The 111,168-nt window shown below is 71.8% G+C and carries 111 protein-coding genes (2 of these 111 only partly in view); 46 read left to right on the top strand and 65 right to left on the bottom strand.

Translation table 11 applies throughout. The features are described from left to right. The 3 genes in view from EDF55_RS15740 to EDF55_RS15730 are tightly spaced (at most 9 nt apart) and all read left to right on the top strand, a layout consistent with a single transcriptional unit that may run on beyond the window. A protein-coding gene (locus tag EDF55_RS15740) for a type II CAAX endopeptidase family protein (protein ID WP_123655885.1) crosses the window boundary here: on the top strand, positions 1-664 show its 3' portion. Its footprint begins 287 nt before the window's first position; 664 of the gene's 951 nt are visible here — the last part of the coding sequence; its start codon lies beyond the left edge, outside the window; it ends in the stop codon at positions 662-664. A gap of 9 nt (positions 665-673) precedes the next feature. Continuing rightward, positions 674-1,972, top strand: coding sequence for a sensor histidine kinase (locus EDF55_RS15735; protein ID WP_123655884.1), 1,299 nt, complete (start codon positions 674-676; stop codon positions 1,970-1,972). Next, a complete protein-coding gene (locus tag EDF55_RS15730) occupies positions 1,969-2,640 on the top strand; it encodes a response regulator transcription factor (protein WP_123655883.1) in 672 nt (223 codons plus the stop codon). The genes EDF55_RS15735 and EDF55_RS15730 overlap by 4 nt, the downstream gene beginning before the upstream one ends. Before the next feature lie 13 nt (positions 2,641-2,653). On the opposite strand, the gene EDF55_RS15725 is transcribed toward EDF55_RS15730, so the two are convergent. Then, positions 2,654-3,304 (bottom strand): GntR family transcriptional regulator, encoded by a 651-nt coding sequence (locus EDF55_RS15725; protein ID WP_123655882.1) that lies wholly within the window; start codon positions 3,302-3,304, stop codon positions 2,654-2,656. 119 nt (positions 3,305-3,423) lie between these two features. On the opposite strand from EDF55_RS15725, the gene EDF55_RS15720 reads away from it, so the two are divergent. Genes EDF55_RS15720 through EDF55_RS15710 form a run of 3 tightly spaced genes read left to right on the top strand, consistent with a single transcriptional unit; the run spans position 3,424 to position 6,243 of the window. Beyond that, complete coding sequence (locus EDF55_RS15720; RefSeq protein ID WP_123655881.1) at positions 3,424-4,128, top strand: DUF969 domain-containing protein; 705 nt, start codon at positions 3,424-3,426, stop codon at positions 4,126-4,128. Then, positions 4,125-5,222 (top strand): DUF979 domain-containing protein, encoded by a 1,098-nt coding sequence (locus EDF55_RS15715; protein WP_123655880.1) that lies wholly within the window; start codon positions 4,125-4,127, stop codon positions 5,220-5,222. The genes EDF55_RS15720 and EDF55_RS15715 overlap by 4 nt, the downstream gene beginning before the upstream one ends. Then, a complete protein-coding gene (locus tag EDF55_RS15710; protein WP_123655879.1) occupies positions 5,209-6,243 on the top strand; it encodes a DUF2891 family protein in 1,035 nt (344 codons plus the stop codon). Before EDF55_RS15715 ends, EDF55_RS15710 begins: the two co-directional genes overlap by 14 nt. A 16-nt stretch (positions 6,244-6,259) precedes the next feature. Here EDF55_RS15710 and EDF55_RS15705 read toward each other — a convergent pair whose 3' ends face one another. After that, positions 6,260-6,961, bottom strand: a complete 702-nt coding sequence (locus tag EDF55_RS15705; RefSeq protein ID WP_123655878.1) for a FadR/GntR family transcriptional regulator — start codon at positions 6,959-6,961, stop codon at positions 6,260-6,262. Positions 6,962-7,082: 121 nt separating this feature from the next. Between EDF55_RS15705 and EDF55_RS15700 the strand changes: the two genes are divergently transcribed. Next, the gene (locus tag EDF55_RS15700) at positions 7,083-8,591 is read left to right on the top strand and encodes an MFS transporter (RefSeq protein WP_123655877.1); all 1,509 of its coding nucleotides are present in this window, start codon (positions 7,083-7,085) and stop codon (positions 8,589-8,591) included. Between the two features lie 60 nt (positions 8,592-8,651). Here EDF55_RS15700 and EDF55_RS15695 read toward each other — a convergent pair whose 3' ends face one another. Genes EDF55_RS15695 through EDF55_RS15680 form a run of 4 tightly spaced genes read right to left on the bottom strand, consistent with a single transcriptional unit; the run spans position 8,652 to position 11,916 of the window. Then, on the bottom strand, positions 8,652-9,332 hold the full coding sequence (locus tag EDF55_RS15695) for an N-acetylmannosamine-6-phosphate 2-epimerase (protein WP_221180767.1): 681 nt from the start codon (positions 9,330-9,332) through the stop codon (positions 8,652-8,654). Next, on the bottom strand, positions 9,329-10,249 hold the full coding sequence (locus EDF55_RS19010; RefSeq protein WP_123655875.1) for an ROK family protein: 921 nt from the start codon (positions 10,247-10,249) through the stop codon (positions 9,329-9,331). The genes EDF55_RS15695 and EDF55_RS19010 overlap by 4 nt, the downstream gene beginning before the upstream one ends. Next, positions 10,246-10,968, bottom strand: a complete 723-nt coding sequence (locus EDF55_RS15685; protein ID WP_123655874.1) for a fumarylacetoacetate hydrolase family protein — start codon at positions 10,966-10,968, stop codon at positions 10,246-10,248. Before EDF55_RS15685 ends, EDF55_RS19010 begins: the two co-directional genes overlap by 4 nt. A 9-nt stretch (positions 10,969-10,977) precedes the next feature. Further along, on the bottom strand, positions 10,978-11,916 hold the full coding sequence (locus EDF55_RS15680; RefSeq protein WP_221180766.1) for a dihydrodipicolinate synthase family protein: 939 nt from the start codon (positions 11,914-11,916) through the stop codon (positions 10,978-10,980). A 122-nt stretch (positions 11,917-12,038) separates the two neighbouring features. Between EDF55_RS15680 and EDF55_RS15675 the strand changes: the two genes are divergently transcribed. Both EDF55_RS15675 and EDF55_RS19125 read left to right on the top strand, forming a co-directional pair. Then, on the top strand, positions 12,039-12,506 hold the full coding sequence (locus EDF55_RS15675; RefSeq protein ID WP_123655873.1) for a DinB family protein: 468 nt from the start codon (positions 12,039-12,041) through the stop codon (positions 12,504-12,506). A gap of 40 nt (positions 12,507-12,546) precedes the next feature. Beyond that, positions 12,547-12,678 carry a hypothetical protein gene (locus tag EDF55_RS19125; protein ID WP_260233370.1) on the top strand — a complete coding sequence of 44 codons (132 nt, stop codon included), beginning with the start codon at positions 12,547-12,549 and terminating at the stop codon, positions 12,676-12,678. 21 nt (positions 12,679-12,699) lie between these two features. On the opposite strand, the gene EDF55_RS15670 is transcribed toward EDF55_RS19125, so the two are convergent. From EDF55_RS15670 to EDF55_RS15645, 6 genes are all read right to left on the bottom strand, one after another. Then, a complete protein-coding gene (locus EDF55_RS15670) occupies positions 12,700-13,005 on the bottom strand; it encodes a putative quinol monooxygenase (RefSeq protein ID WP_123655872.1) in 306 nt (101 codons plus the stop codon). A gap of 28 nt (positions 13,006-13,033) precedes the next feature. Next, positions 13,034-13,918 carry a biotin-dependent carboxyltransferase family protein gene (locus EDF55_RS15665; RefSeq protein ID WP_123655871.1) on the bottom strand — a complete coding sequence of 295 codons (885 nt, stop codon included), beginning with the start codon at positions 13,916-13,918 and terminating at the stop codon, positions 13,034-13,036. Continuing rightward, entirely contained in the window at positions 13,915-14,541 is a 627-nt protein-coding gene (locus EDF55_RS15660; RefSeq protein WP_123655870.1) for an allophanate hydrolase subunit 1, read from the bottom strand. The genes EDF55_RS15665 and EDF55_RS15660 overlap by 4 nt, the downstream gene beginning before the upstream one ends. Continuing rightward, a complete protein-coding gene (locus EDF55_RS15655; protein WP_123655869.1) occupies positions 14,538-15,299 on the bottom strand; it encodes a LamB/YcsF family protein in 762 nt (253 codons plus the stop codon). The genes EDF55_RS15660 and EDF55_RS15655 overlap by 4 nt, the downstream gene beginning before the upstream one ends. 232 nt (positions 15,300-15,531) lie before the next feature. Beyond that, positions 15,532-15,873, bottom strand: coding sequence for a YciI family protein (locus tag EDF55_RS15650; protein WP_123655868.1), 342 nt, complete (start codon positions 15,871-15,873; stop codon positions 15,532-15,534). Positions 15,874-15,882: 9 nt separating this feature from the next. Then, the gene (locus tag EDF55_RS15645) at positions 15,883-16,347 is read right to left on the bottom strand and encodes a hypothetical protein (protein WP_123655867.1); all 465 of its coding nucleotides are present in this window, start codon (positions 16,345-16,347) and stop codon (positions 15,883-15,885) included. 181 nt (positions 16,348-16,528) lie between these two features. Here EDF55_RS15645 and EDF55_RS18915 point away from each other — a divergent pair, with 181 nt between their 5' ends. Next, positions 16,529-16,693, top strand: coding sequence for a hypothetical protein (locus EDF55_RS18915; RefSeq protein WP_185017454.1), 165 nt, complete (start codon positions 16,529-16,531; stop codon positions 16,691-16,693). 2 nt (positions 16,694-16,695) lie between these two features. Here EDF55_RS18915 and EDF55_RS15640 read toward each other — a convergent pair whose 3' ends face one another. Next, positions 16,696-17,154, bottom strand: a complete 459-nt coding sequence (locus tag EDF55_RS15640) for a MarR family winged helix-turn-helix transcriptional regulator (RefSeq protein WP_185017452.1) — start codon at positions 17,152-17,154, stop codon at positions 16,696-16,698. A gap of 61 nt (positions 17,155-17,215) precedes the next feature. Between EDF55_RS15640 and EDF55_RS15635 the strand changes: the two genes are divergently transcribed. After that, positions 17,216-17,851 carry an MBL fold metallo-hydrolase gene (locus EDF55_RS15635; RefSeq protein ID WP_123655865.1) on the top strand — a complete coding sequence of 212 codons (636 nt, stop codon included), beginning with the start codon at positions 17,216-17,218 and terminating at the stop codon, positions 17,849-17,851. A gap of 63 nt (positions 17,852-17,914) precedes the next feature. Here EDF55_RS15635 and EDF55_RS15630 read toward each other — a convergent pair whose 3' ends face one another. Beyond that, positions 17,915-18,565 (bottom strand): VOC family protein, encoded by a 651-nt coding sequence (locus EDF55_RS15630; protein WP_123655864.1) that lies wholly within the window; start codon positions 18,563-18,565, stop codon positions 17,915-17,917. Between the two features lie 186 nt (positions 18,566-18,751). Between EDF55_RS15630 and EDF55_RS15625 the strand changes: the two genes are divergently transcribed. Beyond that, positions 18,752-19,084: a hypothetical protein gene (locus EDF55_RS15625; protein WP_123655863.1), complete on the top strand. Its 333-nt coding sequence runs from the start codon at positions 18,752-18,754 to the stop codon at positions 19,082-19,084. Between the two features lie 69 nt (positions 19,085-19,153). Here the strand turns inward: EDF55_RS15625 and EDF55_RS15620 are convergent, their stop codons facing one another. Together EDF55_RS15620 and EDF55_RS15615 are read right to left on the bottom strand one after the other, a co-directional pair. After that, complete coding sequence (locus EDF55_RS15620) at positions 19,154-19,498, bottom strand: YciI family protein (protein ID WP_123655862.1); 345 nt, start codon at positions 19,496-19,498, stop codon at positions 19,154-19,156. A gap of 154 nt (positions 19,499-19,652) precedes the next feature. After that, the gene (locus EDF55_RS15615) at positions 19,653-21,128 is read right to left on the bottom strand and encodes an MFS transporter (protein ID WP_123655861.1); all 1,476 of its coding nucleotides are present in this window, start codon (positions 21,126-21,128) and stop codon (positions 19,653-19,655) included. A 106-nt stretch (positions 21,129-21,234) separates the two neighbouring features. Here EDF55_RS15615 and EDF55_RS15610 point away from each other — a divergent pair, with 106 nt between their 5' ends. Next, a complete protein-coding gene (locus EDF55_RS15610; protein ID WP_148079030.1) occupies positions 21,235-21,810 on the top strand; it encodes a TetR/AcrR family transcriptional regulator in 576 nt (191 codons plus the stop codon). Between the two features lie 214 nt (positions 21,811-22,024). Here the strand turns inward: EDF55_RS15610 and EDF55_RS15605 are convergent, their stop codons facing one another. Beyond that, on the bottom strand, positions 22,025-23,134 hold the full coding sequence (locus EDF55_RS15605; protein WP_123655860.1) for an MFS transporter: 1,110 nt from the start codon (positions 23,132-23,134) through the stop codon (positions 22,025-22,027). Between the two features lie 135 nt (positions 23,135-23,269). Here EDF55_RS15605 and EDF55_RS15600 point away from each other — a divergent pair, with 135 nt between their 5' ends. The 3 genes from EDF55_RS15600 (at position 23,270) to EDF55_RS15590 (ending at position 25,840) form a co-directional block, all read left to right on the top strand. Beyond that, a complete protein-coding gene (locus EDF55_RS15600; protein WP_123655859.1) occupies positions 23,270-23,956 on the top strand; it encodes a GAF and ANTAR domain-containing protein in 687 nt (228 codons plus the stop codon). Positions 23,957-23,966: 10 nt separating this feature from the next. Further along, a complete protein-coding gene (locus tag EDF55_RS15595) occupies positions 23,967-24,680 on the top strand; it encodes a GAF and ANTAR domain-containing protein (RefSeq protein WP_123655858.1) in 714 nt (237 codons plus the stop codon). 92 nt (positions 24,681-24,772) lie between these two features. Further along, complete coding sequence (locus EDF55_RS15590; RefSeq protein WP_123655857.1) at positions 24,773-25,840, top strand: acyl-CoA desaturase; 1,068 nt, start codon at positions 24,773-24,775, stop codon at positions 25,838-25,840. Between the two features lie 16 nt (positions 25,841-25,856). On the opposite strand, the gene EDF55_RS15585 is transcribed toward EDF55_RS15590, so the two are convergent. Continuing rightward, complete coding sequence (locus EDF55_RS15585) at positions 25,857-26,876, bottom strand: zinc-binding alcohol dehydrogenase family protein (protein ID WP_260236082.1); 1,020 nt, start codon at positions 26,874-26,876, stop codon at positions 25,857-25,859. Positions 26,877-26,914: 38 nt separating this feature from the next. Continuing rightward, positions 26,915-27,997 carry a saccharopine dehydrogenase NADP-binding domain-containing protein gene (locus EDF55_RS15580; protein ID WP_123655855.1) on the bottom strand — a complete coding sequence of 361 codons (1,083 nt, stop codon included), beginning with the start codon at positions 27,995-27,997 and terminating at the stop codon, positions 26,915-26,917. A gap of 97 nt (positions 27,998-28,094) precedes the next feature. Here EDF55_RS15580 and EDF55_RS15575 point away from each other — a divergent pair, with 97 nt between their 5' ends. Continuing rightward, positions 28,095-28,697, top strand: a complete 603-nt coding sequence (locus EDF55_RS15575; RefSeq protein WP_123655854.1) for a TetR/AcrR family transcriptional regulator — start codon at positions 28,095-28,097, stop codon at positions 28,695-28,697. Between the two features lie 42 nt (positions 28,698-28,739). On the opposite strand, the gene EDF55_RS15570 is transcribed toward EDF55_RS15575, so the two are convergent. The 3 genes from EDF55_RS15570 to EDF55_RS15560 all read right to left on the bottom strand — a co-directional run bounded on the left by EDF55_RS15570 (position 28,740) and on the right by EDF55_RS15560 (position 30,582). Beyond that, complete coding sequence (locus EDF55_RS15570; RefSeq protein ID WP_123655853.1) at positions 28,740-29,489, bottom strand: hypothetical protein; 750 nt, start codon at positions 29,487-29,489, stop codon at positions 28,740-28,742. Then, a complete protein-coding gene (locus tag EDF55_RS15565; protein WP_260236081.1) occupies positions 29,479-30,018 on the bottom strand; it encodes an RNA polymerase sigma factor in 540 nt (179 codons plus the stop codon). Before EDF55_RS15565 ends, EDF55_RS15570 begins: the two co-directional genes overlap by 11 nt. 84 nt (positions 30,019-30,102) lie before the next feature. Further along, a complete protein-coding gene (locus EDF55_RS15560) occupies positions 30,103-30,582 on the bottom strand; it encodes a RimK/LysX family protein (RefSeq protein ID WP_123655852.1) in 480 nt (159 codons plus the stop codon). A 94-nt stretch (positions 30,583-30,676) separates the two neighbouring features. On the opposite strand from EDF55_RS15560, the gene rimK reads away from it, so the two are divergent. From rimK to pgi, 3 genes are all read left to right on the top strand, one after another. Then, entirely contained in the window at positions 30,677-31,867 is a 1,191-nt protein-coding gene (rimK, locus tag EDF55_RS15555; RefSeq protein ID WP_123655851.1) for a 30S ribosomal protein S6--L-glutamate ligase, read from the top strand. A 17-nt stretch (positions 31,868-31,884) separates the two neighbouring features. Beyond that, complete coding sequence (locus tag EDF55_RS15550) at positions 31,885-32,889, top strand: nitronate monooxygenase (protein WP_260236080.1); 1,005 nt, start codon at positions 31,885-31,887, stop codon at positions 32,887-32,889. Positions 32,890-33,060: 171 nt separating this feature from the next. Beyond that, entirely contained in the window at positions 33,061-34,779 is a 1,719-nt protein-coding gene (gene pgi / locus EDF55_RS15545; RefSeq protein ID WP_260233372.1) for a glucose-6-phosphate isomerase, read from the top strand. Positions 34,780-34,860: 81 nt separating this feature from the next. Here pgi and EDF55_RS15540 read toward each other — a convergent pair whose 3' ends face one another. Then, positions 34,861-35,772 (bottom strand): LysM domain-containing protein, encoded by a 912-nt coding sequence (locus tag EDF55_RS15540; RefSeq protein ID WP_260236079.1) that lies wholly within the window; start codon positions 35,770-35,772, stop codon positions 34,861-34,863. Positions 35,773-35,965: 193 nt separating this feature from the next. On the opposite strand from EDF55_RS15540, the gene EDF55_RS15535 reads away from it, so the two are divergent. The 6 genes from EDF55_RS15535 to EDF55_RS15510 all read left to right on the top strand — a co-directional run bounded on the left by EDF55_RS15535 (position 35,966) and on the right by EDF55_RS15510 (position 43,922). Next, on the top strand, positions 35,966-37,039 hold the full coding sequence (locus tag EDF55_RS15535) for a 3-oxoacyl-ACP synthase III (protein WP_123656018.1): 1,074 nt from the start codon (positions 35,966-35,968) through the stop codon (positions 37,037-37,039). Next, complete coding sequence (locus EDF55_RS15530; protein ID WP_260236078.1) at positions 37,036-39,741, top strand: alpha/beta fold hydrolase; 2,706 nt, start codon at positions 37,036-37,038, stop codon at positions 39,739-39,741. The genes EDF55_RS15535 and EDF55_RS15530 overlap by 4 nt, the downstream gene beginning before the upstream one ends. A 5-nt stretch (positions 39,742-39,746) precedes the next feature. Next, positions 39,747-40,709: an NAD-dependent epimerase/dehydratase family protein gene (locus EDF55_RS15525; RefSeq protein ID WP_123656016.1), complete on the top strand. Its 963-nt coding sequence runs from the start codon at positions 39,747-39,749 to the stop codon at positions 40,707-40,709. 35 nt (positions 40,710-40,744) lie between these two features. Further along, positions 40,745-41,626, top strand: a complete 882-nt coding sequence (locus tag EDF55_RS15520) for an NmrA family NAD(P)-binding protein (RefSeq protein ID WP_123655849.1) — start codon at positions 40,745-40,747, stop codon at positions 41,624-41,626. 242 nt (positions 41,627-41,868) lie between these two features. Next, a complete protein-coding gene (locus tag EDF55_RS15515) occupies positions 41,869-42,336 on the top strand; it encodes a hypothetical protein (protein ID WP_123655848.1) in 468 nt (155 codons plus the stop codon). Between the two features lie 128 nt (positions 42,337-42,464). After that, a complete protein-coding gene (locus tag EDF55_RS15510; RefSeq protein ID WP_123655847.1) occupies positions 42,465-43,922 on the top strand; it encodes a sugar porter family MFS transporter in 1,458 nt (485 codons plus the stop codon). Between the two features lie 69 nt (positions 43,923-43,991). Here EDF55_RS15510 and EDF55_RS15505 read toward each other — a convergent pair whose 3' ends face one another. From EDF55_RS15505 to EDF55_RS15490, 4 genes are all read right to left on the bottom strand, one after another. Next, complete coding sequence (locus tag EDF55_RS15505; protein WP_185017484.1) at positions 43,992-44,966, bottom strand: zinc-binding dehydrogenase; 975 nt, start codon at positions 44,964-44,966, stop codon at positions 43,992-43,994. 27 nt (positions 44,967-44,993) lie between these two features. Continuing rightward, the gene (locus EDF55_RS15500; protein WP_123655845.1) at positions 44,994-45,416 is read right to left on the bottom strand and encodes an organic hydroperoxide resistance protein; all 423 of its coding nucleotides are present in this window, start codon (positions 45,414-45,416) and stop codon (positions 44,994-44,996) included. A 30-nt stretch (positions 45,417-45,446) separates the two neighbouring features. Continuing rightward, entirely contained in the window at positions 45,447-45,908 is a 462-nt protein-coding gene (locus EDF55_RS15495) for a MarR family winged helix-turn-helix transcriptional regulator (RefSeq protein WP_185017450.1), read from the bottom strand. Positions 45,909-46,293: 385 nt separating this feature from the next. Next, entirely contained in the window at positions 46,294-47,043 is a 750-nt protein-coding gene (locus EDF55_RS15490) for an alpha/beta fold hydrolase (protein ID WP_123655844.1), read from the bottom strand. A 40-nt stretch (positions 47,044-47,083) separates the two neighbouring features. Between EDF55_RS15490 and EDF55_RS15485 the strand changes: the two genes are divergently transcribed. The 7 genes from EDF55_RS15485 (at position 47,084) to EDF55_RS15455 (ending at position 54,200) form a co-directional block, all read left to right on the top strand. After that, positions 47,084-48,346, top strand: coding sequence for an MFS transporter (locus EDF55_RS15485; protein ID WP_123655843.1), 1,263 nt, complete (start codon positions 47,084-47,086; stop codon positions 48,344-48,346). An 89-nt stretch (positions 48,347-48,435) separates the two neighbouring features. After that, complete coding sequence (mvk, locus tag EDF55_RS15480; RefSeq protein ID WP_123655842.1) at positions 48,436-49,416, top strand: mevalonate kinase; 981 nt, start codon at positions 48,436-48,438, stop codon at positions 49,414-49,416. After that, entirely contained in the window at positions 49,413-50,420 is a 1,008-nt protein-coding gene (gene mvaD / locus EDF55_RS15475; protein WP_123655841.1) for a diphosphomevalonate decarboxylase, read from the top strand. Before mvk ends, mvaD begins: the two co-directional genes overlap by 4 nt. Then, positions 50,417-51,496: a phosphomevalonate kinase gene (locus EDF55_RS15470; protein WP_123655840.1), complete on the top strand. Its 1,080-nt coding sequence runs from the start codon at positions 50,417-50,419 to the stop codon at positions 51,494-51,496. The genes mvaD and EDF55_RS15470 overlap by 4 nt, the downstream gene beginning before the upstream one ends. A 10-nt stretch (positions 51,497-51,506) precedes the next feature. Next, positions 51,507-52,574 carry a hydroxymethylglutaryl-CoA reductase gene (locus EDF55_RS15465; protein WP_123655839.1) on the top strand — a complete coding sequence of 356 codons (1,068 nt, stop codon included), beginning with the start codon at positions 51,507-51,509 and terminating at the stop codon, positions 52,572-52,574. Beyond that, positions 52,571-53,734 (top strand): hydroxymethylglutaryl-CoA synthase, encoded by a 1,164-nt coding sequence (locus tag EDF55_RS15460; RefSeq protein WP_123655838.1) that lies wholly within the window; start codon positions 52,571-52,573, stop codon positions 53,732-53,734. The genes EDF55_RS15465 and EDF55_RS15460 overlap by 4 nt, the downstream gene beginning before the upstream one ends. 79 nt (positions 53,735-53,813) lie before the next feature. Next, positions 53,814-54,200 (top strand): ATP-dependent DNA ligase, encoded by a 387-nt coding sequence (locus EDF55_RS15455; protein ID WP_123655837.1) that lies wholly within the window; start codon positions 53,814-53,816, stop codon positions 54,198-54,200. 278 nt (positions 54,201-54,478) lie between these two features. On the opposite strand, the gene EDF55_RS15450 is transcribed toward EDF55_RS15455, so the two are convergent. The 12 genes from EDF55_RS15450 to EDF55_RS15400 form a co-directional block, all read right to left on the bottom strand. After that, positions 54,479-56,263, bottom strand: a complete 1,785-nt coding sequence (locus EDF55_RS15450; protein WP_123655836.1) for a sulfite reductase subunit alpha — start codon at positions 56,261-56,263, stop codon at positions 54,479-54,481. Further along, positions 56,260-61,815, bottom strand: a complete 5,556-nt coding sequence (locus EDF55_RS15445) for a glutamate synthase-related protein (RefSeq protein ID WP_123655835.1) — start codon at positions 61,813-61,815, stop codon at positions 56,260-56,262. The genes EDF55_RS15450 and EDF55_RS15445 overlap by 4 nt, the downstream gene beginning before the upstream one ends. Before the next feature lie 252 nt (positions 61,816-62,067). Further along, positions 62,068-62,223 carry a hypothetical protein gene (locus EDF55_RS18910; protein ID WP_165931413.1) on the bottom strand — a complete coding sequence of 52 codons (156 nt, stop codon included), beginning with the start codon at positions 62,221-62,223 and terminating at the stop codon, positions 62,068-62,070. Positions 62,224-62,293: 70 nt separating this feature from the next. Next, positions 62,294-63,571, bottom strand: coding sequence for a bifunctional glycosyltransferase family 2/GtrA family protein (locus tag EDF55_RS15440; protein ID WP_123655834.1), 1,278 nt, complete (start codon positions 63,569-63,571; stop codon positions 62,294-62,296). Between the two features lie 199 nt (positions 63,572-63,770). Beyond that, positions 63,771-64,157, bottom strand: a complete 387-nt coding sequence (locus EDF55_RS15435; RefSeq protein ID WP_123655833.1) for a hypothetical protein — start codon at positions 64,155-64,157, stop codon at positions 63,771-63,773. A gap of 190 nt (positions 64,158-64,347) precedes the next feature. Continuing rightward, positions 64,348-65,871: a cell wall metabolism sensor histidine kinase WalK gene (locus EDF55_RS15430; RefSeq protein ID WP_123655832.1), complete on the bottom strand. Its 1,524-nt coding sequence runs from the start codon at positions 65,869-65,871 to the stop codon at positions 64,348-64,350. Positions 65,872-65,927: 56 nt separating this feature from the next. Then, positions 65,928-66,647, bottom strand: coding sequence for a response regulator transcription factor (locus tag EDF55_RS15425; RefSeq protein ID WP_123655831.1), 720 nt, complete (start codon positions 66,645-66,647; stop codon positions 65,928-65,930). An 11-nt stretch (positions 66,648-66,658) separates the two neighbouring features. Continuing rightward, positions 66,659-68,734, bottom strand: a complete 2,076-nt coding sequence (locus tag EDF55_RS15420; RefSeq protein WP_260236077.1) for a glycosyltransferase family 39 protein — start codon at positions 68,732-68,734, stop codon at positions 66,659-66,661. Between the two features lie 297 nt (positions 68,735-69,031). Beyond that, complete coding sequence (locus EDF55_RS15415) at positions 69,032-69,844, bottom strand: fructosamine kinase family protein (protein ID WP_123655829.1); 813 nt, start codon at positions 69,842-69,844, stop codon at positions 69,032-69,034. A 34-nt stretch (positions 69,845-69,878) separates the two neighbouring features. Then, positions 69,879-70,463, bottom strand: a complete 585-nt coding sequence (locus tag EDF55_RS15410; RefSeq protein WP_123655828.1) for a PIN domain-containing protein — start codon at positions 70,461-70,463, stop codon at positions 69,879-69,881. A gap of 31 nt (positions 70,464-70,494) precedes the next feature. Then, positions 70,495-70,932 (bottom strand): excisionase family DNA-binding protein, encoded by a 438-nt coding sequence (locus EDF55_RS19120; RefSeq protein ID WP_123655827.1) that lies wholly within the window; start codon positions 70,930-70,932, stop codon positions 70,495-70,497. A gap of 79 nt (positions 70,933-71,011) precedes the next feature. Continuing rightward, complete coding sequence (locus EDF55_RS15400; RefSeq protein ID WP_123655826.1) at positions 71,012-71,860, bottom strand: LysR family transcriptional regulator; 849 nt, start codon at positions 71,858-71,860, stop codon at positions 71,012-71,014. A gap of 70 nt (positions 71,861-71,930) precedes the next feature. Between EDF55_RS15400 and EDF55_RS15395 the strand changes: the two genes are divergently transcribed. Beyond that, a complete protein-coding gene (locus EDF55_RS15395; RefSeq protein ID WP_123655825.1) occupies positions 71,931-72,902 on the top strand; it encodes a DMT family transporter in 972 nt (323 codons plus the stop codon). Here EDF55_RS15395 and EDF55_RS15390 read toward each other — a convergent pair. From EDF55_RS15390 to EDF55_RS15375, 4 genes are all read right to left on the bottom strand, one after another. After that, positions 72,880-73,719 carry a zeta toxin family protein gene (locus EDF55_RS15390; RefSeq protein ID WP_123655824.1) on the bottom strand — a complete coding sequence of 280 codons (840 nt, stop codon included), beginning with the start codon at positions 73,717-73,719 and terminating at the stop codon, positions 72,880-72,882. The two genes, EDF55_RS15395 and EDF55_RS15390, sit on opposite strands and share 23 nt — an antisense overlap. Then, positions 73,716-74,264: a hypothetical protein gene (locus tag EDF55_RS15385; protein WP_123655823.1), complete on the bottom strand. Its 549-nt coding sequence runs from the start codon at positions 74,262-74,264 to the stop codon at positions 73,716-73,718. The genes EDF55_RS15390 and EDF55_RS15385 overlap by 4 nt, the downstream gene beginning before the upstream one ends. 57 nt (positions 74,265-74,321) lie before the next feature. Next, positions 74,322-74,930, bottom strand: coding sequence for a hypothetical protein (locus EDF55_RS15380; RefSeq protein WP_123655822.1), 609 nt, complete (start codon positions 74,928-74,930; stop codon positions 74,322-74,324). A gap of 138 nt (positions 74,931-75,068) precedes the next feature. After that, entirely contained in the window at positions 75,069-75,929 is an 861-nt protein-coding gene (locus EDF55_RS15375; RefSeq protein WP_123655821.1) for a hypothetical protein, read from the bottom strand. 53 nt (positions 75,930-75,982) lie between these two features. Between EDF55_RS15375 and EDF55_RS15370 the strand changes: the two genes are divergently transcribed. Both EDF55_RS15370 and EDF55_RS15365 read left to right on the top strand, forming a co-directional pair. Beyond that, the gene (locus EDF55_RS15370) at positions 75,983-76,690 is read left to right on the top strand and encodes a CoA pyrophosphatase (protein WP_123655820.1); all 708 of its coding nucleotides are present in this window, start codon (positions 75,983-75,985) and stop codon (positions 76,688-76,690) included. A 4-nt stretch (positions 76,691-76,694) separates the two neighbouring features. Next, on the top strand, positions 76,695-77,549 hold the full coding sequence (locus EDF55_RS15365) for a UbiA family prenyltransferase (RefSeq protein ID WP_123655819.1): 855 nt from the start codon (positions 76,695-76,697) through the stop codon (positions 77,547-77,549). 6 nt (positions 77,550-77,555) lie between these two features. On the opposite strand, the gene EDF55_RS15360 is transcribed toward EDF55_RS15365, so the two are convergent. Together EDF55_RS15360 and EDF55_RS15355 are read right to left on the bottom strand one after the other, a co-directional pair. Next, positions 77,556-78,734, bottom strand: a complete 1,179-nt coding sequence (locus EDF55_RS15360) for an NAD(P)/FAD-dependent oxidoreductase (RefSeq protein WP_123655818.1) — start codon at positions 78,732-78,734, stop codon at positions 77,556-77,558. Then, positions 78,731-79,324, bottom strand: a complete 594-nt coding sequence (locus EDF55_RS15355; protein ID WP_123655817.1) for a TetR/AcrR family transcriptional regulator — start codon at positions 79,322-79,324, stop codon at positions 78,731-78,733. The genes EDF55_RS15360 and EDF55_RS15355 overlap by 4 nt, the downstream gene beginning before the upstream one ends. A 99-nt stretch (positions 79,325-79,423) precedes the next feature. Here EDF55_RS15355 and EDF55_RS15350 point away from each other — a divergent pair, with 99 nt between their 5' ends. Then, entirely contained in the window at positions 79,424-80,329 is a 906-nt protein-coding gene (locus tag EDF55_RS15350) for an SDR family oxidoreductase (RefSeq protein WP_123655816.1), read from the top strand. Between the two features lie 79 nt (positions 80,330-80,408). On the opposite strand, the gene EDF55_RS15345 is transcribed toward EDF55_RS15350, so the two are convergent. From EDF55_RS15345 to EDF55_RS15335, 3 genes are all read right to left on the bottom strand, one after another. Beyond that, entirely contained in the window at positions 80,409-81,707 is a 1,299-nt protein-coding gene (locus tag EDF55_RS15345; RefSeq protein WP_123655815.1) for an NAD(P)/FAD-dependent oxidoreductase, read from the bottom strand. Positions 81,708-81,803: 96 nt separating this feature from the next. Next, positions 81,804-82,352 (bottom strand): dihydrofolate reductase family protein, encoded by a 549-nt coding sequence (locus EDF55_RS15340; protein WP_123655814.1) that lies wholly within the window; start codon positions 82,350-82,352, stop codon positions 81,804-81,806. A 16-nt stretch (positions 82,353-82,368) separates the two neighbouring features. Then, positions 82,369-82,995 carry a hypothetical protein gene (locus tag EDF55_RS15335; RefSeq protein WP_185017448.1) on the bottom strand — a complete coding sequence of 209 codons (627 nt, stop codon included), beginning with the start codon at positions 82,993-82,995 and terminating at the stop codon, positions 82,369-82,371. Positions 82,996-83,098: 103 nt separating this feature from the next. Here EDF55_RS15335 and EDF55_RS15330 point away from each other — a divergent pair, with 103 nt between their 5' ends. Together EDF55_RS15330 and EDF55_RS15325 are read left to right on the top strand one after the other, a co-directional pair. After that, complete coding sequence (locus EDF55_RS15330) at positions 83,099-83,872, top strand: alpha/beta fold hydrolase (RefSeq protein WP_165931410.1); 774 nt, start codon at positions 83,099-83,101, stop codon at positions 83,870-83,872. After that, positions 83,869-84,600, top strand: coding sequence for a triacylglycerol lipase (locus EDF55_RS15325; RefSeq protein WP_260236076.1), 732 nt, complete (start codon positions 83,869-83,871; stop codon positions 84,598-84,600). Before EDF55_RS15330 ends, EDF55_RS15325 begins: the two co-directional genes overlap by 4 nt. A 22-nt stretch (positions 84,601-84,622) precedes the next feature. Here EDF55_RS15325 and EDF55_RS15320 read toward each other — a convergent pair whose 3' ends face one another. Genes EDF55_RS15320 through EDF55_RS15310 form a run of 3 tightly spaced genes read right to left on the bottom strand, consistent with a single transcriptional unit; the run spans position 84,623 to position 86,847 of the window. Next, the gene (locus EDF55_RS15320) at positions 84,623-85,009 is read right to left on the bottom strand and encodes a VOC family protein (protein ID WP_207909587.1); all 387 of its coding nucleotides are present in this window, start codon (positions 85,007-85,009) and stop codon (positions 84,623-84,625) included. Positions 85,010-85,044: 35 nt separating this feature from the next. Further along, the gene (locus EDF55_RS15315; protein ID WP_123655811.1) at positions 85,045-86,073 is read right to left on the bottom strand and encodes a LacI family DNA-binding transcriptional regulator; all 1,029 of its coding nucleotides are present in this window, start codon (positions 86,071-86,073) and stop codon (positions 85,045-85,047) included. Between the two features lie 42 nt (positions 86,074-86,115). Beyond that, the gene (locus EDF55_RS15310; RefSeq protein WP_123655810.1) at positions 86,116-86,847 is read right to left on the bottom strand and encodes a class I SAM-dependent methyltransferase; all 732 of its coding nucleotides are present in this window, start codon (positions 86,845-86,847) and stop codon (positions 86,116-86,118) included. A 153-nt stretch (positions 86,848-87,000) separates the two neighbouring features. Between EDF55_RS15310 and EDF55_RS15305 the strand changes: the two genes are divergently transcribed. From EDF55_RS15305 to EDF55_RS15295, 3 genes are read left to right on the top strand one after another with little or no spacing between them, the layout of a single operon-like run. Continuing rightward, the gene (locus EDF55_RS15305) at positions 87,001-87,999 is read left to right on the top strand and encodes a sugar ABC transporter permease (RefSeq protein ID WP_260233375.1); all 999 of its coding nucleotides are present in this window, start codon (positions 87,001-87,003) and stop codon (positions 87,997-87,999) included. After that, positions 87,996-88,931, top strand: coding sequence for a carbohydrate ABC transporter permease (locus EDF55_RS15300; RefSeq protein WP_123655808.1), 936 nt, complete (start codon positions 87,996-87,998; stop codon positions 88,929-88,931). The genes EDF55_RS15305 and EDF55_RS15300 overlap by 4 nt, the downstream gene beginning before the upstream one ends. 4 nt (positions 88,932-88,935) lie before the next feature. Further along, entirely contained in the window at positions 88,936-90,570 is a 1,635-nt protein-coding gene (locus EDF55_RS15295) for an extracellular solute-binding protein (protein ID WP_123655807.1), read from the top strand. 102 nt (positions 90,571-90,672) lie between these two features. Here EDF55_RS15295 and EDF55_RS15290 read toward each other — a convergent pair whose 3' ends face one another. Continuing rightward, positions 90,673-91,344 carry a CatA-like O-acetyltransferase gene (locus EDF55_RS15290; RefSeq protein WP_123655806.1) on the bottom strand — a complete coding sequence of 224 codons (672 nt, stop codon included), beginning with the start codon at positions 91,342-91,344 and terminating at the stop codon, positions 90,673-90,675. Positions 91,345-91,401: 57 nt separating this feature from the next. Between EDF55_RS15290 and EDF55_RS15285 the strand changes: the two genes are divergently transcribed. Further along, complete coding sequence (locus EDF55_RS15285; protein ID WP_123655805.1) at positions 91,402-91,947, top strand: YbaK/EbsC family protein; 546 nt, start codon at positions 91,402-91,404, stop codon at positions 91,945-91,947. A 3-nt stretch (positions 91,948-91,950) separates the two neighbouring features. Next, positions 91,951-92,460, top strand: a complete 510-nt coding sequence (locus EDF55_RS15280) for an AAA family ATPase (RefSeq protein WP_123655804.1) — start codon at positions 91,951-91,953, stop codon at positions 92,458-92,460. 85 nt (positions 92,461-92,545) lie between these two features. Here the strand turns inward: EDF55_RS15280 and EDF55_RS15275 are convergent, their stop codons facing one another. From EDF55_RS15275 to EDF55_RS15220, 12 genes are all read right to left on the bottom strand, one after another. Beyond that, complete coding sequence (locus EDF55_RS15275) at positions 92,546-93,412, bottom strand: alpha/beta hydrolase (protein WP_260236075.1); 867 nt, start codon at positions 93,410-93,412, stop codon at positions 92,546-92,548. A gap of 1 nt (position 93,413) precedes the next feature. Beyond that, positions 93,414-93,899 carry a nucleoside deaminase gene (locus EDF55_RS15270; RefSeq protein ID WP_123655803.1) on the bottom strand — a complete coding sequence of 162 codons (486 nt, stop codon included), beginning with the start codon at positions 93,897-93,899 and terminating at the stop codon, positions 93,414-93,416. Next, complete coding sequence (locus EDF55_RS15265) at positions 93,896-95,587, bottom strand: long-chain fatty acid--CoA ligase (RefSeq protein WP_123655802.1); 1,692 nt, start codon at positions 95,585-95,587, stop codon at positions 93,896-93,898. Before EDF55_RS15265 ends, EDF55_RS15270 begins: the two co-directional genes overlap by 4 nt. 84 nt (positions 95,588-95,671) lie before the next feature. Further along, positions 95,672-96,544 (bottom strand): phosphotransferase, encoded by an 873-nt coding sequence (locus EDF55_RS15260; RefSeq protein ID WP_123655801.1) that lies wholly within the window; start codon positions 96,542-96,544, stop codon positions 95,672-95,674. Positions 96,545-96,558: 14 nt separating this feature from the next. Then, the gene (locus EDF55_RS15255; RefSeq protein WP_123655800.1) at positions 96,559-96,927 is read right to left on the bottom strand and encodes a VOC family protein; all 369 of its coding nucleotides are present in this window, start codon (positions 96,925-96,927) and stop codon (positions 96,559-96,561) included. Continuing rightward, entirely contained in the window at positions 96,924-97,676 is a 753-nt protein-coding gene (locus EDF55_RS15250; protein WP_123655799.1) for a CPBP family intramembrane glutamic endopeptidase, read from the bottom strand. The genes EDF55_RS15255 and EDF55_RS15250 overlap by 4 nt, the downstream gene beginning before the upstream one ends. Before the next feature lie 63 nt (positions 97,677-97,739). Next, positions 97,740-101,582 (bottom strand): ATP-dependent RNA helicase HrpA, encoded by a 3,843-nt coding sequence (gene hrpA / locus EDF55_RS15245; protein WP_123655798.1) that lies wholly within the window; start codon positions 101,580-101,582, stop codon positions 97,740-97,742. Between the two features lie 25 nt (positions 101,583-101,607). After that, entirely contained in the window at positions 101,608-103,440 is a 1,833-nt protein-coding gene (locus EDF55_RS15240) for a thioredoxin domain-containing protein (RefSeq protein WP_123655797.1), read from the bottom strand. A gap of 79 nt (positions 103,441-103,519) precedes the next feature. Next, a complete protein-coding gene (locus tag EDF55_RS15235; RefSeq protein ID WP_123655796.1) occupies positions 103,520-104,050 on the bottom strand; it encodes an AAA family ATPase in 531 nt (176 codons plus the stop codon). 1 nt (position 104,051) lies between these two features. Beyond that, positions 104,052-105,116, bottom strand: a complete 1,065-nt coding sequence (locus tag EDF55_RS15230; RefSeq protein ID WP_123655795.1) for an NAD(P)-dependent oxidoreductase — start codon at positions 105,114-105,116, stop codon at positions 104,052-104,054. A gap of 89 nt (positions 105,117-105,205) precedes the next feature. Then, positions 105,206-106,063: a sulfurtransferase gene (locus tag EDF55_RS15225; protein ID WP_185017446.1), complete on the bottom strand. Its 858-nt coding sequence runs from the start codon at positions 106,061-106,063 to the stop codon at positions 105,206-105,208. A gap of 396 nt (positions 106,064-106,459) precedes the next feature. After that, complete coding sequence (locus EDF55_RS15220; RefSeq protein WP_123655793.1) at positions 106,460-107,995, bottom strand: MFS transporter; 1,536 nt, start codon at positions 107,993-107,995, stop codon at positions 106,460-106,462. Positions 107,996-108,155: 160 nt separating this feature from the next. Between EDF55_RS15220 and EDF55_RS15215 the strand changes: the two genes are divergently transcribed. After that, positions 108,156-108,815, top strand: coding sequence for a TetR/AcrR family transcriptional regulator (locus EDF55_RS15215; protein WP_185017444.1), 660 nt, complete (start codon positions 108,156-108,158; stop codon positions 108,813-108,815). Positions 108,816-108,959: 144 nt separating this feature from the next. Here the strand turns inward: EDF55_RS15215 and EDF55_RS15210 are convergent, their stop codons facing one another. Beyond that, positions 108,960-110,591, bottom strand: coding sequence for a dolichyl-phosphate-mannose--protein mannosyltransferase (locus EDF55_RS15210; protein WP_260233377.1), 1,632 nt, complete (start codon positions 110,589-110,591; stop codon positions 108,960-108,962). Between the two features lie 54 nt (positions 110,592-110,645). On the opposite strand from EDF55_RS15210, the gene rsmI reads away from it, so the two are divergent. Next, on the top strand, positions 110,646-111,168 hold the 5' portion of the coding sequence (rsmI, locus tag EDF55_RS15205; protein WP_123655790.1) for a 16S rRNA (cytidine(1402)-2'-O)-methyltransferase. 299 nt of this gene lie beyond the right edge of the window; the window shows 523 of its 822 coding nt (coding positions 1-523); it begins with the start codon at positions 110,646-110,648; its stop codon lies off the right edge, out of view.

The raw sequence follows: 111,168 nt of genomic DNA, 5'->3' as shown, positions 1-111,168 counted from the left end.
TCCGGGGCTCCGCCGCTGGGTCGGCCGGCTCTGGCGCTGGCGCGTCGCCTGGTACTGGTACGCCCTGGCACTCGTCGTGGTGCCCGCGCTGATCGTCCTCTCCGGGCTGCCGTTCGCCGACGGGGACGTTCGTGCGCCATCGGCCCTGGCCTTCGCGGCCGTCGTGCCCGGGCTGGTCGTGCAGCTGTTCACGACCGGACTGTCCGAGGAGCCCGGCTGGCGCGACTTCGCGCTGCCTCGCCTGCAGGACCGGTTCGGCGCGCTCGGTTCCGCCGCGGTCCTCGGTCCGGTCTGGGCGCTGTGGCACATGCCGCTGTACCTCAGTGACTGGGGCGGCTGGCCGGATGCGCACTGGAGCGAGCCGCTCGTCTTCGCGGCCTTCACGATCACCTTCAACGTCGTCATGACCTGGGTGTTCAACAAGACCGGCCAGAGCCTGCCGGTGGCGCTGCTGCTGCACGTCGGCGTGAACAACACGATCACGACGTTCTGGGCGGACATGTACCCGGGGATGACCGCGGGCACCATGATGACCGGGCTCGCGATCCTGTCCACGGTCGCTGCCGCCGTGCTGATCGTGGTGACCCGTGGTCGTCTCGGCCACGACGTCGCCGTGGTCCGACGGAGCGACCGCGCCGCCCGCGCCGGCCTGCCCGCCTCGTAGGATCGAACGATGGCACCCGCTGAGCCGCGCGAGCGACGCCTCGACGTCCTCGTCGCCGTCGGCACGGCCGTCCTCGCGATCGGCCTGCTCCTCGGCCTGCCCCCGCTCGACGCCGCCGACCCCGACGGCGCGGGCCTCGGCGCGAGTGTCCCGGCGCCGTTCGGCACCGCGTGGTCCGTCCTCGCCGCGGGGCTGCTCGCCCAGTCGGCCGTCCTGCTCGCCGCCCGTCGGGCCCCGCGCACGTCGCTCCTGACGATCGCGGCGCTGCCGGTCGTGGTCGCCGCGCTCGCGCCCGGGTCGTCCGGCCTGTTCGGCCTGACCGCCCTGCCGGTCGTCGTCGCCGTCGTCCTCGTGGCCCTCCGCGTGCCCCTCGCCCGGCTCTGGCCGACACTGATCGGCGCGGCGGCCCTGGTCGTCGTCGGGCAGTCCGTCGTCGTGTCCGTGGCCGAGGGGCCCGGCCCCCTGGCACAGGGACTCGCCGCGTCCGCCGGGCAGGGTGCCCTGCAGGCCGTCGGTGCCGTCGGGTTCCCGCTCCTGGTCGCCCTGCTCGTCCGCTCACGTCGTGAGGTCCGTGCCGCCCGCAACGCCGAGGCGAGCGCCGTGGGGCGCGAGCGGGACGCGCTGGTCGACGCCGCCGTGTCCCGCGAACGTGCGGCGATGGCGCGCGAGCTCCACGACATCGCCGCACACCACCTGTCCGGCATCGCACTGATGTCGGCCGTCATCGACCGGCAGATCGACACCGAGCCGGAACGGGCGCACGAGGGGGTGCGTCAGGTCCGCGAGCAGAGCACCGCCGTCCTCGACGACCTCCGTCGCCTGGTCGGGCTGCTCCGTGACGACACCCCGGCCGAGCAGGCGGTGGAAACGGTCGCCGGCATCCTCGACCTGGTCGAGCGTGCCCGGTACCGCAGCGACGTGCGGATCGACGTGCTCCCGGGAGCCCGTCCGCTGGCTGACGGCGTCGGTCCGCTCGCGCAGCTCGCCGCGTACCGGACGGTCCAGGAGGCACTCGCCAACGCCGCCATGCACGCCCCGTCCGCCCCGTGCACCGTGGTCGTCGACGACCGTGACCCGTCCCGTGTGGTGATCCGGGTGGAGAACGCACGGGCCGTCGTCCCGGCGATCGGGAGTTCACCATCGGGCGGCAACGGACTGCGGGGGATGCGCGAGCGGGCGGACCTGGTCGGGGCGAGCCTCCAGACCGGTCCCACCGCCACCGGCGGCTGGCTGGTGACGTTGACGCTCGGACGGGAGGCTCCTCCCGCACCCGACGGGGCGTCCGACGGTGCCGAGGTGGTCGCGTGATCCGCGTCCTGGTCGCGGACGACCAGCCACTCGTCCGCGCCGGGGTCACCGCGCTCCTCGACGCGGAGCCCGACATCGAGGTGGTCGGCGTCGCCGCCGACGGCGGCGAGGCGCTCGCACTCGCGCGCTCCACCCGACCCGACGTCGCCTGCCTGGACATCCGGATGCCCGTGTGGAACGGGATCGAGCTCGCCCGGATCCTGTGCGGGCCGGACGCGGACCCGGCGGTCCCGGTGCTGATGCTGACGACGTTCGACCTGGACGACTACGTGTTCGGCGCGCTCGAGGCCGGTGCGTCCGGGTTCCTGCTCAAGGACGCCGAGCCGGACACCATCGTCGACGCGGTGCGGCAGGTGGCCGCTGGCAACGGCACGCTCGACCAGGCCCTCACGCGGCGGGTGCTCCGCGAGTTCGTGTCCCGCCGGAGCCTCCGGCCGGTCGCGGGAGACCGGGCGGACGGCGTCCTGACGGCCCGGGAGCGTGAGGTGCTCCTGCTGCTCGCGCAGGGGATGTCGAACGAGGACATCGCCGCCGAGCTCGTGCTCGAGGTCTCGACCGTGAAGTCGCACCTGGCGCGGATGCTCCCGAAACTCGGGGTGCGCTCGCGGCTGCAGGCCGTGGTGTGGGCCTACCAGAACCACATCGTGGCGGTGCCCGACCAGCCGTGACCCGGACGGCCGGTCAGTCCTGGCGGACCTCCGCCGCGGCCGCCCGCAGGGTCCCTTCCGCGTCGTCCAGGTAGGCGGCGAGCAGGGCGGACGCGGCCGCGGTGTCACCGGCCCGCAGTGCGGCGACGATGGCCTCGTTCCGGTCGACGAACTGCGCGTGGAACGCTGCCGGGTCCTCGGTCGTCAGGAACGCCAGCCGCATCTCCGCGAGCATCCCGTCCATCAGCCCCCAGATCCGCTCGCTCGGCACCGCGCGGACGAGCTCGGAGTGGAAGCGGATGTCCGCCGTGCCGACGGCGCGCCAGTCGCCGGCTGCGGCTGCGTCCCGCGCGGACGCGACGGCGGCAGCTGCGGCCTCGAGTGCAGGCGAGGACGGCGTGCACGCCCGGACCGCGGCCTCCTCGAGCACCCGGCGCGCGGCGTAGAGGTCGGCCACGTCGGATGCGCTCAGCCGCCGGACGAACACGCCGCGGTTGAACACGTGCTCGACGAGCCGGTCCCGCGCGAGCAGCCGGAACGCCTCGCGCAGCGTGTTCCGGGACACCCCGAGCTGGTCGCTCAGCCGCTCCTCGGACAGCTGCGCGCCCGGCGTGAAGTCGCCGTCGGCGATCATCGTGCGTAGGCGCGTCGCGGTGGACTCGGCGCCGCCGACGGTTCGGGTCATGCCCCGATCCTGACACGGGCGCGGACCGACTCCTCCACAGGGCACCCCGTGTGACCGCCGTGTTACAGATCCGGAGTGGGTCTTGTGATTGTTGAACAATGCGGTCCAGACTGTCCCGCATGTTCGTCCTCATCGGCGTCGCCGTCGTCATCGTCGGCTTCGCACTGCGCGTCAACGCGCTCCTCGTCGTCACCGTCGCGGGCATCGTGACAGCGGCCATCGGCGGGATCGGCCCCGTCGGCATCCTCGACGCGTTCGGCAACGGATTCGCGTCCAGCCGGTCCGTCACCACCTTCGCCCTGGTGCTGCCGGTCATCGGCCTGATCGAGCGCTACGGCCTGCAGGACCAGGCGAAGCGGCTCATCGCGAAGCTCGACCGGCTCACCACGGGTCGCATCCTGGCGGCGTACCTGGCCGTGCGGCAGATCACCGCGGCGGTCGGGCTCACGAGCATCGGTGGGCCGGCGCAGACCGTCCGTCCGCTCGTGTACCCGATGGCCGAAGGTGCCGCGATCAAGAAGTACGGGCGGCTCGACGACCGGATGCGGGAGAAGATCAAGGGGTACTCGGCGTCGTCGGACACCGTCGGGGTGTTCTTCGGTGAGGACGTCTTCGTCGCGGTCGGCTCGATCCTCCTGATCACGACGTTCGTCGACACCACGTACGACCTGGCGCTCGAACCGATCGACCTCGCGCTCTGGGCGATCCCGACGGGCATCGCCGCGCTGCTCGTCCACGGGACACGGCTGCTGCTGTTCGACCGGAAGCTCGACAAGATGGCCGCGGACGTCCGCGAGCCCGCCACGGCAGGAGCCCCGGCATGATCACCAGCGAATGGCTCTACTGGCTCATCGGCGCGTTCTTCATCGCCGTCGCGGTCCTCATCGTCACCGACACCACGCACGCGAAGCGCCTCGGCAACGCGGCGTTCTGGGGCATCCTCGGCCTCTCCTTCTTCTACGGCACGTTCGTCGCCGCGAAGACCGCTCCGGCGTGGGCGCTCGGCGTCGCGGTGCTGGTGATGGTGGCGCTCGCCGGACTCGGGTTCACCGGGACGACGGCGCGGGGCGGTGCACCGAGCCGCACCCGGGTGGCAAGCATCCCGGGCGCCGGCACCGGTGCGGAGACCGGGCCGGCGGAGCCGACCGGTGTGACCGCGCGACCGAGCACCGGTGGCGCCAGCACCAGCGTCCTCGCGACCACCACCCCCGACGAGCGCGCCGCGTTCGCCACCCGCTTCGGCAACCGCCTCTTCATCCCAGCGCTCGTCGTCCCGGTGGTGGCCGTGCTCGTCGCGACGCTCGGTCCGCTCGTCTCGATCGGCGGTCAGCCGCTCCTGGCCGAGGGCAGTGCGACACTGACCGGCCTCGGCATCGGCTCGGTCCTCGCCGTGGTGGTCGCCGTGTTCATCCTCCGTCCGCCGAAGGTCGCCACGCCGATCCGTGAAGGCGGCCGGCTCCTGCAGGCCATCGGCTGGGCAGCGCTCCTGCCGCAGATGCTCTCGACGCTCGGCATCGTCTTCACCCAGGCCGGGGTCGGGGACGCCGTCGGGACGATCATCAAGTCGATCCTGCCCGGCGGCTCGCTCCTCGCCGCGGTCGTCGTCTACTGCCTCGGCATGGCGCTGTTCACGATCATCATGGGCAACGCGTTCGCCGCCTTCCCGATCATGACCGCCGCGATCGGCTGGCCGGTCCTGGTCCAGGGCTTCGACGGCAACCCCGCTGCGATCTTCGCGATCGGGATGCTCGCCGGCTTCTGCGGCACCCTCGTCACGCCGATGGCCGCGAACTTCAACCTCGTGCCGGCCGCGCTCCTCGAGATGCGCGACAAGTACGGCCCGATCAAGGCGCAGATCCCGACCGCCGCCATCCTGCTCGTCGTCAACATGGGAGTCATGTACCTTGTCGCATTCTGATCTCGCACGCGCCGCCTGGGCCGACCGCTTCGCAGCGGTCGCCGCGGACAACGTCACCCGCGAGTACCCGTACGCCGCGCACCACACCACGTCCGGTCCGGACGACCGTGCGCTGCCCGTCGAGCTCCACCCGGCGTTCGCCACCTCGTACGACTGGCACTCGTCGGTCCACATGCACTGGCTCGCCACGCGGTTGGTCGCGTTCGGGCTCACGCCCAGCCTGGAGGCCCGGCTCGTCCCCGTCCTGCAGGCCCACCTGAGCGCGGATCACCTCGCGATCGAGGCGACCTACCTCCGACAGACCCCGCACTACGAGCGTCCCTACGGGTGGGCCTGGCTGATGCGGCTCGCGGCCGAGGTCTCCACGTCCGACGTCCCCGCGATCCGGGCACTTGCGCCCGCGTTCGCCCCGGTCATCGACGTGCTCGAGGACCTCGTCACCCGATGGGTCTCCGGCGCCGCCCACCCCGTCCGGCACGGGGTGCACTCGAACTCCGCGTTCGGGCTGCTGCTCGTGCTCGACGGGGCTCGGTCCCTCGGACGGGACGACCTCGCCGCGACGATCGAGCGCACCGCCCGCGACTGGTTCGGCGACGACGCCGGCTGGCCCTTCGCGTGGGAGCGCAGCGGACACGACTTCCTCTCCGCCGGCTTCGCCGAAGCCGACCTGATGCGCGCGGTCCTGCCAGCGGCGGAGTTCGCGTCGTGGGCCCGCGGCTTCTTCTCCGAGGTGCGTTCCGGCGACGCGATCCTGAGCCCCACCGTGGTCGTCGACGAGAACGACCCGCAGCAGGTGCACCTCTTCGGCCTCGATCTGTCCCGCGCCGGTTCCGCGCGGCGGATCGTCGACGCACTCGATGGCACGGACAGTGCTGAGCTCGTCGGGCTGCTCGACGACGCAGCCGACCGTCTGCTGGCGTCCGGTCTCGAAGCGAGCGTCGGCGAGGAGTACTACTCCACGCACTGGCTCGCGAGCTTCGCCTGGGACGCGATGGAGGCACGCGAGGGCGCTGCCCGCTGACGAGTCTCCGTGCTGCTCAGGCGGACGCTGTCGTGAGCTTGGAAGTCGAGGCGTCCAGGCGGGCGTAGATGCCCTGGAAGTGTGCCCGCATCGCCTCTTGCGCGATACCGGCATCGCCGTCGACGACCGCACGGATGATCGCGCGGTGTGCCTCCACCGAGTCGTGTCCGTACGGGGAGACATCCGCGAGCTGGTCGTGCGCTTCGTGGTACGCATCCCAGAACACGTCGACGAGCTGTCCGATCAGCGGGTTGTCGAGGTGACTGTAGAGGGCGCGGTGGAATCGTCGGTCGGCATCCGCGGAGAGCTTCGGGTCGCCGATCTCCTCGGCGAGGTCGGTGAGGTGCGCTCGGTCGTCGTCCGAGAGCACGCCGACGAGTTCGACGACCGCGCTGGTCTCCAGCATCTCGCGCACGCGAGCCAGGTTCCGGAGCGCGAGGAGCCCGTCTGGCCCTGCGACGAGCGTGCGGAAGACGAGCGACGGGGCGAGCGCTTGCAGCGAGGGTGATGCCACGAAGGTCCCGTGTCCGTGGCGGATGTCGACGATGCCCCACGCGCGGAGTTCCCGGATCGCCTCGCGGACGGTGTTCCGGGAGACGCCGAGCCGCTCGATGAGCTCGAGTTCCGTCGGCATGCCGTCGCCCGGGCGGAGGCCGAGTTCCCGGACCAGTTCGACGATCTGCTGCGCGACCGGTTGCTGCACGACTCGAGAGGCCATGGTGTCCGCCTTCCTCCCTCACAGCCCTTGCGGGGGATTCCTGACGATGTTACCGTCTGAGCCAACGTCCAACGTCCAACGTCTGACGAGGTGTCAGACTGGCCCCGATCGAAGGAACACCATGTCTCCTGCGCGGACAGCGCCGTCCGGTCCCTGGTACCGAGACATCTCCCGGCAACAGTGGAAACAGTTCACCGCGTCCTGGCTCGGCTACTTGCTGGACGGTTTCGATTTCGTGCTCATCACGCTCGTCCTCAGCGAGATCGCCAAGGAGTTCCACCTCGGAACCGTGCAGAGTGCGTCACTGATCTCCGCGGCCTTCATCAGCAGGTGGTTCGGCGGGCTGGCCCTCGGTGCGCTCGGCGACCGCTACGGTCGGAAGACGGCGATGATCGTCAGCATCATCCTGTTCTCGCTGGGGTCGGTCGCTTGCGCCGCAGCCCCCTCCTACTGGGTGCTCTTCGCCGCCCGACTCGTCATCGGGATGGGCATGGCGGGGGAGTACGGATCGAGCTCCACCTACGTGATCGAGTCCTGGCCGTCGCACCTGCGGAACAAGGCCAGCGGCTTCCTGATCTCCGGCTACTCCATCGGCACCATCATCGCGGCGCAGGTCTACCGCTTCGTCGTCCCGGAGTTCGGCTGGCGCGCGCTCTTCGTCATCGGACTGCTCCCGATCGCCATCACGCTCTGGCTCCGCCGCGCACTTCCGGAGTCCGAGGACTGGAAGGCGGCGAAGTCGGCGGCATCATCGACGTCCGACGACCACGTGCCGGCGCCGAACGTGTTCGGCGTGCTCTTCGCCGGCCGGCACCGCGCGCTCAACATCATCAGCGCCGTGGTGGCCATCGTGCTGTTGTCACTCATCTTCGGGCAGCTCATGCCGAACGGGTTCGCCGTCGCGGCAGGAGCGGCAGTGCTGGCCGCGGTCTTCATCTCCTACATCGTGCAGTTCTCGAAACGCCGCTGGCCAGCGGTCCTCGCGGTGACGGTCACGGTGTTCGCCGCGTTCCTGTACTCGTGGCCGATCCAGTCGTTGCTGCCGACGTACCTCAGCACTGATCTCGGCTACGACGCCGCACACGTCAGCAATGCGCTGTTCTTCGCCGGCTTCGGGGCCGCGGTCGGGTGCTGGGTCGCGGGGTTCACCGGGGACTGGCTCGGGACCCGGTGGGCGTACGTCGGCAGTTTGCTGCTCTCCGAGGTCCTGGTGTTCCCGCTCTTCGCGGTGGGCGGAACCTCGCTGATGGTCCTCGGGCTGTTCCTCTTCGTCCAGCAGGTGTTCGGACAGGGCATCGCCGGGCTCCTCCCGAAGTGGATCGGCGGGTTCTTCCCGACGGAGCAGCGTGCCGCCGGTCTCGGCTTCACGTACAACGTCGGTGCGCTCGGTGGCGCGGTCGCGCCGATCCTTGGTGCGAGCCTGGCGGTTCAGTTCTCGTCGCTCGGCACAGCGCTCGCCGTGATCTCGTTCTCCCTGACCGCCGTGGTGATCCTGCTCATGGCGTTCAACGTGCCCGCTCGGGTGCAGCGGTGGATCCATCCGGACGCTTCGTGGGCGGGTGACTTCTCCCGCGAGGGCGGGTTGTCGATCGTGGACAGCGACCCGAAGGTGGTCCAGCGCGTCGGCTGACGCACGAACGACGGATGCCCCGGGCCGACTGGCCCGGGGCATCCGTCGTCGGCGGAGCGATCAGTGACCGCGCACGGCCTCCCCGAACCAGCCCGTGATCGTGGCGGGGTGCGTGATGGCCGTGCCGACGACCACCGCGTACGCACCGGCGGCGCGACATGCTGCGGCCTGCGCCGGGGTGTGGACGCGGCCCTCGGCGATCACCGGCAGCGGCGATCGTGCGGCGAGCGCAGCCAGAACCTCGAGGTCAGGACCGTCGGTCTTCGGACGCTCGTCGGTGTAGCCGCAGAGCGTCGTGCTCAGGCAGTCGACGCCGGCGTCGATGGCCGCGAGGCCGTCCTCGACGCTGCCGACGTCCGCCATGAGGAGCGCGCCCGAGCGCGACCGGAACTCCCGCACGGTCTCGGCGAGCGTCCGCCCGTCCGGTCGTGCACGGCGAGTGCCGTCGATCGCGACGATGTCGGCTCCGGCTCCGGCGATCACGAGGGCGTGCCGCAGGGTCGGGGTGATGAACACCCCGTTCGCGCCGACTTTCCAGAGACCGATCAACGGTACGTCGACGCGCTCGGCGATCAGGGCGACGTCCGCGACGCCCTGCGCACGGATCCCGGCTGCGCCGCCGGCGACGGCGGACTCCGCCAGTTGCGCCATGGTCTCCGGGTGCCGCATCGGCTCGCCGGGATACGCCTGGCAGGACACGACGAGCTCGCCGGCCAGGGCCTGCAGTGGTCGATGGGTCACGGTGTCTCCTCCGAGATGCGGTGGTGCAGAGCGGCGCCGATGAGCGGGGCGTCCCCGGCGAGGGTCGACAAGGTGATCGGGCAGTCCGCCACGACCGGGATCATCGTGGTCCGTGCCGTTCGTGCGATGTGGTCGAACCACGTGGGGTCCGCGTAGGCGAGCCCGCCACTGACGACGACGACGTCGGGGTCGAAGGAGTTGACGAGACCGCCGATCGCCTCGCCGATGGCGGCGCCGGCACGGTCGACCACCCGCGTCGCGACGTCGTCGCCGTCGGCCGCGCGGGCGAAGACCGCTCTCGTGTCGACGACCGACGGATCGCGCGTCACGCGACGGTACTGCTCGAGGACCGCGGGTCCGGAGGCGACGGCCTCGAGGTGTCCGGTGCCTCCACAGGTGCAGGGCAGGCCCGTGGCCTGAGCGGACGGCAGGTGACCGAAGTGGCCGGCCGCCCCGGTCCGCCCGGTGTCCAGACGTCCGTCTGTGACGATCGCGCCACCGATCCCGGTTCCGAGGGCCAGCAGCATCACGCGCCGCGAATCGGCGCCGGCTCCGATCCGTGCCTCCGCCATCGCATGGGCGTGGACGTCGTTGAGGACGGTCACCGGGAGACCGCAGCGGGTGCTGAGCTCGGTCCGCAGCTCCGTCCCGGCCCAGGACCGGATGGCGGAGGTCGCAGCGCGGATGGCCCCGGTACGCGGATCGACGACGCCTGCGGAACCCACGCCGATGCCGCAGACGGGGTCCGGACTCTGGGGGAGGAGGTGTTCGACGAGTGCCTGGACCACGCCGATGACGGCGCCTCCTCCCTGCGTCGCGGGCGTGGGGGCAGCAGCCCGTGCGAGGACCGATCCGTCCTCCGCGACGAGTCCGGCGGCGGTCTTCGTGCCGCCGATGTCGATTCCGATCAGGGTCATACCACGCCGTTCTCGAGGGTGCCGATCCGGTCGATGCTCACCTGGACGCTCGTCCCTGCGGGAAGGGCGGCGTCGGTGCTCGGCGAACCGGTCAGGACGACGTCACCGGGCTGCAGGGTCATCGTCCTGGTGATCGCCACGAGGATCTCGCAGATCGTGTGTGGCAGGTCCGCCGTGCTCGAGGACCGGACGAGGGTGCCTTCCACGCTGACCCGGATGGCGAGCGCGTCGGGGTCGTCGACGTCGGTCTCGATCCAGGGACCGAGCGGGGTGTACCCGGTCCCGGCCTTCGCTGCGAAGAACACCGCGTCCTCTGTCGGCGCGACGGTCGTCACGTCGTTCGCGATGGTGAACCCGAGGACGTGCTCGAGTGCGTTCTCGTTCGTGAGCGCGTGCGCCTCCGCACCGATGACGACGGCGAGCTCACCCTCCGCGACCACGGTCGTCGCCCACGCCGCGCGCTCGATCGTTCCGCCGGGGCCGGTGACCCCAGCCGAGGACTTCAGCCATCCCTGCACGCGGCGAGCGCCGTGGTCGTCCTCCGGGTGGGAAGCGCCGACGACGGTCCGGGGTTCCACCGGGGCGAGCAGCGTGGCCTCGGGCGGGAAGGTCCGCCCCGTGGGCCGGAGGTCGGCGAACGACGGGACCTCGTGCCATCGGTCGGCGTCCCAGCGAGCGTGCCGGGGTCCGTCGGGTGTGCTGAGCCGAGCGAGTCGCATCGGTTCAGGTCACAGGAGACCGGCCGCGGCGAGCCGCGCGCGCACGTGGTCGACCTCGCTGTCGTCGAGCTGCACGTACGGGTCGGCCGTTCGCGGGCAGTCGATGATCCCGCGGAGGTGCAGTGCGGCCTTGAACGCGCCGAGCGCCGACGAAGCCGGTCCCATCCGTGCGGTGTCTCCCGCGTTCACGAGGTCGAAGAGCGTGAAGAGGCGCTCCTGCTCGCGTGCCGCGGTCGCGGTGTCCCCGGCCTGTGCGGCATCCCAGAGGCGCACGTAGCCGTCGGGGTCGACGTTGCCCAATCCGGGCACCACACCCTGCGCGCCGAATGCGAGTGCCGCATCGACCGTGAGTTCGGACCCGGTGAGGACGCTGAAGCGATCCGTGAACGTCTTCGCGCCGAGGACCAGACCGCGGATGCCGGCGTCGTCGCCACTGCTGTCCTTGATGCCGGCGAGCACGCCTTCCTCGGCCAGTTCCAGGACCAGTGACGGGCTCAGCTTCGAGTGCACCGACACCGGGATGTCGTAGGCGATGACCGGCAGCGCGGTGCTCGCGGCGATGATCCGGAAGTGCGCAGCGATCTCCACCGGATGCGTGCGGGTGTAGAACGGCGCCGTGACGACGACGGCGTCCGCCCCTGCGGATTCGGCCTGCCGGATGTGCGGCAGCACGCGCGGTGTCGTCATGTCGATGACGCCTGCGACGACGGGGACCTGTCCCGCGGCGACTCGGCTGACGGTGTCGACCACCTGCCGGCGCTGCTCGTCGGTGAGGAACGCGACCTCGCCGGTGGAGCCGAGCGGGAAGAGCCCGTGGACCCCGGCGGTCAGGAGGTGCCCGACCAGCCGTTCGAGCGATGCGACGTCGACGTCACCGTCGGCGGTGAGCGGCGTGCAGACGGGCGGGATCACGCCGGCGAGCGGAGGCAGTGCGGGGGTGGTTGTCACGGGAGTCTTTGTCCTTCCGAGGGGCTGGGGGTCGAGACGTTGGACGTCCTACGTCCACCCTAACCGGCTGACTTCAACGCGGTCAACACGCTGCGCGCGGCGCTGCGGGGCCAAGATGGACCATGGTCAGCGCACAGGACGACATCGTCGAACTCGTGGAGTACGCGTCACAGCGGCTCGCGGACCGGATGGCCACCCTGGACGACGACGAGTGGGCGTGGGAGCCGATCCCGGGGAACGCCGAGGTCACGATCCGCTGGCGGCTCGACCACATCGCGGAGATGCTCGGCGAGGAGCGGAACTGGGCGTGGCTCGGTGCTGACGTGGCGGGCGCCCCGATGCTGACGCCGGCGACCTCGGCAGCGGCCGCACTGGCCGCCGTGGAGCTGGCGACCGACCGGTTCGTCGAACTCGCTCGCGGACTCGGTGACGCGGCTGACGAGCCGATCGGTGCGGTTGCCGGGCCGTACGGCGACAGCTCGAAGCGGTCCCTGGTCCTGCACGTCGTCGACGAGCTGATCCACCACGCCGCAGAAGCCGCGCTCCTCCGCGACCTCTACCTCGCCCGAGTGACCCCGGCACCGAGGTAGCGGAGCGTTCCGGCTCGGATCAGCACCAGCACGCGAAGTCGTGCGCCGCACTGCACGAGCAGTCACCCGGTGGGACGCGGAAGCACGCGACCTCGGGATCGGCGCGGACGAGCGGGAATCGCTCCAGACCGTCTTCGAGACGCCACAACTCGACTGGGCGCTCGCGCTCTGAGCTGCGGACGACCCCGCTTCGTCAGGGGAGCGTGATCTTCCGCTCGAAGGTGCGCGTCACGGGTGGCTCGGCGAGGATCGCCGCAAGTGCCTCGGCGCGGCCTTCGGGCGTCGCCCGCCACGCGACGTAGGCGTCGTGCGCGTCGGTCGAGGTCCAGACCTCGAGGACCACGAGCCGGTTCAGGTCGGCATCGTCGATCAGGACCTCGAGTGACTCGTTGCCCGGGAAGGCAGCGGTCTGCGCGAGCGTCTCGCGGATGGCCGACTCGATGGTCTCTGCGGAGAGGTCGTCGCGGAGCCGGACCTCGAGGAACACGGTCGTCGTCATGGGAGCACCTTTCTCAGTGGGTGATGTCTCAGTGGGTGATGCGGAAACGGAACACGTCGCCCGGGCGGAGCTGGGCGGCGCGGTCGACGGACTCGGGGGTGAGGACCGCGACGACGGGGTAGCCGCCGGTCACCGGGTGGTCGGCGAGGAACAGCACGGGGTAGCCGTCCGGCGGGACCTGCAGGGAGCCGGTCTCGACGCCCTCGCTCGGGAGCTCGTGCGTGACGGCTCGGACGAGCGGCGTCGCAGCCGCGGTGCGCACGCCGACGCGGTCGCTGTCGGCGCTCACGTGGTGGTCCTGGCCGGTGAGGGTCTCGCGCCACTCCGGGGTGAACCAGTCGTCGCGGGGACCCGGCGTGACGTCGAGGACGACGGGCTCCCACGGCCACGGCTCGAGCGGTGGCGGGACCGCGTCGACGATCGGCCACGCGTCGGCTGCGGTGCCGACCGGGAGCACGTCGCCGGCCGTGAGGGGAGCCGGGCCGAGCTGTGCGAGGGAGTCCCACGAGCGGCTGCCGAGCACCGGGTCGACATCGAACCCATCGCGGACGGCCAGGTAGGCGCGGAGCCCCGTCGGTGGGATGCCGATGTTGAGGGTGTCACCGGGCTCCAGTGCGATGACCTCGTACGCGGCGCAACCGCGGACCCGACCGTCCGCGTGCTCGACCTCGACCGGGCACTCGGCCCCGGTGACCGCGGCGACCACGTGCGCGTCGGAACGGAGTGCGACGGAGCCGAGCACGGCCTCCAGGACGGCTGCTTCCGGACGGTTGCCGACCATGCGGTTGGCGAGCGCGGCGGATGCCCGGTCGGCTGGGCCGGCCGCGCCCAGGCCCATGTCGCTGTACCCGGGCCGCCCGAGGTCCTGCGTCGTGGCGCCGAAGCCGACCTGCACGACGGTGAGGGCGCTCATGCGCCGGCCTCGACGAACCGGATCCGGGTGCCGGCCGGAGCCAGCGCGGGCGGGGTCTGGTCGAGCGACCACATCGGGACGTCGGTGCGGCCGATCAGTTGCCAGCCGCCGGGGGAGGTCCGCGGGTAGACGGCGCTGAACTCGCCGGCCAGTGCGACGGCGCCGCTCGGGACGGCCGTGCGCGAGGTGGCGCGGCGAGGGAGGTCGAGCGACGGCTCGGTGCCGGTCAGGTAGCTGAAGCCGGGGGCGAAGCCGCAGAACGCGCTCGTCCAGACCTGGCCCGTGTGCCAGGCGACGAGCTCCTGACGGGACATGCCGGTGACGGACACGACGTCGTCGAGGTCGTCGCCGTCGTAGGTGACGGGGATGACGATCGGGTCGGCGGCGGCCTGGACGTCGGCGGCGGGAAGCGGCGCGACCGTGGCGAGCGCTGCGCGGAGGTGACCGGCGTCCGTGCGGGACGGATCGAAGCGGAACAGCAGGGTCCGGGCGCCGGAGACGACATCGGCCACGCCGGGCAGCCCGTCGGTGGGCAGGCCGGCGCGGAACGCCACGACCGACTCGAGCGAGTCGAACGTGGCGAGGAGCGCGGTGCCGCCGGCCGTCCGGACGTCGGGGGTCATGACGAGAACGGCGCGATCGTGATGCCCTGCGCGGTCAGCAGCGTGCAGATCGCCTGCGCCATCGCGACTGCGGACGGGGAGTCGCCGTGCACGCAGACCGAGTCGGCCCGGACCTGGACCTCGGAGCCGTCGACGGCGGTCGCGACGCCATCGGTGACCATGCGCAGCACCCGGGCGGCGACCTGATCGGGGTCGTGCAGGACGGATCCCGGACGGCTGCGGGCGACGAGGGACCCGTCGGGTTCGTAGGCGCGGTCGGCGAAGGCCTCGCTGACGGCGCGGAGCCCGTGGCGCTCGGCGGCGAGCAGGAGTTCGGAACCCGGCAGTGCGAGCACCGCCAGGGTCGGGTCGACGTCGGCGACGGCCCGCGTGACGGCTTCGGCCTGGACGGGGTCGGCGCACGCGGTGTTGTAGAGCGCACCGTGCGGCTTGACGTACGTGACGCGCGTACCGGCGACGTGCGCGGTCGCGAGCATCGCGCCGAGCTGGTGGACGACGTCGGCGTGCAGCTCGTCGGGGGTGACGGACACCGGGCGGCGACCGAAGCCGGCGAGGTCACGGTAGGCGACGTGTGCTCCGACGGCGACACCCCGCTCGGCCGCGGCGCGGCTCGTCGCGAGCATGATCGTCGGATCGCCGGCGTGGAAGCCGCAGGCGATGTTCGCGCTGGAGACGACGTCGAGCATCGCGGTGTCGTCGCCCATGGTCCAGGCGCCGTAGCCCTCGCCGAGGTCGCTGTTGAGGTCGATCGTCGTCACGAGGACTCCTGTCGTCGCCGGGTTGTTCCGCGACCCGTCGCCGGGCGCTCCGCGACCCGTCGCCGGGCGCTCCGCGACCCGTCGCCGGGTTGTTCAACAATCTAGCGGCCGATCCTGCCGTTCAGGAAGTCCTCCGCAGGAGTCCGCTGACCATCGCGGCGAAGGCAACGGGTCACCGCGGTGCGCAGGATCGGCTCGGACACGGCGTGCACGGTACGCGGGGCAACGGCGGTCAGCTCTCGGGGTCGTCCTGGAACGCCCGGACCTCCTGCGCGCACCGGCACGCTGCGGCGATCTTCGCTGCCCACGCCACGGCGTCCTCGCGGGTGGGCAGCTCGAGCACGGTGTACCCGCCCTCGATCCGGGCCGTCTGCGGGTACGTGCCGGGGGTCACGCCGCCGTCCGCATCCACCATCACGGGTGGGACGTCCTCGTCGATGCCGCCGCCGAACACCCAGACGCCGGCGGCCTTCGCGTCCCGCACGACGGCGTGCGAGGCATCGGCGACCGCCTGCAGCTCGTCCGCGGGGAAGACCATGGCACCACTCGGGAAGGAGATCAGGTACTTCGTCATGCGCCTCGTCTACACCGCTCGGGCACCAGCCCACTGGCGGACGCGCAGCAGTCCCGCGCGGCGCCAGCGCCAGTACGGCGCGAACTTCGTCCCGTCGTCGACGTAGGCCGGGCGGAAGACCCAGAGCGCAGTCCGTCGTTCGCGGCCGTCGGCGCTCCGCCACTCGACCGTGCAGTCGTCGAGCACGGTGGTGATCGCGTCCCTCGGGATCGTCGCCGAGGCGAAGAAGCCGGTGTACCGGAGTTCGTCGGTGTCCAGGACGACCGCCACGCGGAGGGCGCGGACGGTGAGGGTGATCCCCGCGACGGCGAACAGTGCGCCGAGGGCCACGCAGAAGACGCGAGCGCTCGATCCCGGCACCAGGAAGAGCAGCGGCGAACTCAATCCCATCAGTGCGAGCACCGCGCCCATCACGAGGTTCGCGATCCGCTCCCACCGGGAGGCGCGGAGCACCTCGACCGCGGCGTGCTGCATGGTCCGGAGCGTACGCGTTGCCGTTTCGCGGAAGCAGTTCGACATCGCTGTTGTCGAACGACAGGCGCGGTGTCGTTTCACGTCCGCGGCCCACCTCCGCGTCCGCGGCCCACCTCCGCGACCGCGGCCCCGCCTCCGCGACCGCGGTCCCACGCACCCGACGCGTGTGCTTCACTGAGCCATGATCAGCTCACTGGTCCTCGCGTCGTGTGCGACCGCGAACACGGACTGCGAGGACACGATGTCCACCGACGGGACCGGGATGTTCGTCGTCATCGTGGTGGTCGTCGCGGTCATCGTCCTGTTCGGCGTCATGCTGCTCGGGAAGGGCCGCGGCCGCCGCTGACGTCAGACCGAGCGCTCCTGGCCGTCGTGCTCCAGCGCCACCGTCAGTTTGTCGAGCACCCCCGCCGCACGCGCGAGCACCGCACGCTCCCCGGGCGTGAGCGCGGACTCGGCCGCGGTGAGGATGCGGGTCGACCGCCGGGTACGCGACTCGTCGATCATCGCCCGCCCGGCATCCGTGAGTGACACGAGGACCCCGCGCGCATCGGCCGGGTCGGGGGAGCGGTGGGCGAGCCCCTGCGCTTCGAGGTCCCCGACCGTCACCCGCATGCTCTGGTGCCGCACCCGCCGCAGCCGGGCGAGCGCCGCGATGCTGAACGCCCCGTCGCGCGCGAGGAACCCCAGCACCTCGATCTGCCCCTCGGGTGTCGTCTCGGAGCGCCGGATCGCGCGGATGGTCTCGCCGATGGCGCGCCGGAGCTCGTTGGCGTCGTCGAGGTCGAACGTCCGGGGTCGGTCCACACGAGGAACTGTACAGGTTCGCTGTAGTGATTTGTACAGTGCGGCTGTATGGTTTGGAGTCATGGAACTCACGAAGTACACCCACGCGACCGTCGTGCTCAGCAAGGACGACACCTCGCTCGTGATCGACCCGGGCGCGTACACGCCGAACTCCGCCGACCTCGTGGCCGGCACGACCGCGGTCCTCGTCACCCACGACCACCCCGACCACTTCGACGCGTCGATCCTCACGGCGGCGCTCGACGCCCAGCCCGAGCTCCGCGTCTGGGCGCCGGCGAGCGTCACCGCCGAGCTCGGTGGCCACGACGGACGTGTCACCACGGTCGCGCCCGGTGACACCTTCGAGGCCGCTGGCTTCGCCGTGCAGGTCGTCGGCGGCGACCACGCCGTCATCCACGCCGACATCCCGCTGATGAGCAACGTCGGCTACGTCGTCGACGGTGCCGTCTACCACCCGGGCGACTCCTACTTCGTGCCCGACGTCGCCGTCGAGACGCTGCTCGCGCCGACCTCCGGCCCTTGGGCGAAGCTCGGCGAGCTGGTCGACTTCGTGCGCGCCGTGCACCCGACCCGTGCGGTGCAGATCCACGACCTCATGCTCAGCGACGCTGGGCGCGGCTCGTTCGCCCAGTTCACCGGGCAGCTCACCGGTACCGAGCTGGTGACCCTGGCCGACGGCGAGTCGGTCACGGTCTGAGACCTGACCACATGACGGGAGGCTCGGTGCCAGCTGGCACCGAGCCTCCCGTTCGTCAGGTGGTCACCGGAGCAGCTTGTCGAGCCCCAACCGCACCGGGGTACCGACGCCGCCGTCGACCGTGACCGCGGTGTCGGCCGCGATCCGGTCGGTCGTCGGCAGCCACGGCCGGCCGGGCGCGACGAGGACCAGCAGCCCGTGGACGTCCCCGACCGCAGCGAAGGACGGCGACGGAGGCGCCGCGTACGGGGCGACCCCGACCTGCCCCAGTTCGGCGACCGTCGCCAGCACGTCCGCGGCCACCACCCCGACCTCGCTGACACCGACGATGCTCCCGGCGCTGAAGGGCCCGTCGTGGCCCGGTGCGATGTCCCGGCGCTCGATGCACTCCAGGACCTGCCCGTCGGGCCCGTCGAAGTACACGGACCGCGAGTTCCATCCAGCCGGTCCCTCGAACTCGCGGACGCCGTCCCGGATCAGCACCGTCGCACGCTGACCGATCCAGTGATCCGCGGCGTCGAAGGTGCCGGTGGGGATCGTGAACGCCAGGTGGTGCGTGCCGTCGAACTCCGCGGCCTCGTGGACGACCTCGGTGTGCCCGAGGCGGACCCGGACTGCCGAGGCATCCCGCGTGAGCGGGACGCCGAACGGTTCCCAGAACGCGGCGACGGCGTCGAGGGAGCGGGTGGCGAGCGTGACGGTGGCGATGCGCATGCAGGGAGTCAACGACCTGAACCGTGGTTGCGGTCAAGGGCAGACCGATCCGTCATGCGCACCCCCGGCGGACATCGCGTGGCTGCGACGTATCCTGGCTGTGGAAGCAACGAGGGTTCCGGCAGGGTCCTGCGCGTGGTCTCACCTCCCGGTGTCAGGACGTGGACCGCTATTCATGAGCGCAGCATGGCCGAACACATCATCGAGTACGTCGCCCGAGACCGAACGGGCATCACCGCCGTCATCACCGAGACCGGCGTCGTCGACGTCGACACCGTGATCCGCAACATCCACTCCGGGCACTCGGGCTACTTCGTGCGTGCGGGGGACTGGCGACGCGCTCCGGTCCGGAGTCTCTCGGTCCTCGGCAGCGCCTACCTCTTCGCGAACTGGGACGGCTCGAAGCGGAACAACCTGCACGACGTGGCGTTCCCCGCGCCGCCGCGCGAGTTCCGACCCGTGCGGCAGCGTCGACGGTTCGGCTTCCTGAACGCGTTGCTCGGCCTGTCCGCGCGGTAGCAGCCCGACAGCAGCCCGGTAGCCGCCCGACAGCCGCCCGGGAGCCGCCCGCGCGGATGCCGAACGTCGTCAGAGCAGCTGGCGGAGCTCGACCTTCCGGTTGCACGCGGCCGATGCCTCGGTGGCGATCGACCGAGCGGTGTCGACGTCGGGCAGGTCGAGCAGCCAGAACCCGGCGACGTACTCGTCGGCGTCGATGAGCGGCCCCTCGGTGACGATCGGGGCGTCACCGCGGCTGTCGATCACGACGCTCTCGGCCGGCGCGGCGAGACCTCCGGCGAAGCGCCACTGCCCGTCCGCTCGGAGCCGGTCGTTGAAGGTCTGGACGGCCGCTTCCTCGGCCGCGGAGGCCGAGTCGGTCCTGCGGGAGGCCGAGGCCTGGCCGTCGTCGATCACGGACACGAGGAACTGCATGGCGCACCATCTCCTGGGTTCGGTGCCGCCCATCGTGCTCCTCCGGACGCCGTCTCGCCGAACCTGCCGACGTCCGTGGACCCGATCATGCACGGAGGCCCGCCCGGCGTCGATGACGCGGGGCGGGCCTCCAGGCTGACGGGTCGGTCGGACCCTACTTCGTGACCTCGTCGAAGTCGGTCACTCCGGACGCGACCGCTGCTGCGCGACGGGCGCGCATCGACGGCGCGACGAGCGCGGCGAGGACCGCCAGGACGGCGACGCCCGTGCAGGCCCAGAAGCCGATCGTGAACGCGTCGTCGGTGGGCAGGCCCTGCGGGGTGCTGTGCGAGGTGATGAGCGCCGCGATGACCGCGGTGCCGACGCTCGAGCCGATGGTCCGGACAACGGTGTTGGCGCTGATGGCCTCACCGGTCTGGTTCGCCGGGACGCTCTCGATGATCGCGTTCGAGCAGGCCGCGAGTGCCATGCCGATGCCGATGCCGGTCAGGATACCGGAGACGACGACCTGCCACAGCTCGCCGTGGGCGATGGCCGGCAGCAGGAACGCGGCGACGATCGCGACGCCGCCGATGAGCATCGGCGGCTTCGGCCCGACCTTGCGGACGAGGATGCCGGCGATCGGACCCGCGATGATCATCATGATGACGGTCGGCAGCAGGAAGAGCCCGGCCTGGGTGACGTCCTTGCCGAAGCCGTAGCCGACCGCGGTGGGGAGCTGCAGGAGCGTCGGGACGAGCACGAAGGTGCCGAACATCGCGAAACCGAAGACGAGCGCGACGACGTGGGCGGTCCAGACGCCGCGGACCGCGAAGAGCCGCACGTCGATGAGGGGTTCGGCGACACGGAGCTCGACGAACACGAAGGCGATGAGCGCGACGCCGCCGAGGATCAGCAGGCCGATGGTCTTGCCGTCGCCCCAGCCCCAGGTCTCGCCCTCGCTGATCGCGAGGAGGATCGACACGAGCGAGATCGCGAGGACGAACGTCCCGAGCATGTCGAGGCGTCCGGGCTTGCGCACCGGGGACTCGGGCATGCCGAAGATCGCGCCGAGCAGGGCGATGACGACGAGGACGGCGGGGAGCCAGAACAGCCAGTGCCACGACAGGTGCTCGACGATCGGACCGGCGGCGACGATGCCGACACCGGCGCCGATGCCGAAGATCGCGGAGAGCAGGCCGATCGTGACGCTGACCTTCTCCTTCGGGAGTTCGTCGCGGACGATGCCGATGGAGAGCGGCATCACCGCACCGGCGGCGCCCTGGAGCGCGCGGGCGACGATGAGCGTGCCGAGGTTCGGTGCGAGCGCGGCGAGCACGGCCCCGACGAGCAGGATCGAGAGCACGACGATGAGGACCTTGCGCTTGCCGATCATGTCGCCGAGGCGGCCGAGGATCGGGGTCAGCACCGAGGCGGACAGCAGGTAGGCGGTGAGCACCCAGCTCGCGGCGCTCGTGGTGACGCCGAGGTCCTTGCCGATGGTCGACAGGGCCGGGGCCACGAGGGACTGCAGGACCGCGAACGACAGGCCACCCAGGGACAGGTAGACGATGATCGCCGTGCTGTTCGGACGGCGACCGTCGGTCGTCGGGTGGGAACCCGTGCGGGGGTTCTCCGTGGTGGTGGTCATCGTGCTCCGCTTCGATGTAAACAGTTGCTGACTTGACGAGGGTACGCGGTTCCGGCGCGATGTCAACACTTGCTTACATCGAGGGGCGAGCCGGTACGCTTCGGCCATGAGCAAGGACGCCGAGGCCACACGCATGCTCCTCGTGCAGGCCGCCAGGCGACGCTTCGCCTTCGACGGGTACCGGGCGACCACCGTGCGCGACATCGCCGCCGACGCCGGGGTCAACGTGGCCCTGATCAACCGGTACTTCGTGTCGAAGGAGGGGCTGTTCCGCGCGTGCCTCGACCGGGTGGTGCAGGACCTCGGTGCTGAGGAGTCGCCCGCGCCCCGTGCCGTCGGGCTCGACCGGGCGCTCGGCGACCTGATCGGGCACATCGTGCGGTCGCCCTCCGACGAGGACTCCATGCAGCTCATGCTGCTCGTGCGGTCCTCGGGGGACGACGGTGCGGACGCGATCCGCCGCGAGACGCTCCGCCGCTACGCCGAACGGCTCGCGACCGTGGTCGGCGGATCGGTCACCGACGAACTCCTGCTCCGCGCCGAGATCGCGCTGTCCGTGGTGCTCGGGATGACGATGCTGCGGACCTCGACCCGGGTGGAGCCGCTGGCCACCGCGTCGGAGGACGAGATCGCCCGGCCGCTCGACGACGCACTGCGCGCGCTGCTCACAGGTCGCAGCTGACGGAGCGCGTGGCGGTCCCGCGTAGGGGGTCGAATCGCGCGTGGGCAGTTGAATCACGCGTAGGAGGTCGTTCCTTTCGACCTCCTACGCGCGTTTCGCCTTTCCCGTCGGCGCGCGATGGGAAGGAACGCGCGTGGGTGCCGGACGGGAGGCTCGGGCCGGGCTGGTGCCGAGCCTCCAGGCCGGTGGGTGGGGACGTCCAGAGCAGGCGGGGTCAGGCGGTGAAGCGGCGCGCGGCCGTCAGGCCGATGAGCGAGACGACGGCGACGACGAGGGCGAAGACGACCCCGGCGGCGACGAGCCCGATCCCGGCGGCGAGGAGACCAGCGCCGATCGCCGGGATCGAGATCGAGAGGTAGGCGAGGACGAAGTAGGACGTCGTCGCCTCGGTCCGGCGCGACGCGTCGGTCGCACCGGTGATCGCACGGAGCCCGGTCATGAACAGCAGCCCCTGGCCGATCCCGGCGAGGATCGAGGACCCGACGAGGAGCGCCAGCGACGTGGCGAGGAGCGACCAGACCAGCACGCCCATGCCCGCTGCCAGGGCGAGCGCGCCGATCACGATCAGGGTGCGGTCGGCGAGGCCCCGCAGCACGATCTGCGCCGCGGCCGATGCCCCGAACAGCGCGAACACGACCACCCCGACCACGAACGGCGATTCGACGCCGAGGACCTTGCCCATGAAGTTCGGCGCGACCGAGGAGTACAGGCCGCACACTGCGAACCCGACCACCGCGCCGACTGCCGACGCGGCGAAGACCCCGCGGCTCTCCGGCGGGATGCCCGGCAACTGCAGCCGGATGCGGGAGCGGTCCGGCGTCACGGAGTCCCGCACGGCGAGCAGCGCGACGCCCGCGATGACGAGGAGCACGGCGTGCACGACGTACGGCGCACGGAGTGGCCACGGCGTCACCGTCGCGACCGCACCCGCGAGCAGCATGCCGAGGCCGAGCCCGCCGATGTTCGCCGCGGTGGCCAGCGCGCTCGCGAGGCTCCTGCGCTGCTCGGGGGCGTTCTCGAGCACGGCGACGGTCCCGGTCGCGGTGAAGATGCCCGCGGACAGCCCGGACAGGACCCGCGCGACGAAGAGCATCCACTCCGCGGTCCCGATCGCGAACACCACGGCCGACGCCAGCGAGAACACGATGCCGGCGAAGAGCATCGGACGGCGACCGACCGCGTCGGACAGGCGCCCGCCGAGGACGAGCGCGAGGATCACACCCCCGGCGTAGACCGCGAACAGCACGGTGGTGGTGGTGCTGCCGAAGCCGAAGCGGGATTCGTACGTCGGGTAGAGCGGCGTCGGGATGGTGGTCCCGATCATCACGACGGCGAACACGTACGTCGCGGCGACGAGGGACCAGCCGGTGGCGGGGCGGGTCGCGGTCGCGGTTCCGGTCGCTCATGCCGACCACGGTAGTCGCGCGTAGCCTGAGGGCGACGGACGGAGGAACACGTCATGATCGAGTTCACCGCCGCCGCGAGCGCCATGCAGGCGGCCCCCGACGGAGCCGACCTGTGTCCACCGTTCCTCGCCGTCTTCGACGTGTCCGGCGTCGGCGTCTCGACCCTCGGCGTCCCCCTCGGCTCGAGCACCGTCTGCGCGAGCGACGTCGTCGCGGAACGCGTGGACGAGATCCAGCTCGACCTCGGTGAGGGGCCCTGCTGGGAAGCCCTCACCATCGGCCGCCCGGTGCTCGAGCCCGACCTGGCCGCGACGCCGACCACGCGGTGGCCGGCAGCGCTCGACGAGTTCCTGCGTGCCGGGGTCGGGGCCGTGTTCTCGTTCCCGATGCGCGTGGGCACGATCCCCGTCGGCGCCGTCGACCTCTCCGTGGATCGTGGCCACGTGCTCACCGTGGACCAGGTCCGCGGCGCGGTCGCCCTGACCGAGATCGCGGCCCGCCGGGTCCTCCGCGACGCGATCCTCGCCGCAGCGGCAGACGGACGAGCCGACATGGGGGCCGGACGGTACTCGCGGCGCGAGGTCCACCAGGCGACCGGGATGGTCGCCGCCCAGCTCGACCTCGGTGTCGCGGACGCGCTGCTGGTCTTGCAAGCACACGCCTTCGCGACCGAACGGACCCTCCGTGACGTCGCAGCCGACGTCATCGATCGGCGCATCGACCTCGGGTCCGAGCACTAGGGAGCACACCATGGCAGCGACACGCGAGCACCGCCTCGTCGAGACCTTCGTGGCGCTCACCGACACACTGGTCGACGACTACGACGTCCTCGACCTGCTGCAGCACCTCGTCGAGACCGCCGTCGACCTCTTCGACGCGTCGGCGGCCGGCATCCTCCTGGTCAACAAGAAGCAGGAACTCGAGGTGCTCGCGTCGACGAGCGAACGGTCGAGCTTCGTCGGACTCCTGCAGCTGAACGCGGGCGAGGGCCCCTGTGTGGAGTGCTTCGCCACCGGGCACGCCGTCTCGGTGCGGAACCCGGAGGAGATGCGGCGACGCTGGCCGACGTTCGCGAAGGCGTCCGAGGAGTCCGGGTACGCGTCGGTACACGCGATCCCGATGCGGCTGCGCGAGACCACGCTCGGGTCGCTCAACCTGTTCCGCGAGACCGAGGGGGCGCTGAACCCGGAGGACGCCCTCGCCGCGCAGGCACTCACCGACGTCGCGACGATCAGCATCCTGCAGCAGCGGACCCTGCAGCACGCGACCCTGGCGCAGGAGCAGCTCCAGCGGGCGCTGGACAGCCGGATCCTCATCGAGCAGGCGAAGGGCTTCGTGTCGCACACGCACCAGGTCGACATGGAGGACGCCTTCGCCATGATCCGGCAGTACGCCCGGGCGAACCGGGAGCCGCTGGTCGACGTGGCCCGCGCGGTGATCGAACGGCGACTCGAGCTGTCCTGACCACACCGTGGTCTCCAGGATGGCGGCGTACCGTCAGCCGGGAGTGACCCTGGACCCCGGTCACGGCAACGCCGCCGATCCGGGAGGAACACATGAGCGGGTACATCACGACCGGACCCCGCGCCGGCAGTTCCGGGACGTCGAGCTACTCGGCGCTCCTCGCACGGATCAAGGCCGAAGGGCTCCTCCGACGGCGGACCGGCTGGTACTGGGGGCTCATCGGCGTCCTGACCGGGCTGCTCGTGCTCGCGGGAACGGCGTTCGCGGTGCTCGGCGACGCATGGTGGCAGCTCATCGTCGCGGCCGTGCTCGGGCTGGTCTTCACGCAGTTCGCCTTCCTCGCGCACGAGGCGGCGCACCGGCAGGTCTTCGCCTCGCACCACTGGAACGACCGGGCCGCTCGGTACGTCGGCACCTTCCTGACCGGCGTCAGCTACGCGTGGTGGACGAACAAGCACACCCGGCACCACGCGAACCCGAACACCGTCGGCAAGGACCCGGACATCTCGTTCGACGCGATCTCGTTCCGCCCCGAGGACGCGGCCAGTCGCACCGGCTTCCTCCGCGTGCTGGTGCGCGTGCAGGGGTACGCGTTCTTCCCGATGCTGCTGGTCGAGGGTGCGAACCTGCACTGGCAGTCGATCCGCACCTACACGAGCGGCAAGGGCGTCAAGCGGCGCTGGGCCGAGGCCTCGGTGTTCTTCGGACGGTTCGTGCTCTACCTCGGCGCCGTGTTCTGGTTCCTGCCGCTCGGCATGGCGTTCGCCTTCGTCGGGGTGCAGCTCGCCGTGTTCGGGTTCTGCATGGGGATCGCCTTCGCCCCGAACCACAAGGGCATGCCGATCATCGAGCCGGGGCAGCGGGTGGACTTCTTCTCACGGCAGGTCCTGACGTCCCGGGACATCACCGGCGGCGTCTGGGTCGAGTACTTCATGGGTGGGCTGAACCACCAGGTGGAGCACCACCTCTTCCCGAACATGGCGCGGCCGAACCTCCGGGCGGCACGCGTGATCGTGCGGGAGTACTGCGCCACGCAGGGCGTGCCGTTCACCGAGACGACCATGGTGCGCTCGTACGCGATCGTGGTGCGCTACCTGAACGAGGTCGGTCTCGCGGCGGCGGACCCGTTCGCGTGCCCGATGGTCGAGCGGTACCGCTGAGGCCGACCGCTCCCCGTCACTCGATCCGGACCACCAGCTTCTTCGCGGAGACCCCGCGGCCGAGTTCGTCGAGCGCACCCGGGATCGCCGCGAGGCCGGTCCCGACCACCGACGCCTCCGGAGCGGCCCGGTAACGCCCCTCGGCCAGGGCTGCCGGCAGGAAGTCGGCGTAGATCGCGGGGCCGACCGGGCTCTCGGTGGGGCGACCGCCCCAGATCGCCGACACGTGCACGCCGTGACGCCGGGCGAGGAGCCCCCGCACCGTGGTGACGGGCGTCGGGTAGGCGGAGGCGAGCCGTCCACTGCCGGACGCTGCGCGGACGATGCCGAGCGTCCGCGTGAGGGAGCCCGCACCGATCGCGACGGTGCCCGCGAGCCGGCGCCCGGCCAGCGCTGCGACGATCTGTGCCTCCGCGCCGAGGTCCCGGTAGTCGAACACCTGCTCCGCGCCGAGGGAGCGCACGAGCTCGTGGTTGTGCGGCGACGCGGTGCCTATCACGGCGAAGCCCGCGGCGTGTGCGAGCTGGACGGCGTTGCACCCGACGCTCGTCGACGCTCCCCAGACGAGGACGACCTCGGCGCGCGAGTCGCGATCCTGCCGGTCGTCGCCGTCGCCCCTGCCCGGGAGCGGCAGTCCGAGCTGGTCGGGTTCGAAGAGCCCCGCGGCGGCCGTCGACAGGCCGAGCGGCAGGACGGCTGCCTGCTCGAACGCCAGGTCTGCCGGCAACGGCGTGCAGAGCTGCTCGAGGAGCAGGACGTGCTGCTGGAAGGCCCCTTCGGCAGCGCTGTTCCGGTGCCGCTCCTGCCCGGCAGCATGGCCGAGCACCCGGTCGCCCACGGCGAAGCGGGTGACCCCGTGGCCGACCTCGACGACGGTCCCGGCGACGTCGGAGCCGAGCACCGCGGGGTACCGCAGCCAGGGGGTCACGACGCGGCGGAAGAGCCCGGTGATCGCGTCGACCGGGTTCACGGCGACGGCGGCCGTGCGCACGACGACCTCGCCGGCTCCGGCGCGGGGGACCGGCGCAGGTCCCACCGTGGGCCGTCCTCGCCGGATGGTCCAGAGGGCCGCGTTCATGCGCGGACCCCGTCCACGTAGCGTCCGCCGACGGACTCCGCGAGCTCGGGACCGAAGAGCGCCGCCGGGGTCCAGGCGCCCGGCCGGCCCTCGTCGTCCGCGAGTCGCCGGACGACCTCGGCGGCGATCACCACCGTCGCCTCCTGCGCTTCCGGCAGGGCGAGCCACCCACGGGTCACGGAGCCGTCCGTCCACGTGACCCGCGCGTGCCCCCACGAGTGCGTCCGCGGCGCGGGGCGGTCCGGGAACCGGACTCGAGCGAGCAGCCGACCCGCCAGGCGTCGGACCGGCGCGAACACCAGGATCGAGGTGCCGAGCGGGAGGAGCCCGACCAGCCGGCCCGACGGCGCCTCGCTCGACGCCGCGAGCACGTCCGGCGCCCCGCTGGCACGCTGTGCGGCGACGAGTTCCCCGAGCGGCATCGCAGCGGTGGTGACGACGTCTCCGTCCGGGGTCACGAGTCGCTGGACCATGCCGCCGATGCGGGTCGGGTGCAGCTGCCCGCCCAGGTAGAGGCGACCCTGGAACCGTCCGCCGCCGGGGATTCCGGGGAGCCCCTCGACGATCGTCCCGGCGAGTGCTTCACCGACCTGTCCGGCCTGGAGCGCGAGCGAGGGCACCATGTCGACGCGGACCCGCAGCGGCGCGTCCGATCGCGTTGCGGTGAGGCGCGCCACGACGCTCTCGGTACCCGTGACGCCGAACCCCGCACCGGTCACCAGGGTGCGACCGGCTGCGACCGCCTCCGCGTTCCGGGCGAGGAGCGCGGGGACGGCCGCCATGTCGTTTGCCAGGTCGACGTAGTCCGCACCGGCGTCGAGACAGGCGTCCACGACCGGGTCGGCGGTCCCGGCGAACGGCCCGACGGTGTTGAGCACGACGCGCGGGCGGTCGCGGCGGACGGCGGCGGGGACCTCGGCCGACGTCAGGACCATCGACCGCGCACCCGGCGGGGTCGCGGCCCGCAGGCGCCCGGCGTCCCGCCCGACGAGCACCACGTCGAGCCCCCGCGCCGTGAGCACCTCGCTCACGGCGCGACCGGTCCGGCCCGTGCCGCCGAGGATCCACACTGTCGTCATCGTCGCTCCACTCGTCTTCGGTGATGACACGACGTGTCATCACTCGACCAGGAGTACACCATGACGACACGTCGTGTCATCACTTAGGGTGGAATCCGTGCGATGGAGTCCCGATGCCCGAGGCCGACTGGAACGCGCCGCGTTCGAGCTCTTCGTCGAGCAGGGCTTCGCCGCGACGACCGTGCCGCAGATCACCGAACGCGCCGGCCTGACGACGCGCACCTTCTTCCGGCACTTCGCCGACAAGCGCGAGGTGATCTTCGCGGGGCGGGAGATCCCCGACCTCGCCCGGACCATGCTCGCCGCCGCCCCGGCGGGCCTCGATCCGCTCGACATCGTCGTCCAGGGACTCCGGCAGCTCGCGGAGGAGCGGTTCGAAGGGCGGCGCGACCAGGTGCTGGCACTCCGCCGGGTGATCGCGTCCGACGAGTCGTTGCGCGAGCGGGACGCCCGGAAGCGGGCCGACCTGGCACAGGCCGTGCGTGACGGGTTCGCGGCGCGGGGGAGCAGCCCGACCGAGGCGGCCGTCCTCGCCGAGACGACCGTGATGCTCTTCCACCTGGCGCTCGAGGAGTGGCTGACCGATCCCCGTGGCCGACGGATGGCCGACGTCGTGAGCGACCAGCTCACCGTGGTCCGGTCGGTGCTCGGCGCGACCGCCGACCCGCGAGCAGACGGACCGCCGCCACTGTCCGCGTGACCTGACCGCCCCCGAGGCCGGTCGGGGCAGGCGCACACGTGGTCAGCCCCAGACCTGTTGCTCGACCGCCCGCAGCAGGCCGTCGGTCGGGAAGTTGGTCTGGCTGATGTCCACCCAGGTGGAACCCCTGGCGAAGAACGTCAGTGTGGTGTCCACCGGGTACGGGTCGGCAGGGCGCGTCATCTGGCAGATGCGTCCGTCGTCCCGGTCGGAGCAGGCGTAGCCCTCGTGCGTGAGGTCCGCCTCGTACTCCCTCAGCTCCGCTGCGTCCGCCTGCCCGATCGCGATGTCGAGACCACTGACGTCCGCTCTCGGGTCCATCCAGACGCACCACATGGACGGCGTCGGCCCGATGCGTGCATCGCCCCAGGCGGTGCCTGCGGGGTCACGGAGCGGCGTCGCGTTGAACAGCCGGTCGTAGTCGGACGTCGGCACGAGCGCCCGACAGTCGGTCGGCAGGACACCGTCGGTGTTCGTCGAGGCCGGAGTCGGCGTCACGCTCGGGGAGTTCTCGATCGGCGCCGCAGCCGGCGTGCTCGGAGCCGGCGGCTCGGTCGGCGTCGAACTCGGCGCCGGTGCCGCGGCCTCGAACGGCTGCGGCACGAGCCCGAGCGCCACCGCGCCGCTGCCCACGCCGATGCCGAGCACCGCGATGACGCCGATCACGATGCCGACGTGTCGTCCCCGTCGTCTCGGGAGCGGCCGCTGTCGGTCCACTCGCGTGAGCACCTCGTGCTTCATCGAGACGAGCATGCGCTGCAGGTCGTCTCCCTCGGGAGGTTCAGTGTTCATCGTGCGTCACCGCCTTCTTCAGCCGAGCCCGCGAACGGGACACTCGCTGGGTGACCGCACCGACGCTCAGTCCGAGCATCGTGGCGGCTTCTGAGTAGGAGTGCCCCTCGAGGAGGCAGAGTTCGCAGATCCTGCGGTCGACCGGCGGCAACGCGGCGATCTCGTCGCGGACCCAACGAAGGCGCTCGCGGGCATCGTCAGCCCCGGCTGGCGCTGCGAGTTCCGGAGGGAGTTCGTCGCCGGCGTTCTTCGCGATGCGGCGCGCCTGGTTCCTGGCATGGTTCCGGCAGACGACGAGCAGCCAGGGCACGAGCGACCCGGTCGCCAGATCGATCGTCGAAGCCCGCTGCCAGAGCGTCAGGAACGTGTCCTGCACGAGCTCTTCCACGTCCTGTTTGCTCCCCGCCAGCGCCCAGGCGTAGCGCGTCAGCGTCGGCGCGAACCGGTCGAACGCCGCTGCCAGCGCTCCGGTGTCGCCGAGTGCCATCCGCCGCGCGAGTGCGGCGTCGGCATCGTTGGTCTTGTCCACGGTGCCCCCTCTCACCTCAGAAGTGTCGGGGACGACCGGATCCTGACACCTCGTGATCGACCCGTGACCATCTTGGTGGCGGTGTCAGCTCCGCCCGCGGTTCCGCCGCCGGATCTCCTTCGGCGCCCGCCCGGCGAGGAACGACCGCGCGGGGTCGACGACGAACCCCTGCCGCAGGGCCTCGCGGCCGATGAGCATCCGGAACCCCATCTGGTCGCGGTTGCTCAGCGTCACCTCGGCCTGGACCGTGCGTCCGGCGAGCTCGATCGCGGTGAGCACGACGATCCGCTCCTGTGTGTGGCCCGACGAGCTCCGGATGACCCGGCGGTCGTGGACGTCGCACTCGACGGTCGACGGGTCGGTGTCGGACTCCTGCCAGGGGTGCACGGAGAACCGGACCCGGTCACCGGGGAGCTCCTGCAGGTCGAACGCGTGGAGCGCCGAGGTCCGGGCGCCGGTGTCGAGCTTGACCTTGATCCAGGGGATGTCGAGGTCCGGCAGCGCCGCCCACTCGCGCCACCCCGTCACGATCGGCGTGCGCCTGGCGGTCTTGTCTCCGGACATGCGCCCATCCTGGCAGGCGGCGCAGCGCCCGCGCGGCGCGCGGCGCCCGCGGGATGTCAGGATGGAGCGTCCCCGACCCCCGCGGAGCTCACCGATGAAACTCGCCATCCTGTCGCGCGCCCCGCAGGCGTACTCCACGCAGCGGCTCCGGGCCGCCGCGCTCGACCGCGGCCACGACGTGAAGGTCCTGAACACGCTGCGGTTCGCGATCGACCTCACCGGGGACGCGCCCGACCTGCAGTACCGCGGCAAGCTGCTCTCCGACTACGACGCGATCCTGCCGCGCATCGGGAACTCGATCACCTACTACGGCACCGCGGTGGTCCGGCAGTTCGAACAGATGGACGTGTACACGCCGAACACCGCGAACGGCATCACGAACTCGCGCGACAAGCTCCGCGCGAACCAGATCCTGTCCCGCCACGACATCGGCATGCCGGCGACGACGTTCGTGGCTGGCCGCGCTGACGTCCGAGGGGCGATCGAGCGGGTCGGCGGCGCACCTGTCGTCATCAAGCTCCTCGAGGGCACCCAGGGCATCGGCGTGATCCTCGCACCCGAGGCGAAGGTCGCCGAGTCGATCGTGGAGACCCTGCACTCCACGAAGCAGAACGTCCTCATCCAGGCCTTCATCTCGGAGAGCCGCGGCAAGGACATCCGCGCGCTCGTCGTCGGCGACCGGGTCGTCGCGGCGATGCGCCGGAGCGCCAGCGGCGACGAGTTCCGCTCGAACGTGCACCGTGGCGGCACGGTGGAGCAGGTCACGCTGACGCCCGAGTACGAAGAGGCGGCGGTCCGTTCGGCGCAGATCATGGGCCTCCGGGTCGCCGGCGTGGACATGCTCGAGGGCAACGACGGGCCGCTCGTGATGGAGGTCAACTCCTCCCCGGGGCTCGAGGGCATCGAGCGTGCGACTGGCCTCGACATCGCCGGCGCGATCATCGACTTCATCGCGAACCAGGTCGCGTTCCCGGAGATCGACGTCCGGCAACGCCTGTCCGTCTCGACGGGCTACGGGGTCGCCGAGCTCCTCGTGCACACCAACGCGGACCTCGTCGGCAAGACGATCAAGGAGTCCGGGCTCTGGGACCGCGACATCACGGTCCTCACGCTGCACCGCGGCGCCGACGTCATCCCGAACCCCCGCAGCGGGGTCGCGCTCGAGCCGGGGGACCGTCTGCTCTGCTTCGGCAAGCTCGAGGAGATGCGCTCGATGATCCCGGAGCGCCGGAAGCGTCGCGCGAAGCTCCGGAAGCTCCCGAAGGAGCCGCTGCCCGAGCAGTGACGGTGCAGGATCGAGGGGTGAGCCAGCTCCCCGAACCCCTCCGCCAGAGCCGCCCCGTCCACGTCGCGCCGATGGCGGGCGGCCCGACGACGCCCACCCTGGTGATCGCCGCCGCCCGGTTCGGGGCCTTCGCGCAGCTCGCCGCGGGGTACCGGAGCGCCGAGGAGCTCGCCGCGGAGATCGCCGAGGTCCGGACGCGCACCGACCGCTTCGGCGTCAACCTGTTCGCGCCGAACCCGGTGCCGATCAGCGACGCCGACTACGACGCCTACCGCTCGGTGCTCGAGGCCGAGGGACCCGCGCTCCCGGACAAGCGCGAGGACGATGACGCGTGGGGCGACAAGGTCGCGCTGCTCCTCGACGACCCGGTCGCGGTGGTGTCGTTCACGTTCGGGCTCCCGGACGCAGCGCTCGTCGCCGAGTTCCGGAAGCGCGGCACCGTCACGATGCAGTCGGTCACCACCCCGGGGGAGGCGGCCGCCGCAGCGGAGCGCGGCATCGACGTGCTCGTCGTGCAGGGCGAGGCGGCCGGCGGCCACTCCGCCGTGCTCGACCCCGCCGCAGCTCCGCTCTGGCAACCCCTGCCCGAGCTCGTCCGCGACGTCCGGTCGGCGACCACGCTGCCCGTGATCGCGGCCGGCGGGATCGGCGGTGCAGACGACGTCGAGGCCGTCCGGCTCGCGGGAGCCGACGCCGCCATGATCGGCACGCTGGTGCTCCGGACCGTCGAGGCCGGGACCGGAGCGACGCACCGCGCGGCGCTCGCCGACCCGGTCTTCGACCGCACCGCTCTGACCCGTGCCTTCACCGGCCGCCCGGCACGTGCGCTCGTCAACCGCTTCGTCCGCGACCACGACGACGCGCCGCTCGGCTACCCGGCCCTCCACCACCTGACGAAGCCGATCCGGACCGCGGCGGCGGCCGCTGGTGATGCGCAGTCGTTGCACCTGTGGGCGGGTCGGTCCTGGCGGGCGGCGGCGGACGCACCCCTCGCGGACGTCCTGGAGGCCCTGCTCACGTGAGCCGACCGGCTCACCCGAGCCGAGCCTCCCGTCCACTGCCCCGCCTCCTCCACAGGTCTGGTCGCCCTGTGCGCGCGCTCCCTCGGAGCGCACTACGCTCGGATGCGGCCCGCGTCGCAGCGTTGCGGAGGTCCGCGGACCAGTTCAGCTCAGGCGTTCAGGAGGACCGAAGTGACCGAAACCGCACCCGTCGACCCCACATCGACCGAGGGTTGGAAGCAGCTCGCCGGCATCGCCGACGGCTTCTCCCCTGACCTCCGCGGATGGTTCGACGCCGACCCCGAGCGGGCCGCGAAGTACACGTTCCAGGCGGGCGACCTCACCGTCGACCTGTCGAAGGGCCTCGTGACCGAGGAGATCCTCGCGGCGCTCCTCAAGGTCGCCGAGGACACCGGCGTCGCCGAGCGCTACCAGGCGATGATCTCCGGCGAGCACGTCAACCCGACCGAGGACCGCGCGGTCCTCCACACCGCACTCCGTCGTCCGAAGGGCGGCGACCTCACCCCGGCCGCGCCGTTCGTGGTCGACGGCCAGGACGTCGACGCCGACGTGCACGCCACGCTCGACAAGGTCTACGCGTTCGCGGACAAGGTCCGTTCGGGCGAGTGGAAGGGCGTCACCGGCAAGCGCATCGAGACCGTCGTGAACATCGGCATCGGTGGCTCGGACCTCGGCCCGGTCATGGTCTACGAAGCCCTCAAGCCGTACGTCCAGGCCGGCATCGAAGCCCGCTTCGTGTCGAACATCGACCCGACCGACATCTACGAGAAGACCGTGGACCTCGACCCCGAGACCACGCTGTTCATCGTCGCGTCGAAGACCTTCGGCACGCTCGAGACCCTGACGAACGCCCGCCTGGCGCGCCAGTGGCTCTGGGAGAAGCTCGGCCTGACCGACGCCGGCGACGACGAGAAGAACGACGCCGTCGCGAAGCACTTCGTCGCCGTCTCGACCGCGCTCGACAAGGTGGCCGCGTTCGGCATCGACCCGGAGAACGCGTTCGGGTTCTGGGACTGGGTGGGCGGCCGCTACTCGGTCGACTCCGCGATCGGCACCTCGGTGATCATCGCCATCGGCAAGGACAACTGGCAGGACTTCCTCGCCGGCTTCCACACCATCGACGAGCACATGCGCACCACCCCGCTCGCGCAGAACGTCCCCGTCCTGATGGGGCTGTTCAACGTCTGGTACTCGAACTTCCTCGGCGCGCAGAGCCACGCGGTCCTGCCGTACACGCAGTACCTGCACCGCTTCGCCGCGTACCTGCAGCAGCTCACCATGGAGTCGAACGGCAAGCGCGTCCGCTGGGACGGCTCGCCCGTCACGACGGACACCGGTGAGGTCTTCTGGGGCGAGCCCGGCACGAACGGCCAGCACGCGTTCTACCAGCTCATCCACCAGGGCACCCGCCTGATCCCGGCCGACTTCATCGCGGTCGCGAACCCGGCCCGTCCGCTCAAGGACGAGACCGGCGACGGCAAGGCGGTCGAGCCCGGCCAGGACGTCCACAACCTGTTCCTCGCGAACTTCTTCGCGCAGACCAAGGCGCTGGCGTTCGGCAAGACCGCTGACGAGGTCCGTGCGGAGGGCACCACCGACGAGGCGATCGTCGCGGCGCGCACCTTCACGGGCAACAAGCCGTCGACGTCGATCCTCGCGCCGGCGCTCACCCCGAGCGTCGTCGGGCAGCTCATCGCGCTGTACGAGCACATCGTCTTCACCGAGGGCACCATCTGGGGCATCGACTCGTTCGACCAGTGGGGTGTGGAGCTCGGCAAGCAGCTCGCGCTGCAGATCGCTCCGGCGGTCGACGGTGATCGGGACGTGCTCGAGTCGCAGGACTCGTCCACGAAGGCGCTCATCGCGAAGTACCTCGAGCTGCGCAAGTAGCGCGACGCATCGCGGAACGCGACAGTGCCCGGCCGGGAAACGGCCGGGCACTGTCGCGTTCCGGGAGCACACCGGGCGGCGTCAGCGCCGCACGGGGTCCAGGTTGAGCGTGGTGCCCTCGTAGAGGTACTGCAGGTTGCCGTACACGCGCATCGACGGGTTCAGCCAGATCAGCGTCTCGACCGAGATCCCGAAGCGGGCCGCGACATCGGCGATGAGGTCGTCCGGCGCCACGACGTACGACCCCGGCGCACCAGCGGTCGTCTTCGCGGACACCGAGCCGGTCGCGTTCGCGGCGGCACCGTGGTCGACCGGGTGCACGTTCGTGGTGCGGGCGGGCACCGACCACCGGACCGGGTTCACCGCGAGGACCTTGCCGTTCCCGATCTCGACCGGCAGCGACGGGTCGTCCCCGGTCGCCGACGAGTAGGTCACCAGGGCGCCGAGCCACGAGGGGTCGTACCCGGCGTCGTCGATCGGGACGGACACGGCAGCGGGCGCGGCCGTCGTCGGTCCGCCGAGCTGGTCGTCGCCGATGCCGAGGTACGTCAGGCCGTCCCCGACCTGCGGGGCCTTCTCGAGGAACGTGGCGGACACCGGCACGGGCAGCGTCGAGGTGAAGCCGGAGTACTCCACGACGAACCGGTCGTTCTTGCCGGCGACGACGCGGTAGTGGAAGTGGATGCTGCCCTTCGGCGACGCGACGTCACCCTGGGCGACGACGGTCCCCGCCGGGATCGTCGTGATCGTGGGGGCGGGCAGGGACGCCTGCGTGGGTTCGGCGGTCGGCGGCCGGGGCGACGCGGACTCCTGCAGCAGCTCGGCCTCGCTCTGGCCGGCGGGGGTCGCCGAGGCGGTCGGGGTCGGGGAGGCGCTGACGCTCGGGGTCCGGGACGGGGCGGGGACGCCGCCGTCGTCTCCACGCAACAACGAGCACCCGGTGAGCCCGACGGCCACCACCGCCACCAGGCCGACAACGATCCCTCTGCGCACGATTCCCCCTCCGTCCGGGATCGTAGCCGACGGTTCGTCACGGTCGGATCGCCGTGACCAGACTGTGTCCGATGGCCCATCGAGGGCGCGTGGACCGACCGTCCGAGGGTGTGCGCGACATCCGTCCCCCGCCACACAGCGCATCCGGATCGCGCATCCAGCGCGAATGCGGAAGTATGTATCGGTGACGATCATGACGGAACGGCCGGTCGACCAGGCGACGAGCAGCGAACCGGAGCGCCCCGGCAACGCGACGGCCAGGCACGACAACGTCGCACTGCTCTCGGTGGCGACCACCGTGGCGGAGCGTGTGACGACCTCTGCGGACATCGAGGAGAAGCTCCGCGGCGTCCTCCGACGCCTGCGTCTGCCCATGGGTCTCCTCGAGCGCGTGGCGGGCGTCAAGGAACGCCGGAACTGGGGCGAGGGGCAGTCCTTCCAGGACGCCGCCATCGACGCCGGACGCCGGGCGATGGCCGAAGCGGGCATCAAGCCCGAGGACGTCGGCCTCCTCATCAACACGTCGGTGACCCGTCCGCACCTCGAGCCCTCGGTGGCCGTGCGGCTGCACCACGGGCTCGGGCTGCCGTCCTCCGCGATCAACTTCGACATCGCGAACGCGTGCCTCGGGTTCGTCAACGCGATGAGCGTCGCCGCGGGGATGATCGACTCCGGTCAGATCAAGTACGCCCTCGTCGTCGACGGTGAGGACGCCGACCAGGTGCAGCTCAACACGATCGAGCGCCTGAACCAGGGCGGCCGGAACCGCAAGGACTTCATGAGCGAGTTCGCGAGCCTGACGCTCGGCTCCGGCGCTGCCGCGGCCGTGCTCGGCCCGGCGGACATGCACCCGGGTGGACACCGGATCGTCGGCGGCGTCACCCGCGCGGCGACCCAGTGGTACGACCTGTGCGTCGGCAGCGTGGACGGCATGTTCACGGATGCCAAGATGCTGCTCAAGGGCGGCATGGAGCTCGTCGTCGCCGCCTGGAACGAAGCCCGTTCGCACTTCGACTGGGCCGACATGGACCGCTACGTCCTGCACCAGGTCTCCGACGTGCACACGAACGCCTTCGTCGAGGCGATCGGCGTCCCGCGCGACAAGGTCCCCACCACGTACCAGCGCTTCGGCAACGTCGGTCCGGCGTCGATCCCGATCACCCTCGCGGACGAGGTCGCCCGCGGTGCGATCCGCCCCGGCGACCGGGTGTTCCTCGGGGGCGTCGGCTCCGGCATCAACACGGCGATGATGGAACTCCGCTGGTGACAGCCGGGCTGCCCCGCGTCGCCGCGAGCACTGCTCCGGCGACGCAGCCGCCCACGCTGCCCGGACTCGACCCCGCGTGGTCGCGTCTGGTCACGGTGCCAGCTGATCTGCCGGGAGGCTCGGATCACCACGAGCGCACCTGGCACCTCCTCGACACGGCCGGGTCCCTGGCCGCGCTCGGCGTCGAACCGGTCGGCACGCTGCTGTGCGTGCACGGCAACCCGACGTGGTCGTACCTGTGGCGGTCGGTGCTCCGCACCTCGCTCGAGGTCGCGGCCGCCGGCGGTCCCGCCTGGCGCGTGATCGCGGTCGACCAGCTCGACATGGGCTTCTCGGAGCGCACCGGCCTCCAGCGGGGGCTGCCGCAGCGCGTTGCGGACCTCGGCGCCCTGACCGACGAACTCGGGCTCACCGGACCCGTCGTCACCCTCGGGCACGACTGGGGCGGTGTGGTGTCCCTCGGCTGGGCCGTGGACCACCCGGAACTGGTCGTCGGCGTCGCGACGTGCAACACCGCCGTGCACCAGCCCGACGACGCCCCCATCCCGGCGCCGCTCCGGCTCGCCCTGCGCCCGGGCCTGCTCGGCCGCGCGACCGTCGTCACCCCGGCGTTCCTCGAGACGACCCTGGCCATCGCACACCCGAAGCTCGACCGCCCCGTGGCCGACGCCTTCCGTGCGCCGTACCGGGGTGCTGCCCGTCGCGGCGGCATCGGCGGCTTCGTGGCGGACATCCCCGTGGACGCCGCGCACGCCAGCGCGCCCGAACTCGACCGGATCTCCACCGGCGTCGCGGCGCTCGAGGTCCCGGCGCTCCTGCTCTGGGGCCCGCGCGACCCGGTGTTCCTCGAGCGGTACCTCGACGACCTCACCGAACGGCTCCCGCAAGCGGACGTGCACCGCTTCGAGGGTGCCGGTCACCTGCTGCCGGAGGACGCCGACGTCGCCGGGACCGTGTTCGACTGGTTGGGCGACCGCCTGCCGGACGGCCACGTGCCCGTCGGTGTCGAGCCGAGCCTCCCGTCGGTCTCCGAAGGCAAGGACGACGTGAGCCGCCCGCTCTGGGCCGCACTCGACGAGCTGCGCGACTCCGACGAGCCCGCGCTCGTCGAGATGGCAGCCCCTGGTGGCACGCGCACGATCAGCTGGCGACTGCTTGCCCGCCGGATCGACGAGGTCGCCGCCGGACTGGTCGACATCGGTGTGCGGCACGGCGACCGCGTCTCGTTGCTCGTCACCCCCGGTGCGGACCTGACCGCGGCGCTCTACGCCTGCGTGCGGATCGGCGCGACCGTCGTCGTGGCGGATGCCGGACTCGGGCTCCGCGGCCTGACGCGCGCCGTGAAGGGTGCCCGGCCGGACTGGATCATCGGTGCGCTGCCGGGCCTCGCTGCGGCGCGCGCACTCGGGTGGCCCGGTCGTCGGATCGCGACGCTCGCGCTGCCCGCACCCGCTCGTGCGGCGCTCCGTGTCGAGCACACGCTCGCGTCGGTGGCCCGTCGGGGTGCACGGCGACTGGCGGCCGGAGCCGTGCTGCCGGATGCGCCGTCGTCGGACAGCCCGGCAGCCGTCCTCTTCACGTCCGGATCCACCGGGCCGGCGAAGGGCGTCGTGTACACGCACGGGCAGCTCGGCGCGGTCCGCGACGTGCTCTCGGCGCAGTACGACGTCGGCATCGGGACCGGCCTCGTGGCCGGGTTCGCACCGTTCGCGCTGCTCGGACCGGCGCTCGGCGCGCGATCCGTCGCGCCGGACATGGACGTGACCGCCCCGCGGACCCTCACGGCCCGTGCGGTCGCCGCGTCGGTCTCGGCCGCTGACGCCACCGTCGTGTTCCTCTCGCCGGCCGCGCTGGCGAACGTCGTCGCGACCGCCGGCGACCTGACGGACGCGGACCGCGCGGCCCTGTCGCGGGTGCGCCTGTTCCTGTCCGCGGGGGCGCCGGTCTCGGCCGCGCTGCTGACCGCCGCCACCGACCTGATGCCGAACGCGAGCGCACACACGCCCTACGGGATGACCGAGGGCCTGCTCATGACGGACGTCGACCTGGACGGGATCCGCGCGGCCGTTTCCGCTTCCGCTGCCGCCGGCGGTGTCTGCGTCGGTCGCCCCGCCGCCTCCGTCCAGGTCCGGATCGCGCCGCTCGACGCGGCCGGCCGGCCGACGGGCGTGCTCACGGACGACCCGGACGTCACCGGCGAGATCGTCGTCGCCGCACCGCACGTCCGAGACCGGTACGACCGGCTCTGGCGGACGAACCGGGCTTCGCGCCTCGGGCTCGACGACCCGCGCGGGCACCGCACCGGGGACGTGGGGCACCTCGACACCTCGGGGCAGCTCTGGGTCGAGGGCCGTCTGCAGCACGTGATCACCACGCCGTCCGGTGTGCTCACCCCGGTCGGCCCGGAGCAGCGTGTCGAGCAGCTGCGGGACGTCGGTCGTGTCGGCGTCGCCGGCATCGGTCCGGTCGGCACCCAGCAGGTCGTGGTGGTCGCCGAGACCGTCCCGCCCGTGCGCCGTCCCGGACTCGCGCCCAACGCGCTCGCGGCCGCGGTCCGCGCCGCAGCGGGGGTGCCCGTCGCCGCGGTGCTCGTCGTGCCCGTGCTGCCCACCGACATCCGGCACAACTCCAAGGTCGACCGTGCGTGGCTGTCGCGGTGGGCGTCGTCGGTGCTCGGCGGCGGACGGATGACCCGCCCGTGAGTGGTCTGCGCGTGCTCGTCACCGGTGCCAGCGGGTTCCTCGGCCGCGCCGTGGCCGCTGCCGTGCGGGACGCCGGGCACGAGGTCCGGACGTTCCAACGGCGGCCGTCCGGCGTGCCCGGGGTCACCGACGTGCTCGGGACCATGACGGACGCCGATGCCGTGCGTGCCGCGGTCGACGGCGTCGAGGCCGTCGTGCACCTCGCGGCGAAGGTGTCGCTCGCGGGGGACCCCGCCGACTTCGTCCGCGTGAACGTCGACGGGACGCGGTCCCTGGTCGCTGCGGCCCGCGACGCCGGGGTGTCCCGGTTCGTGTTCGTGTCGTCGCCGTCCGTGGCGCACACCGGCTCGTCGATCGCCGGTGCCGGCGCATCACCCGCGTCACCCGACGGGGCTCGCGGCGACTACGCCCGCACCAAGGCCGCCGCCGAGCTGCTGGCGCTCGACGCCGACGCCCCGGGCTTCGCGGTCGTCGCCGTCCGGCCGCACCTGGTGTGGGGACCGGGGGACACGCAGCTCGTCGGGCGGATCGTCGACCGTGCCCGTCGTGGTCGTCTCCCGCTGCTCGACTCGGGCGCCGCGCTGATCGACTCCTGCTACGTCGACAACGCCGCGTCCGCGATGGTCGCCGCACTCGCGCACGCTGCCGACGACGGGGTGCACGGGAACGCCTACGTGGTCACGAACGGCGAGCCCCGGCCGGTCGCCGACCTGCTCGACGGGATCTGCCGGGCGTCCGGGGTGCCGACGCCGCGGTGGCACGTCCCGGCCGGGGTGGCACGGACGGCGGGGTCCCTCGTCGAGGCCGTGTGGCGGGTGCGCCCGGGTGTCGACGAGCCGCCGATGACCCGGTTCCTGGCCGAGCAGCTGTCCACCTCGCACTGGTTCGACCAGCGCCGGACCCGCCGCGACCTGCAGTGGGCGCCGTCCGTCTCCATCGACGAGGGCCTGCGCCGCCTGGCCGGCTGAGGGACGCGCCGCCACCCGTCCGTACGCTCGGGTGCATGACCACAACCGTCCTCGTCGCCGGCGCCACCGGTGACCTCGGGAGCCGCATCGTCTCCGCCCTGCTCGATCACGACGTCCACGTGCGCGCACTCACCAGGGGCAGCAGCAGCGCCGACCTGGACGACCGGGTCGAGGTGGTCACCGCGGCGTACGACGACCCGGAAGCGCTCCGACGGGCCCTCGACGGCGTCGAGGTCGTCGTCTCCGCGGTCAGCGGCACCCGCGGGGTGATCGTCGATGCGCAGCGGGCGCTCCTCGCCGCCGCGGTCGACGCCGGCGTGCAGCGCTTCGTCCCGTCGGACTACGCCGCCGACTACCGGTCGATCACCCCGGGCTCGAACCGCAACTTCGAGCTCCGCCGAGAGTTCGCCGCGGAGCTCGACGCGGCACCGATCCGTGCGACCTCGGTGCTGAACGGCGCGTTCACGGACATGCTCACGGGGCAGGCGCCGATGATCCTGTTCGACCGGCAGCGTGTGCTGTTCTGGTCGTCGGCCGACCAGGTGCTCGACTTCACCACGAAGGACGACGTCGCACGGGTGACGGCCCTGGTGGCGCTCGACCCCGCTGCGCCGCGCGTCGTCGAGGTCGCGGGGGACCGCGTCACCGCCCGGAGCGTCGCGGACACGATGTCCCGGCTGACCGGGAAGCCGTTCCGGCTGCAGTGGGCGGGGACCGCGGGGACGCTCTCGGCGATGGCCAGGGTCGGGCGCCGCCTGTCGAAGGAGACCGACGAGCCGTTCCCGGCGTGGCAGGGGATGCAGTACTTCGTGAGCATGTTCAGCGGCGAGGCCGAGCTGCACCACGTGGACAACGACCGGTACGGCCCGCACGCGTGGACCACGGTCGAGGACGTGCTCGCCGCCCACGTGGCCTGACCCGGGGCGAGCCCCGAGCCCGCGCCCGAGACGCCGCCGAGCACCCGAGACGCCTCCGAGTTCGCGAGACGCCGCCGAGTTCCCGAGACGCCTCCGAGTTCCCGAGACGCCGCCCAGTTCGGCGGCGTCTCGGTCGGGGAGCGGCGTCTCGGGAACTGGGCGGCGCCACACCCGCCCCGCCGGCCCGCCCCCGTCGAGGCCCCGGGGCAGGCACCGTCGGCCGTCGGCGGTACCGTCGTCCCATGGACAGGTCCGAGATCCTCGCAGCCGCCGCGGCCGCGCACGCCGCCCGCATCGCCGCCGCCGGCGGTGACGACACCGCCGCACGGGATCGTGCGGATGCCGCAGCGTCGGCCCCGCAGGACCACAGCCGCGTGGACGAGTCGGAGCGCGCTGCCGAGCGTACCGAGGGCGCGCTGTCCGACTGGCACCGGATGGGCACGCGCCGCGGGGTCTCCCCGGACGAGCAGGTCCGCGCGGCGTGGTCGGTCGCGGGTGTTCCCGATCGTGGTGCGGGCCGTGCTCTGGCGAACGTCCTGCTGTCGACGGCGGGGCACGCCGGCCGCGTGGCCGATGCCGCCCGCCGCAACCAGGCGCTGAGCGGTGCCGCCCGGACGGCCGCGCGTCGCACGGTCCGCCGGTACACCGACCACGGTGCCGAGATGTCGTCGCTCGGGGACGTCCTGGGGGAGCAGCAGTCCCGCGAGTGATCGCTGATCGGGACTTTTGTTGGACCGATCCATTACGTCTGACATGAGAATGTGTGGTTGACAGGACAAAGTCAGCGGCTACGATCGGACCAGCGATGACGCAAGATCTCTGACGAAGGAGTCACCCGATGGTCGACATCAAACCGACATCCCCGAGTACGACGCTCCCCCCGCTCGGCACCGGCCCCTACCGCCGCCGTCTCGGCGTGCTCGCCCTGGTGGCCACGTTCGGCGGCCTGCTCTTCGGGTACGACACCGGCGTGATCAACGGCGCGCTCCTGCCCATGAAGCAGGAGCTCGGCCTGACGAACCTCACCGAGGGCATCGTCACCAGCTCGCTGCTGTTCGGGGCCGCGATCGGCGCGATGCTCGGCGGTCGCATCGCGGACGGCTGGGGTCGTCGCAAGACGATCATCGCGCTCGCCGTGGTCTTCTTCGTCGGCACCCTGACCTGCGTGTTCGCCCCGGTCTTCGGCGTGATGGTGGTCGGCCGCGTGCTCCTCGGCCTGGCGGTCGGTGGTGCATCGACCGTCGTGCCGGTGTTCCTCGCCGAACTCGCCCCCTACGAGATCCGCGGTTCACTGTCCGGGCGCAACGAGCTCATGATCGTCATCGGTCAGCTCGCGGCGTTCGTGGTGAACGCGTTCATCGGGACCATCTGGGGTGAGGGCAACGGCGTCTGGCGCGTCATGCTCGCCGTCTGCGCCCTGCCCGCGATCGCGCTGTTCGTCGGCATGCTCCGGGTGCCGGAATCGCCGCGGTGGCTCGCGTCGAAGGGCCGCAACGACGAGGCCCTCGCGGTGCTGCAGCAGGTCCGGTCGTCGGAGCGGGCCAGTGCCGAGCTCGACGACATCAAGCGGACGAACGAGTTCGAGGCGAACGTCCAGCGGCAGAGCGGCTGGCGCACCATGCTCGGCAACAAGTGGCTGATCCGCATCGTGCTCATCGGTGCCGGTCTCGGCGTCGCACAGCAGCTCACCGGCATCAACTCGATCATGTACTACGGCCAGACGGTGCTCATCGAGTCCGGCTTCCAGGCCTCTGCAGCGCTCATCGCCAACATCGCACCCGGCGTGATCGCCGTCGTCGGTGGCGTGATCGCGATCACCAACATGGAGAAGATCAACCGGCGGACCACCCTGATCATCGGGTTCTCGCTGACGACGGTGTGCCACTTCCTGATCGGCATCGCTTCGATGGCACTGCCCGACGGCAACCCCGCACGCCCGTGGGTGATCCTGTTCCTGGTCGTCGCGTTCGTCGGCTCCATGCAGACGTTCCTCAACATCGCCGTCTGGGTGCTGCTCTCCGAGATCTTCCCGACCCAGATCCGTGCGCTCGGCATGGGCATCTCGGTGTTCTGCCTCTGGATCGCGAACGCGCTGCTCGGGCTGTTCTTCCCGACGATCGTCGCGGCGACGGGCATCACCGGCACCTTCTTCGGGTTCGCGGCCGTCGGCGTCCTGGCTCTGCTCTTCATCTGGAAGTTCGTCCCGGAGAGCCGTGGCCGCACGCTCGAGGACGTCGAAGAGGGCGTCACCACCGGCAACATCTTCACGGTCCCGCAGAAGAAGGCGCGTCGCTGACGCACTGAGACGCAGACGGGAGGCCCGGTGCCAGCTGGCACCGGGCCTCCCGTCCGTCTTCTGGTCGCGCTACGGGCGCAACAGGACCTTGCCGACCCGGCCGGCGGTGTCCGACGCGCGGACCGCGTCCTCGACGTCCTCGAACGCGAAGGTCTCGGCGACGGGGAGCGTCAGCGAGCCGTCGAGGACCCGCGTGATGAGCTCGCCGAACAGCTGCTGCTTCGTCTCGGACGGCATGGTCTTGGAGACCACGCTGCCCCAGAAGCCCTTCACGGTCAGCTGGCCGAAGATGACCTTGCCGGACGGGATCTCGAGCGTCGGTGAGGCCATCGCGCCGAAGACGACGAGCGTCGCGTTCTCGCCCAGGACGGACGCGATGTCGCCGGCGGCCTTCCCGCCGACGGACTCGACGCCGGCGACGATCGGGGCGCCACCGGTGATCGCGGCGACCTGGTCCTTCCAGTCCTCGGCGTCGGTGGCGACGATGCGCTCGATGCCCTGGCCGCGGAGCTCCTCGACACCGGCGGCGCGACGCACCAGGCCGATGACGTTGATCCCGCGGGCCGCGCCGAGCTGCGCGACCATGCGGCCGACGGCGCCGTTCGCGGCGTTCTGGATGAGCCAGTCGCCCTCCTGCAGGTCGAGCGAGTGCAGCAGGCTGATCGCGCTGAACGGCATCGAGACGAGCTGGCTGGCGGCCTCGTCGGTCATCGCGTCCGGCACCGGGACCAGCCCGGCGGCGTTCGCCGTGTAGTACTCGGCCCAGACGCCGAAGGCGCCGCCGGCGACGCGCTGGCCGACCCGCAGGTTCGTGACGCCCTCACCGAGGGCCTCGACGACGCCGAGCGCCTCGGTGCCCGACGCGGCGGGCAGCTCCGGCTTGAAGCCGTACGTGCCGCGGACGGTCCAGAGGTCGTGGTTGTGGATGGGGGAGAGGACCGTGCGGACCAGGACCTCGCCGGCGCCGGGCGTGGGGACCGGGCGCTCCTCGACGTGCAGGACCTCGGCCGGCTCGGCGAAGGTGTCGTGGACGACGGCGCGCATGGTGGTGGGGGTGGTGTCGGTCATGGACTAGTCCTCCGAGACGGTGATCGTGACGTCGATGTTGCCGCGCGTCGCGTTCGAGTAGGGGCACACCTGGTGCGCGGCGTCTGCGAGCGCCTGGGCCTCGTCGTGCTCGATGCCGGGCAGGACGACCTCGAGCAGCACGGCGAGCTGGTAGCCGCCCTGGCCGTTCGGGCCGATCTGGACGCGGCCGCCGACGGACGACTCGTCGATCTTGACCTTCTTCGCGCGGGCGACGCCCTGCAGTGCGGAGTGGAAGCACGCGGCGTACCCGGCGGCGAAGAGCTGCTCGGGGTTGGTGCCGTTGCCGGAGCCGCCCATCTCCTTCGGGATCGCGAGGTCGAGCTCGAACGATCCGGTGCTGGTGGCGACGCGGCCGTCGCGGCCGGCGCCGGTGGAGAGTGCCTCGGCGGTGTAGAGGACGTCCATGGTGTTCCTTCCTTCGTGGGGCTTCGTTGGTCAGCTGCGTGCTGCGGGGGTGCTGCCGGCGGGCTGCGCTGCTGCGTGCATCGTCTCGGTCAGACGCTGCAGGGTCGCGATGAGTTCTGCTGCCGCGTCGGCGTCGGGCAGACCGGTGCCGGCGGCGATCCGCGCGGGGATGTCCGCGAGCTCGGCGCGCAGGGAACGCCCGCGCTCGCCGATCGTCACGGTGACGACGCGCTCGTCGGTGCTGCGGCGCTCACGGCGGACCAGGTCGGACTGCTCCATGCGGCGGAGCAGGGGCGACAGGGTGCCGGAGTCGAGCTGCAGGTGGTCGCCGAGGCCGGAGACGGTCTGGTCGCCCTCGACCCAGAGGGTCACGAGGACGAGGTACTGCGGGTACGTCAGCCCCCACGGCTCGAGCATCGTGCGGTACGCCTGGGTGGTGGCGCGGGTCGCTGCGTAGAGGGAGAAGCACACCATCTCGTCGGTCACCGGCATGCCTCAAGCATTGCACGCAACTCAGTTGTGCACAACCGATCACGGCGGCGGCGTGGGCGGCGGCGGCGTGGGCGGCGGCGGCGTGGGCGGCGGCGGGCGGCGGCGGCGCGGGCGGTGCGGCGGGTGCGGCGTACGTGCGCATCGAACGACACTGCGCTGCCGATTGCGCGGCGCATTCGGCCGATGCGTGTCGCTTCTGTCGCGCGGCACCGGGTGCGTGCGCATCGAGCGACACTGCGCTGCCGATTGCGCGGCGCATTCGACCGGTCGGTGTCGCTTTCGTCGCTCGGCCCGCAGGCCCGCAGGCCCGCAGGCCCGCGGGCACGCAGGCACGCAGGCCCGCAGGCACGCGGCGGCAGCCCCGCGCGGCAACGCCCCGTCGGTGTCAGCGCGCGCGGGCGATCGTCTCCTCGACGAGGGCGGCGCAGGCAGCGGGCTCGTCCGCGACGAGCATGTGGCCGGTGTCCGGGACGACAACCAGCCGCGCTCCCGGGACCGCCTCCGCGATCGCCCGGGTGTGCTCCGGCCGGATGACGTCGCGCGCCCCCACGGCGACGAGCGCCGGCGCGGAGATCCTGGCGACGTCGTCGGTCGTCATGCGGGGCTCTGTGAGCCACAGCTCGATCGTCTTCGCCGCCACGGTCCGGAAGTACGCCCGGTCGTGCGGTGCGATCGTGGCCCAGTCGTCCCCGATCGCCGCGTCGAGGTCGTCCACGGTCACGGTGCCCTCGACGTAGCCGGACGGGTCGAGGTTGCCCGAGAAGGCGGTGACCGAGGCGACGAGCGCCGGGTGCCTGACCGCGAGCAGGAGCGCGGTGTTCGCGCCGTCGCTGTGCCCGACGACGTGGACGGGTGCACCGATGCGGTCGGTGATGAGCGTGGCAGCCTCGGCGACCATGTCGTCGAACCCGAGCGGGGCGTCGGTGTCGGGTGTCCGGCCGTGGCCCCGCCGGTCGTACGTCCAGACCTCGAGCGTCTCGGGGAGCGCCGCGGCGAGGTCGTCGAACACCCGGCCGTCGGACACCCCGCCGTGCAGGAGCACGACGCGCGGCGCGTCCGGCACCGCGGCGGCCCGGCGGCGGTGGAACACGGGGACGCCGTCGACGTCGTGGACGCCGGACTCGAACGAACGCATCGGGCCAGCCTAGGTGTCCGGCAGTTGGTACCGTTCTGGAATGACCGCCGACGCCCCCGTCGCCGTCGCTCCCCGCCGGTTCGCGGCGCTCCGCGACCGGCACTCCCGCCCGTACCTCTTCAGCGCCGGGCTGTCGATGATGGGCGACAACATCGAGCACGTCATCACCTACTGGGTGCTCTGGCAGGAGTTCCACTCGCCGGCCCTCGTCGGCTTCGAGGTCATCAGCCACTGGTTGCCGTTCCTGCTGCTGTCCGTGTGGTTCGGCGGGCTCGCGGAGAAGTACGACTGCCGCCGGCTCATCCAGATCGCGCAGGGCCTGTTCATGCTCGTCTCGGTCTGCTGGGGCGTGCTGTTCCTCACCGGCACCCTGCAGGTGTGGGAGGCGTGCGTGCTCCTCGTCCTGCACGGCTGCGCCGGCGCGCTCTGGGCACCGGCGGAGCAGCTGCTCCTGCACGACTACGCGGAGCCGGCGGAGCTGCCCGGCGCCGTGCGGATGAACGCCACGTTCCGGAGCCTCGGGGTGCTGGCCGGGCCGGTCGTCGGGTCGGCGCTGCTGCTCGGCCTCGGGTCGACGTGGGGGATCTTCGCGAACGTGCTCTTCTACCTGCCGATGACGTTCCTGATGCTCCGGACGCCGTACACCGGCCACACCCGGAGCGGCTACGTCCACAGGGCGCGACTGACGATCGTCGACGGCTTCCGCACGCTCCGCGACGTCGGGAACGACCGGGTGCTCGTCGCGATGATCGTCCTCGCCGGGCTCGTCGCGCTCTGCGTCGGCGGGTCCCTGCAGGTGTCGATCCCGTCGTTCGCGGACGCCCTCGGCGCGGGCAGCGCCGGCCTCGGGTACGGGGTGCTCCTCTTCGCCAACGGTGCCGGCGGGGTGCTCGGTGGCTTCCTCCTCGAGGCCACCGGTGCCCTGAAGCCGAACACCCGCGTGGTGATCGTGACGACGATGCTCTTCGGCGCGACCACCGCGGCCGTCGCCCTCACCGGCAGCTTCGCCGTCGCGGTGATCGTGCTGTTCCTCGGCGGGGTCGCGAACATGGCGAGCACCTCGATCGGCCAGGCCGTGGTGCAGCTCCGCGCCCCCGTCGAACAGCGCGGGCGGGTCGTCGGCGTCTACAACATGTTCGGCAGCGGGCTCCGCACCGGCAACGGCGTCACCCTGGCCCTGCTCGGTGCCGCGCTCGGCGTCGGGACCGCCGTCTGGATCGGCGGCGCGGCGCTCGTGCTCGGCGCGCTCGTCGTCGCGGTGGTCATCGCCACGGCCGACCGGCGGCGGAAGCGCCTCGGCTGAGCGGGACGGAAGCACTTCGGCCGAGCAGGTCCGGAAGCGTCTCGGCTGAGCGGGTCCGCAGCGAGCCGGTTAGGCTGGCCTCACCAACGATGACCAGCAACCACCCAGCCACGGCACGATCAGCGACCAACCGAGTCGGTACCTCGTCGTCCCACGGCAAGACGATCCTGATCGGCGAGCACGCCGTGGTGTACGGCGCACCCGCGCTCGTGCTGCCGGTGAACGACGTCCGCGTCACCGCGACGGTCACCCCGATCAGCGCATCCGGGGACGGTCACCGCCTCGAGTCCACGGTGCACACCGGCCCCCTCGACCTCGCCCCCGCCGCCGTGATGCCGACGGTCACGGCCGTCACCGCGACGCTCCGGCACCTCGGCTCCACCGACCAGCACTTCCACGTCCGTGTCGACAGCGACGTCCCCACCGCCAGGGGAATGGGCTCGAGCGCCGCGGTCGCCGCCGCCGTCACTGCTGCGGTCGCCGACGCCCTCGGCGTCACGCTCGACGTCGAGACCCACCACGAGCTCATCCAGGAGTGCGAGCGCGTCGCGCACGGCCGCCCGTCCGGACTCGACGCACGCGGGGTCGTCGCCGACGTCCCGGTCTGGTTCGAGGGCGGCCGCATCGAGCCCGTCGAGCTCACCGGCGAGTTCGTCTTCGTCGTCGCCGACACCGGCGTCCCCGGGCACACGCGCGAAGCCGTGGCCGCCGTCCGCGAGCACCACGACCGCGACCCGGAGGACGTCGACGCGGTCGTCGCGCAGATCGGCGCCCTGGCCAGGCGGGCCCGGGGGACACTCGTCGACGGCGACGCCCAGGCACTCGGTGCCACGATGGACGCCGCGCACGAACTGCTCATCTCCCTCGACGTGTCGAGTGACGACCTCGACCGGCTCGTCGGCGCCGCACGCAGCGCGGATGCCCTGGGCGCGAAGCTCACCGGCGGTGGTCGGGGCGGTTGTGTCCTCGCACTCGCCGCCGACGGCGAGCACGCGGAACGCATCGCCGTCGCACTGCGCGACGCCGGTGCCACCGCCACCTGGACCACTCGGATCGGAGACCGCGCTTGAGCACAGCCACCGCCGTCGCGCACCCCAACATCGCGCTCGTGAAGTACTGGGGCAAGGCGGACGCCGACCTCGCGCTGCCCGCGACGGGCAGCGTCTCGATGGGCCTCGACGTCTTCCCGACGACCACCTCCGTGACGCTGGTCGACGGCCGGGAGGCGCGGGATGCGTTCGTCCTGAACGGTCACGTCGTCGAGGACGGTGCGCTCACCCGCGTCGAACGGTTCCTCGACATCGTCCGGCAGCTGGCAGGGTCCGACGCGCGTGCGCGCGTGGAGTCGACGAACACGGTGCCGACGGGTGCCGGCCTGGCGTCCAGCGCGTCGGGCTTCGCGGCGCTGGCCACCGCCGCGGCCGCAGCCTACGGGCTCGACCTGTCCGAGCGCGACCTCAGCCGGCTCGCGCGGCGCGGTTCGGGGTCGGCCACGCGGTCGATCCCCGGCGGGGTGTCGGTGTGGCACGCCGGCGACGACCAGGGCTCCTACGCCGAGACGATCCCGGCGCCGCCGATGGCCATGGTCGTCGTGACGATCAACGACGGCCCGAAGGCGATCGGCTCCCGCGAGGCGATGCGCCGCACCATCGCGACCTCGCCCTTCTACCCGGCATGGGTGTCCTCCACGACCGAAACCGTCGGCGACATGCTCGTCGCCTGCGCCGCCGGGGACTTCACCCGCATCGGCGAGCTCACCGAGAGCAACGCGCTCCGGATGCACGCCACGATCGAGGGCGCGTTCCCGCCGATCCGCTACCTGACCGCCCGGAGCGTGGCGGTGTTCGACGCCGTCGCGGAACTCCGCGCCGCCGGGCTCGAGGCGTACGCGACCGCCGACGCCGGGCCGAACGTCGTCGTCCTCACGAAGCCGGAGGACCGCAGCGCCGCGGCCACCGCGCTCGCGCACCTGGGCGACGTCATCGAGTCCGGCACCGGACCAGCCGCCCACGTGATCCGCTCCGAAGGAACGGGGGAGCACCAGCACCCCGACCAGAAGGAGTCCGCCGAGTGATCGAGTTCCGTGCCCACGGCAAACTGTTCGTCGCGGGGGAGTACGCCGTCGTCGAACCCGGGCAGCCGTCCGTGATCATCGCGCTCGACCGCGCCATCACGGCCCGCGTCGCCGAGGGCCACGGTGCCGGCAGCGTGCACTCCGAGGAGTACGGGCACCTGCCGCTGACGTGGACCCGCGCGGAGGACGGCCTGGCCCTCGACCGCGAGCACCACCCGTACGACTACGTGATGGCGACGATCGACCTCGTCGAGAAGCTCCGCGCCGAGCTCGGCATCGAGCCGCGCTTCCACGACCTCCGGATCTCCAGCCAGCTCGACGACGCCAGCGGGCGGAAGTTCGGGCTCGGCTCCTCCGCCGCCGTCACGGTGGCCACCGTCGGGGCGCTCGACCGCTTCTACGGGCTCGGCCTCTCGCAGCGCCAGCGCTTCCAGGTGGCGCTCCTCGCGACGATCCGGGTGAACCCCCGGGCGTCCGGCGGGGACCTCGCGGCGAGCACCTTCGGCGGCTGGCTGCGGTACAGTGCGCCGGACCGCGAGCACCTCGCGGCGCAGCTCGACGACCGCACCGTGTCGGACGTCCTGCACGACGCGGCCGCGTGGGAGGGCTTCGACGTCCAGCGACTCCCGGCGCCGGAGCACCTGCGCCTGCTCGTCGGCTGGACCGGTTCGCCGGCGTCCACCACGAAGCTCGTGGGCGTGGTGCGGCGGCACCGCAACGGCGGGTACGCGACGTTCCTCGACGACAGCCGGGCCTGCGTCGACGACCTGACCACGGGCCTCCAGACCGGCGACACCGAACGCACCCTGGACGCCCTGCGGCGCGCCCGCGGGCTGATGCAGCGTCTCGGTGACTCCGTCGGGTCGGTCATTGAGACCGAACGGCTCACCACCCTGTGCGACGTCGTCGAGCGTGCCGGCGGGGCGGCGAAGCCGTCCGGCGCCGGTGGCGGCGATTGCGGCATCGCGCTCGTCCCCGCGGAGAGCGACTCCGCCGGGATCCTCCGCGAGTGGGAGGCACACGACATCCGGCACCTCACCATCGCCGTGCAACCCCCGGAAGGCCCCATCGAATGAGCACTGCGAAATGAACGACAAGACGATCACCCAGACCCCGATCCCGACCCGGTGGGTCGGACCGCTCCGGGTCAGCGGCAACGCGGTCGAGGGTGAGCACGAAGTCCCGCTCGCCACGTACGAATCGCCGCTCTGGCCGTCCGTCGGCCGCGGTGCCCGCATCTCGCGCATGGTCGAGGGCGGCATCGTCGCGACGGTGGTCGACGAGCGGATGACCCGGTCGGTCGTCGTGCGGGCCTCGAGCGCCGCCGCTGCGCACATGGCCACGGGTCGGATCCTGGCGCGCCAGGCCGAGCTCGAGCAGGTCGTCGTCGGGCAGAGCCGGTTCGCCAAGCTCATCGAGGTGCACCCGGAGATCGTCGGGGACCTGCTGTTCCTGCGCTTCGCGTTCACCACGGGCGACGCGTCGGGCCACAACATGGTGACGCAGGCCGCTGACACGCTGTTGCCGACGATCCTGGCGTGGGAGCCGGAGCTGTCCTACGTGTCGATCTCCGGGAACTTCTGCTCCGACAAGAAGGCCACCGCGGTGAACGGCATCCGTGGCCGCGGGCGGAACACCATCGCCGAGATCGTCCTGCCCGGCATGGTCGTCGAGCGGTTCCTCAAGTCCTCGACCGAGCGCATCGTCGACCTGAACACCGCGAAGAACCTGGTCGGGTCCACGATCGCCGGGGCACTCCGCTCCGCGAACGCGCACTACGCGAACATGCTCCTCGGCTTCTACCTGGCCACCGGGCAGGACGCCGCGAACATCGTCGAGGGCTCGCAGGGCATCACGTTCGCCGAGGCCCGCGGCGACGACCTGTACTTCTCCTGCTCGCTGCCGCACCTCATCGTCGGCACGGTCGGCAACGGCAAGGGCAACGACCTGCCCGTCGTCGAGGACGCCCTGGTGCGTCTCGGCTGCCGTGAGGACCGCGAGCCCGGCGCGAACGCCCGTCGACTGGCGGCACTCTGCGCCGCGACGGTCCTCTGCGGTGAGCTGTCCCTGCTCGCCGCGCAGACGAACCCCGGCGAGCTGATGGCGGCACACGTCGCCATGGAGCGCGGCGGGAAGAAGGGCGACGCAGCATGACCGGCATCGGCATCCACGACATCGCGGTCGCGACCGGGCACCACGTGCTCGAGCTCGACGACCTCGCGGTGCAGCTCGGGGTGGACCCGGCGAAGTACCACGTCGGCATCGGGCAGGACGCCTTCAGCGTGCCCGCTCCTGACGAGGACATCGTCACGATGGGCGCCGCAGCGGCGAAGCAGGTCGTGGACCGGCACGGCGTCGAGGGCATCCGCACGGTGCTCTTCGCGACCGAGTCGGGCATCGACCAGTCCAAGGCCGCCGGCGTCTTCGTGCACGGGCTCCTCGGGCTCCCGCAGAACGTCCGCACGGTCGAGCTGAAGCAGGCCTGCTACGGCGGGACGGCAGCGCTCCAGCTCGCACTCGGCATCGTTGCGCGCGATCCCCGGGAGCGCGTGCTCGTCATCGCCGCCGACGTCGCCCGCTACGACGTCGACACCGCCGCCGAGCCGACGCAGGGCGCCGGCGCGGTCGCGATCCTGGTGAGCGCCGATCCCGACCTCATCGAGATCGAGCCGGTCGCCGGGCTCTTCACCGCCGACGTCGACGACTTCTGGCGGCCGAACGACCGCTCCACCGCGCTCGTCGACGGACGCCTGTCCGTGAGCGCCTACGTGGACGCGTTCCTCGGCGCGTGGGACGACCTCGCGGCGCGGGGCGGTCCCGCGTACGCGGACATCGACCGTTTCGTGCACCACCAGCCCTTCACGAAGATGGCGCTCAAGGCGCACCGGAAGCTCACCCAGCACGTCGGTGCGGAGTTCGACGAGACCGAGCTCGTGACCGGCTTCACCTACAACCGCCAGGTCGGCAACACGTACACGGCGTCGCTCTGGATCGCCCTCGCGGCCCTCCTCGACCTCGACGACGACCTGGCCGGGGCGCGCATCGGGATGTTCAGCTACGGCTCGGGCAGCGTCGGTGAGCTCATCACCGGCGTCGTGCGGGACGACTACCGGAACCACCGTCGGGACGGTGCCGTCCGCGCCGACCTCGACGCGCGCGTCCCGCTGACCGTGGCGGAGTACCGGGCGCTGCACGCGGCCGGTGCGGCGACGAGTGAGGACACCGAGCGCCCGCGCGTCACGGCGGCCCCGTTCCGGTTCGCCGGCGTGCTCGGCGGCGCACGGCACTACGAGCCGACCTCCCCGACGGCGTGACGCGCGGGGCGGTCGTGCCCCGCGCCTCCCGTCCGGTGTGGTCGCGGTCCGCGCGCGGCCGGACGGAGTAGACAGACGCATGGGCCAGCTCATCTACGCCGGGGAGGCACTCGACCTCCACATCGACGACCGTGCCCTGACGCACCTGCAGGTCGTCATCGTGAACATGCTCCGTCGCGACCACCGTTTCCTGTTCTCGTGGAAGGACGACGCGACGCACGGAGACGGCCGGAGCAGCGTCTGGCTGCACCCGAACGCCAGCCTGCACTTCAAGTTCGCCGGCGGCCGGATCCCCTCGATCAACCGGTCGTGGCTCGACCAGCTGTACGCCTCGGCGGCCTCGGGATCGGGGCTCGTCCTGACGCCGGAGCCGCCGGACACCAGCGTCGGCGAGGACTCCCCGTGGTCGCGTGCGGTCGCTCCGGGCGCGAACGCGAACGCCGCCAACGCGAGCGCGAATTCATAGCACGGCGTAGTACCTCGGTCAACCGGTACCGGACGGACGTGCAATTCTTGTACATTGTCCGAAGACCGTTCGGCGTGCTTCCCCACGTCGGCTCAGGGCGCCACGTGGGTTCGAGAGACCCGGATCAGGGGGCTCTCGCACACTCCGTGCGGTCTCAGGACGCCGCCCCGCCCGAGGATTCGGGTTCCACACGGCGGGACGGCGTCCGCTCCTCGTGAGACAGAACGCGCACCGTGCGAGGTTCCGGACACGGTGGGACGCGCGCCGCCTCGCCGGGCTCAGTACACGTCGCGCACGTAGCGCTTCGCGCGGCGCATGTCCGCCAGGTACTCCGCAGCGTCGTCGTCCCCCGCGCCGCGCTGTTCGGCGATCACCGCGAGGAGCGCCGACTCGACGTCCTTCGCCATCCGGGACGCGTCGCCGCACACCGTGAAGGTCGCGCCGGCCTCGAGCCACCGGTAGAGCTCCGCCGACTGCTCGCGCATCCGCGTCTGCACGTAGACCTTCTCCGCCTGGTCGCGCGAGAACGCCAGGTCGAGGCGGGTGAGCACCCCGGACTCCTGCAGCTCGGTCAGCTCGTCGCGGTAGACGAAGTCGGTGTCGCGGTGCTGGTCGCCGAAGAACAACCAGTTGTGCCCGGCGGCCCCGCGGGATGCACGCTCGTGCAGGAACCCGCGGAACGGCGCGATGCCGGTGCCGGGGCCGACCATGATCAGCGGGGCGTCGTCGTCGGCCGGCACGCTGAACGCAGCGTTCGGCTGCAGGTAGATCCCGACCTCGTCACCGACCTCGACGCGGTCCGCCAGGTGCGTCGACGCGACGCCGGAGTGCCGGCGGTTCACGTCGCCGTACCGCACCGACGCGATCGTGAGGTGGATGCGGTCCGGGTGCGCGAGCGGGCTCGAGGAGATCGAGTACTGCCGCGCCTGCAGCGGCCGGAGGAACGGCAGCAGCTCGTCGAGTCCCGGTGCGGTGGACCCGGCGTCGCGGAGCAGGTCGAGGACGTCCCGACCCCACAGCCACCGGTCCAGCTCGTGCTTGTCACCGTGCGCGACGACCGCGGCGAGCTCGCTCGACGGGGCGCGCTGGACCAGGTCCGCGATGAGGTCCTTCGACGGCGTCCGGATCTCGCGGTCGGTGCGCAGCAGCTCGCGCACCGCGACGCCGTCGAACACCTCGTCGCCGGTGGCACCGAGGTGCGTCAGCAGTTCGGCGACGAGCCCGTCGTCGTTCAGGGGCACGACGGCGAGGGCGTCGCCGGCCGCGTACGTGATGCCGCTGTCGCCGAGGTCGAACTCGTAGTGCCGGATCTCCTTCGCGCTGCGCGGGTCGGAGAGCAGCCGGTTCTCCACCAGGCGGGCACGGTACGGGTTGCGCTTGTTCCACTGGGAACCCGGCCGGGAGGCACGGCTCGCGCCCGCCCCGTCGGCTGCGGTCATCGTGTCGCCGGCTCCGCCAGCCTGGGTCCCGCCCGGCTGGGCGCCGGTCTCTGCGGCGATGCGGTCGAGGACGGCTGCGGTCCAGAGCGCAGCGGGGTCCTCGAAGTCGACGTCGCAGTCCACACGCTCGTGCACGCGGGTCGCGCCGAGCTGCTCGAAGCGGGTGTCGATGAGCTTGCCGGCCTGGCAGAACTCGTCGTAGCTCGTGTCGCCGAGCCCGAGGACGGCGTACTGCAGGCCCTCCAGGCGCGGCACGGTGCTCGCCTGGACCGCGTCCCAGAACAGACCGGCGTTGTCGGGCATCTCGCCCTCGCCGTACGTCGAGGTGACGACGAGCACGTGCGACATCCCGGCGAGCTGCTCGGGGGAGACGTCGTCGAGCGCGGTGGTCCGCCCGCCGAGCCCGCGGGCCTTCGCACCGGCGACGAGCTGGTCCGCGAGGAACTCCGCGTTGCCCGTCTGGGTGCCGAACAGCACGTCGATCGTCGTCGTCGGTGCCGGCGCGGCGGACTTCTTGCCCGCGGCGGCGATGCCCGCGATGAACCCGGCGAGCCAGGACTCCTGCGCGGCGGAGAACGGGGCGTCGACCGGGATCAGCGAACCGGTCGGGGGCAGGAGGCTCACGCGGTCACCGCCTCGACGGGCGCCTGCGGTGCACGGCCGGCGATGTCCTCGAGCGCCGCGGTCGCGAGCAGCTCGTCGAAGCGGGCCGCGCGGACGCGACCGTCGTTCTTGGCGTTCTGGTGCATGATCCAGCCGGTCGTTCCGGGTGCGTCCATGCTGCGGTTGTTCCGCTGCGTGAGCGCACGCTTGTAGTCGTCGAGGCGCTTGATCGCGATGAGGGTCGCGAGCTCGTCGTCGGTGAACCGCTCGAGGGTGCCGCGGAGGTACTTCACCACGCGCTGCTTCACGAAGAAGTCCTCGGTGAGCACGAGGTTCTTCACGGCCTCGGCCACGCGGGGGTCGTTCGGGCTCGTCGCACCGGGGACCCGCTCGAGGGCGAGGTCCTGGGCGACACCGAGCACCGTGTACGAGGACAGGAGCGAGAACATGTCGTCGCCCTGGTCGCCGAGCGCCGGGGCGCGGCCGTCGAGCACCGTGCGGCGGTCGCGGTAGTCGACCTTGAACGCGCGGAGCTTGTCGGTCGCGGTCGAGGTGGCCAGCTCGTCGAGGAGCTCGTTGCGGGTCGCTGCGGCGAGGATCGCCTCGGCGTCCTGGGTGAGCAGGAGCGCGCGGGGCATCCCGACGAAGACGTGCGTCCGGGTCGTGTCCCAGTCCGCGAGCAGGCGGCCCGCGAGCTCGGAGCCGGTGGCCTCGACGTGCCACTCGAGGAGCAGCCGTGCGGCGTCCTCGTGGAAGGCGCCCCGCGTCGTGTCGGTGACCGGGAAGACGAGGAGCGAGTCGGTGCTGGCACGCTCCGCGACCTGGCCGGACGGGTCGTACTGGTAGAGGAACCCGCCGGACATGCCGTTGCCGAGGCCCTTGCCGAAGCCGCCGAGGTTGAACACCGCGCCGCCCGTCATGTACTCGCAGCCGAAGTCGCCGACACCCTCGACGACCGCGGTCGCACCCGAGTTCCGGACGGCGAAGCGGTCGCCCGCCTCGCCTTCGACGAACGTGCGGCCACCGGTCGCGCCGAACAGCGCGAAGTTGCCGATCAGGACGTTGCCGCCGCGGACGGCGCTGCCGCCACCGGGCGCGCGGACCACGATGCGACCGCCGCTCTGGCTCTTGCCGACACCGTCGTTCGCGGTGCCGGTGTGCTCGAGCAGGACACCGTCGTTGTTGAAGACGCCGTAGGACTGGCCGGCCGAACCGCTGGTGCGGATCGTCACCGCGCCGTCGACCAGACGGCGGCGACCGCGGTCGTCGGTCGTGACCGCGGGCACGTCGTCGAACGACGCGTCGCGGAGCTCGTGGTTGAGGATGCGCTCGACGTCGATGCCGAACTGGCCGCCGACGGACTTGTCCGCGTTGCCGAGGTGCACGCCGTCGATGGTGAGGGTGTGCTCGTGGCGCGTCAAGAGCGCGGCGCGGACCTGCTCGATGAGGGCGTCGTCGGTCCGGAAGTCCTTCTCGAGGTACTCCGGGTCGGTGACGATCTTCTCCGGCACCCGCGCGAGCAGGTTCCGGACGTCGAGCCGCCCGACGCTCGCCGGGTGGTCGAGGAGCTGCAGGAGGTCCGTGCGCCCGCGGGCCTCGCGCAGGGAGCGCAGGCCGAGGCGGGCGAGGATCTGCCGGACGTCGTGCGCGATGTTCAGCAGGTACTGCGCGAGCGCGCGGGGGTCGCCCTCGAACGCCTCGGCGTTCGTGGTGAGGCCCGCCGGGCACTTCACGTTGCAGTTCTTCGCCATCACGCAGCCGAGCATCATCAGCGCGGTCGTGCCGAACTCGAACGAGTCGCCGCCGAGCAGCGCGCTCGTGACGACGTCCGAGCCGGTCTGGTGCGCGCCGGAGCAGCGGAGCGTGACCTTCTGGCGGAGGCCGTTCGCGACGAGGGCCTGGTGCACCTCGGCCACGCCGATCTCCGCGGACCGGCCCGCGTACTTCAGGCTCGTGACCGCCGCGGCACCGGTGCCGCCGGTGTTCCCGGCGACGTTGATGACGTCGGCGCCGGCCTTCGCGACACCCACGGCGATGGTGCCGATGCCCTCGGAGGACACCAGCTTCACGATCACCCGGACGCGGGCGGCCTTGCAGTCGTGGATGAGCTGCGCGAGGTCCTCGATCGAGTACGTGTCGTGGTGCGGCGGCGGGGAGATGAGCTCGACGCCTGGCGTGCCACCACGGGCCGCGGCGATGTCCACCGTGACCTTCGGCGCGGGCAGCTGGCCGCCCTCGCCGGGCTTCGCGCCCTGGCCGATCTTGATCTCGAGTTCCTCGAGCATCGGGTCCGCGAGGTAGCCCGCCCAGATGCCGAACCGGCCCGAGGCGAACTGCTTGATGCGGGAGCCGCGGATCGTGCCGTAGCGGGAGTGGTGCTCGCCGCCCTCGCCGCTGTTCGACATGCCGCCGACCATGTTCGTGCCGTGCGCCACCGCCTCGTGCGCGGTGGCGACGAGCGCGCCGTGGCTCATCGCGCCCGATGCCAGCGTGCGGGTGATCTCGTGGGCGGGCTGGACCTCGTCGAGTCCGATGCTCTCCGGGGCGCTCTCGAGCAGGGCGAGCAGGTCCGCGGCGAAGCCGGTGGCGCGGAGCGTCACCTGGTCGGCGTCGACGGCGTCGACGTCCACCTGGCCGGGGAAGAGCAGGCCGAGCCCGTGTGCGAGGGCCGTGTGGCGCTCGGTGCCGAGCGACCCCGTCGACGTGAGCTGCAGACGGAACCGCTCCGGGCCTCCCGGCTGCTCGTCGTCAGCAGACGGACGCGAGCCGAGCAGCCCGCGCACCGTGACGCTGCTGTTGCCCGTCAGGGAGAACCGGCCGAGCTCGCGGGCGAAGTCCTCCGCCGTGTCGATGCCCGTGACGTCCGCCGGCAGCGCGAGCACGTCACGGAGCGCGGACGGGCGGCGGGACCGCTCGTCGTGCGTGGTCTGCAGGAACGTCCGGTAGCCGGGCGTGATGCGGAAGTCGTCGATCTCGGACTCGCTGAGGCGGTCGTAGCCGGTGTTCCGGTACGCCGCGTCCGTGATGCCGAAGGCGTCGTCGAGCTGGCCGAGCGTCAGGAGCCGGAGCGCCTCGGAGTCGCCGGAGCGCTCGAAGGTCGGCCGTTCCTCGGTCATGCCGCCGAAGCCGCGGACGCTCGCGACACCGAACGAGTGCCCGGCACCGTCCGAGCGCTCCTTGAACAGGCCGAGGAGCGGCACCTGTGCGTCGCCCTGCACCGACCGGGCGCGCTCGTGCCAATCCGTCGCCGCCTGCGCGATGCGGGCGAAGCCGACACCGCCGACCGGGGCGTCCATGTGCGGGAACACCGTCGCGAACAGGTCGTCACGGGTGTCGAGGTAGTTCGGCTCGAAGAACTCGCCGCCGATGTAGCTCTCCGCGGTGCAGAGACCGACGCGGCCCATGGTCTTGGCGAGGGCCTTCTCCGCCGCCTTCCGGAACTTCGCGAGCGCCTGGTCGGTCGCGGTGTACTCACCGGCCGGAGCCGCAGCAGCGGGGTACTTCTCCTCGGCACGGAGCCGCGCGGAGAGGCTGTAGACCGCCGCGGCGCCGAAGCCGAGCGCCGTCGCGACGTGGTGCGACGAGGGCAGCTGCCCGCTCTCGGCGACCACGGAGACCCGCAGTCGCAGGCCGGTCTCGATGAGGCGCTGGTTCACGGCGGCCACGGCGAGGATCACCGGCAGGGCCGCGTGCGTCGACGAGACGGCACGGTCGGAGAGCACGGCGATGCCACCGGTCTCCTTCGCGAACCGCTCCACCGCGCTGCTCAGGGCGTCGACGGCGGACCGCATCGCGTCCGCGTTCGCCTGCTCGTCGCCGAGCACCGGCACGTAGAGCATGTCGAAGCGCTCCAGCGGCACGATGTCCTGGTCGCGCAGGCGGACCATGTCGAGGTGCCCGAGGATCGGGGACTGCACGACGAGCTGCCGGGTCGCGGTGCCCGTGCCGTCCGGCTTGGCACCGAGTGCGACCCGCATGCTCATGCCGTCGGCCTCGCGGATGGAGTCGAGCGGCGGGTTCGTGACCTGGGCGAAGCGCTGCGAGAAGTACTTCGCCATGCCGCCCTCGGTGTCGCTGAGCGCGTTGATGGCGTTGCCGTAGCCCATCGCCGAGATCCGCTCCGACCCGTTCTGGAGCATCGGGTCGAGCATGAACCGGAAGCTCTCCTGGTTCAGCGAGTACGCCACGTAGCGGCCCTGCAGCGACAGGTCGCCGTCGTAGCCGAGGGTCGACGTGGTGCGGTCGTACGCGGGCGCGGGGAGGTCGTCGAGGTTCACCCGGGCAGCCTCGAGCAGCGTGCCGTAGTCCCGGCGGGCGGCGAGCATCTCCAGGACCTCGCCGGTGCGCATCAGCGAGCCGGTGCGGTGGTCGACGACGAGCATGCCGCCGGCCTCGATGCGGCCGCGGTGCGTGACCTCGGCGTCCGGGAAGGTGACCTGGCCGGCCTCGGACGACACCATCAGGTACTCGTCGGTCTGCACGGAGCGCAGCGGACGCAGGCCGAGCCGGTCCAGGCGCGCGCCGACGACGTCGCCGTCGCTGAAGATCACGGCCGCCGGTCCGTCGTTCTTCTCCTCGTACAGGGAGAAGTACTCGAGCATCGCGCGGACGTCGTCGGTCAGGGTGTGGTCGTTCTCCCACGCCGGCGGCATCAGCGACACCACGGCCTCGACGATCTCCAGACCGTCGTCGAACACGCGGCTCTGCAGGGTCTGGTCGAGGCGGCTGGAGTCGGACTGCCCGGGAGGACGCACGATGCTGCGCGTGCGGGCCTGCGCGAGGGCCTCGTCCGACAGCCGGTTCTTCCGGTCGGTGTTCAGCTCGCCGTTGTGCGCCATCAGGCGGAACGGCTGCGCCATCGTCGGGTGCGGCTCGGTGTTCGTCGAGAAGCGGGTGTGGAAGTAGAGCGTCCGCACCGAGTGCCGCGGGTCGCGGAGGTCCGTGAAGTAGCCGATGACCTCGCCGGAGTTCAGGCGGCCCTTGAGGATCTGGGTGCGGGCGCTGAGGGACAGCGGGTACAGGGCGGCGTGCTCGGCGTGCTGCTCGGCTGCCTGGCCGTAGGAGACCGACTCGACGGCGAGCAGGGCGCGGTTCGCGGCGGCGTCGACGTCCTGCCGGGTCCAGTCCTCCGGCGCGCGGAAGACCCACTGCACGATGGGGAGCTGGTACTGCTCGGCCTCGGGACGCGCGACGGTGTGGTCGACGGGGACGTCGCGGACCAGGAGGAGCTCGAAGCCCTCGTGCTCGATGGCCTCGGTGACGGTGCGAACGGCGTCCGCGCGCTCGGCGGGGGTGCTCGGCACGAAGCAGTTGGCGACGCCGAAGTGGCCGGCGCGCAGCTCCTCGCCGGTGATCGCGCTGAAGAACTCCACCGACAGGTCGATGCTCACACCCGCGCCGTCGCCGACACCCTCGGCCGACTTGCCGCCGCGGTGCGGGATCGCACAGAGCGCTTCGTCGCCCTTGCGGATGACCTCGTGGCTCGGCGTCCCGTCGAGACGGGTGATGAAGCCGACGCCGCAGTCGGAGGATTCGCGGGCAGGGTCGTAGAGACCGAAGGGGGAGGGGTTCACGAGCGGGTCCAGTGGAGCGAGTGCCGGCAGCGGACGACGGAGGCTGCAACGGTGGAGCGCTCGCCGCGGGCAGACCGGTGGTGGCAGTCGGGCCCTGTGGGGTTGTGGTGCGGTGAGGCGATGCTACGGCGCGGTATACCGCGCGCGCAACATCCCGCCCGGACGGTGCGGTGGTGCGGTTCGGCGCCGAACAACGGAAACCGATCCGCACCGCGGTCGTTCGCGGTTCGGATCGGTTTCCGTCGTGCTGCGCTACTCGGCGCCCTCGTCCTCTTCGGGGTTGAAGTGCGAGTCCTCGTCGGTGATGCCGGCGGCGACTCCGTCCGGGTCGTTCGGGATCGTGCCGTCCTTGCCGAGGCCGTCCGCCTTCTCGGTACCGTCCGGGTCCGGTGTGCTCGTGTCGGTCATGTGCTGCTCCTTCGCAGGGGGTCTCGGGATCCTCACGGTACGCGGGCGTCCTCAACGTCCCGCGGCGTCCTCAGCGCGACGCGGGGTCCGCGACCGGGAGCACCTCGGTGACGGCCTCGCTGCTCGCCTCGGCGGCGGGGGTGGTGCCCGCGCGGATGATCTCCGGGCGACGCCGGGCCCGGAACACCCACGCCTTGAACAGCACGAAACGGACCAGGGTGGCGACCAGGTTCGCCGCGGTGAGCACGGCGATCTCCGCCCCGTGGGACGACCCAGGGTCCGCGGCGTGCAGCACCACGAGCGACCCGGAGGTGATCGCCCACGCGATCCCGAACACGACGAGGCCCTGCACGTGGTGCCGCCCCGCGCCGGCCCGCCCGCGCACCCCGAACGTGAAGCGGCGGTTCAGCGCGGTGTTCCCGATCGCCGTGAGCAGCAGCGCGAGGAAGTCCGCCGTCTGCGCACCGATCGTCGGACGGAACAGTGCGTAGAGCAGGGCGAACGCGACCGTCGATGCGACACCGATCGCACCGAAGCGCAGCACCTGCCCGACGATCCCGACGTGGGGCGGCGTGAACGGCCGACGCCCGATCGCGTCGTAGACGTCGCTGACGGGGACGCGTCCGGTCGCGAGGCCCCGGGAGACCCGCCACATGCCCTTCAGGTCCTCCGTCGCGGTCGCCCGGATCTGCACGGACGAGTTGACGTCGTCCACCCAGTCCACGGGGACCTCGTGGACACGGAGGCCGGCGTGCTCGGCAAGGACGAGCAGCTCGGTGTCGAAGAACCACGCGTCGTCCTCGCAGAGCGGCAGCACGTGCTCGGCCGCCTCGCGCGTGATCGCCTTGAAGCCGCACTGCGCGTCGGAGAACGAGACACCCATCGTGGTCCGGAGCAGCAGGTTGTACGAGCGGGAGATGAACTCGCGCCTCCCGCCGCGCACCACCCGCGCCGAGTCCGCCAGGCGGGTGCCGATCGCCAGGTCCGAGTGTCCGGACAGCAGCGGGGCCACGAGGGGCTCGAGCGCGGCGAGGTCCGTGGACAGGTCCTCGTCGACGTAGACGAGCACGTGCGCCTCGGACGCGCCCCAGACGGCCTTGAGCGCCCGACCCCGACCCTTCTCGAGGAGGTGCACCGCGTCGACGCCGTCGAGCATCGCGGCGAGGTCGTCGGCGATCCGCGCGGTGTCGTCCGTCGAGGCGTTGTCGGCGATCGTGATGCGCCAGGTGTGGTGCAGCGACGTCCGGCAGAACGTGTGCAGGCGTCGGACGTGCGCTGCCAGCGTGTCCTGCTCGTTGTAGCAGGGGACGACGATGTCGATGTCGAGGGTCTGGTTCGTCTCCGTCATACCGCTGATGCTCGGCAGCGGGCCTGCGGGGACCGATGCAGCGTCCTGTGCCGCCGGTAAGAACCCCGCCAGCGCGGGGTGGTGTGTCACATGCCGCGCTGCTACGCTCGGCATTGCTCGTTGCGTTGAGCTTCGAGAAGTGGACCCGAGACCCATCCGGACGGTTGGGCGCTCGGGTCTTGCGCTTTCTCACCTCGGATCAGACCGACGGTCGGCGTTCAGATGTCCCACGACACCGTCGCCGCCACGGACCGCCTCGGGCCCAAGCCCAGGCGAGGGCATCCGGGATCGCGAGCAGTGGCTCGTCCGTCGCCGATGCGTGCCGGTGCTCGATCGGTTGGCGGGTCCGATGAGACGCTTCGACGACACGTCGTCGATCCCGCGCGACCAGTGTCTCGTCGCGCTCGAAGCAGAGCAATGATGCCGGAGCAGCGGCGAGGTCCGTCACGAGCGCGTCGATGCACTGCGCGCGACGTTCGACTTCGCTCCGACCGTCCTTCGGTGCGCGGTAGATCAGCGTGTCGAGGGGGAGCGTCCCGACCCGGTCGAGGATGAGGCGTCGGCGACTCTCGCTCTCCTTGGTCATGTGCAGACGGTTCTGGCCGGGGAGCACGAGCCCGCGGATGGTCTTCCGAGCGATCCCGATGGACGTGGGGTGGATCGCGGTGGTCGCCAGCAGGTAGTCACTCGCTTTCGACTCGTCGATGAGGATGAGCCGCCGGGGCCCGTGATGCTCGTCCAGGCCGCACCTCCGAAGTCGCTTCCCACACTACATATCAGTTCGTCCGAGGGTGTGGATCGCGGGAAGAGGTCGGCAAAAGCGACAGCGCATCGGGGTGCGACCCGGGCAACGACACCGTGAACGCCGTCCGTCCCGGCTCGGATGCCACGCGCACCGCGCCGCCGTGCGACTCGACGACCGCGCGGACGATCGCGAGCCCGAGGCCGCTCGTCCCGTGCTCCCGGGACCGCGACGCCTCGCCCCGGGTGAACCGGTCGAAGAGGGTCGGCAGCGCGTCCGCGGGGATGGGTGGCCCGTCGTTCGTCACCACGAACCGGACCTCGTCGGCCACCCGCTGCAGGGACACCACGACGGCGGTGCCGGCGGGTGTGTGCGTCCGGGCGTTCGCGAGCAGGTTCGTCACCACGCGGCGCAGCTGCACCTCGTCCCCAGTGAGGACGATCGGCTCATCGTCGATCTGCAGCGTCCACCGGTGCTCGGGTGCCGTGGCGCGGGCGTCCATCGTCGCCTCGACCACGACGGACGTCAGGTCCACCGGGTCCGATGCGGGGACGGGGGCTGCGGCCGTGTCCAACCGGGCGAGCAGCAGGAGCTCGTCGACGAGGGACCCCATCCGGACGGCCTCGCGCTGGATCCGGTCGACGTTCTGGTGCAGGGCGTCGACGTCGTCGGAGGCGGAGGACAGCTCGGCGTACGCCCGGACGGTGGCGATCGGCGTCCGGAGCTCGTGCGAGGCATCGGCGATGAACGTCCGCATCCCGGCCTCCGCGTCGCGACGGACGGTGAGCGCACGTGCCACGTGCCCGAGCAGCCGGTTGAGCGCGGATCCGACGGCCCCGACCTCGCGGTTCCGGGTGAGGTCGGCGGACGCGACCCGGACGGGGATGTCGGTGTCGCCGCGCTCGAGGTCGAGCGACGTCACGCTCGACGCCACCGCGGCGACGTGTTCCAGCGGCCGCAGGGACCGGCGGACGAGCATCGCGCCGGCCCAGACCGCGACCAGCAGCCCGACGAGCGTCACACTGCCGATCACGGCCACCAGCCGGACGATGGAGGCGCGGAGGTCGCCGAGTGGCAGCGCCGTGACGTAGACGTCACCGTCCGAGCCGATCGCCTGCGCACGGTAGCTGCCGAGCGAGCCGAGCGTGACCGTCACGGGCACCCCGTCGCTGTCCACCGCCGCCAGCGTCGCCTTCTGCGCCGCGGTCAGGCCGTGCTGCTCGCCCGTCGCGTCGGTGTACCCGGCGAGGACCGATGAGCCGTCCCGGTAGATCGCGACGACGGTCCCGGCGGCCTGCCCCGGTGCCCCGATGAACGCGTTCGAGGGATCAGGCCGGTCCGCAGCAGAACCAGACGAACCAGACGAACCCGAGGGAGCGCCCGGCGGCGTCCCGTCACCCGGCCCGAGCGTCCGGTTCGCCGCGGTCGAGAGCTCCGCGTCGAGCCGGTCGACCAGGTACCCCCGGTACGCCACGACGGTGACGACCCCGACCACGACGTTGGTCAGGACGAGCAGCAGCGCCACCGCCCCGACGATCCGCCACCGGAGCGATGGCACCCGACGAGCGCGCGGCACCCGACGAGCGCTCGGCACCCGCCGCGCCCCAGATCCGTTCACGCGACCGGCCGCAGCACGTACCCGGCACCGCGCACGGTCTGCACGAGCGGCGACCGCCCGGCGTCGACCTTCCGCCGCAGGTACGACACGTACATGTCGACGAGGTTCGACGACGACCCGAAGTCCATCCCCCACACGTTCGTCAGGATGTTCTCCCGCGACAGCACCCGGTTCGCGTTCCGCGCCAGGTAGCGCAGCAGCTCGAACTCCGTGGGGGTCAGCTCGATGGCGTCCCCGGCACGGGTCACGGTGCGCGCGTCCTCGTCGAGCACGAGGTCGCCGACGGCGATCCCCGCGGCGGCGGTCGATGCGACCCTGGCGGAGGTCCGCGCCAGGATCCGCGCCCGCACCAGCAGCTCGGCGACGCCGAAGGGCTTCGTGAGGTAGTCGTCGCCGCCACGGGTGAGTCCGGCGACCCGGTCCTCGGAGGAGTCCCGTGCGGTGAGGAACAGCACCCGGACGTCGTCGCGGGCATCGCGGAGCCGGTCGAGCACCTCGAACCCGTCGATGTCCGGCAGCATCACGTCGAGCACGATCACGTCGGGCTGGAACTCCCGGGCCGCGAACAGGACGTCCCGTCCCCGGTGCACGGCACGCACGGCCCAGCCGTCCGCCTCGAACGCGAGGCGGACGGCATCGGCCAGGGCGTGCTCGTCATCGACGACGAGGGCACGGACGGGTGTCCCGTCGGTGCGCTGCAGCGGTCGGTCGGCCATCGGGGCCGAGCCTACTCACCGCTCGACAGGTCGTAGACGGTCTGCCCGCCGACGGTCGTCGCGCTGTAGTTCGCCGCGACCCACGCCGAGATGGCCGAGGCCGTTGACGATCCGCTGGCCATCCCGCCGCCCGTCCCGGAGGAGATGTAGTAGCTGATGTCACCAGCGGCAACGTCTGCCTCGAACTCGGCGAGGGTCGGCGTCGGGTCACTCGACCAGCCACCGATCGCCATCACGGCGGTGTCGGTGTCGAGTTCCAGCTGCGCGGCGGACTGCGATCCGTCCACCGCTGCGGCCCACTTCGTGTCCGTCGCCTCGAGCAGCTTCGCGAGCGCTGACGACGTCGAGGCGCTCTCGCCACCGCCACCGGTCGCGTCACCACCGGCCGGGAGGCCCGTCCCCGACTCCGCATCGGACGTCCCGTCCGGCATTGCCGGCGGTCCGGCGCTGTCGGAACCGGTGCTGTCGGAGCCGGTGCTGTCGGAACCGTCGGTGTCGGAACCGGGGGCGGTCCCGCCGGGTCCACCCGAGCCTCCCGGCATGCCGCCACCCAGCCCGGAACCGGACGACCCCGACGGACCGACGCTCGGGATGGAGCCGGTGTGCGCGACGGTGGTCGTGGCGACCGCGTAGGCGGTGGTGCCGGTGAGCCCGAAGAGCGTGCCGGCGAGGACGCCCACCGCGACGAGCTTCCGGAGCGACGGGACGCTGCCGACGATGACGGCGATCGCGGAGAGCAGGCCGCCGGCGAGCATCACCCAGCGGAGCCACGGCAGCCACGTCGGGTTCTCGTTGAGCAGGCACCAGCCCCAGAACGCCGTGACGCCGATCATCGCGGCGAGGCCCATCCGGCCCCGCATCCGATCCCGGGCGTGCCAGAGCAGGGCGCCACCGGTCCCGACGAGTCCCGCGATCGCCGGGGTGAGCGCGACCGTGTAGTACGGGTGGATCGTGCCAGACATGTAGGAGAACACGAGCCCGGTGACGATGAGCCAGCCGCCCCAGAGGACGAGGCCCGCGCGCACCGGGTCGGAGAGCTTCCGACGCCCGACGACGACCAGGCCGAGCACGAGCGCGACGAGTGCCGCGGGCAGCAGCCACGAGATCTCGAGGCCCATCTCCGAGGAGAACAACCGGTCCAGGCCGGTCGACCCGCCGAACGACGACCCGGCAGTGCCGCCGGTCGCGCCGCCGCCGTTGCCCGAGCCGCCGAAGATCCGGCCGAGGCCGTTGTACCCGAAGACGAGATCGAGGACGGTGTTGTTCGTCGAGCCGCCGATGTAGGGCCGGGCGTCCGCGGGCCAGAGCGCCACGGCGAGGACCCACCAGCCGGCACCGACGACGAGCGACCCCGCCGCGATCAGGAGGCCGACGATGCGCTTCGGCCAGGTCGTGCGCGCCGCGATGAGGTACACGATGCCGAACGCCGGCAGGACCAGCAGTCCCTGCAGCATCTTCGTCAGGAACGCGAAGCCGAGGGCGACACCGGCGAGGGCGATCCACTTCCAGCTGCCCCTCGGGAGCGCCCGCACCGTGCAGTACGCGCCCGCGGTCATCAGCAGCACGAGGAGTGCGTCCGGGTTGTCGAACCGGAACATCAGTGCAGCAGCCGGGGTCGCCGCGACGACGAACCCGGCGAGCAGGGCACCGACGTTCGCGGTGGTCGAGCCGAGCCGGACGAGCGTGCGCCGCACCGTGCCCCAGACCAGCGCGACCGAACCCACGGCCATCAGCGCCTGGGGGAGCAGGAGGCTGAAGCTCGAGAAGCCGAACAGCCGGACGGAGATGACCATCACCCACAGCGATGCCGGCGGCTTGTCGACCGTGATGAAGTTCGACGAGTCGAGGGAGCCGAAGAAGAAGGCCTCCCACGACTTCGTGCCGGCCTGGACGGCGGCGGCGTAGAAGCTGTTGGCGTACCCGGACTCGCTGAGGTTCCAGAGGTACACGACGGCGGTGACGACGAGGAGCAGCCAGAACGCCGGCCGGAGCCAGCGGGCGTCCTCGCGTTCGCCGAGGAAGAGCCGCGCGGCGGCTCGGCGACGGGTCGGCGCACCCGAGTGCGCACGGTCGCCTCGATCGGTCACGGGAATCGGGTACGTGGTCATGTCCGTGAGCATCCGGGGTGTTCCCCGAACGCCGCCATGTGCTCCCTGTGGCGCGTCTAAGGACTGCGGCGCGCGGAGCGGCGGGCGGGCGGCGGCGCGCGGTACGCGGTCGGCGGTGCAGCGGCGGGCGGTCGGCGGTCGGCGGTCGGCGGTCGGCGGTCGATTCGCGCGTAGGGGGTCCTTTCGCGCGTAGGGGGTCGTTTGTTCCGACCCCCTACGCGCGATTCGACTCTCCAGTGCACTCGCGATGGGAAGGAACGGGCGCCGCGGGGCTCGTCAGGCGTAGCGGCGGGCGGCGTGCAGCGCTGCCCCCGTGTACGAGCCGCCGAACAGCAGCACGTGCAGGAGCAGCGGGGCCAGCTGGTGCAGCTCGACGCGCTCCTGCCACCCGGACGCCAGCCGGGACTCGGCGTCGTACGCCGCCAGCACCGTCTCGAGGCGCGGGAGCCCGAACAGCGCGAGCAGCGCCAGGTCCGTCTCCGCGTGCCCGCCGTGCGGTGTCGCGTCGATGAGCACCGCGCCCGTCGGCTCCGAGGCGTCGGTCGGCCACAGCACGTTGCCCGCCCACAGGTCGCCGTGCAGCCGCGCCGGTCCGTCGCCGACGAGTGCGGGCTGCGCGGAGCCGAGCGTGCCGTCCTCGACCCGGTCGGCGACGCGGTCGAACACGGCGGCCTCGGCCGTGTCGAACCCGCCGGCGTCCACGATGCGGCGGACGAAGTCGCGGATCCGGTACTCGGCGAAGAACGCGCCCCAGGTGGCGGGGGCGTCTGCCGCGCTGACGAAGGGGGTGCGCGAGCGGCCCATCCGGAGCGGTCCGACCGCGGGGAACCCGGGCGGCGGCGCTCCCCAGTGCGACGCTCCCGCCGCGTGTGTGTGCGCGAGCGACCGACCGAAGCGCTCCGCCTGGGGCTTCGTCGGCGAGCCGTCGGAGATCAGCTCGAGGTCGAGCACGGTGGGGCGGGGGCGTCCGAGGACCCGTGCGATCCGGGTCCCGCCGTGCTCCTCGGCTTCGGCGAGCCACTCCAGGCCGGCGGCTTCGGCCGCGGCCTCGTTCGGGTCGGTGAAGGTCTTCACGTGCGTCTCGGCCATCACCCCATCCTGCCGACGCACCCTCCGCGCCGCGTCAGACCGCGTCCGTGCCTCTGCCGGACAGTGCACGGAGATGGCGTTCGACGCGAGCCGCGAACTCAGGACAGCCGGCGTCCCGGAGTGCGCGAGCGAGTCCTCCCGAGGCGCGGTTCGGACGGGTCGCCCAGTAGCGGCCCTGCATCTGGACGACGTCGCGGACCATCCACGGCGCAGAGTCGTCGATCAGGACGAAGAACTCGTCGCAGCGGTGGACCGTGTACAGCGCGTGGTCGTTGTTCCCCAGACCCCGGTCCTCGGTGAGCAGGATGTCGGCTCCGCCCGCCACAGCAGCTGCGTGCACGTGACGGTCATCGGGATCGGGACCCGTGTACGACAAGGTCGCGTCGAATTCGTCGATGAGCTCGTCCATCGACGCCAGGATCGCTGCTCGGAGACGGGTGACCGCGCCACCCGATCGCTCGGGACGGAGCCGACGCAGCGTGTACACGACCTCGGCGAGGACGTCCTCGGATGTGTGGAGTTGGAACATGCCGTCCGTACGGAGTCGAAGGAGGCATGTCCAATCGCGGAGCGTCCGGCTGCACAGGACGTTCGCGTCGACGAACACCCGCTGATGCATCACATTTCAAGCGTAGTGGCGGGCGACGGGATCAGTCGAACGCTTCGCCTGCTTCGAGGAGTTCGCGTGCTGCGAGCGACCGCGCTTCTCGGCGGACCCGGCGGAGTTCGAGGACGTCGTCGCGGCGGAGACGGTGGTGGGTGCCGACGGTGTGCGCCGCGATCTCTCCGCGATCGATCAACTTCATCAGGGTCGGACGGGAGATGCCGATCACGTCCGCGGCCACGGTCGTCGTCATGTCGTCGGGCAGGGCGTGCATCGAGATCCCTGCGCCGGAGCTCATCCTCTGGAGCAGGTCGGTGACGAACTCTGCGAGGCGAGGAGGGAGGGTGATGGCAGTGCCGTCGTCGAGTTCCACTGCGACTGCCGTGACCGTCCGATCACCGGCGGTACGGACGACTTCTCGGGCTTCCGCGCGAGCGACTTCGTCCACGGGGACCGTGTGGCTCGCCTTCGCTGCAGTGCGCATCGGATGTCCCTCTCCTCGGAAGTCGACGTGGCCCACACGCTACGGGGTTGCACTTGTAAGTGCAACCCTCCGCGCCGCGTCAGACCGCGTCGACGAGGGCCCTCGTGAGCGGGTTCCACGGGCGGGACGACGGGCCGCTGAGCACCAGCGTGCGCTCGAGCCGGGGGAGCGTCGGCACCATCACGAGGTCCGGCGGCAGCATCACGCGGCCGAGTGTCGGCACGATCGAGACGCCCTCGCCCCGCTGGATCATGCCGAACATCGTGCTCATCTCCCGGACCCGGTGCGCGTACCGGAAGGGCTGCCCGGCGAGCTCGTGCATCCGCTCGATCTGGTACTCGCACCCGCCACCGCCCGCGACGAGGCCGTCCTCGTGCAGGTCGTCGAGCGTCAGCGCAGTGGCCTCGGCGAGCGGGTGGTCGCGGCGGACGACGGCGGCCATCTCGTCCCGCGCGACGACCACCGACCCGTCCGGCATCGTCGCGGGGTCGACCAGCACGGCGGCGTCCACGGTGCCGGCCTCCAGCCACTCCGGCATCTCGTCGTCGTCGCCCTCGTAGACCTGCACGTCGACGTCGGGCAGCGTCACCGCCCAGAGCTCGCGGAGCCGCGGCAGCAGGCCCTGGCAGACGGTGGGGACGGCGGCGAGGCGCACGGTGCCGCGCGCCGTGCCGGGCCGCACCACGGCCTCCAGGCTGTCGACGGAGGCGAGCACGCTGCGGGCATGCGGCAACAGGCGTTCCCCGAGGGGAGTCGGTGCGGCGACTCCGCCACGGCGGAGGACGGCACCGCCGACCTCGCGTTCCAGCCCGGCGACGGCGTGCGAGACGGCGGACTGGCCGACCCCGAGTGCCGATGCGGCGAGCGTGAACGACCCGCGGTCGACGGTGGTGACCAGGGCGCGGAGCTGCGCGATCGTGACGGGCATGTGATCTCCTCATGAGCGCATGAGGCAGATGCGTTTGCCTCATGCGGTTCGCTGCCTCGACACTAGCGGCATGAACGGCATCCTGTTCGTGCTCGTCGCACTCACCTGGGGATCGAGCTTCCTCTTCATGAAGATCGGCCTCGAGGGGCTCTCCCCGCAGCAGGTCGCGCTCGGCCGGGTGCTCCTCGGCGCCCTCACGCTCGTCGCGATCCTGCTCGTGACGCGTCGCCGGTGGCCGCGGTCGATCCGGCTGTGGGGGCACCTGCTCGTCGTCGCGGTGTTCCTCAACGCCGTGCCGTCGTCGCTCGTGGCGTGGGCCGAGCAGACCGTGCCGAGCGGCCTCGCGAGCATCTACAACGCGACCACGCCGATCATGGTGCTGCTCGCGCTGCCCCTGCTGCTGCCGGCAGAGCGCCTGCGCGGACGGCAGCTCGCCGGCGTCCTCATCGGGATCCTCGGCGTGCTCGTCCTGGTCGGGCCGTGGAGCCTCGTCGGCGACCCCGCGGTCCTCGCCACCGTGCCCGGGCAGGTCGCGCTGATCGGGATGACCGCCTGCTACGGGTTCGGCCTGGCCTACATGCGTCGGTTCGTCGCCGGCAGCGGGTACGACGCGATCACGCTGACGACCGTCCAGCTCACGCTGGGTGCTGGGCTGATGCTGCTGGTCGCGCCGTTCACCGCGACCGGCGCCGTGCACCTGGACTGGAGGATCGTGGCCGCGATGGTCGCGCTCGGGTGCCTCGGAACGGGGCTGGCATACGCGTGGAACACCGGGCTCGTGCAGGCCTGGGGCGCGGCGCGGGCGTCCACCGTGACGTACCTGACGCCCGTGGTGGGCGTGGTGCTCGGCGTGCTGGTGCTCGGCGAGCGGGTGCGGTGGAACGAGCCGGTCGGCGGCGTGGTGATCCTGCTCGGGATCGCGCTGGCGTCGGGGATGCTCCGGCGGCGGGCGCGCGGCGTTGCCGATGGGGCTGGCACGGGTCCGGCCGTGACCCCGGCCGCAGCCGCCGCGGCGCCGGTCAGCCGATCCGCTCGACCGTGACGTGCCAGCCGAGGTCGGTCGCCCGCCGTTCGAGCTCGGAGGCGTTCGACCGGCACCGCGAGCCGCCGTCCGCCGGGTAGTACCGGCGGATCGCCGCCTCGGGTACGAACCGACCGCCGAGCGGGTCACCGCCGCGCCGGACCTGCCACCAGCGCTCGGTGGCCTGTTCGAGCGCGGATCCGAGCGGCACCTCGACATCGACGATCCGCAGGCGGTCGTACCCGGCCTCGTCGAGGTCGGACAGCAGGTCGTCGAGGTAGTCCACGCTCGACAGCGTCCCGTGCACGACGACGTTCTCGCCGTCGCGCAGTGACCGACGGCGGAGCGTGTCGGCGACCGCCGTCGACTCGGCGTGCACGTACCCGGCGAGCTCGCGTCGCTGCACCGGACGGCCGTCCGCGAGGACCCGGCTCGTCCACGCGTCGAGCAGCCCGTCCGCGGCGGCGCGCTCGAGCAGGGGGTCCTTGAAGTCGTCGGCGTCGATGTGCCGGTAGTCGTCGAGCTCCGGCATCCGAGCCAGGGCGGTCGTCTTGCCGGCACCGGGCGGACCCGCGGTGACGACCACGGCCAGGGTGCCGTCGTCGGGCGGGGCCGGCGTCCGCGCGGTGTGTTCGGCGAGCAGTTCCTCGTGCAGGCGCAGCCGTTCGGCCGTGTACAGGAAGCCGTCCGGGGCGTAGCGGAGCCGGCTGCTGGCGGCGGGGTCGTCGGTCCACGGATCGTCGAGGCACGCCTCCTGGAGGAAGGCGGCGAGCTCCGCGGCCGTGCGGTCACGGAGGTCGCGGTCGCGTGCCGCGCGGTCGTCCTGGTCGGTGGTCACCGTCGGTGCGCCCGGCCGAGGCGGCCCGCGATCGCCTTGCGGACGGTCTCGTACTCGCCCTCGCTGATGAGGCCGTCCTGGAAGGCCGCGGCGAGTTCCTTCGCGGTGCCGGTCTGGGCAGCGGCGCTGTCGTACCCGGCGTCACGCGCCGGTGTCCGGTGGGTCATCGCCATCGTCGAGAGCTCGCGGACCATGGTGTCCGAGTCGATGAGGCCGGCCTGGCGCTGCGAGATGACCTCGCGCGGTGAGGGGTGCGACGCGGTGAGACCCCGTCGGGTCAGGCGTCGGGACACCTCGGGCTGCGAGATGCCGGCGAGCCGGGCGATCTCACGCTGGGGGATGCCGAGGTCGGCGAGCTCGAAGATGCCGCGGCGGAGCTCCATCTCGGCGAGGTGCTGCTGCTCGCGGCTGTGCAGGACGCTGAGCACCGCCGCCCGGACATCGGCGGCGTTCCCGTCCATCCGTGACGTCAGGGCGTCCACGAGGGACTCCACGTCGTGTCGTGTCCGGCGCTCGGCTCCGCGTCGGGGATCGATGCTCGTCATGCTGACTCCGTTCCCGCTGATACGGATCGTATCGCCCTTCTCGACGGACGTCCGTGGTCAGTTCGCCCGCGGGCGCGGCTGCTCCTCGGCGAAGCGGCTGCGTTCCTCGTCCTGGAACGCCGCGAAGTCGTCGGCGAGGGTCGTGCACGCTCGGTCGAGGACCCAGGTGCTCCTCGCCGTCCGCATGGTCCGGCGGTCGATCGCCGCGGCGTCGTCACGGGATCCACAGGTCGTGCTCGGCCGCGCCGCCGACAGGGCCTTCCGATCGCGCACCACCGTCGCGATCAGCACCACGCCGCTCGGACGTGCCGGGAGCGCCGCCGCGCCGGGCTGGTCCATCGCGGACCGACCGGCCGGAGTCGCGTCGGCGCCCGGCCGGTCGGCGTAGGCCCGCGTCGTCCTGTGCTCGTTCGGCAGGACGACCCCGCGCACGCGGACGAGGGCCGTCCCCGCGCCGACGATCGACGCCCGCGCCGTGGTCATCGTCGCGGTGCTCTGCGCCACCGCGAGGGAGCAGGCCCGGTCCGTGTCCGCGGCGGCGACCCGCATGGACGTGACGGTGACGCCCGCGGCGACGATGGTGGTGGTGGCGGCCGCGGCCACGACCGCGACGGCGTGCCGATGCGGCTTCGGCTCCTGGGCTCCGGTCTCGTGCGACACCGTCATCGCCTCCTGGCGGTGGTGTGGCAGGCGCCGTCGCCTCTGCGCGCAGGCTACTCCGACGCCGGGCCGCGGGCCGCGGGCCGCCGGGTCGCCGGGTCGCCGAGTCGACTTGTCGCCGGGCCGACCGGTCGACGTGCCGGCTCAGGCGAGGTCGTCGACCGCGCTCACCTCGAACGCCTCGAATCGGTCGTCGGCCAGGACGTCGGCGATCAGGCCGCGCGGACCCGCGACGAGCGTCGAGTCCGCGTCGACCTCGGTCGCGACGACCCAGGCATGGTCCTCAGGCCAGAGCAGCTGTGGTGTGTGCCCGAAGTCCAGGTAGGTGCCGACCCGCGCGTCCGCCATCCACGTCGGATCGGCGAGCTCCGGCAGGGTCACCGCGAGCAGCAGGTACTCGCGGAACGGGAGCTCGAGTCGTGGCCCGGCGAGCGACGCCACGAGCGCGTCCTGCGCACGGCGGTGTTCCGCCGCGGCGTGTGTCGCGTACTCGTCGAGCTCGGAGCGTTCGGTCGCCGTGAGCGTCGCGGAGTCCTGCCACCCGACGACGAGCGTGGAACTGCCGTTCAGGTCGCCCCACCCGTCCCACAGTGCCATGACGAGGTCGAGCGGTGTCGTCGTCGCACGGGTGAGGTGCTCGGTCAGTGCGGCGAGGTGCCGTGGGTCGAACCACCCCTCCTCGGGCAACCCCACCCGCCATCCGTCGTCGAAGCGCAGCTCGGTCTCGTCGTCTCGACCACTCACCGTGCGCCAGGGGACGTCGGCTCGCACGGTGGCTCCGGTCCGCGCCGCCACGTCCGACCATCGCCACGCGGCGGACTCCAGGACAGGGTGCTCGCCGAACTCGTCGGCTGGTGCCGAACGGTCCTCACGGTCGGCCTCGAGCGGGTGGAGGATCCGCGCGTACGACTCGAAGCCACTCCCGACGGTTCCGCCCACCGTCCCGAACGCCTGCATTCGGGGGATCAGCCACGCACCACGGCTGACGTCCTCGACCTTGTCCACGCGTCGAGCGTAACCGGCGGTCGGCCGCGCGCCGAGGTGGCAGGATCGGCTCCATGCGGGCGGACGACGGACGGACAGCGGCGAGCGCGCGCGCCGAACTCGCAGCACTCGTCGCCGACGACGTGGCGCCGTGGGCGATCGACCTGCCGCCGGTGGACGACCCGCGGCAGGCGGCGGTGCTCATCCTCTTCGGGGAAATCGACCGGGTGCCGAGCACGCACAGCGCACACGACGGAGCGGTCTCGGTCGACCTCGACGTCCTCCTCCTCGCCCGCGCCGACACCCTGCGTGCGCACCCGGGCCAGGTCGCGTTCCCGGGCGGCCGGCTGGACCCCGGTGACGCGAGCCTGGTCGCTGCCGCGCTCCGCGAAGCGCGTGAGGAGACCGGCCTCGACCCGTCCGGCGTCGACGTGCTCGGCGTGCTCCCCGCGGTCCCGCTCGCGTTCTCCCGGCACCTGGTCACCCCGGTGCTCGGCTGGTGGCGCGATCCGTCGCCGGTCCGCGTCGTCGACGAGGCCGAGTCGGCGGCGGTGTTCCGGGTGCCGGTCGCGGACCTGCTCGCACCGGCGAACCGCGGCGTCACGGTGATCCGCCGGGACGGCCGGGAGTGGCGCGGCCCGGCGTTCACGGTCGCCACCGCCGGCGGCCAGCACGTGGTGTGGGGCTTCACCGCGACGCTGCTCGACGCACTGTTCGACCGGCTCGGCTGGACGGAGCCGTGGGACCACGACCACGAGGTGGCGCTGCCGTCCGTAGGGTGAACGGATGACGTCACCGGTGCGCTTGCTCTTCGCCTCGTCGCACCCCGGCCCGACGGTCACGGTCACCGTGCTCGCCGCCGTCATCGCCGCCGCCGTCGGGCACCCCTGGTGGCTGGTGGTCCTCGTCGCCCTCACGGTCGTCGCCGGGCAGCTGTCCATCGGTCTCGCGAACGACTGGATCGACGCCGACCGGGACCGCGCGGTCGGCCGGTCGGACAAGCCGGTCGCGCAGGGGCTCATCGCGGTCCGCACGGTCCGGTCTGCGGCGTTCACCACGGCCGGGGCGGCCGTGGTCCTCTCGCTGTTCCTCGGACCGGTCGCCGCCGTCGCGCACCTGGTCCTCGTGGCCGCCGGGTGGGCCTACGACGCCGGACTCAAGCGCTCGGTGTGGTCGGTCGCGCCGTTCGTCGTCGCGTTCGGACTGCTCCCCGTCGTCGCGGTCTCGGCCGGTCCCGAGCCGCAGCTGCCGGCGGCGTGGGCGATCGCCACCGGAGCCGTGTTCGGGGTCGCCATCCACTGCACGAACGTGCTGCCGGACCTCGTCGACGACGCTGCCACCGGCGTCCGTGGGTTCCCGCACCGGCTGGGGCTGCGGGCGTCCGGGATCGTCGCGTTCGGCACGCTCGTCGTCGCGGCGGGCCTGGTGCTGTTCGGGCAGCTCGCCGGCGACGACCCGGTCCGCGGCGTCGGGGTGGTGCTCGCGGTCGCCGGCACGGTCGTGGTGGTCGTGCTGGCGGTCGTCGGCGTGCGTCTGGTCCTCACCGGTCCGCCGACCAGGACGCTGTTCCGGCTGGTCATCGTCTCGTCGCTCGTCCTCGTCGTCGAGCTCGGGTTGGCCGGGGCGCGCCTGGTCGCCTGAGGCGGATCAGGCCCACCGCATCGCGTACAGACGTGCGAGCGCATCCGCGGACGGGAGGCGCAACAGCGTCCGCAACAGCACCTCTCGTCCGAGCTGTGTCGGCCCCACTGCCCGTCCACCGAGTGCCATGTTGGCCTCGGCCTGACGAGCCGCCCGGCGGGCAGCCGCCTGACGGCGTCGCGCGTACGCCGGCCACGGGCCCGCGCTGCCCGTCCGGACGCCCTCGGTCAGCAGGGGTGCCAGGTCCGCGGCGTCGAGCCACCCGAGGTTCATGCCCTGCCCGCCGATCGGGCTGATCTCGTGCGCGGCGTCCCCGATGAGGACGACCCGGCCCACGCCGACCCGCACGGCCGCACGCCGCCGGACCCGGAACCCGCTGAGCATCGAGCAGCTGTCCGCATCGACCGGCGCCCCCGTGCGGTCCCGGATCGTCTGCGCGAGCGCCACGGCGTCGACCTCGTCGTCGGCGGCGGGCCCGCGACCCACGAGTGCGACGTACCGGCGGCGACCGTCCGGCAGCGGGAAGGACTCCACGACGCCGTCCGGTCCGACGTCGACCAGGGCGGCGGACCGCGCGGACCCGGGCTCCGGATCCGCGAAGTCGCCCATCACGTACCGGTCCGGGTACTCGCGCCCGGTGGTGCCGATCCCGAGGAGGTCCCGCACGGTGCTCCGCGCGCCGTCCGCGCCGACGACGAAGGACGCCCGCACGGCGACCGGTTCGCCGTCCGGGCCGGTGCCGGCCGCGTCGACGTGGTCCTGGCTGCGCTCGAGCGCGGTCAGGGTGACTCCGGTCCGGAGTGCCTCGGGAGCAGCGGCGGCGAGGCGCTCCCGCAGGATCCGTTCGGTTCGGTGCTGGTCGAGTGTGGCGACGTACGGGTGGGTGTCGGAGGCGCGGTCGAACGACAGCGTGCCGAGTGTCCGACCCCGGCTCCGCGCCACGCCGCGGTGCACCAGCGCCGCCTCCGCGAGGACCGGCGCGGCCGCGTCGATCGCGGCGAACGCGTCGAGCGACGGCGGGTGGATCCCGATCGCGCGGGACCCCGCCGGTTCGGCGGTCCGCCGTTCCCAGACGATCACGTCGACGCCCGCGTGCGCGAGGAGGGCGCCGAGGAAGACCCCGACGGGTCCGCCGCCGACGACCAGCACCTCGGTCCGCTCCGCGCGGGGCGCCGCGGGCGTCACTCGGACGTCCCCCCGACGGTGCGCCCCGTCGCCACCAGGCTCGTCAGGGCGTCGAGGCGCTCCCGGGCGATGGTCGCGAGCGAACGGTCCTCACCAGGGGCGATCCACTGCTGGAACGACAGGTGGAACACGGTCACCCCGGTCTCGGCCGCCAGGGTCGCCACGGGTTCGGGGACACCGCGGTCGCGCAGGACCTCGCCCAGCCGGACCTTCAGCGTGGCGAGCTTGCCGAGTTCGCGTTCGCCGAGGGAGGGTTCGGCGTCGATGATCGTCTGGCGTACCCGGGAGAACGGTCGCCGGTCGTGGGGGAAGTAGTCACCCGCGGCATCGAGGGAGCGCGCGATGAGCTCGAACGGCGCCGTGTCCGCGGGGGCTGCCGTGATCGGGTCGATGAACAGCGCGAGGAAGTCGTCCTGCCCGGCGAACAGCACCTCGCGCTTGTCGGCGAAGTGCCGGAAGAAGGTTCGCTCCGTGACCTCGGCCGCGGCGGCGATCTCGGCGACGGTCGTCTGCTCGAACCCCTGCTCGGCGAACAGGCGCAGCGCGACCGCCTGCAGTCGTTCGCGCGTTCCGGGTTGCCATCGGGCCATGGGGAGAGTCTACTGATGACAGCGTCTGACATCGCGGTGTACAGTGATGTCAGTCGATGACATCACTGGTCGTCGACAGTGCGTCAGGAAGGACACACCATGCGCGTATTCGTCACCGGAGCATCCGGCTGGATCGGCTCCGCCACCGTCGACGAGCTCATCGCCGCCGGGCACCAGGTCACCGGGCTCGCCCGCTCCGACGCCTCCGCCGCTGCCGTCGAGGCCGCTGGCGCCACCGTCGTCCGCGGTGACCTCGACGACCTCGACGCCATCCGCCGCGGGGCCGAGGACGCCGAGGGTGTCGTGCACCTCGCCAACAAGCACGACTGGTCGAACCCGGCCGCGACCAACGCCGCCGAGCGCGCCGCGGTCGAGACCATCGGCACCGCCCTCGTCGGCACCGACCGGCCCTTCATCGTCGCGTCGGGCATCGCCGGGCTCGCGGGGGACCGCCCGGGCCTGGAGACCGACCCGAACCCGTTCGTCGGTCCGGACTCCATGCGTGGCGGCAGCGAGAACCGTGCGCTCGACTTCGTGGACCAGGGCGTCCGCTCGATCGCGGCCCGCTTCGCCCCCACCGTGCACGGTGTCGGGGACCACGGGTTCATCTCGCTGATCGTCGCCGCCGCACGGCAGCACGGCGTCTCGGCCTACGTCGGCGAGGGCACGAACAGCTGGTCGGCCGTGCACCGCTCCGACGCGGCGCGTCTCGTGCGACTCGGGCTGGAAGGTGCTCCGGCGGGCACCCGCATGCACGTCACCGGCGAGACGGCCGTCTCCACCCGGTCGATCGCCGAGGCCATCGGCGAGGGCCTCGGGCTGCCGGTGACCTCGGTCGACCCAGCGGACGCGATCGACCACTTCGGGTTCATCGGGCGGTTCTTCGGGATGGAGATGTCCGGCGACTCCACGGCGACGCGTGCGCTCCTCGGCTGGGAGCCCACCGGCCCGACCCTCGCCGAGGACATCGCGGCCGGCGCGTACTTCGACGTGCGCGTGTCGTAGGCGTCCGGCCACGACCCGGAACGACGGGGTCGCTGTCGTACGACAGCGACCCCGTCGTTCCGCGGACGGGAAGCCGGCGCTACTCGGCCTTCTGCATCTGCCAGGGCTCCGGCTCGCGGTCGCCGTTCGGGCGCACCGGGCGGACGTCGCCGACGATCGGGATCGAGCGCTTCCGCATGAACCACAGGTAGCGCACGAAGAAGTGCGACAGGGTCGAGAGCCGGTTGCCGTTGCCGAGCAGCGACGCGATGTGCACGGCGACCCACGCGGCCCAGGCCACCGGCCCGACCATCGTGATGCCGCCGCGGAGCTGTGCGACCGCCGCGTTCGTGCCGATCGTCGCCATCGTGCCCTTGTCGTGGTACTTCAGGGGCTCCGTCGGCTTGCCCTCGAGCACCCGGACGATCTGCTTCGCGATGTGCTTGCCACCCTGCAGCGCCGGCTGGGCGAGCTGCGCGAGAGCGTCGTCCTGCGCCGCGATGTCGCCGGCGGCCCAGATGCCGTCGACGCCCTGCACGCTGAGGTCGTCGTTGACCTTGATGCGGCCGCCGTTCGTCTGCGGCATGCCCCAGTTCGCCACCTCTTTGTGGGCGGACACACCGGTCGCCCAGATGACCTGCGAGGCCGGGATGAACTCGCCGCTCGCGGTCATCACGCCGTCCTGACGGACCTCGGAGACGCCGGTGTTCAGGCGGAGGATCACGCCGCGCTTCCGCAGCACCTTCGCCGCGTACCGGCGGAGCCGCGGTGCGAAGGGCTTCAGCAGCTCGCCGCTCCGGTGCACGAGCGTGATGGTGATGTTGCCGCGGAGGATCTCCGGGTACGCGCCCTCGAGCGCCTGGTCGCGGAGCTCGGCGAGCGCGCCGGCCATCTCGACCCCGGTCGCGCCGCCGCCGACGATGACGATCTTGATCTCGTCGGGGCCCTGGTTCGCGGCCGCTTCCTCGAGCCGGGTGAACAGCTCGTCGCGGATGCGGAGGGCCTGCGAGCGGGAGTACATCGAGTACGCGTACTCGTACGCACCGGGGGTGCCGAAGTAGCTCGTGTTCACACCGTTCGCCAGGATCAGCTGGTCGTAGTGCAGGTGCTCGCCGTCGGACATCTCGGCGACCTTCGCGACCGGGTCGATGCCGGTGAGCAGCCCGTGGCGGAATTCCGCGTTGTCCTGGCGCGCGCGGAGGCTGCGCAGGAAGTACGTCACGTCACCGGCGTTGAGGCCGCCCGTCGCCACCTGGTACATGAGCGGCTGGAACATGTTGTAGACGTGGCGGTCGACGAGGGTGACCCGGACCGGGGCGTCCGCGAGCTCGCGCATGGCGGCGATGCCGGCGAATCCACCGCCGACGATGACGACGTGCGGGCGGGTGTCCTGCGGCATGGTGAGCTCCGGGGTTGTGCGGTGAACGGCACCCACAACGGTACGCCGGTTCCGACCCGCCCAACTCCACCGGCCTGGAGGCTCGGCTGACGCCCGTCAGGCGGCGCGCAGTCCGTAGGTGCTCACGACGTTCCCCTTGCTCGTCACGGTGCTGTCGACCAGACGGAGGCGCGTGGCCGGGTCGGTCGGTTCGAAGAGCTTCCGGCCCTCACCCGCGATCGCCGGGTGGACCATCAGCTGCAGTTCGTCGAGGAGTCCCGCGAAGAGCAGGCTCCGGACCAGGGTCACGCTGCCGCACACCGCGATGTCCGCGCCGTCCCGCTGGGTGAGGTCCCGCACGAACTCGTGGACGTCGCCCTGGATCCTGGTGGAGTTCTGCCAGGCGAGGTCGTCACCGAGCGTGGTCGACGCGACGTGCTTCTCGATCGGGTTGATCCACTGCGCGAACGGGTCGTCGGGGTGGGCCGGCCACCACTCGGCCCACTCGGTGTAGCTGTTCCGCCCGAGGAGCACGGTGTCGGTGCGGGCCATGAACGCCCCCATGCCCGCACCGAGCTCGTCGTCGAAGCTGTCGTACTGGAACTTGAAGGGGTCCTGCACGACGCCGTCGACCGACGTGAACAGCCCTGCCGTCACCTTGCGCATGCTCGGAGGGTAACGCTCAACTGTTCGAAGAGGAACCGCTCGTCCCGGTCGATCCCGAACTGCCGTCCGTGCCCGTGCCGGAGCCCGAGTCGTCGGACCCGGTGCCCGTGCCGCCGTTGGTCCCCGGCAGCTCGTTCGTGCCGCCGTTCGTGCCGCCGTTCGTCCCGCCCGGGAACCCGCCGTACCCCTGCCCGGGGACCTGCGTCGTCGACTGGGTCTGGTGCGCACCGATCGCGTGTCCGATCGCGAAGCCGGCGCCACCGCCCGCGAGGAGTGCCACCAACCCGACGGCGATCGCGATCACCGGCCAGAACCACGGCGGCTTCGGCTTCCGGGAGCGCTGCCCGTACGGGGCGGCGTTGCCGTACCAGGCGGTCGGCCCGGCCGGGGCTGGCGACTGCCCGTTCCACGACCCGGCGTCGGCGCGGTAGGGCTGCTGCGCCCACTGCTGCTGGTGCTGCTGGCCGTACTGGTCGTACGCGGGCGCCTGGTCGTAGGTGGGCGCCTGGTCGTACATGGGTGCCTGGTCGTGGGTGGCCGTGGGCGTCGAGGTCGGCGCCGGTGCCGCTGCCCACCCGTTCGTCGTGTCCGTCGTCGGAGTCGGCTCGGCGGCCGCAGCCTGCTCGTGCTGGTTCTCACTCATGGACGCAGTCCAGCGGGTCTCCCTATGTGGAGCCGATGACCGCGCTGCCGTGCCGCTGCGAAACGACGCTCGTCCGCCAGCCGCGGGTGCGTACGGTCGAGGTGTGCGAGCACTCGTGGAGACGATCACCGTGGACGGGGTCCCCGTCCGGCTCCGCACGCTCGCGCCCGCAGGCCGACGTCGGGACGCCCTGACCCCGACGGTCCTGCTCGTCCACGGAATCGGCATGTCGAGCCGCTCGTTCGACCGGTCACAGCAGACGCTGTCCCGGACTCACCGGACGGTGGCGGTCGACCTGCCGGGGTTCGGCGGGGTCCCTGCCGTCGGACGCCGACTCGAGGTCGCGGAACTCGCCGACCTCGTCGTCCGCGCGGTGCGGCGGTGCGGCATCCGGCAGAGCGTCGTGGTGGGCCAGTCGATGGGGACGCAGGTCGCCGTCGAGGCCGCGCTCCGCCACCCCGACGACGTCGACGCCGTCGTGCTCGTCGGGCCGGTCGTCGACCCGCGACGTCGGAGCGTGCCGCGCCTGGCTGTCGACCTCGTCCGGGACTCGTTCGTCGAGGGTGTCCGGATGAACGCCGTCGTCGCCACCGACCACCTCAGGAGCCTCCGGCAGTACCGGCACCAGCTCCGACCGATGCTGCGGTACCCGATGCTCGAGTCCGTGTCGCGACTCGACGTCCCGGTGCTCGTCGTCCGTGGCGCCGAGGACCCGATCACGCGGCACGCCTGGGCCGCCCGCGTCGCCGGCATGTCCGTGCGGGGCGTCCTCGTCGAGCTCCGCGGACCGCACCACGTCCAGGAGCACCAGCCGGTCGCGTTCGCCGACCTCGTGAGCGAGTTCCGGCGCGTGCAGACGCTGGAGGGGCTGCGGTGAACGCGACCGCTCCCGGAACCGGACCGGTGCGCTCGGGCCGAGCCGAGCCTCCGTACCGCATCGGACTCGCGCGGCGCACGTGGTGGGCCCTCGCGGACTGGGTCTACGCCGCCGTCTGGCAGGCGCGGAGCCTCGGACCGACCACCGCTGACGACTACCGGACGGGCGACGGCCAGCCCGTCGTCGTGATCCCGGGCGTCTACGAGACCTGGCACTTCATGCGCCCGCTGATGGACGCGCTGCACGACCGCGGGCACCCGGTGCACGTGGTGGCCGTCCTCCGGCACAACCTCCGACCGGTGCCGGCGTCGGCGGCCGACGTCCTGGCGTACCTGGAGGAGCACGACCTACGGGGTGTCCTCGTGGTGGCGCACAGCAAGGGCGGGCTGATCGGGAAGTACGCGATGACGCAGCTCGACCACGACGGGCGGATCGACCGGATGGTGGCGGTGTCGACGCCGTTCGGCGGGTCGGTGTACGCGAACCTGGCGCCGGTGCCGCACCTGCGGGCCTTCCGTGCGGCGGACCCGGTCATCGCTGCGCTCGCCCGGGAGCGCGACGCGAACGCCCGGATCACGTCGGTCTACGGGGTGTTCGACACCCTGATCCCCGGGGGCAGCGCGCTCGCCGGAGCGACCAACGTGCGGGTCCCCGTCGGCGGCCACTTCCGGATCCTCGCGGACGCGCAGGCCCGCGACGCGGTGCTCGCCGCCGCCGCGCCGCGCTGACGCGCGCCCGCGCGCGAGCGGCTCAGGCGCCGGGGAGGAACAGGCAGAAGGGGTGCCCGTCGGGGTCGAGCAGCACGCGGACGTCGTCCTGCGGCTGGTACTCGGCCTGGCGTGCGCCGAGCGACTCCGCGCGGGCGACCGCCGCCGGCAGGTCCTCGACCTGGAAGTCGAGGTGCAGCTGCATGCCCGGCTCGTCCTTCGTCCCGGGCCACGTCGGCGGGACCCATTCCGGTTCGAACTGCACCGACAGCCCCGGGCCGTCGTCGGGGCGGATCCGTGCCCAGGTCGGGTCGTCCTCGAACACGGTCCACCCGGTGAGGGCACCGTAGAACCGGGCCAGTTCGAGCGGGGCCGGTGACTGGAGCACGGTGGCGGCGAGCGTCGGCATCGACGGGTCGGTGGCGGTCATGGCGCGGAGCGTACGCCGACGCGCAGGACCAGGCGTCAGCGCGGGGCGACGCTCGCGCGCTCGACGATGCGGTGCGGGATCACGACGGTCGACGGGGGAGCGTCGCGGTCGGCGATCCGCGCGGTGAGCAGGTCGAGCGCCGCGTCCGCGAAGGCCCGGCGGTCGAACGACACCGTGGTCAGCGCGGGGATGGCGTAGGCGGCTCCGTCGACGTCGTCGAACCCGATGACACTGACCTGCTCCGGGACGCGGATGCCCCGCGCGGCGAGGACGTGCAGCACGCCGAACGCGATCGAGTCCGTGAACGCGAACACCGCGTCGGGCAGTGGCTCGTCACCGAGCGCGTCGAGCCAGCTCGCGAACGCCGATGCCGCATCCGCGGTCGACCACCCGGGCAGCGGGACCCGGAGCGCCGGGTCGAGCGGCACCCCCGCGGCGCGGAGTGCCGTCTCGTACCCCAGCACCCGCAGCTCGCTCGTCGCCGTGATCCGGGTGCGGTCGGCGGTCAGGTCCGGAGCACCGACCGCGGCGATGCGCCGGTGCCCGCGGTCGAGCAGGAACGTCGTGACCTCGTACGCGGCGGCACGGCTGTCGACGTGCACCTGGTCGACGTGTTCGGGCTCGACCTCGCCGATGACGACGGTCGGGGGCAGCCCGGCGGTGGAGGCGAGGACGCTGGCGCTCAGGGACACCGGGTTGAGGATCAGCCCGTCCACCAGGTGTGCGCGTGCCCGGGACACCAGCTGGCGTTCCCGTTCCGGGTCGTTCGCGGTCTGGTCGAGCTGCACGACCCAGTCGCGGTCGCGGGCGAGCTCGACGAACCAGCGCGCGAGCTCGGCGGAGTACGCGCTGCTCATCTCCGGCAGGGTGAGCGCGATCGCTCCGGAGCGGCCGTTCCGCAAGCCCCGTGCCGACAGGTTCGGCACGTAGTCGAGCTGCTCGAGTGCCTGCTCGACCCGTTCCCGGGTGTCCGGGCGCACCACCACACCGCCGTTGATGACGTTGGAGACGGTCTTCGGCGAGACCCCGGCGAGGGCCGCGACGTCCCGCACGGTGGCGCGCATGGAGCAACCGTAGCGCGGTGCACCGGCGTGGAGCCGCGCCCGTCAGGGTCGGACGTACCGGTGCACGTGTGTGACGTAGGGCACGGGCACGGTCGAGCGACCGGCGGTCTCCGGTGACGTGTCGAGCAGCTCCTCGACGGCACGGAGCAGCCGGTCCCGCGCATCGGCCGCCATCACGATGACGTAGCTCCGCGAGGCGACCATGTCGAGGAAGTCCGACCGGGACTGCTCGTGGACCCAGGGGAACGTCCGGTACTCGCCGCCGTCGAAGGGCTCACCGACGAGCGGGTGGTCGTACTGCGTGATCCGCGACTCCGGCCGGGTCAGGAGCTCCCCGAGGCGTGCCGACCAGGGCAGTGACTCGTCGCGGATGTTCCAGACCAGCCCGAGCACCCCGCCGGGCCGCAGCACGCGGGCGACCTCGACCGCGCCGGCCGTCGGGTCCACCCAGTGCCAGGACTGCGCGAACGTGACGAGGTCGGCGGTGCCGTCGGCGAGCGGGATCGCCTCGCCCGCGCCGTCCACCACGGGGACCGAGGGCAGCGCATCGGCCAGCCGTGCGCGCATCGCGGTGTCCGGTTCGACCGCCGTGACCGCGGACGCGCGGGGCAGCAGCGTGCGCGTGAACTTCCCGGTGCCGGCCCCCACGTCCACCGCGAGTGCGACCGGTTCCGGCGCCAGCCACTCCGCCACGGCCGTCGGGTACCCGGGGCGACCCCGCTCGTACGCGTCGGCCGCGGCCCCGAACGAGTGTGCGTGCTGTTCGAAGGTCATGCCCCCAGCCTGCCACCGAAGCGCCCGAGTGAGGGTGAGCGATCACTGGATCGCTACAACCGGCTACAACGATGGAAACGAATGGCAACGGGTTGCCATCTCGTTGCCAAGCCCGTCAGGGTCACACCAGGAATCCAACGGAGGAGGCCAGGAGTGACGAAGCTCGACGACCGCGTGCGACCAGCCGCGACAGCGACCGACGGGTCGTCGCCCCCGTCCACCGTCCCGCGACGAAGGACCGCCTGGGAGCGGATCCGTCGCGACCGGGTCCTGCTCTGGATGGGACTGCCCGGCGTCGCGCTGCTCCTCGCGTTCCAGTACCTGCCGCTCCTCGGGAACCTCATCGCGTTCCAGGAGTACCTGCCGTTCGTCCCGCTCGGGCGCAGCCCCTGGGTCGGCTTCGAGAACTTCGCGGTCGTGTTCAACGGCGACCCGGAGTTCCTCGGGGCGCTCCGGAACACGCTCGTGATCACCCTCGTGCAGGTCGTGTTCGTCTTCCCCGCGCCGATCATCCTGGCGCTGATGCTCAACTCGCTGCTGTCGGAGCGCATCAAGGGCGTCGTGCAGTCGATCCTCTACCTGCCGCACTTCCTGTCGTGGGTGATCGTCGTCGCGGTGTTCCAGCAGATCCTCGGCGGGTCAGGGCTCATCAACAACGCGATCCGGGCCTCGGGCGGCACCGCGATCGACTTCCTCGGCAACCCGCACAGCTTCATCGCGCTGCTCACCAGCCAGGTGATCTGGAAGGACACCGGCTGGGCGACGATCCTGTTCCTCGCGGTCCTCAGCTCGATCGACGCCAGTCTGTACGAGGCGGCGAAGATGGACGGCGCGAGCCGCTGGCGGCAGCTCTGGCACGTCACCCTGCCCGGGATGCGCGGGATCATCATCCTGCTGCTGATCCTCCGGCTCGGGGACTCGCTCACCGTCGGGTTCGAGCAGATCCTCCTGCAGCAGGCATCCGTCGGGCGGGCCGCCAGCGAGGTCCTCGACACCTACGTCTACAACAACGGCGTGCTCGGCGGGCAGTGGGGTGTCGCCGCGGCCGTCGGACTCGTCAAGGGCGTGGTCGGCGTGCTGCTCGTCCTCGGCGCCAACAAGGTCGCGCACGTCTTCGGCGAAGCGGGCGTCTACCAGAAGGAGACCCGATGACCGCCACGCACAGCGTCACCGTCCCGCCGACGAAGCAGAACCGGAAGCACAAGCGCGGCGGCCCGGACACGGCGCCGCTCCCCGGACGCCTGCTCACCGGCTTCGTGCTGCTCGTCATCTGCCTGGTCGTGCTGCTGCCCTTCCTCGGCATCGTGTCCACGAGCGTCGCCCCGTCCAGCCAGGTGAACGGTGCCGGCGGGTTCGTGATGTGGCCGACCGGCCTGGACTTCGGCGCGTACGAGAGCATCTTCGCCGGCGGCGTCGTCACCCGCGCGCTCGTGGTCAGCATCGGGATCACCGTCGTCGGTACCCTGATCAGCCTGTTCGTCACCGCGATGCTGGCGTACGCGCTCAGTCGGCCCGGGTCGTACGGCCACGGGGTCGTGCTCAGCCTGGTGCTCGTCAGCCTGCTGTTCGCACCGGGACTCATCCCGAACTACCTGGTCGTCAAGGAGTTCGGCCTGCTCGACTCGTACTGGGCGCTCATCCTGCCGACGGCACTCAGCGCGTTCAACGTCATCGTGATGCGGTCGTTCTTCATGGCGATCCCGAAGGAGCTCATCGAGAGCGCCCGCATCGACGGCGCCGGCGACTTCGGCGTGTTCCTCCGGATCGTGCTGCCACTGTCGAAGGCCGTCCTCGCCGTGATCGGGCTGTTCTACGCGGTGGGCTACTGGAACGCCTTCTTCAACGCGCTGCTCTACATCAACGACACCGCGAAGTGGCCCCTGCAGCTCGTGCTCCGCACCTACGTGATCAACAACGCGCAGCTCGGCGGCGCCGACCTCGGCACGAGCTCCGACGCCCTGCCGCCGCAGGCCTCGATCCAGATGGCGATCCTCGTCGTCTCGATCGTCCCGATCCTCATCGTCTACCCGTTCCTGCAGCGGCACTTCGCCAAGGGTGTCCTGACCGGCGCCGTGAAGGGCTGAACCCATGACCACCAACGCACCATGGCAGCTGAGCCGCCGCGCGCTCATCGCCGGCGGTCTCGGGATCGCGGCCACGAGCCTCCTGGCCGGTTGTGACACCGTGACCCGCTCGACGGACGTGACGGCGATCAACAAGGCCGTCGCGCTGCCGGACTACGTCCCGTGGACCGGCGGACCGGAGCCGGTCCTGCCGAAGACCAGCGCGCTCATGCCGAGCGCGTTCCGGAAGATCCCGTCGAGCCTGGTCCCGACGGCGAAGGTCCCCGGCGACGGATCCACCCTGCACGGCAGCGTCCCGACCAACTCGCCGGTCCCACCAGCCAAGGGGAGCAACCCCTACTGGCAGGGGCTCGACAAGCGGATGGGCGTCGACCTCGACCTGACGATCACACCGAACGCCGACTGGGGGAACAAGTTCGCCACGCAGGTCGCGGGCGACACCCTCGGCGACGTCTTCACGGTGTTCGGCACGTTCTCCTACCTGCCGCAGTTCCTCGAGGCCAAGGCGCAGAACCTGACCGAGTACCTCTCCGGCAGCGGCATCCGCGAGTGGCCGTACCTGGCGAACCTGCCCACCGCGTCGTGGAAGGGGACCGTCTTCTCCGGCGGGATCTACGGCGTCCCGGTGCCCCGCGGCCCGCTCACGACCGGCGTGCTGCACCGACGGCAGGACCTCTTCGAGGAACTCGGTGTCGACCCGTCCTTCGGCTCCCTCGACGAGTTCACCGCGCTCTGCCGCGAGGTCACCGACCAGAACAAGAACCGGTGGGCGCTCGGGTCCGTGCCGACGAACATCCTCGCGTCGATGCTCGGCGTCCCGAACCAGTGGGACGAGCAGGGCGGGAAGCTGACCCACATGTACGAGGTGGACGCCTACCAGGACATGCTCGAGGTGTCGCGGAAGCTCCTCGCCGACGGGCTCGTGCACCCGGACAGCGTCACCGCCTACAACGGCAAGGTCTGGTTCGTGCAGGGCTCCGCGGTGATGCTGCAGGACAGCTACAGTGCGATCCCCGGGCTGTTGCAGCAGGCGGAACCCGGCAGCGGCTTCGCGATGACGATGGCCCCGTTCGTCGGACCGGCCGGCGCGAAGCCGAAGCCCTGGCTCGGCGACCCGAACAACGCCATCACCGCGCTCGCCGCCGCGTCCGAGGACCGCATCCGCACCGTCCTCGACGTGCTGAACTGGTGCGCGTCACCGTTCGGTACCGAGGCGTGGATGTTCCGCAAGTTCGGCATCGAGGGTCGCGACTTCGAGTACCGGGACGGCGCACCCGTCCTCACGAAGACCGGCAACAGCGAGACCGCGCTCGGCGAGTTCCCGCTGCAGTACTTCACCGAGTGCCCGCTGCCGCTGTTCTACTCCGGGTTCCCCGGGATGACCGACACCGTCTACGAGTCGCTCGCGTCCTGGCTCGACGACGGCATCACCAACCCCACCTACGGGCTCTACTCGCCGACCAACTCGACGAAGGGACCCGCGGTCGGCACGTACGCGACGAACGCGATCAACGACGTCCTGCTCGGCCGGGCGCCGGTCAGCTCGTGGAAGGGCGTCGTCCGCGAGTGGCGACGCCGGGGCGGCGACGCGATGCGTCGTGAGTTCGAGGAGGCGTCGGCCGCGCGCGCCGGGTCCTGACGCGCTCGCGTGCTCGCGGTGCGGACTGTCGTCGCACCATCGAAACCGATCCGAACCACGGACGCCCGTGGTTCGGATCGGCTTTGGTGGTGCGGCGCTCGCTCAGGCAGGCGTCGCGAGCCAGGTGGGGTCGGCAAAGAGCGCCTCGACGTCGCGGAGCAGCCGGGTCGTGTGGAAGCCGTCGGCTGCCGCGTGGTTGACCTGCACCGACAGCGGGAGCATGGTGCGGCCGCCCTCGTCGTGGTGGCCCCCCATGGTGAAGATCGGCAACAGGTGGTCCCAGCCCTCGTGGACCTGCAGCGAGAAGCCCGAGAACGACGCCCACGGCATCGTCGACACGTCGAACAGGTTCGCCGGACGGGGCTGCTGCGGGAACATCGTCGTCGCCGAGCGGTACGTGGCGAGCGCATCCACCGCAGCGTCGTGGAAGGCGCCGAAGTCCTCGTCGTACGGCACGAAGACGGCGCAGAACGTCTCGCGCTCCGGGTTGAACACCGTGAACGCCGGGTGCACGACGTCCCACGCGGCGGGGGATCGGTCGGGCAGGAGCGTCATCCGGAACTCGCGGTGCCGGTTGACCGCGGTGGCCAACGCCCAGATCTGCGATGCGTACGTGCGGCGACCCGTGCGCCGGAGCTCGGCGACGAACGCGGTCACGTCGACCTGCACGGTGAGTTCGTACCGGCAGGGGACCCGGTCGCGGTAGTGCTCGAAGTGCTCGCGGCGGGGCCAGGTGTCGAGGTCGATCGGCGTCGGTGCCGGGTTCGTCGTCATCGGCCCATCCTGGCAGGGCCTGTCCCGGAAGGGAGGGGGTCCTCGTAGGGTGGAGTGATGCCGAGTCTGGAGCGTGTTCCTGCCCTCGTGGCCACCGGTTTCCTCGCGATCCCCGTCGCGGAGGCGCTGGTCCGTCTGCCCGCGGACGTGCTGAGCCGGATCGAAGCGTCGCCGATCGACCCCGAGCTCGCCGACACCGCGGCGTTCTCCGCCGCGTACGGGTACCCGCTCGAGGGCGGGGCGAACTGCATCGTCGTCGCGGGCAAGCGCGGCGACGTGGTCACCCACGCAGCGTGCATCGTGCTCGCGTCGACCCGCCTCGACGTGAACCGCACCGTGAAGCAGCTGCTCGGGGCGCGGAAGGCGAGCTTCGCGGCGATGGACGACGCCGTCGCGCTCACCGGGATGGAGTACGGCGGGATCACCCCGATCGGGCTCCCGTCCTCGTGGCCCGTCTACGTCGACGCCCGGGTGTCGGACGTGCCCGAGGTCGTCATCGGCGCAGGGGTCCGCGGCGCGAAGCTGTTCCTGCCCGGGGCCGTCCTGGCGGGGCTGCCGCACGTCGAGGTCGTCGAAGGACTGGCCAACCCGGTCGAGGCCTGAGCGGTGCCGGCCACGATCGCGCTCCTGAGCGGCGCACCCGGCAGCGGGAAGTCGACGCTGGCGGCGGCGCTCGCCGCGGAGCTCGGGTGGCCGCAGGTGCACCGCGACGAGCTGTACGCCGGGCTGATGGCGGGCGGATCGCTCGCACGTGACGAGGTGGTGCCGCACGGGGTTCGACTGTTCTGGACGGCCACCGCTGCGTACGCCGGTGCCGGGTGCAGCGTGATCGCGGAAGCAACGCTCTACCGGGACCAGTCCGAGGCCGAGGTGCGGGAGTTCCTGGAGCCCGTCGGGGCCGTGCGGAACGTGCACTGCGTGACGGCGCTCGCACACGAGCGGTTCGTCGCCCGCGGCCACGACGACACGCTGAACGCGCGGGTGCTCGGGAACCTGCCGCGGGTGTCCTCGCCGCTCGAACTCGGCGTCCCGGTGCTCGAGGTCGACACGACGGACGGGTACGAACCGACGCTGGACGCCGTCGTCGCATGGTTGCGGCAGCCGTCCGCGGACTAGGGGATCTGTGCGGCGAAGCGATCGAGCGCCGCGGTCAGTGCTGCGCTCTCGCCCGGTCCGCCGTGTGCTTCGTCCTCGACGATCGTCAGCGTGCTCGCCGGCCAGCGGCGGTGCAGCCGCCACGGTGTGATCGCGGGTCCGCTGACGTCGCGCCGCCGTGGACGAGCGCGGCAGGCAGGTCGGCGAGTTCGGCGATGCGCGACGCGATCGCTCGGTCCGCACCGAGGAACCCGTCGTTCGCCCAGTACCGGGTGACGAGCGTGGCGAACACTTCCCGAGCCTCCAGGCCGGCGTGACCCAGCCCACGGATCGCCGGAGCGTCGAGCGAGACGTGGACGCTCTCCCAGCGGTCCCACTCCGCGGCGGCGAGCGCGCGGTCCGCCGCGTCCTCGCCGGCCAGGCGACGCGCGTAGGCGTCGACGACCCGCTCGCCGGGGGTGCGGTGCGAGGCCTGCTCGAACCGGTCCCAGTCCTCCGGGAAGACCCGGCCGATGCCCTCGGTGATCCAGTCCACTTCCTCGCGACTCGTCGTCGTGACCGCCAGGAGCGCCAGCGCGCGGACCCGCTCCCGGTGTTCGAGCGCGTAGGCCAGCGCGAGGGTCGTGCCCCAGGAGACACCCGCGACGACCCACGAGCCGATGCCGAGTGCCTGCCGGACCTGCTCGATGTCCGTGATCAGGCGCTGTGTCGTGTGTTCGGCGAGCCGCTCGCGTGCGTCGAGCACACCCGGGGTGCTGCGCCCGCTGCCACGCTGATCGATCCCGACCAGGCGGTACCGGCTCGGGTCGAAGTGCGTGCGGTACCAACCGGACCCGAGGGACCCGCCGGGGCCGCCGTGCAGCCACAGTGCGGGGACGCCGTCGGGTGTGCCGCTCTCCTCGACGTACAACGAGGCGCCGTCGTCGGTCTCGATGGTCGTCGTGCGGTACGGCTCCGGATGGAGGTGCGTCACGTCAGTCGGAGTGCAGGGCCGTCCACTGCCGGAACGGCAGTGTCGGGTCCTCGGTGGGGACCTGTTCGGACGGCAGCGACCGTTCGTGCGCGGGCTTCGTGTACTCGCCGTAGAACGAGTCGAGCGACATCAGCCGGTTGCCGTCCTCGTAGTGCTCGGACTCCTGGTCGCGGGTCGCCGCGAAGACGACACGGGCCGGCTGCGCGTAGTAGAGCGCGCCCAGGCACATCGGGCAGGGGTACGCGGTCACGTAGACGTCGAGCCCGGCCAGGTCGGTGATCCCCATCTCGGCAGCGAGCCGGATCGCGGTGATCTCGGCGTGCGCCGTCGGGTCGCCGGTCTGTGTGACGAGGTTCGCGGCCTCGACGACGACCTTGCCGTCGCGGACGATCAGGCAGGCGAAGGGCTTGCCGCCCTCGCGGACGTTCGTGAGCGCGCGTGCGACCACGCGCTCCGTGAACCGGGTGTCGGTCTCCGGCGTGCTCATGCGGTGGCCGGCTCCTGCTCGGTGCTCCTGGCGGCCGGTTCCTGCCCGCTGAACCGCTCGACGAGGTCACGCTTCAGCACCTTGCCGCTGGGGCCCAGCGGGAGCGCGTCGACGACGTGCACGACGCGGGGGAACTTGTAGGCGGCGATCTCGTCGGCGACGAACTGCACGAGCTCCTCCGGGGTCGCGGTCGCGTCGGGACGCAGCACGACGGCCGCCTCGATCTCCTGGCCGTGCACCTCGTGGGCCACCCCGAAGACGGCGGCCATGGTGACGTCGGGGTGCGTCGCGAGGACCTCCTCGACCTGGCGCGGGTACACGTTGTAGCCGTTCCGGATGATCATGTCCTTCGTCCGGTCCACGATCGTGAGGTAGCCCTCGTCGTCCTTCGTGCCGAGGTCGCCGGTGCGGAACCAGCCGTCGACGATCGCCTCGGCGGTGTCGTCCGGACGGTCGAGGTACCCCTTCATCAGGTTGTGCCCGCGGATCACCAGCTCGCCGATCTCACCGCGCGGCAGCAGCACGATCGCATCACGCGTCTCCGCATCGGCGATCTCGACGTCCACACCCCAGATCGGCGTGCCGATCGTGCCCGGGTGGGGCGCGCGCCCGACGTGGTTGAAGGTCGCGACCGGAGAGGTCTCGGTGAGGCCGTACCCCTCGTGGATCGGGGCGTCGTAGACGGTCTGGAACCGCTCGAGGACCGCGAGCGGCAGCGAGGCGCCGCCGGAGATCGCGTAGCGGAGCGCCGGTCGCGCATCGCTCCGGGTGGCGGCGTCGAGCAGCGCCATGTACATCGTCGGGACGCCCATGAAGATCTCGCACCCGTGCTCCACCATCGCCGCGAGCGCGGAGTCGCCGTCGAACTTCGGCAGCATCACGATCGTCGCGCCGGCGCGGAACCCGGTGTTCATCGTGCAGGTCTGGCCGAACGTGTGGAACAGCGGGAGCGCGCCGAGCAGCACGTCGCCGCGCCGCATGTCGAACGTGCTCATCAGGTTCGTGTTCACCTGCTCGAGCAGGGCGAAGTGCGTACCCTCGGCACCCTTGGGCTTGCCGGTGGTGCCGCTCGTGTAGAGGATCGTCGCGGTGTCGAACGGGTCGCGGGGGACGTAGGTGTCGAGGGGGTCTGCCTGGGCGGCGAGGTCTTCCAAGCGCGCTGGCGTGGTGGTCTCCTGGCCGGGCGCGCCGGTCTGGCCGGGCTCGCCGGTCTGGCCGGTCGCGGCGCTGTCCGTGGGTGGTGCGAGCACGGTCACCACCTCGATGCCCGCGAGTGCTGCCCCGGCGGCGCCCTCCCCGAGCAGCGGAGCCGCACAGACGAGCAGCATCGCGCCGCTGTCGCGCAGCACGTACTCGACCTCGCGACGCTTCAGGAGCGCGTGCACCGGGACCGCGACGGCGCCGAGCGCCAGCGTCGCGTAGTACACGCGGGCGAAGTCGGCGACGTTCGGCACGAGCATCGCGACACGGGACCCCTCGGTCACGCCCGCCGCCCGCAGCGCGCCGGCGTACGCGAGGGTCTCGTCCCAGAGCTCGGCGTACGTGGTCCGCTGCTCCCCGACGATGACCGCGACGTCGTCCGGGTACCGCCTGGCGGACTCGGCGAGGATCGCGGCGACGGAGGCCGTGGCCCCGGTCGGTCGGGTGGCGCTGCTGGTGATGCTGGCGCTGGGCTGGGTGCTGGTCATGCCGGCCTCCGTCTCCGATGACGAGTGGGTGTCTCGGATCATACGTGCGGGCCCTGGCGGGGCGGTGTGCGGGCGTGGCACGTGTCAGGGGGACAGGCGGGCGAGGAGGGCGAGCACGCGGGTGCACACCCGGTCGAACTCGTCCGGGGAGGGGTGTTCCGCCCACCAGGCGAGGTTGTTGATGCTCACCGCGGCGAGGCACGTGGCGAACACCGCGGGACCGGCTGCCGCGACCGCCTCGTCCTGGAGGACCTGCTCGGCGGTGAGCGCGGGCTGGGACGCGCTCGCTGGTCGGGACGCGATCGCGTCCTGGCGGTACAGGTCGGCGAGGTCCCGGACGCGGGTCCCACGGCTCACGGTCTCCGTGTCCACGAACCGGATGCGCCCGCCCGTCTCCCGGAGGAGGTTCCCGCCGCTGTAGTCACCGTGCACCACGTCATCGACCGGGAGGACGGCCGTCCCGTGCGTTCGGTGCAGCCGCTCCGCCCGCTCGACCACCAGCGCGCCGATGGACGTCCGCTGTGCGACCGCGGTTCGCCACGGGTGGTCGGTCAGGACTGCGAGCAGTTGGGCGCTGTCGTCGAACGCGCCCGCGGAACCGATCTCGGTCTGCAGTCGGTTCGCGGCGACGACCGCTCGGGCGGTGTCCTCGTCGAGGCGCAGGATCGGCTCGGCGTCCAGGTGTTCCTGGAGGACGAAGGCGCCGCCATCCGGGAGCGACCCGGCGGACAGCCACGCAGCAGCCGGCCAGCCACGGGCGACGGCGTCGCGCATCACCGGAACCGCGGCCAGCAACCGCTGCACCTTCCACGGCTCGTGCTGCACGGTGACGACGAAGCGCTGGCGGTCGGCGTCCTCGACGAGGAGCGCACCACCCTGCTCGCCGCCCGGCAGCGAACCGAGTCCGCGCAGCGCCAGACCGGTGGCACGGGCGACGTCGTCGACGAGATCGGACACGCGGGCGGCGCGGCTCAGTCGTTCGGGTGGATGAGGCAGAACGGGTGCCCCGCCGGGTCGAGGAACACCCGGAACGTCTCGGTCCCGGAGCCGGTACTCGTCGCGCCGATGGCGAGGACCGCGGCCTCGGCCACGTCGAGGTCGTCCACCTTGACGTCGAGGTGGATCTGCTGGGGGACGTCCTGGCCCGGCCACACCGGGGCGCGGTACTCGTCGACGCGCTGGAAGGCGACGATCGGCCGGGAGCCCTCGATCGGCAGCACGACCTCTGCCCAGTCGTCTTCGTACTCGACGATCTCGCCGCCGAGGAGTTCGGCGTAGAACCGCGCGAGGACCCGGGTGTCCGGGCAGTCGAGGACGATGACGTCCAGCGAGCCGATCACGGTCGGGCCGCCGCTGCGAGCATCGTGGCCGTGAAGATGACCCAGTCGTTCAGGATGTGTGCGCCGGTGCTCACCGCGATGTTCTTGGTCCGGATGTACGCGAGCGTCAGCACGAGGCGCGCGACGCCGATGATCAGGAACGCCTGGGCGAAGTTCCACCCGTAGGTCGGCAGGTGCGCGGCGCCGAACCAGACGGCGGTCGCGAGCCAGGCGATGAGGATCGCCTGCGTCCTCGTGAGTCCGATGCGGTGGCACAGCGACAGGACGGCCAGGAACGGCAGGATCGTGAAGAGCTCCTCGCCGAAGAGCTGGATCGCGGTCCCGACGTAGAACGCCACGAGTTGTCCGGCGCCGTGGATGCCGTCGGTTGCGGCGTTCGCGGTCGCGCCGAAGACCGCCTTGACGATGATTCCGACGGCGAAGGTCACGATGATGTTCGCGATCGCGAAGAGCACCATGAGCCCGACGTCCCGGCCGGTCGTGCGTCGGAAGATCCGCGACCAGTACTGCTTCGTGAAGGCGATGAACACGGCGAGCGGGATCGCGGTGAACAGGAAGCGGGGAACCAGTGACTGCACGTTGTCAGCTGCGGGATAGAAGCTCAGGACCGTGATGCCGACCACGCACGCGACGACGATCGTGATCCACTGCCAGGCGGGGATCGGGATCGGGTCACCGTCGTAGAACGGGAAGTCCTGCCCGTCGGCGCGTTCGATCGCGTTGCCGTACCGCCTCGTGTCGTCCGACATCGGGGCTCCCCTCGTCCGTGCGACCGACAGTACTGGGTCAGCGGCGCGGAGGGCGAGCCCCGATCACGCCGATGCTGCGGCGAGCGCCTTCGTGATCCGCTGCAGCGACACCGTCTCGGCCGTGCCGAGTTCCTGCGCGAAGAGGCTGAGGCGGAACTCCTCGACCATCCACCGGGCGTGCACGAGTTCGGGGTGCGATCCCACGGCGGGTGGGAACGTGCCGCCGGCGTCTTCGTAGCGGCCGGTCGCCACCGAGACCTCGCGCATCCAGGTGGCGTCGCGGCCGGGGTTCTGCAGGAGCTTCGTCACGCGGGCCTCGATGCCCTGCAGGTACACCCGGATGCGGCGGAGCCGATCGAGTCCGGCCACGGAGACGAACCCGGGGAACACGAGCCGGTCGAGTTGCTGGCGCATGTCGTTCAACGCCGGGAGCAGGGCCATGCTGTTCGCCTGCTTGAGCGCCCGCTCGGCCTTCCGCTGGGCGGCGAGCACGGCCGCGACCTCCGAGACCGCATCGAACATCGTGTCGACGACGGTCGACGAGACGGCATCGCGAACCGCCTCGAACTCCGCCCTCGTGAAGACCAGGCCCGCAGGGTGCGCCGCTCGGATCCCGGCGTCGACGACAGCGGCGAGGACGTCGTCGAACAGGGCGTTGGTGGACGGGTACGGACTCGCCGCGAGGGCGAGTTTCTCCTGGGCGGTGAGGTGCGACTGGATGTACGAGACGGGCGAGGGCACCGCGAGCATCACGAGTCGCCGGACGCCCGCGGGCATCCGGACCGACCGATCGGCCGGGGTGGCGAGCAGCTGCACGCCGACGGTCGCCTTCGGCCCGGTCCCCTCTTCGACGAGCGCGGGGTAGGCGCGGATGACACCGCCCGACTGCCTGGTGTCGAGGACCTCGGGCAGGTCGGACTCCGGCCAGGTGGTGAGGCCGGACCGTTCGAGGCGGCGGTCCGGTGCGTCGCCGCCGGCACGGCCCTGGCGTCCTGGTCGCTGGGTGGCCGCCGCGACGCTCTGCTGGGTCCGGTCCTTCAGCTTGGTCTGCAGCGCAGTGAGGTCCTTGCCCGCTTCGACCCGCCGACCGCGCTCGTCGACGACCGCGTAGGTCGGCAGGAGGTGCGCGGGGACCCGGGACATGTCGAAGTCCGACTCCGAGACCGGCACGTAGGTCATCCGTTGGATCGTCTTCGCCAGGGTGGCCCGGAAGCTCTCCGTCGGTGTGGTCGGGGCGTCGTCGGGGAGTTCCTCGACGATCTTCTCGGCCCAGTCGGCCGCCGGGACGACGTTCTTCCGGATCTGCTTCGGGAGCGCCTTGATCAGCGCGGTCACGAGTTCCTTGCGGAGCCCACGGACCTGCCAGTCGAATCCTTCTTCGCGCATCCGGGGCAGAAGCGCGAGCGGGACCTGGACGCTGACGCCGTCGTCCTCGGCGCCGGGCTCGAAGCGGTACCGCACCGCGAGCCGCTGGTCGCCGGAGCGCCACTGGGTCGGGTACTCGGTGTCGTCCTCGGCGGCTTCCGCTGCCGAGGCGTCGAGCAGGTCCTCGCGACGCATCGTGAGGAGCTCGGGCTGGTCGCGGCGGGTCCGTCGCCACCATCCCTCGAAGTCGCGGGTGGTCGCGATCTCGGCGGGGATCCGAGCGTCGTAGAACTCGAAGACGTTCTCGTCGTCGAGCAGGATGTCGCGCCGACGCGTCCGTTCCTCGAGCTGTTCGAGTTCCTTCCGGAGTTTGCGGTTCGCGCGGTCGAAGGCCTGCTGGGAGTCCCACTCGCCCTCGATCAGGGCATGCCGGATGAAGAGTTCTCGCGAGTGCACGGGGTCGATCCGGGAGTACTGCACTCGGCGCCGCTGCACGATCGGCACGCCGAAGAGCGTCACGCGCTCGTACGCGACGACGGCGCCCTGCTTCTTCTCCCAGTGCGGCTCGCCGTAGGTGCGTTTGAGCAGGTCCCCGGCGAGCTGCTCCGTCCACACGGGGTCGATCCGGGCCGCGGTGCGCGCGAACAACCGGCTCGTCTCCACGAGCTCTGCGGCCATCACCGCGTCAGGCTGCTTCTTCGCGAGGACACTGCCGGGGAACAGGACGAACCGGGTGTTCCGGGACCCGAGGTAGTCACGCTTCTCACGGTCTCGGAGGCCGATCTGGCTGAGGAGCCCCGCGAGGAGCGAACGGTGCACGGCGTCCGGGTCGTCCTTGCGCTCCTTGCCGACGTGGATTCCGACCTGCTTCGCCGCGCGCGAGAGCTGCCGGTACAGGTCCTGCCACTCGCGGATGCGGAGGTAGTTGAGGAACTCGGCCTTGCAGAGGCGCCGGAACGCACTGGAGGACAGCTCGTCCTGCTTGTCCTCGATGTAGTTCCACAACCCGAGCAGGGTCAGGAAGTCGCTCGTCGGATCGGCGAATCGCGCGTGCAGCTGGTCGGCGTGCGCCCGCTGCTCCAGGGGACGCTCGCGCGGGTCCTGGATGCTCAGCGCCGAGACGACGGCGACGACTTCTCGGCCGACGCCCTGCCTGCCGGCTTCGAGCACCATCCGGCCGAGTCGGGGATCGATCGGCAGGCGCGTGAGCTGCCGGCCGGACTTCGTGATCGCGCCCGCCGCATCGACCGCGCGGAGTTCGCGGAGGAGGTCGAGGCCGTCCTTCACGCCGCGGGAGTCCGGCGGCTGCAGGAACGGGAAGGACTCGATGTCCCCGAACCCGAGGGAGATCATCTGCAGGATCACCGCGGCGAGGTTCGTGCGGAGGATCTCCGGGTCGGTGAACTCCGGACGGCGTCCGAAGTCGTCCTCGGAGTACAGCCGGATCGCGATGCCGGCACTGGTCCGGCCGGCACGACCGGAGCGCTGGTTCGCGCTCGCCTGCGAGATCGCTTCGATCGGCAGCCGCTGCACCTTGGCCCGCGGGGAGTACCGGGAGATGCGCGCCGTGCCGGTGTCGATGACGTACTTGATCCCGGGCACGGTCAGCGAGGTCTCCGCGACGTTCGTCGCCAGCACCACACGGCGTCGGACGCCCGGTGTCGCGCTGCGCTGGAAGACCCGGTGCTGGTCCGCGGCGGAGAGCCGTCCGTAGAGGGGGAGGACCTCGGTGCCCTGGTACCGCTTGCCCTCGATCGCGTCCTGCGCGTCACGGATCTCGTTCTCCCCGGAGAGGAAGACGAGGACGTCGCCGGGGGCGTCCTGCGCGAGTTCGTCGAGCGCGTCGGTGATGCCGGTGAGGTAGTCGCGGTCGTCCGACCCGTTGCCGGCGTCCGCGGTCCGGGAGTCGGTGTCGTCGTCGCCGTCATCGTCGTCCGGGTCCTCGGCCACGAGCGGGCGGTACCGGATCTCGACCGGGTACGTCCGCCCCGACACCTCGATGATGGGAGCGCCGCCGAAGTGCTGCGAGAACGACTCCGGGTCGATCGTGGCGCTGGTGATGATCAGCTTGAGGTCGGGTCGCCGGGGCAGCAGCCGCTTCAGGTAGCCGAGGAGGAAGTCGATCGTGAGGGAGCGTTCGTGCGCTTCGTCGATGATGATCGTGTCGTAGCGCTTCAGGTCGCGGTCGAAGTGGATCTCGTTGAGCAGGATGCCGTCGGTCATCAGCTTGATCCGGGTGTTCGCGCTGACCTTGTCGGTGAAGCGGACCTGGTAGCCGACGAGGTCGCCGAGTTCGTTGCCGAGCTCTTCCGAGACGCGCTCGGCGATCGTGCGCGCGGCGATCCGTCGCGGCTGCGTGTGACCGATGCTCTTGCGCCCCAGCTCCAGAGCGATCTTCGGGAGCTGAGTGGTCTTGCCCGAGCCCGTGGCACCGGCGACGATCACGACCTGGTTGTCGCGGATCGCTGCGGCGATGTCGTCCCGCCGCTGCGAGACCGGCAGCTCGGGCGGGAACGTGATGACGGGCGGCGTGGGAGACATGAGCATTCCAGGATACCGTCCGGGGTCAGCTCGACGCGAGCTGCCCGGTGAGCTGCTCGACGGAACGCGCCGGGAGCGCGCAGACCCGATCGTGGCAGACGTACGCGGCAGGGTCCTTCGTGGCACGGCCTTCGAGGAGCGCGAACCCCGAGGCCGCCCAGTCTCCTGCCTGCGCCGGGGTCACGACGAGGACCAGCGTGCCGGGACGTCGCGCCCCGAACGCCACGACGCCGAGCTCCGACGGGTGCTCCGACACGACGACGACTTCTCGCGACGGCCGCTGCAGCGCGAGCGCGAGTCCCAGCGCGTCCGCGTGTCCGAGTGGCCGCTCGACACCGGTCCGTGCCCGGTCGGCGACGAGCGCCACCGCCGCGGCGCGGTACGTGTCGTCGCCGGTGAGTGTCCCGAGCATCGCTGCGGCACCGGCCAGGGCGACGGTGCCGGAGCGGAGCGCGGTCTGGGGCTGCTCACCGGTGGCTGTTCCCGCGGACGCCAGGACGGGATCGACGTCGAGCGCGCCGCGGAGACCGTCGTCCACCAGGGAGCGAGCGACGGTGGCGTACCCGACCTGCCCGGTGACCAGCGCGAGTTCGAGGAGCCCTTCGGCGAGGAGACCGACGTCTTCGATGGTGGGTGGCGCCGTCGACACCCCGCGAGGCGTGCTCGAGCGGACCACGACGTGGCCGTCCCGCAGGTGTGCATCGATGATCGCGTCCGCAGCGGCCCGGGCTGCCGCGATCATCGCGTCGTCGCCGTGTCGAGCCCCGGCGATGGCGAGGCCGCGGATCGCGAGTCCGTTCCACCCGGTCAGGACCTGGTCGTCGAGCGGTGGCGGGTCCAGCGTCGACCGCTCGGCCAGGGGGCGCCGGTACCACTCGCCTTCCACCCGGCGGCCGTCGATCGTGGACTCGCTGTCCTGCGCTGCCACGAACGCGCCGTCCGGGCGGCGCAGGGTGTCGCGCAGGAAGTCCGCGATGCCCCTGGCCTGGTCTCGCGGCGCCACGGCGAGGAGGTTCGCGTTGTCGTAGAGCATCCGTTCGTAGTGCGGCACGCTCCAGTCGCGACGGGTGGCGTACCGGAACACACCACCGTCCGGGTCGGTGAGCTCGGACTCGGCGATCGCGCGCAGCGACCGCTCGGCGAGCGCCGATGCCTCGGCGACACCGTCCGCTCCGGCATCGGCGAGGAACTCCACCAGGGGCGCTGACGGGAACTTCGGAGCGCCACCGAAACCGCCGTACGTCGTGTCTTCCGACCGCTGGAGTGCGGTGACGACATCGTGGATCGCCCCGACCGACGGGAGGCCCGGTTCGGCTCCGGCAGGCGCACCGGGTTCGTCCTGTGCCGCGTCCAGAGCACCCTGACGGATGGCCGTCGCGAGCGCCGTCGCGTTGGCGTCGACTTCACCCCGCCGGTCGCGCCACGCGTCGAGCACGGCACCGAGCACCTGCCGGAAGGACGGGTGCTGGCCGACCGGCGTCGGCGGGGAGTAGGTGCCCGCGAAGAACACGTGGGCGTCGGGCGTCATGAACGCGGTCAGCGGCCAGCCGAGCTGCTCGGTGAACGCAGCGGCCGCCGCCATCGTGCTCGAGTCGACGTCAGGGCGTTCTTCACGGTCGACCTTCACCGCGACGAAGTCACGCCGCAGGAGTTCGGCCACGTCCGGGTCAGCGAAGCTCTCCCGCGCCATGACGTGGCACCAGTGGCAGGTCGCGTAGCCGATCGACACGAGGACGGGGACGTCCCGTTCGCGGGCTTCCGCGAAGGCGTCCGGGCCCCATTCTCGCCAGTCCACCGGGTTGTCGGCGTGGAGACGGAGGTAGGGGCTGACGGCGGTGCCGAGCCGGTTGTCGTTCATGGCTCCAGCGTGCCCGGTCCGCGCTGGGCGGGCGTGTCGGGAGGGCGAACTGTGGAGATTCAGTGCTGTCCACAGGGGGTCAGGCGGGAAGCCACCCAGTGATGGACGCGAGCCGACGGGCCACGTCGTTCGGGGCCATGTCGTCCGTGTCCACCCGGGTGACGTGGTCCGTGGTGGCCGTGTCGAGCCTCCCGGCCGTCCGCGTACTGTGCGCGAGTTGCCCCGCCGGGAGCGGGCCACCCGCCCGACGGCGCAGGCGGGATGCCGTGGCGTCGTCCCCGGCGCGGAGCAGGACCGCGACGACGACGGGGTCGTCACCCATCGCGGCGGCGAGCCGTGCCGTCTCGAGCACCGAGACGGTGTTCGTGTAGACGAGGCGGTGGTGGCCGAGCTCGCGGTAGTTCGCCCAGATCGCCGCGAGGTTCCGCTCCGCGACGTGGGCGTCCGGGTGCTCCACGTGCGGCGCCGGGTGGGCGAGGTCGAGCGTGTCGCCCTCGATGACCGCGTGCCGGACGTCCGCGCTCGCGAGGAGTTCGTGCAGGGCGTCCGCCGCCGTCGACTTCCCGACGCCGGATCGGCCGCCGATGAACAGCACCTCGGAACGGGGCACCTCAGCTCCCGAGCGAGAGCATGAGGAGTGCAGCGTCCTCGGGGCCGTAGTCGAACAGGCGGTCCCAGAACGGGTCAGCAGCCCACGGGACGTCGCCGTCGACCGGGGTGCGGTGCGCCGTCTCCACGAGCCAGTCGAGCTCCGGGACGACCGCCTGCGCGAAGGTCGGCGGCTGCCATCCGAGCGATCGGGCCGCGCTGGTGTCGAGGACGTACGGGGTCGGCGACGACCACGGCGTCGACCCGACGAAGGCCGGGGCGTCCGCGTCGAGCAGGACCTCCTCGAACACGTGGTCGAGGTGCCCGGCGACGGTGCGGACGATCTCGAGCACGGACGGCGCGGAGTCGTCGGCGACGTTGAGGATCCGCCGGTCGGGCGCATCCGCGAGCAGCCGGACGAGCGAACCGATGCCGCTGGCGGCCGTCGTGTGGTCGACGCCGCGCCCCTGGTCGGCGAGGAGCACGCGCTCACGGCCGTCCAGCGCACGCCGGACCACGAACCACTCGCGCGGGCGACCGATGCCGGGGCCGTACACCTTGGACGGGCGGAGGACGGTGACCGGGGCGCCGTGGTCGAGGAGCAGCTGCTCGGCCGCCACCTTCTGCGCTGCGTAACCGTCTCGGCTGGTCGGGTCGGCGTCGGCGGCGGTGACCGTCGGCTGCAGCTCGGTGACCGCGCCGGAGAACACCGGCTTGTCGACGGAGTTCGCGTGCCGGCCCTGCTCGTCGACGTAGACGGCCTTCGACGACACGAAGACCGTCGACCCGACGTCTCCGAGGTACGGCAGGAGCTGGGCCGCGTCGTCACGGGTGGCGCCGACGGTGTCGACGAGGAGGTCCGCACCGGGCCGGAGGAGTTCGCGGAGGACGGCCGTGTCCCGGCGGTCGCCCGGGGTGAAGGTGGCGCCGGCCGCGGTCGGTGCGTCCGCGATGTCGCCGCCCCGGCGCGCGACGACGTCCACCTGCCAGTCGTCGCCGCCGCGGCCGGAACTGTCGAGGAGTTCGCGCACAACGGCGGAACCGATGCCGCCCGTTCCGCCGAGGACGACCGCGCGCTTGGTGCTCATGTCGCCAACGCTAGTGCCGAGTGGTCCGGGCGCTCCGCGCGCTGCCGGTCCAGTCCGGGCGCTGCCGGTTCAGTCCGCGCGCTGCCGGTTCAGGAGGCGATCGGTTCCCGTCGCCACCAGTCCGCGAGGGAACCGTCGTACACCTGGACACGGTCGTGACCGAGCACCGTCAGTGCCAGGGCGTCCACGCACGCGGCGCTGCCGACGCCGCAGTAGGTGACGATCTGCTCCGAGTCGAGCACCGGCGCGAAGACGTCCGCCAGGGCCGCCGGACGGAGGAGGGCATTGGACTCCTGGTCGACCACGCGGCGCAAGGGGATCGGCGTCGTGCCGGGCACCACGTCGGGGTGCGTCGCACCGAGGACCGTCTCGTCGACCGCGAGCACGAGCGCCGCGGGCTCCGAACCGTCGACGGCTCGTTCGACGCGGGCGCGGTCCGCCCAGAGCGGACGTTCTTCGCCGGCGAGGAACGCCGCCGCCTCGACGTGGACCGCCGGTGCGCTCGTGAGGGCACCGACGCGGACCGGGCGCCCTTCGTCCCGCCACTTCACGAACCCGCCGTCGAGCACGGCGACGTCGTCGAACCCGAACGAGCGGAAGATCCACCACAGGCGGGCGGACCACTCGCCGACGCTGTCGTCGTAGACCACGACCGTCGAGGTGTTCGTGATGCCGAGTGCGCGGGCCGCCTGCTCGAAACGCTCGGCGCAGGGACGGGTGAAGGGCACGTCGGCGTCGGGCGTCGAGAAGTCCTGTACGAGGTCGGCGAAGCGGGCGCCGGGCACGTGGCCGTGTCGTTCGTAGGTGTCCCGCGCGCTCTGCCACGTCATGCCACGGCCGGTCCCCGCGGCGTGCACGGAGGCATCGAGCACGACGAGATCGTCCGCACCGAGGTGGTCGGCGAGCCACTGCGTCGACACGAGCGGCGAGGTCAAGACGGGGGCCATGGCGCTCACCATAATGCGGACCCCTGACGACCGGGAGAGGAACAGCAACAGTGCGCAATCGGGGCGGCGTGGCGGGGGCTGTGGATGAACTTCGTGCGGTGGGTGGGGTGTGGCTGTTGGCGTTGTGCGGGACCGGTGGGTGTCGGCGTGTGGGTGGTGGGCGGTGGGCGGCGGTCACGACGGACGCGGAACGACAACGTCGTTGTCGTTCGACACCGATGTTGTCGAATCGGGACTGCGGCCGAGCCGAGCCGAGCGGCGCGGCCGCGCCGGACCCGGGCGGCGGTCGCGCCGGACCGCGCGCCCCGCACGGACGAACCACGAAACGGACACTGCACCGCGAAGAATCGCGGTGCAGTGTCCGTTTCGTGGTTACCCGGCGCAGGGCGCCGATCGTCAGTGCGCGGCGGCCGGGATGCTCCCCGTCGCGTTGGCGCTGAGGTGCTCGAGCTTGGCGAGCCGCACCGACTGGCGGTTGATGAGCAGCCCGCTCGCGATCGCGACGAGCACCAGCACGCCGGCCGAGATCGCGAAGGCGACGTGGTAGCCGTCGAGCGTGGCCTGCGCCTGCTGCAGCTTGGTCGGCGCGGCGGTCAGCCCGGAGAGGCTGTTCTTCACGACGTCGGCGAAGATCGTCGACAGCAGCGCCGTACCGATCGAACCGCCGATCTGCTGCATCGTGTTCACGGTGGCGGACGCGACGCCCGCATCCGCACGGGCGACACCGGTCGTCGCGGTGTTCATCGCGGACGAGAAGATCGTGCCCATGCCGAGGCCGATCACGATGAGCGCCGGCAGGACGGTGCCCGCGTAGGAGCTGTCCAGGTCGGTGCGGAGCAGCAGGAGCAGGCCCGCCGCGGCGACGAGACCCCCCGAGAAGATCAGGACCTTCGGGCCGACGCGGGGCAGCAGTCGCCCGCCGATCTGCGTCGCGGAGATCATGATCGACAGCGGCATCGGCAGGAACGCCAGACCGGTCTGCAGTGCGGAGAACCCGAGGGTCTGCTCGAGGTAGTACGTCAGGAACAGGAAGATGCCGAACATGCCGATGGCGACGAGACCGATGGCGACGAACGAGCCGCCGCGGTCACGGTCGAGCACCACGCGCAATGGGAGCAACGGGTGTGCGACGCGGGTCTCGATCACGATGAACGCGGCGATGAGCACGACGCCGGCGGCGAGCATGCCGATCGTCCACGGGTCGTCCCAGCCGTTGGTCTCGGCGTTCGAGAAGCCGTAGACCACGCCGACGAGGCCGGCGGTGATGGTGAGGACACCGGCGATGTCGATGCGCGGGCGCTCGACCTTCGGCGGCTTCGCCATGAAGATCAACGCACCGATCACGCCGAGGACGGCGAAGACGACGTTGACGTAGAGGCACCAGCGCCACGAGGCGTACTCGGTGAGGACGCCACCGAGCAGCAGGCCGATGGCCGCACCGGAGCCGGCGATCGAACCGAAGATGCCGAACGCACGACCGCGTTCCTTCGGGTCACGGAAGGTCGTCGTCAGCATGCCGAGGGCGGACGGGGCGAGCAGCGCGCCGAACGCGCCCTGCAGCGCGCGTGCCGCGACGAGCAGACCGAACGAGTCGGCCAGGCCGCCGAGGACCGAGGCGATGGCGAAGCCGACGAGCCCGATGATGAACGTGTTCTTCCGGCCGAAGAGGTCACCGAGACGGCCACCCAGGAGCAGGAGCGAGCCGAACGCCAGGGAGTAGGCGGTGACGATCCACTGCCGCTGGTCGGTGCCGAACCCGAGGTCCGCCTGAGCCGAGGGCAGCGCGATGTTCACGATGGTGGCGTCGAGCACGACCATGAGCTGCGCGAGAGCGATCACCGCAAGGGCGATCCACCGGTGCTCGGTGCGACCGGTCGGGGTGGGAGTCGGTGCGGCGCCCGTACGGGCGGGCGAAGTCTGTTCTGCCGTCACGGCAGCCTCCTCGGGAGTGAGTGGAGGGAAGAAGCGCACACCGTCGGGCGTTTCCGGGAGGGGAGGAAGCGGATGCGAGGCATCCGCTTCGAGTCAGTGTAGACCGAAACGGAAGGTCCGCATCCACTTATTCCCAGAAAGTTCAACTAGGTTCGGAATCGTGAGCACCATCGACCAGCACGCCGATCTCGATCGGCCTCTCCGCGCTGACGCAGCACGCAACCGCGAGCTGATCCTGCAGACGGCACGCAAGTGCTTCGCGGAGCGCGGGCTCTCGGTCACACTCAACGACATCGCGCACGAAGCGGGTGTCGGCGTCGGCACGGTCTACCGCAGGTTCGCCGACAAGGACTCCCTGATCGAGGCGCTGCTCGCGACCAAGTTCGACGCGATGAACGCCGCGGCGGCACGTGCTGCGGAGGAGATCGACCCGCGGGAGTCGCTCCGCCTGTACCTGATGGGCGTGTTCGAGTTCCGCGCACGCGACCGTGCCCTGGCCGACGCGATCGTCCGCGCGGGCAAGTCCCGGCCCTCGATCGTGCAGGAACGTGATCGCCTCGAGACCCAGGTCAGCGACATCATCGGCCGCGCGCGGGACGCCGGCGTGGTTCGGGCGGGCTTCGACTACCGCGACCTGCCGATGCTCACCGCGATGATCGGCGCCGTGGCCGACGCCACCCGCGCACACGACCCCGACGCCTGGCGCCGGTACGCCCAGGTCGTCATCGACGGGGTGCTGCCGCCGACCGCGCCGGACGCGATGACCGGCAGCCCGCTCGACCGCGAGACGATCGAGCGCGCACTGCACGCCCAGTCCTGACGGGTCGGGGGGACGCCGCACCCAGCGGACGCATCTTCCGACACCGCAGCAGTCGAACGACTCGCGCGGTGTCGAACACGTGGCGCGACGCCGAACCCGCGCCGACCCGCGCCGAACCAGCGCAACGGCCCCGCATCGCCGCGGCTACAACCAGCTCGGCAACCAGTAGTGCGACCGGATGAAGTCCCACGGGACCTGCAGCGCCGTCCACATCGGGTACCAGTACGCCGACGCGAGCAGCACCACCCCGAGGTACACCCCGATCCAGATGACAGCGCGGGTCCGCCGTGGCCGTGGATCGTCCCTCGATCCGAGCAGCAGCCCGATCGCCGCGGCCAGCGCCATCACCATGAAGGGCTCGAACGCGATCGTGTAGAACTGGAACACGGTCCGGTTCACGTAGAGCAGCCACGGCAGGTAGCCCGCCGCGACGCCCATCACGACGAACCCGTACTCCCATCGCCGGTGCAGCACGAAGAGCACGAGCAGCGCGATCACGGCAGCGACCGACGGGTACCAGATGAACGGGTTCGCGATGCCCGTGATCGCCGCACCGCACCGCTCCGCCGCACAGCCGTCCTGCCCAGCGTTCGTCCCCACGTAGTACATCGACGTCGGGCGTTGCATGAAGAGCCACAGCAGCGGGTTCGCCTGGTACGAGTGCGGGGTGTGCAGGCCGATGTTGAAGCCGTAGATCTCGGACTGGTAGTGCCACCAGTTCTGCACGCTGTCGGGCACCCAGGACAGGATCCCTCGCCAGCGCTGCCCGCCGGAGGCGATCCAGTCGCGGTCCCAGCCGTCCTTCGACACGAACCACCCGGTCCAGGACGCCAGGTACGTGGCGGCGGCGATCGGCACGGTCAGGACGAACGAGACCGGCGCCTGCTGCAGGAACGCGCTCGAGGACCAGAACTCGATCCCGGCGCGCTTGCGCATCATCATGTCGCTCAACACGGAGTAGAGCGCGAAGAACGCCAGGAAGTACAGCCCGGTCCACTTCGTGCTCGTCGCGAGTCCCATCGCGAGCCCCATGCCGATCAGCCACGGCCGCCACCAGAGCGCGGGCCCCCAGAGGGTGTCCCGTCCGTCCGCCGCGCGGCGAGCGACCCAGGCGTCCAGCCGCCGGGTCGTCCACCGCCGGTCGAGCAGCAGCGCCCCGAACCCGAGGACCACGAAGAACGTCACGATGCCGTCGAGGAGCGTCACCCGCGACATCACGATCGCCTGACCGTCGACCGCCATGAAGCCGCCAGCGAGGGTGCCGACGAGCGTGGACCGGAACAGGGACCGGGCGATCACGGCGACGAGGAACACGGTCGCGATGCCCAGCACCGCGACGGTGAAACGCCAGCCGAAGGCGTTGTCCGGGCCGAACAGCAACATGCCGAGGCCGATGAGGTACTTGCCGAGCGGCGGGTGCGCGATGAACTCGGCGGCGCTGGTGAAGATCGAGGTCTCGCCGGAGGCGAAGCGCTCGTCCGTCGTTGGGGCGGTGTCGTCGGTGGGGTTCGCGGGCCACGTGCCCTCGTACCCGAGGTGCACGATCGACCAGCCGTCCTTGACGTAGTAGGTCTCGTCGAACACGAGCGAGTGCGGCCGTCCGAGGTCGATCAACCTGAGCAGCGCAGCGAGCACGGTGACGGCGATCGGGCCGGCCCACCGCCAGGCGGCGACCCGCCAGGAGACCGACATGAGGCGCACCCACCAGTCGTCGAGGCGCGACCCACGGGGTACTGCGGGCGCAGTGTCGAGTGCGTCGGCCAGGTCCGTGGTCACCCGCAGCATCCTACGGATGCGGCGCCTGCGCTCGCTGCGTCCACAATGGGGCGTGTGATCGTCCTCGCAGCAACTCCCATCGGCAACCTCGGCGACGCGTCCCGCCGACTGGTCGAGACACTGTCGAACGCGACCGTCGTGGCGGCGGAGGACACCAGGACCGCGATCCACCTGATGCGTGCCCTCGGCATCGAGAACCGTCCGCGGCTGATCGCGCTCCACGAGCACAACGAGCGGGCCAAGGCGGCCGAGGTCGTCGAGCTCGCCCGGGACGAGGACGTCGTGGTCCTGACCGACGCCGGCATGCCCGCGATCAGCGACCCGGGGTTCCCCCTGGTCGAGGCCGCTGCGGCAGCGGGGGTGACCGTCACGGCGCTCCCGGGGCCGTCCGCGGTGCTCATGGCGCTCGCCGTGTCCGGGCTGCCGACCGACCGCTTCACGTTCGAGGGGTTCCCGACCCGCAAGGCGGGGGAGCGCCGTCGGGTGTTCGAGGCCCTCGCCGGGGAGCAGCGGACGATGGTCTTCTTCGAGTCGCCGCACCGGCTCGCGGACACGCTGACCGACATGGGTGCCGGCT

This window comes from Curtobacterium sp. ZW137 (assembly GCF_003762905.1).
Classification (GTDB): domain Bacteria; phylum Actinomycetota; class Actinomycetes; order Actinomycetales; family Microbacteriaceae; genus Curtobacterium.
Note: the sequence above shows the minus strand (reverse complement) of the source record. Positions and strands in the feature narration are given on the sequence as shown.

Excerpts from the sequence above, each read along its gene's own strand:
- EDF55_RS15320 (WP_207909587.1), bottom strand. The coding sequence starts at position 85,009 with ATGACCGCCACCGACCCGTCGATGCCGACGCTCGCCGCCACCGTGCTC.
- EDF55_RS15685 (WP_123655874.1), bottom strand. The coding sequence starts at position 10,968 with ATGCGACTCGCTCGGCTCAGCACACCCGACGGACCCCGGCACGCTCGC.
- EDF55_RS15425 (WP_123655831.1), bottom strand. The coding sequence starts at position 66,647 with ATGGCCGACCGACCGCTGCAGCGCACCGACGGGACACCCGTCCGTGCC.
- EDF55_RS15300 (WP_123655808.1), top strand. The coding sequence starts at position 87,996 with ATGACCGCCACGCACAGCGTCACCGTCCCGCCGACGAAGCAGAACCGG.
- EDF55_RS15385 (WP_123655823.1), bottom strand. The coding sequence starts at position 74,264 with ATGACGAGCATCGATCCCCGACGCGGAGCCGAGCGCCGGACACGACAC.
- EDF55_RS15380 (WP_123655822.1), bottom strand. The coding sequence starts at position 74,930 with ATGACGGTGTCGCACGAGACCGGAGCCCAGGAGCCGAAGCCGCATCGG.
- EDF55_RS15295 (WP_123655807.1), top strand. The coding sequence starts at position 88,936 with ATGACCACCAACGCACCATGGCAGCTGAGCCGCCGCGCGCTCATCGCC.
- EDF55_RS15350 (WP_123655816.1), top strand. The coding sequence starts at position 79,424 with ATGCGCGTATTCGTCACCGGAGCATCCGGCTGGATCGGCTCCGCCACC.
- EDF55_RS15285 (WP_123655805.1), top strand. The coding sequence starts at position 91,402 with ATGCCGAGTCTGGAGCGTGTTCCTGCCCTCGTGGCCACCGGTTTCCTC.
- EDF55_RS15705 (WP_123655878.1), bottom strand. The coding sequence starts at position 6,961 with ATGGCCTCTCGAGTCGTGCAGCAACCGGTCGCGCAGCAGATCGTCGAA.
- EDF55_RS15520 (WP_123655849.1), top strand. The coding sequence starts at position 40,745 with ATGACCACAACCGTCCTCGTCGCCGGCGCCACCGGTGACCTCGGGAGC.
- EDF55_RS19120 (WP_123655827.1), bottom strand. The coding sequence starts at position 70,932 with ATGCGCACTGCAGCGAAGGCGAGCCACACGGTCCCCGTGGACGAAGTC.
- EDF55_RS15515 (WP_123655848.1), top strand. The coding sequence starts at position 41,869 with ATGGACAGGTCCGAGATCCTCGCAGCCGCCGCGGCCGCGCACGCCGCC.
- EDF55_RS15725 (WP_123655882.1), bottom strand. The coding sequence starts at position 3,304 with ATGACCCGAACCGTCGGCGGCGCCGAGTCCACCGCGACGCGCCTACGC.
- EDF55_RS19010 (WP_123655875.1), bottom strand. The coding sequence starts at position 10,249 with ATGACCCTGATCGGAATCGACATCGGCGGCACGAAGACCGCCGCCGGA.
- EDF55_RS15570 (WP_123655853.1), bottom strand. The coding sequence starts at position 29,489 with ATGAACACTGAACCTCCCGAGGGAGACGACCTGCAGCGCATGCTCGTC.
- EDF55_RS15435 (WP_123655833.1), bottom strand. The coding sequence starts at position 64,157 with ATGACCAAGGAGAGCGAGAGTCGCCGACGCCTCATCCTCGACCGGGTC.
- EDF55_RS15720 (WP_123655881.1), top strand. The coding sequence starts at position 3,424 with ATGTTCGTCCTCATCGGCGTCGCCGTCGTCATCGTCGGCTTCGCACTG.
- EDF55_RS15310 (WP_123655810.1), bottom strand. The coding sequence starts at position 86,847 with ATGACCTTCGAACAGCACGCACACTCGTTCGGGGCCGCGGCCGACGCG.
- EDF55_RS15365 (WP_123655819.1), top strand. The coding sequence starts at position 76,695 with ATGACGTCACCGGTGCGCTTGCTCTTCGCCTCGTCGCACCCCGGCCCG.
- rimK (WP_123655851.1), top strand. The coding sequence starts at position 30,677 with ATGAAACTCGCCATCCTGTCGCGCGCCCCGCAGGCGTACTCCACGCAG.
- mvk (WP_123655842.1), top strand. The coding sequence starts at position 48,436 with ATGACCAGCAACCACCCAGCCACGGCACGATCAGCGACCAACCGAGTC.
- EDF55_RS18915 (WP_185017454.1), top strand. The coding sequence starts at position 16,529 with ATGATCAGCTCACTGGTCCTCGCGTCGTGTGCGACCGCGAACACGGAC.
- EDF55_RS15650 (WP_123655868.1), bottom strand. The coding sequence starts at position 15,873 with ATGACGAAGTACCTGATCTCCTTCCCGAGTGGTGCCATGGTCTTCCCC.
- EDF55_RS15270 (WP_123655803.1), bottom strand. The coding sequence starts at position 93,899 with ATGAGCACGCCGGAGACCGACACCCGGTTCACGGAGCGCGTGGTCGCA.
- EDF55_RS15240 (WP_123655797.1), bottom strand. The coding sequence starts at position 103,440 with ATGAACGACAACCGGCTCGGCACCGCCGTCAGCCCCTACCTCCGTCTC.
- EDF55_RS15505 (WP_185017484.1), bottom strand. The coding sequence starts at position 44,966 with ATGCGCGCCGTCGTCCACGACACCTTCGCCGAGCCGGCCGAGGTCCTG.
- EDF55_RS15620 (WP_123655862.1), bottom strand. The coding sequence starts at position 19,498 with ATGCAGTTCCTCGTGTCCGTGATCGACGACGGCCAGGCCTCGGCCTCC.
- hrpA (WP_123655798.1), bottom strand. The coding sequence starts at position 101,582 with ATGTCTCCCACGCCGCCCGTCATCACGTTCCCGCCCGAGCTGCCGGTC.
- EDF55_RS15355 (WP_123655817.1), bottom strand. The coding sequence starts at position 79,324 with ATGGCCCGATGGCAACCCGGAACGCGCGAACGACTGCAGGCGGTCGCG.
- EDF55_RS15495 (WP_185017450.1), bottom strand. The coding sequence starts at position 45,908 with ATGCCGGTGACCGACGAGATGGTGTGCTTCTCCCTCTACGCAGCGACC.
- EDF55_RS15590 (WP_123655857.1), top strand. The coding sequence starts at position 24,773 with ATGAGCGGGTACATCACGACCGGACCCCGCGCCGGCAGTTCCGGGACG.
- EDF55_RS15560 (WP_123655852.1), bottom strand. The coding sequence starts at position 30,582 with ATGTCCGGAGACAAGACCGCCAGGCGCACGCCGATCGTGACGGGGTGG.
- EDF55_RS15410 (WP_123655828.1), bottom strand. The coding sequence starts at position 70,463 with ATGCATCAGCGGGTGTTCGTCGACGCGAACGTCCTGTGCAGCCGGACG.
- EDF55_RS15605 (WP_123655860.1), bottom strand. The coding sequence starts at position 23,134 with ATGATCGGGACCACCATCCCGACGCCGCTCTACCCGACGTACGAATCC.
- EDF55_RS15670 (WP_123655872.1), bottom strand. The coding sequence starts at position 13,005 with ATGACGACGACCGTGTTCCTCGAGGTCCGGCTCCGCGACGACCTCTCC.
- EDF55_RS15400 (WP_123655826.1), bottom strand. The coding sequence starts at position 71,860 with ATGCCCGTCACGATCGCGCAGCTCCGCGCCCTGGTCACCACCGTCGAC.
- EDF55_RS15465 (WP_123655839.1), top strand. The coding sequence starts at position 51,507 with ATGAACGACAAGACGATCACCCAGACCCCGATCCCGACCCGGTGGGTC.
- EDF55_RS15500 (WP_123655845.1), bottom strand. The coding sequence starts at position 45,416 with ATGGACGTCCTCTACACCGCCGAGGCACTCTCCACCGGCGCCGGCCGC.
- EDF55_RS15345 (WP_123655815.1), bottom strand. The coding sequence starts at position 81,707 with ATGCCGCAGGACACCCGCCCGCACGTCGTCATCGTCGGCGGTGGATTC.
- EDF55_RS15455 (WP_123655837.1), top strand. The coding sequence starts at position 53,814 with ATGGGCCAGCTCATCTACGCCGGGGAGGCACTCGACCTCCACATCGAC.
- EDF55_RS15660 (WP_123655870.1), bottom strand. The coding sequence starts at position 14,541 with ATGACCCCCGACGTCCGGACGGCCGGCGGCACCGCGCTCCTCGCCACG.
- EDF55_RS15315 (WP_123655811.1), bottom strand. The coding sequence starts at position 86,073 with ATGCGCGCCACCGTGCGGGACGTCGCGGCCCTCGCCGGGGTCTCGCCG.
- EDF55_RS15265 (WP_123655802.1), bottom strand. The coding sequence starts at position 95,587 with ATGACCAGCACCCAGCCCAGCGCCAGCATCACCAGCAGCGCCACCCGA.
- EDF55_RS15735 (WP_123655884.1), top strand. The coding sequence starts at position 674 with ATGGCACCCGCTGAGCCGCGCGAGCGACGCCTCGACGTCCTCGTCGCC.
- EDF55_RS15675 (WP_123655873.1), top strand. The coding sequence starts at position 12,039 with ATGGTCAGCGCACAGGACGACATCGTCGAACTCGTGGAGTACGCGTCA.
- EDF55_RS15510 (WP_123655847.1), top strand. The coding sequence starts at position 42,465 with ATGGTCGACATCAAACCGACATCCCCGAGTACGACGCTCCCCCCGCTC.
- EDF55_RS15225 (WP_185017446.1), bottom strand. The coding sequence starts at position 106,063 with ATGGCCCCCGTCTTGACCTCGCCGCTCGTGTCGACGCAGTGGCTCGCC.
- EDF55_RS15230 (WP_123655795.1), bottom strand. The coding sequence starts at position 105,116 with ATGAGCACCAAGCGCGCGGTCGTCCTCGGCGGAACGGGCGGCATCGGT.
- EDF55_RS15645 (WP_123655867.1), bottom strand. The coding sequence starts at position 16,347 with ATGCAGCACGCCGCGGTCGAGGTGCTCCGCGCCTCCCGGTGGGAGCGG.
- EDF55_RS15625 (WP_123655863.1), top strand. The coding sequence starts at position 18,752 with ATGGCCGAACACATCATCGAGTACGTCGCCCGAGACCGAACGGGCATC.
- EDF55_RS15595 (WP_123655858.1), top strand. The coding sequence starts at position 23,967 with ATGGCAGCGACACGCGAGCACCGCCTCGTCGAGACCTTCGTGGCGCTC.
- EDF55_RS15535 (WP_123656018.1), top strand. The coding sequence starts at position 35,966 with ATGACGGAACGGCCGGTCGACCAGGCGACGAGCAGCGAACCGGAGCGC.
- EDF55_RS15615 (WP_123655861.1), bottom strand. The coding sequence starts at position 21,128 with ATGACCACCACCACGGAGAACCCCCGCACGGGTTCCCACCCGACGACC.
- EDF55_RS15340 (WP_123655814.1), bottom strand. The coding sequence starts at position 82,352 with ATGCGCAAGGTGACGGCAGGGCTGTTCACGTCGGTCGACGGCGTCGTG.
- EDF55_RS15460 (WP_123655838.1), top strand. The coding sequence starts at position 52,571 with ATGACCGGCATCGGCATCCACGACATCGCGGTCGCGACCGGGCACCAC.
- EDF55_RS15635 (WP_123655865.1), top strand. The coding sequence starts at position 17,216 with ATGGAACTCACGAAGTACACCCACGCGACCGTCGTGCTCAGCAAGGAC.
- EDF55_RS15415 (WP_123655829.1), bottom strand. The coding sequence starts at position 69,844 with ATGGCCGAGACGCACGTGAAGACCTTCACCGACCCGAACGAGGCCGCG.
- EDF55_RS15700 (WP_123655877.1), top strand. The coding sequence starts at position 7,083 with ATGTCTCCTGCGCGGACAGCGCCGTCCGGTCCCTGGTACCGAGACATC.
- EDF55_RS15600 (WP_123655859.1), top strand. The coding sequence starts at position 23,270 with ATGATCGAGTTCACCGCCGCCGCGAGCGCCATGCAGGCGGCCCCCGAC.
- EDF55_RS15610 (WP_148079030.1), top strand. The coding sequence starts at position 21,235 with ATGAGCAAGGACGCCGAGGCCACACGCATGCTCCTCGTGCAGGCCGCC.
- EDF55_RS15630 (WP_123655864.1), bottom strand. The coding sequence starts at position 18,565 with ATGCGCATCGCCACCGTCACGCTCGCCACCCGCTCCCTCGACGCCGTC.
- EDF55_RS15580 (WP_123655855.1), bottom strand. The coding sequence starts at position 27,997 with ATGACGACAGTGTGGATCCTCGGCGGCACGGGCCGGACCGGTCGCGCC.
- EDF55_RS18910 (WP_165931413.1), bottom strand. The coding sequence starts at position 62,223 with ATGACCGACACGAGCACACCGGACCCGGACGGTACCGAGAAGGCGGAC.
- EDF55_RS15335 (WP_185017448.1), bottom strand. The coding sequence starts at position 82,995 with ATGAGTGAGAACCAGCACGAGCAGGCTGCGGCCGCCGAGCCGACTCCG.
- EDF55_RS15370 (WP_123655820.1), top strand. The coding sequence starts at position 75,983 with ATGCGGGCGGACGACGGACGGACAGCGGCGAGCGCGCGCGCCGAACTC.
- EDF55_RS15290 (WP_123655806.1), bottom strand. The coding sequence starts at position 91,344 with ATGACGACGAACCCGGCACCGACGCCGATCGACCTCGACACCTGGCCC.
- EDF55_RS15490 (WP_123655844.1), bottom strand. The coding sequence starts at position 47,043 with ATGCGTTCGTTCGAGTCCGGCGTCCACGACGTCGACGGCGTCCCCGTG.
- EDF55_RS15395 (WP_123655825.1), top strand. The coding sequence starts at position 71,931 with ATGAACGGCATCCTGTTCGTGCTCGTCGCACTCACCTGGGGATCGAGC.
- EDF55_RS15485 (WP_123655843.1), top strand. The coding sequence starts at position 47,084 with ATGACCGCCGACGCCCCCGTCGCCGTCGCTCCCCGCCGGTTCGCGGCG.
- EDF55_RS15715 (WP_123655880.1), top strand. The coding sequence starts at position 4,125 with ATGATCACCAGCGAATGGCTCTACTGGCTCATCGGCGCGTTCTTCATC.
- EDF55_RS15665 (WP_123655871.1), bottom strand. The coding sequence starts at position 13,918 with ATGAGCGCCCTCACCGTCGTGCAGGTCGGCTTCGGCGCCACGACGCAG.
- EDF55_RS15440 (WP_123655834.1), bottom strand. The coding sequence starts at position 63,571 with ATGACGGAGACGAACCAGACCCTCGACATCGACATCGTCGTCCCCTGC.
- EDF55_RS15250 (WP_123655799.1), bottom strand. The coding sequence starts at position 97,676 with ATGTCGGACGACACGAGGCGGTACGGCAACGCGATCGAACGCGCCGAC.